The organism is Bacillus cereus group sp. BfR-BA-01316, from assembly GCF_022664195.1.
GTDB lineage: Bacteria > Bacillota > Bacilli > Bacillales > Bacillaceae_G > Bacillus_A.
In genome coordinates, this window is sequence record NZ_JAKUGX010000006.1 from 115,344 (window position 1) to 217,245 (window position 101,902).

The window sequence follows — 101,902 nt, forward strand, 5'->3', positions numbered from 1 at the left end:
AAATTTCATCTCAAGCTGGAACTACTAAAGGTAAAATTGGTTTAGAAGATAGATTAAAAATGTTTGAAGGATGGCAAAATGCGCATCATGTTGAAAACACATCAATCAAACAGTTGAACGATGAAGAACTTTCATTAGAAGCAGATATTCTTTATCAAAATATACGCCCAGATGATAGTAGATACAGCTACAGAATTCATTATTCGACAATCCTGAAACTTAGGGGGAATGACTTACCTCTTTTTACAAAGGTCCATATAGAGCCAATCGGTAATGTAGAAAATCCACAATTTACATCTGCCTATGTAGACAATAGAGCCAAATCATTTATGCATTATTGGTTATATTTAATGGAAACAGCATGTGTGAACGGTGACAAATTCAAAGAATTACTAGCAGAACAATTTGAGTTGAATTTAAGTACAGGTTCTAAAATCGATACATTAGAAGGATTTAACGAATGGTTGGTAACTGCTTCGAATCAAGTGAAACAAAGTGGACATTATCCGAAAAATCTCTCAGTTACAGAAAATGCGGATAATACAATAAATGTTTCCGTAGATTTTGAATGGGAAGGTATTTCTGTTGATGATAAGCCGATGGTTGCAGAAACACATCATGAATGGGTACTTGAAAATAATTTAGATGAGCGATTTGCTCGTATGAAAATGATGAAAGTATCTCAAACAAAGCCATTTCAAATAGTAGAATAATTTAAAACATAGCCTTTTTCTTTTATGATAGATAAAAGAAAAAGGCTATAGGCTTGATACGAATAAAAAAAGAAAATTGTACGTTAAGAAATCGGTGATTCTTGATATTTTTTTCTCGTAATGTTCATAAAAGAAACGGAGCAATTAACTAAGCAAATTAGAAAATAAAACAGGATGTGAGTCGATTATTATGGAGCAATCAAATAAAGCGTTTAGCGCGGCATTAGTAAAATCGTTAAGGGGAGAACGAGGACATCTTCCCAATCAAGAATGCTTTGTCGGATATAGACGTGGTTCTTGCGGGAAAACACAGAGTGGAGCTGCCTTATTCTATTTATCAATTAGTGAAACACATGACCTATTGGCAAGATTTTCTCTTATTAGCCGCTCAGGACAAAAAAACTACACTGCCTGTCCATGTGAGAGAGAGCTGGCCTGAAGAAGAATGTCCTAGCAGTGAGGAAGAGTGGAAACAGACTATTCAGTATTTCCTTCAGGGGATTGAACAGGCATGCACGATTGCCCAAACTGTTCAAGTGGACAAACCATTGGAGAGCTGGCCTGGTGAAACCCCAGGCGGTGTGCTACGCAATATTGCATCTCACAACTCCTACCATTTAGGAGAAATTGTACTGATTCGCAGATTATTTAGTGCTTGGCCACCGCCAACAGGCGGATATCCGGTCTAAACAAGGTTATGGATTGAACCCTTTCCTTTGAATTGATTCACTAGGTGACACATGTAACTCTTTATGATATAACAAAATATGTTGACCAAGCGGTGGAAAGGTTAACATATTTTTCCGCTAAAAATTTGTAATCGGTTGAACCCAATAGCTTTTTATATTAAGAGTGGGAACGTGAGGGTCAGTTCCCACTCAACATTACCCCAAAAGGGAAGGAATTCATAAAGAAAAAAATGATTAATTTATTCATATTTTTAGGTGTAGTATGTATTACAGTTTCATTGTTTTTAAACTTATATCCCTTATTTGGCGGAAACCCAAGTAAAGAGCAAAAAGAAATATATAAAAAAACAAATAATTATGTTAATGGGAAATTTGTCAATCAAGTACCAACAAAGAGGAACATGAGTGCAGCTGATATTTTCTCCATGATTAAAGATTCTATTTCAGGTGGTAAAGACCGCAGTCCAGTTAGAAACATTCCTCTTTCTCAGATTGAATGGAACAAAATCAAAAATGAGGAAGATAGTTTAACTTGGTTTGGGCATTCTGCTTTTTTACTTAGTATCGATAATAACAAGATACTCGTAGATCCCATGCTAGGTTCAATTGCTTCGCCTGTTTCTTTTGCAGGAAGCAAACGCTATAGTGCAGATGTGTTGGACATTATTAATGAAATGCCGCCTATTGATGCTGTCCTTATTACACATGATCATTACGATTACTTAGATTATCTATCCATACTAAAGCTAAAGAGTAAGGTCGGTCATTTCTTCGTTCCTTACGGTGTAAGTGCCCACTTGATTCGATGGGGAGTTACAAAAGAAAAAATTACAGAACTAAATTGGTGGAATGAAACGGAGTTCCAAGGTTCTACCATTGTATTGACTCCATCCAAACATTTCGCTGGAAGAGGGATTTTTAATCGAAATACGACCTTATGGGGTGGTTGGGTCATTCTTGGAAAACATACACGTTTCTATACCAGCGGAGATGGTGGTCATGGTGCACATTTTAAGGAAATTGGAAAAAAATACGGACCTTTTGATATCACTTTAATTGAAGGCGGTCAATATGATAGACGCTGGTCTTGGGTCCATATGACACCAGAAGAAGCTGTACAGGCTCATTTAGATGTAAATGGGAAGAATATGATGTTAATTCATTGGGGAGCCTTTACCCTTGCTTATCATGGTTGGAAAGAACCTGTAGAACGATCATTAATAGAGGCAAAGAAAACAGGTGTGAACTTAATCACTCCTAAAATTGGTGAAACTGTTCCATTAAGTGGAGAGTTAGCAATTCCTATTTCTTCATGGTGGAAAATGTAAGTTAGAAAAACCAAAACACTGTTTATGCACTATGGTACATATACAGATGTCGGATTGGTAGTGAGTGTTTGTGCTTGCTTGAAAACCCTCATTATGCTTGTGCTAGGTGCCTTGGGTAGAAAGATATCGAACCATCCCTGATAATTATCGGATGCTTTATCGCGACTATCTACTACATCACCTACCTTCGTTTCCTATATAGGGTACCGCCCATATTTTAACGAAAAATATAGGCTAAGCAAATTTCGATATAAAGTGAGCCGAATTTCCTACTCTAAGGAACATTCGGCTCATATTCTTTATTTAGTTTGTAATTTATTCTCTTCATATTCTTTCATTATCTTATAAAAAGTATTTTTCTTAAGTTCTAGCAGTTCCATAAATTTAGCGCCCGTTATTTCTCTTTTTTTCCACTTTAGATAAGTTTCTTCTATAATTGTATAAGATGAAAAAAGTTAAAACTCCATCAAATATCCCCCTTGATTGAATTTTCTTACATTGTATCATTCTCTTTTTTGTTTCTCTAATAAAACGCTTATACGAAAAATTTCGTCTATTCGTGTTACAATAAATAATATGTAATGAATTGGAGGATGACATATGTACCAGGCTTATTATGATAGTGAATTAGGTTTGTTAGAAATTACAGCGAACGAAGAAGGAATTACGTCTGTTATATTTGTTGATGAAAGACAAGAAGAAAATACAAATGGAATGATAGATCAATGCATAAATGAGCTGGATGAATATTTTAAAGGAAAAAGAAAAGAGTTTACTGTACCACTGTCTGCTGAAGGAACACCATTCCAAAAGAATGTATGGGATGCACTTTACACTGTACCATATGGCGTAAGTGCTTCATATTTAGATATTGCGGAGAAGGTTGGGAATACGAAAGCTGTACGGGCGATAGGAGGGGCAAATAGCCGGAATCCAATTTCAATTATCGTTCCATGTCATCGTGTAATAGGAAAGAGTGGAAAACTTGTTGGGTATGCGGGTGGTTTATGGAGGAAAGAGTGGTTATTGAAGCATGAAGGCATTTTAAAATGAAGTATGGATGGAAAGAGGGATTGTTTTGAAATGTATAAATTGTGGGCGACCTTGTATTAATGATCAGCTGAATTGTGCAAATTGTCAACGAAACTTGCATAACGAACAAGGTGAAGAAAGCTCGCTAATAGACAAAGAATTAGAAGTATATGTAGGGAGACAATATCCATATTACAAAAGAAAATGGGAGCTTGAGAATAAGCGAATTGCTAGGTGGAGCTGGAATGGCTTGGCTGCTATTTTCAATGTAGGTTGGCTTGGATATCGTAAGTATTATTTACCTGCTGCTTTATTTATACTGTTATTAGTAGCATGTGATGCATTTTCTTATTATATGGGGTTCAACGTAGCATTGCCAATCATTAATATGGTGCCTCTCACGTTTTTATTACTTGTTTTCATTCTATTTGGGATGGGGATTTTTGCAAATGGATTATTTTATCAATTTGCAGAAAGGCGTATATATCGAATAAAAGCACGGGGAATTAAAGATGAATCGGTTGAAAATTATCTCATCCGTGATAGTGGTGGAACGAGTAAAATGGGAGCAACAATCGTTACTATTTTAGCAGTTGCTAGTATTTTTTTCAGTCATTTCTTTTTTCCGACTGATCGAGATATTATACAAAAAGTACGTACAAGTTCGCTTTATGAATATCCGTTCTTTTCGATTGGTGAATCGTTTGAAAGCTATTTTCAAAATTCAGGGTGGATATATTATCGTGGTTCGGAAGGTATGGAATTAGTAGAATTTCAAGGATACAGCCCAGGGATGCCAAGACAAAAAGTTACAATTCAATTTATTGTTGATTATAAATTGAGTGAAATTGAGCCATACTCCCTTACGATTAATGGTGAATCTAAAAATGAAGAAGAGTTTTTGAAGATGATGGAAGAAATATTCAAGGTTCAAAATCCGTTTGAAATAGAGGATGGATTGCAAGTAAAAGTGATAGAAAAAGAAGCGGATGGAAAGAACTCTCTATCTGCTTCTTTTTTGTGTGTAAAAAATAATATTTGAAATAATCTGAATCTTTTGTATAATGATATATATTATACTGGATTTCATTTATACATATAGATTGGGGGAAGGAAGAATGAAGAGAAAGGTAACAACGATTGCTGCATTTGCATTATCGACTAGTGTGTTAGTTGCAGGTTGCGGAAATGGGGAGAAGGCATCTACAACGAAAAAAGAAGCAGGTAAGGGAGTAGCAGATAAGCAAGTATTAAACTTACTAGAAACAGCAGAAATTCCTTCAATGGATACATCAAAATCAACGGACTCTGTATCATTCCGGGCCTTTGTAAATGCAATGGAAGGGTTATATCGTTTAGATAAGGATAATAAGCCAACGCCAGGTATGGCAAAAGATGTGAAGATTAGTGAAAATAAAACAACATATACATTTGAATTACGAGATGCAAAGTGGTCTAACGGAGATCCAGTTCGAGCACAAGACTTTGTATATGCTTGGCAACGCGCATTAGATAAAGCAACCGCTGCTGAGTATGCATTTATTTTATTCGATGTGAAAAATGCACAGAAAGTAAATAAGGGAGAATTACCGTTAGATCAATTAGGAGTTAAAGCAAAAGATGATAAAACGTTAGTGGTAGAATTAGAACAACCAGCGCCGTATTTCCTAGAGCTTACTTCGTTCCCAACATTTTTCCCTTTAAATGAAAAATATGTGAGAGAACAAGGAGATAAATACGCATTAGAAGCAGATAAACTATTGTACAATGGACCATTTACAATGAGTGAATGGAAACATGAACAAAGTTATCAGTTAAATAAAAATCCTAATTATTGGGATAAAGATACTGTTAAGCTAGAAGAAATTAATGTAAGTGTTGTGAAAGAAACGAGCACAGGAGTTAATTTATACGACAGTGGTCAAGCGGATCGAGTTATTTTAAGCTCTGAATTTGTTGATAAATATAAAAAGAGTAAGCCAAATGAATTTAAAACGAAGCTAGATCCACGTATGTATTTCTTACGATTTAATCAACAAAATGCAACATTTAAAAATCAAAAAGTTCGTGAAGCAATTGATTTAGCATATGATAAAAAGGGAATTGCAAATGTTATTCTAAATGATGGCTCATTACCAGCATATTTCTTAGTACCTGAAAAGTTTACGACAGGACCAGATGGAAAAGACTTCCGTTCTGTAAATAAAAATTTCCGTGATAGTAAAGATAATGTAACGAAAGCAAAAAAATTATGGGAAGAAGCGAAGAAAGAACTTGGTCAAGATACAATAACAGTGGAATTCCTAAATGATGATAACGGTAGCCGTAAAAAAGTAGGCGACTTTATTAAAGAAGAGTTAGAGAAAAATTTACCGGGTATAAAGGTGAATTTAAAACAACAACCATACAAACAAAAACTAGATTTAGAGAAAAAGTTACAATATGAATTCTCGTTATCTGCATGGAGCCCAGACTATCCAGATCCAATGACATACATCGATATGTTCGTTACAGAAAGCTCATTTAATGAAATGGCCTATTCTAACCCGAAATATGATGATTTAGTAGCAAAATCAAAAGGAGAACTATTAAAAGATGACGCTGCACGCTGGAAAGCACTTGCAGAAGCTGAAAAAATCTTGATCGGTCAAGATGCTGCAATCTCACCTGCGTATCAGCAAAGTACAGCTTATTTAGAGCAGCCGAATGTAAAAGGCATCGCCAACCATACGTTTGGTGGGGACTTCAGTTATAAATGGGCATATATTACAAAATAATAGTATAATAAAAGATGAGTGAATTTTCGCTCATCTTTTTTGTATAAGGGGGAACTATAGTTGTTAAGGGGAATCAATCATCTTTGTTTTTCAGTTTCAGATTTAGAAAAATCTATTATGTTCTACGAAAAAGTACTAGAAGGGGAATTATTAGTTAAAGGGAGAAAACTTGCATATTTTAATATATGTGGAGTATGGGTAGCACTTAATGAAGAGGTAGATATTCAAAGAAATGAAATTCATCAATATTATACGCACATTGCATTTTCTGTGGAAAAAGAAGACTTTGAACGTTTGTTAAAGCGGTTAGAAGAAAATGATGTTCATATTTTAACGGGTAGAGAACGTGATGTGAGAGATTGTGAATCTATATATTTTCTAGATCCAGATGGTCATAAATTTGAATTTCATTCAGGGACGTTACAAGATCGTCTAAATTATTATAGGGAAGAGAAACCTTATATGACATTTTACTAGGGGGGAAGGGTTTGCATGCACTTGTAATTGGTGGAACAGGGATGCTAAAGAAAGTATCTATGTGGCTGTGTGAGCAAGGATTTCATGTTTCAATTGTCGGGCGAGATAGTGCGAAATTAGAAAATGTTAAGCAAGCATGTAGTGTACGAGAAAAAATTACGAGTATTTCTTTAGATTATCATAATGAAGAAGATGTAAAGAAATCTATTAAAGAGTCAATTGAACACAATGGTCCGATCACGCTAGTTATTGCATGGATACATTCGACTGCTGAACGTGCACTTCCGATAATTTGTGAAGAGATTGAATTATCATCTAAGAAATATAGTGTATTTCATATATTAGGTAGTGGTGCATCACGTATGAAGGCACAAAAAATAAGTGGGGAATTATGTAGCTACTATAGAATAATATTAGGGTTTATTTTAGAAGGTACATATGCAAGGTGGCTTACTCATGAAGAGATAGCTGATGGGGTTATAAAGGGGATTGAAAGTAAATGTATGGAATGGATTGTAGGGAGAGTAGAACCGTGGGAATCACGGCTAAAATGGTGAGGAGGAATTGAAATGAAGACAACGGTATATGTAACAAGGCATGGTGAGACGGAATGGAATGTAGCAAAGCGGATGCAAGGACGAAAAAACTCTGCTCTAACTGAAAATGGTATGCAACAAGCAAAACAATTAGGTGACCATATGAAGAATTTACCACTTCATGCTATCTATAGTAGTCCAAGTGAAAGAACGCTTCATACTGCTGAATTGATTAAAGGAGAACGAGATATACCAATTATAGCAGATGAACGTTTCTATGAAATAAATATGGGGACATGGGAAGGGCAAACAATTGCTGATTTGGAAATGCAATATCCAGAAGAAGTGCATTTATTTTGGAATGAACCACATCTTTTTCAATCAACATCAGGGGAAAACTTTGCGGCCGTTCATAAAAGAGTAATTGAAGGGATACACTTTCTTTTAGAAAAGCATAAAGGTGAAAATATTTTAATTGTCTCTCATGCTGCAGCAGCGAAATTACTTGTAGGGCATTTTGCAGGTGTTGAAATTGAACATGTATGGGGAGAGCCATTTATGCATAGCGCGAGTCTTAGTGTGATTGAATTTGATGAAGATCTTGGTAAAGTAAAACAATTTGCAGATATAAGTCATTTTCAGTAAACGTAAAAAAGGCCGCAATGCGGCCTTTTTTGGTAGGCATAAAAAACTAGCAATTACGCTTTTTATACCAGAAGTGATCGAATTTTTTATTTTTGCAAGATGAGGACTTGTGACCGCTACCTTTGCAATCGTCCCATTTGTGTCCATCATCATGACAGTCTTTACCATGATCCCACGAATCATCACAAGACCCATGATGGCTATGAGGGAAAAATACACATTTTTTACAGAAACATCGTTTTGTCCAGAAACATTTCTTTTCAAAGCGAACGCATTTTGTAACGAAAGTACATTTTTTCACTCGAGTACGTTTTGTAACTATAACGCATTCTTTTCTACGAGTAACCTTTGTAACGAATGTCCATTTTTGAACGCGTACACGCGTACATTTTGTAACGAATGTCCATTTTTTTACATGAGTACATTTTGTAACGAAAGTACAATGTTTCACGCGAGTACATCTTGTTCTTGGACATTTACGCCCTGTTGTACATTTACGCCCTGTTGTACATTTACGCCCTGTTGTACATTTACGCCCTGTTGTACATTTACACCCTGTTGTACAGTTATGATGAGAGAATTTATCATCATCACACTCAAAAGTACTTGGATCTTGGTGTAAGAAATCCTTCATACCAGCACTTTTGATTTCTTCAACAGCTTTTCTAATATCACGTTTCATAGAAATCCTCCTTATCGAGTTTTAAATTGAAAAGGTATTCTTTTTCCTTAACATGATATGAGATTCGGTTTCTTTCTGAACAGGACAAGAGTGTAATTTTATATAAATAGATGAAGCGGATGTATGGACAAGACAAGGCGCATACATTGAATGAAGAGAACAGAGAAGGGATGAGAATATATGCTACCTTCATATGAATTTTTTATTCATCCAATGTACTTAGTGGAATTGAAAAAAGATATTTGGTCAGATAGTCCAGTGCCAGCAAAGTTAACATATGGAAAAAAGAAGTATGATATTGATATCGTTTATCGGGGTGCTCATATTCGTGAGTTTGAGAAAAAGTCTTATCATGTTCAGTTTTATAAACCGAAAAAATTTCAAGGGGTGAAGGAATTTCATTTAAACTCTGAATTTATGGATCCATCTCTTATTCGTAACAAATTATCACTAGACTTTTTTAATGAAATCGGGGTACTTTCACCGAAGTCACAGCATGTATTTATAAAAATAAATGGTCAAATCCAAGGCGTATATTTACAGTTAGAATCGGTTGATGAAAACTTTTTAAAAAGTAGAGGGTTGCCGAGTGGTTCTATTTATTATGCGATAGATGATGACGCGAATTTTTCTTTAATGAGCGAGAGAGATAAAGATGTTAAAACTGAGCTTTTTGCAGGGTATGAATTTAAATGCTCGAATAAAAATAGTGAAGAGCAACTGAGTGAATTTGTATTTCAAACGAATACTTTGTCGAGGGAAGATTATGAAAAAGAAATTGGGAAGTTTCTAAATGTAGATAAATATTTACGATGGTTAGCTGGAGTTATTTTTACGCAAAACTTTGATGGTTTCGTTCATAACTATGCACTATATCATAACGATGAAACAAATTTATTTGAAGTCATACCGTGGGATTATGATGCGACTTGGGGGCGAGATGTACAAGGGAGACCGCTTAATCATGAATATATTCGCATTCAAGGGTATAACACGTTAAGTGCAAGGCTGTTAGATATACCTGTATTTAGAAAGCAATATCGAAGTATTTTAGAAGAAATATTAGAAGAACAATTTACAGTTTCATTTATGAGGCCGAAAGTAGAAGGAATGTGTGAATCGATTCGTCTGTATTTACTACAAGATCCATATATGAAAGAAAAATTAGAAACATTTGATCAAGAGGCTGATATGATTTATGAATATATAAATAAAAGAAGAAAGTATATACAAGACCACTTACATGAATTGGATTAATTTTGAAAGAGATTGGAACATTATCAATCTCTTTTTTTGTATAATAAAGATGTACCAAAAAAAGTAAAATAATATTTATTTGATAGAGAATGGGGTTGTGTAGAGATGACGGTTAAATGGATTGATTGGGTAAAACAAATACAATCTATAGCCCAAGCGGGTTTAACGTATTCTAAGGATGTGTATGATATAGAACGTTTCCAACAATTACGAGACATTTCGATTTCGATGATGTCACATTACACAAAAACAGATTGGGAAGTAGTAGAGAAATTATTTGCAAGTGAGACAGGCTATCAAACTCCTAAAGTTGATATTCGAGCGGTAGTATTTCAAAATGAGAAATTATTATTTGTGAAAGAAAAAAGTGATGGTAAATGGGCATTACCAGGTGGATGGGCTGATGTTGGTTATACTCCAACAGAAGTTACTACTAAAGAAGTTTTAGAAGAGACAGGATATGAGGTAGATCATTTTAGGTTACTAGCTATATTCGATAAAGAAAAACATCAACCATCTCCATCAGCTACGCATGTATATAAAATTTTTATAGGCTGTGAGATTGTTGGCGGAGAAAAGAAATTAAGTATTGAAACAGAGGATGTGGAGTTTTTTGGTGAGAATGAATTGCCTAATTTATCGATTGCTAGAAATACAGAATGGCAAATTAAAGAAATGTTTGCGTATATGAAAGATAGAAATAAAGAAAGACTACTGGACTAATAATTAATCGGTCTCGTCTGTTACATTTACGTTGATTATTAGTCGACATGCCCGTAAATAGCGGGATATTAATGTTAATTTTGTATCTTGCTAAGGGTATATTGAAAAAAGGTTGTACATATTCATTTAATAAAAAATAAGAAGGAGTATTCCTCTTCAAAGTCTATGATTCAGATGAAGAGGTTCACATGATCATATTGGCAGATGGCAATCTTTATGTGATAATGGGAGGGTATGTGAAGAAAAAAGGAGATAGAAAAGAATATGTTAGCGAATATAATAGATCAGTTATTGCAATTCTTTGCAAGTCTAGGATACTTCGGAGTAGCACTAGGTTTAATGATTGAAATTATCCCAAGTGAGATTGTACTTTCGTATGCTGGATTTTTAGTGGCAGAAGGGAAAATTAGTTTTGTCGGTGCTGTTATTGCCGGAACAATTGGTGGTACTTTAGCGCAAATCTTTTTATACTGGCTTGGATACTACGGAGGGCGTCCGGTTGTCGAGAAATACGGGAAGTATCTGCTTATTAATAAACATCATTTAGACATAGCAGAAAATTGGTTTAAGCGTTACGGAGCGGGAGTAATATTTTCGGCACGTTTTATCCCAGTAGTACGTCATGCAATCTCAATTCCAGCAGGACTAGCTAAGATGCCATTAAAACTTTTCACACTGTATACAGTTGTAGCGATCATTCCATGGTCAATTCTATTTATATACTTAGGTGAAAAGCTTGGTGGAAATTGGCGACATATTAAAGAATATGCATCTGATTACACACATTACATAATTATAGGAGCAGTCCTATTTATAGCTCTTTACTTCGGTTTAAAGTATTTGAAAAAGAAAAAAACAACTCGTTAAAGTCAATGATGATTCATTGACTTTTTTTATTTGTTCTAGTTCTAAAAAAAAGAAGTTGTCCATAATGTGTAATAATAAAGCGTAGCGGGGGAATGTGATGAAAGGATCACCGTTTTTACGTGGAACGATATTTTTAACGATGGCAACGATGATATCTAAAATGTTAGGGTTTATATATGTTATACCGTTTACTGCAATGGTGGGTACGAGTGGGTATGTATTATATACATATGCATACCGCCCTTATACAATTATGCTCAGTATTGCAACGATGGGATTACCACTTGCCGTTTCGAAGATGGTTTCAAAGTACGATCAACTCAATGATTATCACACTGTTAAGAGAGTGCTAAAGAGTGGTATCGTTTTTATGGTCATTATGGGCGTTATTTCTTGTTTAGCGTTATATATGTTAGCACCACATTTAGCTAAACTTGTGATTGATGGAAATGATCAGTCGGGGAATAGTGTGGTAGCTGTCACGCACAATATTCAAATTGTAAGTTTTGCGTTAATACTTGTACCAGTAATGAGTTTATTGAGGGGATTCTTTCAAGGATTCCAATCGATGGGACCGTCGGCATTGAGTGTTGTTGTCGAACAGTTTTTTCGTGTTTTAACGATTTTGATAGGGAGTTTTGTTGTTTTATATGTTTTAAAAGAATCAGTGTCGTTAGCGGTGGGTATTTCGACTTTTGGAGCATTTATGGGTGCAGTAGGTGGATTAATTATTTTGAGTGCTTATTATATGAAAAGGCGAAAATACTTGAAACAAAAGGAGATAGCAAGTATTTCCCAGACGACGAAATCTTTTTTTTCATTATATAAAGAGTTATTTACATATTCCATCCCATTTGTTGTAGTCGGTTTGGCAATTCCGTTGTATCAGACGATTGATACATTTACAATTAATAAGCTACTTATACAAGTAGGATATATGCAAGGAGAAGCCGAAAAGATTAATGCGATAATTGGCCTTGTTCAGATGGTTGTGTTAATCCCTGTTTCTGTTGCTACTGCTTTTAGTATGTCTCTCGTACCAGAGATGACGAAAGCTTATACAGCGGGAAATGAGAAGCTACTGTATAAACATTTTACGAGGACGAATTTATTAGTGGTGGGGATCACGGTACCAGCGGCAATCGGAATGATGGTATTAGCAAAGCCAGCATATACTCTATTATTTGGTGCTGGAAATGATCCGGAGATGGGGAGTGTCATTTTACAATATTATGCTCCTGCTTGTATACTATTTTCACTATTTACGGTAACTGCTGCGATGTTACAAGGAATTAATCAACAGCAGAAAACAGTGCTAGGATTAGTAATCGGAATTATTGTAAAGATAGTATTAAATATTGTATTGCTACCTTATTTTGATTTTGTAAGTTTTATCATTTCAACATATGCTGGTTATACGATTTCAGTCGGTTTTAACTTGTGGATGCTTTCTAAATATGTTATAAAGGCAACATAAGCTTTTTAAAGGCAGAGAACACTCTGTCTTTTTCTATGTTTACAAGATTTTTCTTAAAAAAACGTTTTCAAAATAATTTTTCTATTGAAATTTAATCGTTTGTTTCATATGCTGAAAATAGCGGTTCAAAAACTGTTGTTTAAGTGAGGTAGATTCCTACATGTAAAAAGAATCGGGGTGATAGTATGTTAAATATTTATTTAACAGACCGAAACGGAAAACTACAAGAGATTGAGGAAATGCAAAAGGGTTGCTGGATTAATGTACTTCATCCAACTGAAGAAGAAATTCAGTATCTAGTCCAAACTTTAAATGTAGACTTAGATTTCATTAAAGACCCTTTGGATGATGAAGAACGCTCTCGTATTGAAAAGGAAGACAATAATACTTTAATTATCGTGGATATTCCGACAGTGAGACATGATGAAGAAGGAAATTCGATTTATGACACGATTCCAATAGGTATGATTGTAATGCCAGATTGTTTTGTTACAATTTGTCTAGAAGAGAATCCAATTTTTGAACGCTTTATTAATCAACGTATTAAAGAATTTTATACGTTTAAAAAGACGCGATTCGCACTTCAGCTCTTATATACAATTTCTACTTATTATTTAAGATACTTAAAGCAAATTAATCGAAAAACAATCGATTTAGAGCATCAATTAAATAAATCGATGAAAAATAAAGAGATTTTCACATTGCTAGGCCTTGAAAAAAGTTTAGTTTACTTTACAACTTCATTAAAGGCTAATAAAATTGTTATTCAAAAATTAATGCGTAACAGTACATTTTTAAAAATGTATGAAGACGATCAAGATTTATTAGAAGATGTATTAATTGAAAATAAACAGGCTATTGAAATGGCGGAAATATATAGTCACATTTTAAGCGGAATGATGAATACATTTAGTTCGGTTATTTCTAATAATTTAAATAGTGTTATGAAACTGTTAACGTCTATTACAATTATTTTATCTTTACCAACAATGGTTTCTAGCTTCTTTGGAATGAATGTAAAGGTTCCGTTTGAAGGTGAAGCACATGGGTTTGTAATTGTACTCATAATATGTGTAACATTATCTTTCACTTTAGCATTTGTTTTTTGGAAGAAACGTTACTTTTAACGATAAGAAAGCTGCTCTAGCATAGTTGTAAAACTGCGCTAGAGCAGCTTTTTTGCTATGAAATCTCGATTTTGGAATAGAATATAACTTGTAAAATGTAATGTGTATGAAGGTTATGAATTCCGTATAACTCTTGTTCAAATAATAAAATGGGGTTAAAATTACATATTGTTAATGAAAAGTTGGAGGAAATACATCATGGAATTGTTTCAATTACCGAAAGCATTCCTGCAAATGAATACAATCTTTATTTCGATATTAATCGAAGCACTTCCGTTTGTGCTAATTGGTGTATTTATTTCAGGATTTATTCAAATGTTTGTGACAGAAGATATGGTGGCAAAGTGGATGCCTAAGAATCGATTTCTGTCTGTTCTATTAGCCACTTTTTTAGGAATGATGTTTCCTGGATGTGAATGTGGAATTGTTCCGATTGTAAGACGATTAATCGGAAAAGGGGTTCCACCCTATGCAGGAATTGCATTTATGTTAACTGGACCGATTATTAATCCAGTTGTATTATTTGCAACATATGTTGCTTTTGGAAGTAGTATGCACATAGTATGGTATCGTTCTATTGTAGCGATTATCGTAGCAATTATCGTTGGAATTATATTATCATTTATGTTTAAAGAACATCAATTAAGAGATGATCACTTTCCAGAAGTGAATCATAAGCGTCCGTTACGTAAAAAAATGTGGGATGTATGTACACATGCTGTTGAGGAATTCTTCTCAATGGGAAAATATTTAGTGTTAGGTGCGTTAATTGCAGCTGCGGTTCAAACATTTGTACAAACTTCAACATTGCTTGCAATTGGACAAGGTCCGTTTTCTTCATCAGCTGTTATGATGGGACTTGCTTTTATTTTATCACTTTGTTCAGAGGCGGATGCATTTATTGCTTCTTCGTTCCAAAGTACATTTTCAACAGCGTCACTTGTCGCGTTCCTCGTATATGGACCGATGGTGGATATTAAAAATATGTTTATGATGCTTGCGACATTTAAAACAAAATTTGTAATTGTTGTGACGGTTACAGTTACACTTGTTGTCTATGCAAGCTCACTACTCATTTATGCGATGGGGTGGTAGGTTATGTTTCGAGCATATATATTATTAGGTTTTACAATTTTAATTGGACAGCTTCATATTTCCGGTAACATTACGAAGTATATAAATATGAAGTACGCCTATTTATCAAAAACTGCAGCTATTATTTTAGGTTTCTTAACGATTGTACAAATTATTATCGTTTTCCAAAAAGAGCACCAAAAGGAAAAAGAGAAACATGATTGTAGTTGTGATCATAGTCATTGCGGGCATGATCATTCGAAAGATGAAAATACATGGTGGAAACGAACGTTTTCTTATACTCTGTTCTGTTTTCCGATTATTTCAGGATTATTTTTCCCGATTGCAACATTAGATTCGGACATTGTTAAGACGAAGGGGTTTCACTTTCCTGTTGCACAAGCGGAAAGTAAAGATCCATTTATGACAAGACAATTCTTAAGACCGGATACGAGTATTTATTACGGGAAAGAAGGATATCGTGGTGTAATGGAAAAAGGGAAGAAAGAGTTTGTTACGAAAGACAATATCACTTTAAAAGATGAAGATTTCTTAAAGGGTATGGAGACAATTTATAATTATCCTGGTGAATTTACTGGTAAAACCCTGTCTTATAAAGGATTTGTTTTTCGAGATGATTCTTCTAAAAAGGAACAATATTTCTTATTCCGTTTCGGCATTATACATTGTGTTGCGGATTCAGGTGTATATGGTATGTTAGTTAAAAAACCAGAAGGTGTAGAGTGGAAAAATGATGATTGGATTCAGGTAGAGGGAGAAATTTCAACTGAATTTTATCAGCCGTTTCATGCGAATATTCCAGTGTTAGAAGTAACGAAATGGAATAAAGTTGAACAGCCGAAAGAACAATATGTATTTAGAGGAGCCGATTGATAAAATCGGTTCTTTTTTGTGGACTAAAAGTTCTAAAAATTGTTAATATTAAACGTGTAGTTCATGAGGTGTAGTGTATATTGGGATATTAGGGATAAATAATTAAAGGGGTGATAACAATGACTGAAGTAAAGGGTAAAACAGCTAATGAATCAAGAGTGTTTAAAACGAGTCGAGTATTTCCAACGGATTTAAATGATCATAACACGCTATTTGGTGGAAAGATATTGGCGGAGATGGATATGGTTGCTTCAATTTCAGCAACGAGACACTCGAGAATGGAATGTGTTACAGCGTCTATGGATTGGGTAGATTTCTTACATCCAGTACGTTCTTCAGATTGTGTTAGTTATGAATCTTTCGTAATTTGGACGGGAAGAACTTCTATGGAGATATTTGTGAAAGTAGTAGCAGAAGATTTAATTTCAGGTGAAAAACGTGTAGCGGCAACTTCATTCGTTACTTTTGTTGCGCTTAGTAAGGAGAATAATCCAGTTCCTGTACCGCGTGTTATCCCTGAGACAGAAGAGGAGAAAGAATTGCATCGAATTGCAGTGTTACGTGCAGAACAGCGTCATATTCGTAAGGCGGAGAGTAAGAAGGTAGCTACACTGCTAACTTTTTGATGAGAAATACTTTCCTAGTGGTACTATTTTTGTAATAGGCTAGGGGATTTTTTGAAATGAAAAGCGGACACCTAAAAATAGGTGTCCGCTTTTATAGTTTTTTCATCCCCATATCGTATTACAATAACTGCTTAGCAGAAGCAAGCAGCACCGACGATAATTAAGAGGATAAATAATACGACTAGTAGCGCAAATCCATTACCATGTGCGAAGCCCATTGTTATTTCCTCCTTTTATTTTAAGATACAACATACAATATGCAGATGAGCTCCTGTTTGATATGGACGTATATCATGCAATGACATATTTTTTGTATGATAATGTTTAAAAAAAGGAAAGATATAGGAATAACAGTAGTTAGAGAAAGGAACGTATCCATGAAGCACTTTTTAATTGTAATAATTTGTTTTATAGGTGTATTCGTATGGATGAACGTTGATGTGGAAATGGGGAAGAAAATGGCTAGTGGATATGAATTAGAAAAAATTCGATCAGGGGATTTTCAATTATATACGAACGGTGATGAGTTATATAGAAGTTTATTTGAGGATATAAATCGTGCAGAAAAGAATGTATATATTCATTTTTATATTGTAGGTAAAGATGAGGTAAGCAAAGAATTCTTACAATTATTAGAAAAAAAAGCATCTAGCGGAGTAGATGTGAAATTGTCAGTAGACCGCATTGGCGGATATAAGCTTAAGAAAAAGATAATTAATCAATTAAAAGAAAAAGGCGTGAAGTTTACATTTAGTAAAAAACCTAAATTAAAAAACTTATTTTATTCTTTGCATCAACGTAATCATAGACGCATTGTTACTATAGATGGGAAAGTTTCGTACATTGGTGGCTTCAATATCGGAAAGGAATATCTTGGACAGGATCCTAAATTTGGTCCGTGGCGTGATTATCATGTACGCATCGAAGGGAATGGAGCTACTGATATGGAACGGAAGTTTGCGGAAGATTGGCAAGAAGATACGGGAGAGAAATTCCTTATACATCAAGAGTTACCGGTACAAGGAAATGTAAAATATCAATATATATTTTCGAATGGAAAAGGCTTATGGCAGAAGTACGGGGCACTATTAAAGAAGGCAAAACACTCCTTAATTATTGCTACACCATATTTTGTACCGAGTAAAGAGATGGTAAAAGGACTGAAAGATGCATTAAATCGTGGTGTCCGTGTGAAAATTCTCGTCCCATTTAAAAGTGATGCCGTATTGCTAAAACAAGCTGCCTATCCTCATTTGAAAGATATGTTAGATGCTGGCGCGGAGATTTATCAATATCGAAACGGATTTTTTCATGGGAAAGTGACAATCATTGATGAGGAAATCGTCGATATTGGTACAGCGAATTTTGATAATAGAAGCTTTTATTTAAATAACGAATCAAACTGTGTCATATATGATAATACAGTCGTTGCTGACGTCTGGAATCGACTAAAAGAAGACTTTCATAAGTCAAAACGATTTTCAGAAGAAGATTTTGAGAAAATTAGTCGCTGGGATTGGTTTCTAGCAAGAATAGCGAATGTTATCGCATCATATTTATAGTATATAGATGAAAAATAGGAAGGGAGGCGCTTTAATGGATTGTATGAAAGAATTGATGACATATAGTTACACACTTATATATAAAGTTGGAGAGTACACGGGCAAGGTTCGAGATGAAGAATTAAAGGATATTTTACAGCATCATTTGCCGTATATGTTACAAGCATATAATGAACAAGTGAATTTTCAAGAAGGAGAAAATGTACAGCATATAACTTGTAAACAAATGTGGCCGGAATTTACTGAAATGGATAGGGAAACAGATAATGAATATACAGGGGATATTGGGATTGCTATTTGTTATATTACACATTTGAAACGATTAGCATTAAAGTTTGCTCAAGTGGCAGTAGAAGTTGCGAACCCGGAGTTTCGTTCTTTTTTGGAGAATTGTTTTGTGAAAATGAATCGTTACGCATATAATGTTTGGCAATATGTTGTGAAGAAGGAATATAAGATTAAACATGTATATGAAAATGAAAAATTTGCGTGAAAAGCTAAGGTGGAATGAAAGGCGCCTTAGTTTTTTTTATGTCTAATTAGGGTGGGAGGATTTAAGATTGGATATGTTATCCGAAAATTTACAAAAGTTTACTGTATCTTTACTATTTTTAAATCTTTCCTTTAAAAATAAAGAGTAATATGGGATTGTACATATTCTATCAAAGGGAGGAAACGCAAATGAACAAATGGGTTAAGTCATTAACTGCTATGGCACTTGCAAGTTCTTTATTAATGGTAGGTTGTAGTAAAGATGAGGATAAAAAGAAAGAGGATGACACAACTTCGCAGCAAGATGAAAAGAAAGATAAAGAAACAAGCGGAACAGATAAGTCTTCTGATTCGAAAGAAAAGAAATAAATGGATAATAGAGCTTCCTCACATAAACGAGGAAGCTTTTTTGTTGTATATTTGTATGTATTACGGAAAAATAGAGAGAAAGAACTGAAGAGGGGATAATATATGAAAGTATGCATATTAGGAGCGACAGGTAGAGTAGGATCACACATTATGAAATTGGCATTACAAGATTCATATGAAGTAACGGTATTAGTTCGTGATTTGAGTAGAGTGGAAATAGAGTATGAAAGGTTGCATGTTATTAAGGGAAATGTATTAAACGGAGACGATATAAAGGAAGCGATTAAAGGATGTGATATTGTAATTAGTACTCTTGGAACTGATCGGAATGGGACGTTAGGGAAGAGTTTACCGCTTATTATAAAGCAAATGGAAGAAGAGGGCATAAAGAAAATTGTTACAATAGGAACGGCTGGTATTTTACAGTCGCGAACAAACCCAAGTATATATCGTTTTCAATCAAAAGAATCGAAAAGAAAAACAACAACAGCTGCGGAAGACCACTTAGCTGCTTATAAAGCACTACATAACAGTAATTTATGTTGGACTGTTGTTTGTCCGACGCATTTAATAGACGGTGATGTAACTGGGGTATATCGAACTGAAAAAGATATGTTGCCAGCAGATGGATCCAAAATTACAGTTGGTGATACAGCTCATTTTACATGGAGATTACGTAATAAAAGCTTATACGAGAAAAGCCGAGTAGGTATTTCATATTAAAAAACCATCCCTAAATAGGGATGGCTAAAAAATGATATAGCATACAAAGATGATAATCATAATGATTTGGAGAATGGCTTTGGCTACTGTGCTACTTAAAAAACCGACTACAGTTGCAATTCCGACTAAAAAGGCGTCTTTTGGCGCCTTTTTATGCATTAGTTCTGTTATAAATACCGATAAAAACGGTATGATAATAAGACCAAATGGCGGGAAGAAGAACGATCCGACAATGATAGAAATCATGCCGACACGTTCACCCCACTTAGAACTTCCGTATTTTTTCAAGAAATATCCATTTGCTATAAAATCAGCACCGAAAATGAAAAGTGTAAAAATGACTTGAATAATCCAAAAAGAAATTGTTAGTTCTCCACCATTTATACCAAAATGATAAATGAAATAGCCAGCCCATACTGCAAGAATGCCAGGAATAATGGGGTAAATAAAGGCAAGAAATGAAACAATGAAACAAGCGATGATACTAATTGTTAATAATACAGTCACTTTATACCTCCTTAATAGAATCTAACTTATGTACAGCAATCTTTTTAATTTGATGTCCGTCTAGTTCTAATGCCTTAAATTGAAAACCATCATATTCAACTGAATATCCAGCTTCAATATTTAAGTCAATAGCTTGGGAGAGAAGCCAGCCCCCAATTGTATCTAAATCACTATCATAAATATGTAACCCAAACATATCATTTACTTCAGAAATAAGTACTTTTCCATCTAATACAGTAAGTTTAGGTGTGCGTTTTTCAATCATTGGTGATTCATCTGCATCAAATTCGTCTTGAATCTCACCAATAATTTCTTCAAGAATATCCTCCATCGTTAAAAGTCCAGCGGTGCCCCCATATTCGTCCATTACAATCGCCATTTGTACACGGTTCTTTTGAAGATGTATTAACGTTTTACGAATGGGAACTGTTTCAAAGACCGTTAAAACTGGATGTATGTAAGATTCAAGTGGTTTATAAATATTCTTTGTTTGATCGTGAAATACTTCTTTCGTATTTATCATCCCGATAATGTCATCTTTGTCTTTTTCAATAATAGGGTAGCGTGTATACTTTTCAGTTGCGACGATATCCATATTTTCTTCTAACGTATTTTCAGTAGATAGGCAAATCATTTCGGTACGAGGAACCATGATTTCTTTCGCAACTCGATCATCAAATTCAAAAATATTATTTACATATTTATATTCGGTTTGATTAATTTCTCCGCTTTTATAACTTTCACCTAAAATGAGCCGTAGTTCTTCTTCAGAATGGGCAAGTTCGTTTTCTTTTGCAGGTTCTAAACCGAATAATTTTGTAAAAAATACAGCTGAACTATTAAGCACCCAGATGAATGGATACATAATTTTATCAAATAAAATAAGTGGTTTTGCAAATTTTAATGTGATTGCCTCTGCTTTTTGGATTGCGAAAGATTTAGGAACTAACTCTCCTAATACAACATGGAAAAAAGTAATCACACTAAAAGCAATAATAAAGGATAGCGTGTTAGCCATTGTTCCAGTAATATTGATTCTTTCAAATAGTGGTCGTAATAAATGCTCTACAGTTGGTTCACCAAGCCAACCAAGCCCTAAAGAAGTGATAGTAATACCGAGCTGACAAGCAGATAAATAAACATCTAAGTTAGATACAACGCTTCTTGCAGCTAATGCTTGTTTGTTACCTTCATTAGCAAGCTGGTCAATTCGACTTTTTCGTACTTTTACGACAGCGAATTCTGAAGCAACGAAAAAACCAGAAATAAGGATAAGTATAAAGATGAGAAAAATATTTAATATGTCCAAGTGTGTTCTTTATTCCTAATTTGGAATAAAGATGTCACCTCCTGCAATTATGTTATACTTTTATAATAAATCCAAATGAAAAGATTAGTCAAAGAAAATGGGTAAATAATGGTAGGTTTTAATAGTAGTTTTTTAATTTGCTGTTATTTTGTCCTCTATATAATAGGAATAACCGTCTACTTTTAATTTAAGTAGACGGTTATTCTATGTTATGGTTTCGAAATACTTCTAGTTAAAGTATACGTGTTCTGTTTAGGGTAGTTTGTTGTCCATAAAGCTTGGAGAAACGATAAGATGCTATATGGAATATAAAGTAGTAATAAACCAATCGTGACAACTATAGGTGCATTTCCGCCAAATTGGACAATAAATTGTAATAGTCCGTTTGTATGAAAAATACATTCCATAAAAACGAATGAAAGAATAATGGAACTCAAAATGGATTTATGATTAGAAGTAAGCGCAATAAATAACGTATCAACAAGGAAAGATGAATTTTTTATTTCGTATTCATTAGTAGTATTTAAGAACGGTAGCCATTTTTTAATTGCTTGCATAACGATTATCATAGAAGTGCTACATACGATGATAAAAGAGGAGAAGAAAGGAAACTTTATGAATTTCGCGATGTAGAGAAGTGATAATAGGACTAAACATTGTAATATCACAGTGCCAAAAGAATACGGTATCCAGCGAAATAAAGAACTACACTTTTTTAATGAGTTTGGTGCTTTTAAAAATAGATGGCCAATTCCTAGACTTATAAAGAAACCGATTACAAGAGTGAATGTGAAACGAACAATCGATAAAAAATATATTTCCCATATGTAGGGGAACAGTGGTGACGAATGGTTAGAGGTATGTATTATATTTTGTGTATGTATAAGCTGATTTGCTGAGAAAAGGATAGGTTCATGCATCCAATCAATTGTTGGAATTGAAATGGAAGAAGGCTGTGCTAAATTATGAAAAATGCTTACAAATCCAGTTAAGTAGGAGTAATTATGTGTAATGAATAATGCTGGAAGAGGACTTATGACAAAAACAATCAAAACACCGGCTATAAATTTACATATATGTGAGCGCAATAAGGACATACAATCACCTACTCTTTGAATATTCAGAAAATTCTTATTCTTATTTTAGCTTTTTTCTGAGGAAGTTACAATATATTTTTCTAAAAGTAACTGTGAGAGAATGTTCCATATTGAAGATTTGCCGGATTGGTAGGGGCTAATTAACCAGTGGGCATGGACAAAATCCCTACTGATAAAAATTTCACTTAATAAAAGTGTATGATTAATGAATAAATTATGACAGAAAAATGAATAATTTTCAGAAAAATAAAATAATATATTTATTTTTTTCTGAAAATATAATATAGTTATGGCACAGAAAGTATTTTAGCATAAGGAGGCTTTTTTATGAGGATTAAAGGGAATTATGTGCCAAAGAGGGAAGTTTTGTTTTGCCCAAGTTCAATTACGATAGGGGAAGCGCTGGAGCATTTAAATAAAACGGGGTATCGTTGTGTACCAGTTTTAGATGAAAAAAAAGAGAAGTTTTTAGGGAATGTATACAAAGTAGATATTTTAGAATATAAAGGTTCATTTGAAGATAATGTATTACAATTATTGAACGATAAGAATGGGTACGTGAGAGAAGACTCTTCCTTCTTTAAAGTATTTTTTACAATTAAAAAACTACCGTATTTATCAGTAGTTGATGAAAAAGGGGTCTTCCTTGGTATTTTAACTCATAAAAAAGTTTTTGAACTATTAGAAGATGCATGGGGAGTCCATTCTAGTAAATATTCTGTCATGATTGGAACACAAGATTATAATGGGGCCATTCAAAAATTATCGACAGTGCTAAAGAAATACACTGGTATTCAAAGCTTAATGACTTTTGATAATGATGCTTTATTAGTACGTAGAATTATGTTTACATTGGGAGAAGAGTTTGAAGATAGTGAATTAGAAACATTGTTAAAGGATTTAGAAGATCATGGATTTAGAGTTGTGTATGTTGAAGAGATGAATAATCCACGTGAAGTTGAAACGATAGAGTAACAAGTAAAAGCCATCTTATTTTTTGATGGCTTTCACTTTCTTTTGCATAAAAATATTCAAATATAATAAAATATAAAAATCGTAAATTTCTAAAAAAAATTGTGTAATAGAATAAATAAAGGAGGTATGTGTGGATAATTTCGATTTTCAAAAAATTCTATTTAAAAATATGTTTTTATTTTTCAACCAAATATGTTACTATATGTGTGATAAAAACAAAGAGGTCTGACAACTAAACTCCACGTTATAACACTCTAATGACTTAAATATTCAAAAAAATCAAAATTTATTATTTAGAGTAATTAAAAGGGGAATGGAGAAATTATGGAGAAAGACATTGCTTTGTAAGGGGTATATTTTATCATCATGAGCAGAGAGGAGGATGCATAGCATATTGTGAAAATATAGATAAACAATGAAAAAGTGCTATGCAAATTAAAGAAATGAAGGGACGATTAAGGCCAGGTGATACTGTAGCAATTGGTTTAATGCTATTTGCATTATTTTTAGGAGCAGGAAATTTAATTTTCCCACCAGTTTTAGGGCAACAAGCAGGAGAGAATGTTTGGGTTGCTACTATTGGATTCCTTGTAACGGGAGTCGGATTACCCCTATTAGCTGTAACAGCTGTCGCGTTTGTAGAGGGGGACTTGAAAGCGCTATCTTCTAGAGTTCACCCTATATTCGCGTTTATTTTTCCACTGATTAGTTATTTAGCAATTGGACCATTCTTTGCGATCCCGCGTACTGGAGCTGTTTCATTTGAAATGGGAATGAAGCCGTTTTTATCAGAAGCAATGGTTTCGGAATGGTACATGCTATTTCTTTATACTATAGTCTTCTTCGGAATAACGTGGTATTTATCATTAAATCCATCTAAATTAGTCGATTGGTTTGGAAAGTTTCTAACACCATTGTTAGTATTAATTGTTGCTGTTATTGTCGGAAAGGCAATTATTGATCCGATTGGAGCACCGTCTGCACCGTTAGCCGCATATAAAGAGAATGCTTTCTTTGGTGGGTTTATTCAAGGGTATTTAACGATGGATGCAATTAGTGCTCTTGTATTTGGAATTGTTGTTGTACAAGTTATTCGTTCAAAAGGGATAAAAGAAAGCGGACAAATCGCAAAAATAACAATTGTATCAGGAATTATTGCTGTATTAGGCTTAACGTTAATTTATTTATCACTTGCTTATCTAGGTTCAACAAGTACTTCACTTGGTGTTTCAGAGAACGGTGGTCTTATTTTAACGAATGTTGTAAATGAGTTATATGGAACGAGTGGGAAAATTTTATTAGGACTTGTTATTACACTTGCTTGTTTAACAACTTCAGTTGGATTAACATCTGCATGTGCAGGGTTCTTTACAAACTTATTCCCGAAATTTTCGCATAAAACGATTGTAACAATAGTGTGTGTATTTAGTTTAATTGTATCTAACTTAGGATTGACACAACTAATCGCAGTAACTTTACCAGTGTTAATGATCATTTATCCAGTTGCAATTGTATTAATCGTACTTTCATATTTCCATAAATGGATTGGAAAGCGTAATACAATTTATATTGGTGCAATATTAGGTGCATTGTCAATTAGTTTATTTAATGGCTTAGAAAGTGCGAACATAAAGATTGACGTAATTTCAAATGTACTTCAAATGCTACCTTTATATAAAGAAGGAATAGGATGGTTAATCCCAGCATGTATTGGCGGGGTTCTCGGTTTCTTCTTCTATAAATCAAATGAATCAAGTGAATTACAAAAGAAAGGTGCTTAGGCGCCTTTCTTTTTTTGAAGGGGATTTTTATGTTTTGTCTAAGTAATAATTGAGAGGAATGATAAAATGGCTAGTTTTGAAGATTTTTTAACTTTGGGTTTACGTATTGGGACGGTAAGAAAAGCGGAGGAATTCAAAGAAGCAAGAGTTCCGGCAATTAAGCTAGAAATTGATTTTGGAGAGTTAGGGATTAAGCAGTCAAGTGCTCAAATTACGAAGAGATACGATCCAGAAGATTTAATTGGTCAACAAGTCGTTGCTGTTGTGAACTTTCCACCAAAGCGTGTGGCAGGATTTAAATCGGAAGTGCTTGTACTGGGTGGTGTTCCTGAAGCTGACGATGTTGTTTTACTTCAGCCGAATATGGAACTGCCGAATGGAACGAAAATTAGTTAGTGTGAAGGTAGGGGTTAATTTGGATATCGGACGAGAATATTTACAATGTGCAATTTCGAATTTCAAAGCAACACAAAAACAAGGAGAACGAGTGCTTTCTCAATTATCTTATGAACAAATAATGTGGTCTTCTCATGAAGAGACAAATAGTATTGCGATTATCATTAAGCATTTACATGGTAATATGCGTTCAAGATGGACGGATTTTTTAACGTCTGATGGTGAAAAAGCAGATCGTAATCGAGATGTTGAATTTGAGGGAGGCTACAATTCAAAACAAGAAGCTCTTACTGCGTGGAAAGAAGGGTGGGAGTATGTTTTTAAAGCGATGGATACTTTAACACCAGAGCAGATTTTGCAGAAAGTATATATTCGCAGAGAAGCACACACTGTAATGCAAGCGATAGAAAGACAAATTTCTCATTATGCTTTGCATATTGGACAAATCATTTACATTGGTAAAATGTTAAAAGAAAATGAGTGGGAGAGTTTAAGTATTCCTAGAGGTCAGTCTAATCTTTATTTAGAAAAAAACGTTCAACATAATAATATGAAAGAAAACGATAAACAATAGGCGCTGAAAAAATAAGCCAAATGATTGATGGTTCTGTGATCATAAGAATGCTGCCAGCAATAAGCCCGTATATAATAAGAAAGAAACAAAAGAGTGTATTAATAGGGACAAAACGTGAGGCAAACAGTTGCTGCTGGTAAAAACAAATGTTGTGAAATAAATAAAAACGGAAGTACCAAGTAGCGATAGTAAGATCTTTCTTTCCTACTATTTTTTTTTTGCATTTATGACAGATGAACGGTGGCTTCATTTCACTACGCTCCATTTTTTATTTTCATTAGTTTCATAAAAATTTGAGACAGTACTAGGTACAAAGTGTATATTCCTATATATGCTCCTGCAATAAGGAAAAATGGATTTAGTAAAACTCCATGAATGCTTGTCATGAAAACAAGACCTTGTATTAAAACATCATATATATTAATAGAAATAATTGTCCCGAGCACATATAATGCTATGTACGCAGAAATATGTAGTGCAATGCGAATTTTAGGGTGTATAGCAAGTAAATAAAAAATAATTGATAGAACGATTGGTAATATTCCCATTAGTAGCTTCAATTCATTTCACCTCATTAACAATATAGCCGAAATTTAAGCGGTCTATTCTCTAGAGCTTGTACATAACTTGAAATAGAGAGGGTGATAGTATGAATCGAGGCTTTTTTTACGTGAAATTAACAAGTGTACGCAAGTTAATTTTATTTGTTATTACTACGGTATTAGCGACTTTTTTTCTTATTAGTATGATGGTTACTTCTATGAAAGAGACGAAGTCAACGTATTTATATAATTGGTTAAATGAGTTATCAATGAATGGTTACATGTACGTTATTGGGAAAGAGAATCATTATTTTACACAGGAGTACCGGAATTTGAATCAAGACTTTTCTATTTCTTCATTCCTATTTTCGATGGCTACGAATATTCGTTTTGATGATGTACGTAGTTTTGTCGGGAAAGAACTTCCGGGATTTGGGAAATATGATACAGAAATCGTTATAGCAGGTGAAGGGACAAATTACTCCAATTTACCGATAGAGTCGAGCGTCCCTCTTGAAGAAGTAGTGAAGGAACGGACTGGAGAAACTGGACAAGTTCCTAAGTCTGATCCGAATAAAGAGAAGAAACAACCATCTCAAACAACGGGGAAAAGGCAAGTTGCATTTATTTATCATTCACATAGTTGGGAATCTTATTTGCCGTTACTGAACTTAACGAATGACCCAGATCCGAATAAAGCAACGAGTTCTGTAACGAATATTTCAATAGTTGGAGATCGTTTTCGTGAACAACTGGAAAGCGAAGGGATAGGTGCTACTAACGATACGACTGATGTCGGCCAAAAATTAATAAGTAAAGGATTAAACAGTAATAGTTCTTATAAAATGTCCCGAGAAATTGTACAACAAGCTATGACTGGAAATAAAGAACTCCAATACTTTTTTGATTTGCACCGTGATAGTGCACGCAAAAACGTCACGACAAAAACAATTGGGGATAAATCATATGCGAAGCTTGCTTTTGTAATTGGGAAAGGTAACAAAAACTATGAAAAAAACTTACAATTAGCAACGGCTTTACATGAGACAATTAGTAAAAAATATCCGGGAGTAAGCCGAGGTGTTATTCAAAAAGGCTTCCAAACAGGGAATGGTGTTTATAATCAAGACTTATCAGGACAGGCGATTTTAATTGAAGTTGGTGGCGTAGATAATACAGATGAAGAATTGAATCGATCAATTGATGCTCTTGCTAAAGCATTTGGAGAATATTTTTGGCAAGCTGAAAAAGTGAATGGATAAACGTAAGTGAGAAGCTTACGTTTATTTTTTTTTGAGCATAAGTTATGGTCAATAAGACATGTCACATTATAGACATAATTTCCTATCATTATAGCAATATCGAAATTTGTCTATTTATAGTAAGGAATTTAGAAAGGAATTTTCGGAATAGTGGAGAAAATCTTTTTACAAGGAAAATTTTTAACTAACAAAATGGGTAGGGTGATCAAGGTGATTCGGGAGATTAGAGCAGAAGATGCAGCACCATTTTTACAATTAAGTAAGCAATTAGACGAAGAAACGAAATTTATGTTATACGAACCAGGAGAACGAAAAACTACAATAGAGCAACAAGAAAAAATGGTTCATCGATTTATAGAAAACGAAAATGCAAACATATTTGTATCTGTTGAAGAAGATAGAATAGTAGGGTTTATTTTAGTTAACGGAAATAATATTCAAAGAAAGAGACATGTTGCGACAATTGTCATTGGTATTTTGCAAGAATATAGTGGCCGAGGTATTGGAACGAGTTTGTTTAAAGAAGTAGAGAAGTGGGCAAGATTACATGATGTATGGCGTTTAGAATTAACGGTAATGGCCCACAATACAAGAGCTCAGGCACTATATAGTAAAATTGGATTTGAACAAGAAGGTGTTAAAAAATCTGCTCTTATCATCGATGGAAAAGGTATCGATGAATATGAAATGGCCAAATTATTAAAATAAGAGGTCGTTATATGAAAAAAAGATGGGCACTACTTGGTACCGTAGCAATGATACTGATTGTTGGAGTAGCAGGAATGAATTATAAGATGTACAAGGAGCAAGAGGCGCGGGAAGTAAATGTAAACAATATATTTCCGAAAGCTAAAGAAACGATTGCTAATATGGATGGGGATATCGCAGTCATTAGTAATCCAAATTCGATGCTTGTACTTGTGAATAAAAATAGGCGTTTACCAGATGGGTATAGACCGCCAGATTTAGTTGTTCCGAAAGTACGTTACTCTAGTGAAGGTGATCAAGAGAAGAAAAAGATGAGGAAAGAGGCAGCGGTGGCACTTGAGGAAATGATTCAGCAAGCCGATAATGAGCGGATTTTCCTTTTTGCAGTCTCTGGATTTAGATCTTTTGATCGACAAAAAGCATTAAATACGATGTATAAAAAACAAGATGGTGAAGCAAAAACAGCAATGTCCAGTGCAGTTCCTGGTACGAGTGAACATCAAACAGGGTTAGCTATGGATATTACATCTCAATCTGCTAAATTTCAATTAGAAACAGTCTTTGGAGAGACGAAAGAAGGAAAGTGGCTTTCTGAAAATGCACATAAGTTTGGTTTCGTTATTCGGTATACGAAAGAGAAAGAAGGGATTACCGGTTATCGATATGAACCGTGGCACGTACGATATGTGGGGAATCCGCAGGCTACATATTTATATGAAAACCAACTGACGCTTGAAGAAGTAACGCAGTAATGAATTGAGAGGAGAGGGCTAAGATGACGATGTTATATAAGAAAAAGGTACACGCATATGTTACGAGAGAAAAAGAAGGGGTTATGCAACTACTCGTTTTTAAACATCGTGATATACGAGAGGCTGGTATCCAAGTGCCAGGTGGGACTGTCGATGAAGGAGAAACGTTAGAAACAGCAATTTTACGTGAAGTACAAGAAGAGTCAGGACTACGCCATTTCTGTATCGAGCGCTTCCTTTCTGATTACATTATTTATGTAAAAGAAAAAAAGGAATATCAAAAACGTCATTTTTTCCACATTTCATTATTAACAGATGTGAAAGATACGTGGGAACATATAGTAAGTACTGGTGAGGAAGACAAAGGTTTAGTATTTTGTTATGAATGGGTTGATATTAACAAATGCCCTGAATTAGCAGGTAAACAAGGAGAGTTTTTACACTTGTTAGAAGATGTATATGTGAAATGATAAAAAAGGGTCTGAGGCGACAATGTATTCGCTTCAGACTCTTTTTATTTCTCTGGAAATTAAAGGTTTTTAAATAGGTGAGTTGAATTCCTGTATAGGGATAGTAGTTGTTAATGCGAGGAGCGGAGAAAATGAAAAAGTAATAGATATACGTCATAAATAAAAGGGCTTATAAAAGGAGAATGAAAATGGAAATTCAGTTCAATACATTATTGCAAAAAGAATTAACAATTCATGATATACAAATAGCGATGAAGGATGGGAAGTTAACTTCAAAAGAATTAGTCATGTATTATCTTCATAGAATCGCAAAATATGACCAAGATGGTCCGAAACTCAATTCTATTTTAGAAATCAACCCAGATGCTATCTTTATTGCAGAAGCGCTAGATCATGAAAGAAAGACAAAAGGTGTAAGAGGTCTATTACATGGTATACCTGTTTTACTTAAAGACAATATTGAAACGAATGACTCAATGCATACAAGTGCAGGTACGATTGCCCTGGAACAAAATATAAGTAGTGAAGATGCATTTCTTGTTAAAAAGCTCCGAGAAGCAGGTGCGATTATAATAGGGAAAGCGAATATGACAGAGTTGGCAAACGGAATGTCTTTTGAAATGTGGGCTGGATATAGCGCTAGGGGCGGTCAAACAATAAATCCATATGGAACGGGCAAGGATGATATGTTCGTTGGTGGCTCAAGTACAGGGTCTGCCATAGCGGTTGCAGCGAACTTAACAGTATTATCTGTTGGAACAGAAACAGATGCTTCTATTTTAAGCCCAGCCGTTCAAAACTCTGTAGTTGGCGTTAAACCAACAGTTGGTTTAATTAGCCGTAGAGGAATTATTCCTTTCACGTATTCACAAGATACAGCCGGTCCGTTTGCTAGAACGGTAACAGATGCTGCTATTTTATTAGGGAGCTTAACGGGAGTGGATGAGGTGGATGCAGCTACTCTCAAAAGTGAAGGAAGGACAGAGCAAGATTATACAACTTATCTTGATGTAAATGGATTAACGGGAGCGAAGATTGGCGTATTTAACAATGCACCAGAAGATTATTTCGAATCTGGTGAGTATGATGAAAAATTGTTTGAAGAATCGATTCAAGTGTTACGTAATGAAGGAGCGACAGTAATAGAAGATATCGATATTCCATTTTTTCATAGAGAATGGAGCTGGGGAGTACCGCTTTACGAACTGAAGCATAGCTTGGATAACTATCTTTCTAAATTACCTTCTAATATTCCAGTGCATTCGATTTCAGAACTAATCGATTTTAATAGTCAGATAGAAGAAAGGGCATTAAAATACGGACAAAATAAATTAGAAAGAAGAAAAGATTTTCCTAATACGTTAAGAACTCCTGAATATTTGAATGCAAGATTAGAAGATATATACTTTTCACAAGAACAAGGAATTGATTTTGCATTAAATAAATACAATCTGGATGCAATTCTGTTTCCTTCCTATATAGGTTCTACTATATGCGCGAAAGCAGGTTATCCATCTATAGCGATACCAGCTGGATATATGAAGAGCGGGAGACCTTTTGGAATTACACTTGCAAGTACTGCTTTTAGTGAAGGGACATTAATTAAACTAGCATACGCTTTTGAACAAGCGACAAAACATAGAAAGATACCAAACTTATCATGAATAGAGAATACAAAAGGACAGGTGAACCCTGTCCTTTTTGCTTTATAGATTAAAATGAAATATCTTTCTTCTCTGTCTTCTGATATTTTAATAAGCTAAAAGATAAACAAGAAGAACATAAAATAAGAAAAGAAGCGATAATATAAATAGTACGAACACCGAAAATGTCAGTAATAATTCCAACACTTAGCATAGAGAGACCAGAAGCTGTTGAGAGAAGGGTGCCGTGAGCTGTATACATTTTCGATAATAAAGAAGTAGCGACGCTGGATTGTAAAACAGTTGTTTGAGAAATATCTCTAATTTGATAGCATGGTCCCATTAGAACGCAAAGAAATAGGGCAATAAATCCGCTACTCGTAATACCATATAGAAATGTAAGGATGCTAAATATAAGAGAGCCTAGTGCCATGGAGCGTATTAAATTGTTTTGAATGTATGAACTCATTCTCCATGCTAAGAGCCCGCCAATTAATGTTCCGAAATAATAACTTGTATTAATATATCCCCACCATTCTTCGCCTTTATGTAAAGCAGTCGTTACATATGCCATCGTAATAGCACCGATCCATATCGTTCCTGCGAAAGTTTCAATTAAGTCCATAAGTGTAACAATGCGTAGAGATGGGTGTTGAAATAACAGTTTCCATCCTTCTAATAATGCAGTAGTTTTCGAAGAAGTGGGTTCTGCTACTCGTTCAGCTTGTATAGATTGTAATGAAAGGTGTAATGTAATACATCCGAAAATCATTAATAGGTTATTAATCATGAGTGTCGAAGTAACTCCAATGAGAAGAACAATTATACTTGTAAATGAGTAAGTGGCGGCTTGTATAATTTGTGTTGAAAAGGAAAAGACACTATTTACTTTTACTAATTTTTCTTGTGTTGTTAAGCGTGGGATAACGGCGTATAGTAAAGGCGCACTCCAGCCACTACATAATGAAATGAAAATAACAAAAGTTAAAAGAGCAGAAATGCTTGTTGATAGAATAGGAAATAATATCATTAACAATATTAAAAGAGCTGTTTTAATCCATTGTAGAGTATATAGCAATGCATAAGATGGAAAACGATTCATTATAAGTGGTGCAGATGTGTTCGCGATAAGATTTGTGATAACTTGTAATAATGGAAAAAGAGCAGTAATTGTAGCTGATTTAGTTGTGATATAGATGTGAGTGGTAATAATCATTATGTATACAATGTCAGCGAGGGTAATACACATTTTGGAGCCTAAATAGTAAGTTAGTAAACGTTTCGGCAATAAGAATACCACCTTCCAAATCAATAATACCTTTTAATTATAATTATTATAATCTGAAAATTATGTTTTTGAAAGAATTAAATTTTTTGTCATTTTTTGAAAGGAATTTTCATGTATAATGAAGAATATATTAATATAGTATTTTATTAATACTTGTTGTAACAGCGAATATGTATAATAACGTGTAGCAAAACGCCCCCCCGTGTTAGATAGGGCGGATAAACCATTCTTTTCTTCATATACATATAGAAAATGAGAAAGAAAGTGAGGGTTGCATATGGCTGGATGGGTGATTTGGTTTATAATAGCTGGTATTTTATTTATCGCAGAAATGTTGTCGATTACGTTTTACATGCTGTGGCTTGGAATTGGGGCTGTTGTCGGAGGTCTTATTGCTTTGTTTGCTCCTGATGCACTGTTTTTACAATTGGTTGTCGGGGCAATTGTAAGTTTAACATTGACCTTCTTTACGAAAAGAATTTCAAAAAACTTTCGAGAAGCACGAGGTTTTACTGATACAGTAGATAAACTTGTTGGTAAAAAAGGGATTGTCATGCAAGCGATTATAAGTGAAGTGAACGGTATTGTGAAAGTGGATGGAGATACTTGGACAGCTATTTCAGATGTTCCTATTGATGCCGGAGAAAAAGTCGTTGTTATAAAGAGGCATAGTACTGTGTTACAAGTGAAAAAGGAGAGTGAATAAATATGGTAGCATTAACATTAACGATTATTTTTGCTTTAATTGTCGTTGTATTTATTGCGTTAACAATTAAAATTATTCCACAGCAAAAGGTTGGGGTTGTTGAGAGATTTGGTAAATTCCAACGTATTATGCACCCAGGATTAAATATTTTAATTCCAATTGTAGACCGCGTACGTGTATATCACGATCTACGTATTCAACAAACGAATGTACCACCGCAAAAGGTAATTACGAAAGATAATGTGCAAGTAGAAATTGATACAATTATTTTCTATCAAATTGTTGAGCCAGAACTTGCGACATATGGTATTTCAAACTATGAATATGGTGTTCGTAATATTACATCTGCAACGATGCGTCAAATTATTGGTAACATGGAACTTGATGAAACATTATCAGGCCGTGAAAAAATTTCAATGGAAATCCGTTTAGCGCTTGACGAAGCGACGGAGAAATGGGGCGTTCGTATTGAACGTGTTGAAATAGTTGATATTAACCCGCCGAAAGATGTGCAAGTATCGATGGAAAAACAAATGAAAGCAGAGCGTAATAAACGTGCGATCATTTTGGAAGCAGAAGCAGCTAAACAAGATAAAGTCCTTCGTGCTGAAGGGGAAAAACAAAGTAAGATTTTAATGGCTGAAGGGGATAAAGAAGCTCGTATCCGCGAGGCTGAAGGTATAAAAGAAGCAAAAGAATTAGAAGCGCAAGGGGAAGCAAGAGCGATTGAGGAAATCGCAAAAGCAGAACAAAACCGAATTGAATTACTTCGCGCAGCAGATTTAGACGAACGCGTACTTGCTTATAAATCATTTGAATCATTAATTGAGGTTGCAAAAGGCCCAGCAAATAAAGTCTTTATTCCGTCTAATGCAATTGAAACACTGGGTACTCTTGGTGCAATTGGAGAAATCTTTAAAGAAAAACAAGCGAAGAAATTACCTTCGTCAGATACAGAAAAATAACTATAAGAGTGGGGAAGAGAAATGGGATGCCATTTCTCTTTTTTGTGCGTATATTGCATAAGGCTTGTACATATCCATGTATAAAGAAACTAATCTCGTTACTCTTTCTATATGCACTAGTAGTAATTATTATTGCGTCGATTGTGACGTCACTTTTACATACAATGAAATCTTATTATGCAAATCAATGGTTTGGAAAAGTATTGATGCGAGGTTTTGTTCAAATGATAGAAAGTGAGAATCATTATTATGGATCTGTTTATTTTAAGCAAAATAAACGAGAGTCAATTGGAAATTTATTATTCTCTATCGCGACGGATTTGAAAATTAAAGACTTAAGAACATTTGTCGGTAAAGAAGTACCAGGTATGTCAAAGTATTATTCTAACATTATCGTAGCTGGTGAAGGGACAAACTATATAATACTATCGATGTGTTAACGGAAGCGTTTAGTAAGTATTATAGGAATGATGCAGAGAAAGTGAATGGGTGAGGAACGGGGAACCGGTCCTTTTTTGTGTTGCTTAAAAAATTATTAAGATTTCATAATGTGAAATAAGAGAGAAATTGTATCTATTAAAATTGATATAATGATTGAAAATTCAGTCATCTAATAGGGTTTCTAAACTTATTAGTATATTATTATGAGAAATTGGAGGGGAAAGAATGGCAATTAGAACAGGGGAACAGTATATTGAAGGATTAAGAAAAAGAAATCCTGAAATTTGGATTGGCGGAAGAAGAGTAACGGATGTAGTAAATGAAGATGTTTTTCGCGAACCTATTTTACAAATTGCTAACTTATATGATATGCAGCACAATCCAGAATATCAGGATAAGATTACTCATATATGCGAAGAGACAGGGGAAAGGGTCTCAAATGCCTTTTTAGTGCCAAAAAATTATGAGGACTTAAAAGCACGTCGTGAATTATTTGAAGTATGGGCAAAAACTACCTTTGGTTTAATGGGAAGAACACCAGATTTTTTAAATGTAACAGTTACTTCAATGGCAAGTAATTCGTGGTTTTTTGAGAAGTTCAATTCAGAATGGGGAGCGAATATAAAAAATTATTATAAGCATATACGAGATAATGATTTGTTTTTAACACATGCGATTATTAATCCGCAAAATGATCGGAGTAAGGCTTCTCATCAACAAGAAGATGAAACGATGCATTTAGGTGTGGTAAGTGAAACAGCGGAAGGGATGTATGTTAGTGGTGCTAAAATGTTAGCGACATTTGCTCCGATTACAGACGAAGTAATTATATATTCTTATCCGAGTTTTAAACCAGGTGATGAACGTCATGCAATCTCTTTTGCAGTTCCAATTGATGCACCAGGACTAAGAATTCTTTGTCGTGAGCCAATGCAAGATGGAAAACGTTCTCTATTTGATCATCCACTTGCATCAAGGTTTGAGGAAATGGATGCATTACTAGTATTTCATAATGTGTTTATCCCATGGGATAAAGTATTTATTTATCAAAATATAGAAGCTGGGAATCAACTGTATCCTAAAACGGGAATTGGTCATCAACCAGCGCATCAATCTGGGGTAAGAGGATTAGTTAAGCTTTCTTTCGCTGCTGAAGTAGCTATGAAATTAGCAGATTCGATAGGAGTAGATGGATTTTTGAATGTACAAAACCAGTTAGCAGAGCTTATGCAAGATGTAGAAACGATACGTGCGCTCTTACAAGTAGCTGAGTATGAATATGAAACGAATCCATATGGAGAAGTTGTTCCTGCAAGGTTGCCACTTGATACAATACGCAGTTTATTACCTAAAATGTATCCGCGTGCAATTGAGATTATTCAAACTATTGGTGCTGGTGGATTATTAATGTCACCGACAGGTGCAGATTTTATGAATCCCGAAATTCAAGACGATATGGAAAAATACTATATTGGGCGTGAAGGAGTATCTTCTGAAGAACGAGTTCGTTTATTTAAATTAGCATGGGATTTATGTGGAGAAGCTTTTGGACAACGGTTATTACAATATGAGCGTTATTATTCGGGAGATCCGGTGCGTAAAATGGGAATGTTTTATAATGCGTACAAAAAACAACAAACGTTTTCCCTAGTAAACAATGCTTTGCAATCAAGTTCATCTGAAGGTGCTTTAAGCTAAGTGAAAATGTTTGCGTTTACAATTTTATTTAAAAAAGGAAGGAGCAACAGATGATAACAAGAATTTTACTGTTAGGATGTAAATCTTCTTATATTTTTAACACCATCTAAAACTAGAGAACTGTAAATGGAATAGGGGAGGTAAATGATTTGATCGCTTCTATCAGTAAAATTTGCAAGATTCTAAATTGCTTTACTAGTGATGAACCGGTACTAGGAAATTCTGAAATAGCGGAAAAACTAAATATGAATGCAAGTACGGTTCATCACCTTGTCCGTACGTTGTGTGCTGAAGGAATGCTCATACAAGATGAGCAAAGAAAATATAGACTGGGCTGGAAATTGTTAGAGTGGGGAAACCAAGTAATGTTTCAGCAAGAAATATATAGTGGGGCAATACCGCTTGTAGAAGAGCTTGTAAGGAATTTTAATGGAACTGTGCATATTGGTATGTTTGATCGTGGTGATGTTGTATTTATTTTGAAAGTTTCATCAAAGGAAACCGTTCAAATTTCAACACATGTTGGATCAAGAGAGCCTGCATATTGTACAAGTACAGGGAAAGTCCTTCTTTCATTTAATCCTTCGCCCCTAGAATATACTTCAGGAGAAGGGTTTTTACCACGAGCACCCAATACAATTACTTGCGTGAAACAATTCCAGACAGAGTTACAGACGATTCGTAAGCAAGGTTATTCAATTAGTGATAATGAAAATGAACATGGACTATATGGAATTGCTGCTCCTATTCGATCCTATACTGGCAGAACTATTGCGGCACTTAATATTGTTGGACCTATATCGTATATGCAGGGAAGTAATCGTGAAATCATAATTCAAAGTGTGATGAATACAGCAAATTTGATTTCGAAGGAATTTGGCTATTTGGAAATTTAACTCTAGAAGAAGAGAGATGAGAGTCATTTATATACATGAGCAGTGTATACCTGAATTAACGAAATCCATTGTCTCAATTGGTGCTTTTGATGGTGTACATAAAGGCCATCAAGCTGTTATTAAAAATGCGGTTGAAAAGGCAAAGGAATTAAAGATAACAAATGTTGTGTATACATTTGATCCACCACCACGTTCTTATTTTCAAGGGGCTCAAGTATTAACGTCTATTGATGAGAAAGTGAAACGTCTTCAAAATCTCGGTGTTGAACATGTAATTGTAATTCGGTTTGATGAGTCATATATAACAAAAAGTGCGAGTTGTTTTGTTCAAGATTTAAAAAGGCTAAGCCCTGTAGAAATTTATATTGGCCAAGATTTTAGGTTCGGAAAAAATCGAGAGGGCAATATAGAGTTGCTAAAAGAACACTTCAATATCTCTATAGTGAAAGATGTTTGCTGTGAAGAAGGTGAGCGAATATCTTCAACGAGAATTAGAAATTATGTATGTCATGGAGAGGTGCAAAAGTCTAGCTCTTTACTCGGTTGGTCTTTTAAAACGATATAAATAAAAGGAATAATGAGGAGGAAAAAATATGTCTAAAACACTACACTCTTTTAATTTATTAAAATGGATCGATGAAAATAAAGATTTGCTAAAGCCCCCAGTAAATAACAAGGTGATTTGGCAAGATTCAGAGTTTATTGCCATGATTTTAGGTGGTCCAAATAGAAGACGTGATTTCCATGTGGATCCTTCAGACGAGTTTTTCTACCAAATTAAAGGTGAATGTTATGTGGAATGTATTACAGAGGAAGGTAAGCGAGAAGTCGTCACAGTAAAAGAAGGGGATGTATTTATGCTACCAGCTATGGTACCTCATTCACCACATCGCGTTGCTAACACATATGGGCTAGTAATTGAAAGAAAACGTAACCAAGGAGAACTTGAGGATTTCGTTTGGTTCTGTGACGAGTGTAATCATGAAATGCATCGTGTACGTGTTCAATTAAATGATATTGAAAAACAAGTAAAAGAAGCAATTCATAGTTTTAATTCAAATAAGGAAATTCGAGCATGTAAAAACTGCGGTCACATTATGCCAGAAGAAGTGGAGGAATGGAAGTGCGAATAGATTTTCATACACATATTATTCCTGAAACTTTTCCGGATTTTGAAGAGAAGTTTGGTGGCGGTCGTTGGCCAATATTAAATCGGACTTGTACATGTGGTGCAAGTATTATGGTTGGAGGTAAAAACTTTCGTGACGTGACAGACCAAGTATGGTGCCCTAAGAAAAGAATTGAAGATATGGACCGTGAGGGTGTTGATATTCAAGTTTTATCACCAATCCCTGTTACATTTTCGTATTGGGCAAAACCAGAGGATGCCGAAAGTATGGCACGTATTCAAAATGATTTTATTGCAGAAACAGTTTTAGCATATCCAAATCGTTTTGTAGGGTTAGGAACGGTTCCGATGCAAGATGGAGAAACTGCGATTCGTGAAATGGAGCGTTGTATAACGGAATTAAATTTACATGGTATTGAAATTGGCACAAACGTAAATGGTAAAAATTTAGATGACCCATCGTTTATTGAATTCTTTCGAATGGCTGAAAAGTGGCAAGTTCCAATTTTTATTCATCCATGGGAAACATTAGGGCGCGATAGAATGCCTCACCATAATTTTATGTATACAGTCGGGATGCCGAGTGAAACGGCTCTAGCGGCAGCTACACTTATATGTAGTGGGATAATGGAGAAATTTCCAAGGTTAAAGGTTTGTTTTGCGCATGGGGGAGGGTCTTTCCCATATATTTTGCCAAGATTAGATCAAGGATGGAAAGTATGGCCACATTTACGGTTGACTACACACCCTCCTAGTTATTATGCAAAGAAATTTTATTTTGATTCTTTAAATTATGATCCTATTAATTTGAAATATATGATTGAAAGATTTGGACATGAAAAGATTTTTATGGGATCGGATTATCCATTTTTATTGCGAGAAGTTGATCCGGGCAAAGTGATTGATGAAACAGTCGGTTTATCGGAGGAACAAAAAGCAGCAATGCTTGGGGGAAATGCTGCGGAATTTTTAAATATTGATATAAAAAAACGAGGTGTAGCATATGCAGAGAGTACAAACACCTGAGGACAAACTAAGTGAGTTAGGAATCACACTACCAGCTATTCGCCCAGCAGTTGGAAATTATGTTAGTTGTGTAAAAGTAGGTAACTTATTGTTTACTGCTGGACAAGGTGTAGATGAGTATCACGGGAAATTAGGAAAGGATATTTCAATTGATGAAGGATATAAAGCAGCAAGACAATCAATGTTGAATTTATTAAGTGTTGTGAGAAACGAATTAGGTGATTTAAATAAGGTGAAACGAGTTGTAAAGCTGCTTGGTTTTGTAAATAGTACGGAAGATTTTATCAATCAGCCAAAAGTAATGAACGGGGCATCGGATGTATTAGTAGATATTTTTGGGGAAAAGGGAAAACACGCTCGCTCTGCAGTCGGTATGGCTCAATTACCTAATAACACAACAATTGAAATTGAGATGGTTTTAGAAATTGAGGAGTAGGAGGTAAGGAAGGTGAACAAAGAATTATTAGCTGACAAAATGAAAGTAAAAGATGCGAAATTGTTTATTGATGGACAATATGTGGATTCCATATCTGGCGAAACGTTTGATACGTTCAATCCAGCGACGAATAGAAAGCTGGCTTCTATTGCAAAGGCAAATGAAGAGGACACAAAAAGAGCAATTGATGTGGCAGAACGTACATTTAAAAGCGGCATTTGGAGTAAAATGCCTGTGGAAGAGCGATCGAATATTTTATGCAAAATGTCGGATTTGATTATGGAAAGAGTGGATGAACTAGCGTATATAGAAACTCTTGATGTTGGAAAACCAATTAAAGAAAGTAAAGGATTCGATATACCACGTTCGGCTCATAATTTTCGCTTCTTTGCTGAAATGGCTAAATATATGGTGCATGAGCATTATGACAAACATAACTTTATGTCATATGCAAAGTATGCTCCCGCGGGAGTGACTAGTTTAATCATTCCTTGGAATTTGCCATTTATGCAAATGACGTGGAAAGCATCAGCTGCACTTGCTTCTGGTAATACTGTTGTTGTCAAACCAGCCTCCTATACTCCTTTAAGTGCAGTTATGCTCGGTGAAATTGCAAATGATGCAGGACTACCTCCAGGTGTACTTAATATTATTACAGGTCCAGGAAATACTGTTGGGACAACAATGACAACACATCAAGCTGTAAGAAGAATTTCATTTGTTGGAGAAAGTAATACAGGAAAAACAATTATGCGTAATGCATCAGAAAACTTAATACCTGTTTCATTAGAATTAGGGGGTAAATCAGCAAATGTCGTATTTGAAGATGCAGATTTAGATGAAGCGGTACAAGGATCGATTGAAGCTATTTATCGGAACCAAGGAGAAATTTGTTTAGCTGGTTCAAGATTACTTGTGCAAGAAAGTGTATATGAACAGTTTTTAGAGAAATTTGTAGCGGCTGTAAAAAGAATAAAAGTTGGAGATCCTCTTTCTGAAGATACAGATATGGGAGCGCTTGTATCAAAATCTCATTTAGAAACAGTTGATCGTTACGTAGAAATAGGAATTTCGGAAGGCGCAAAATTAGCCTATGGAGGAAAAAGAATTGAAAGTTTAATAGAAGGGAATTTTTATGAACCTACTATTCTATATGATGTCGATAATAGTATGCGCGTAGCGCAAGAAGAGATATTTGGCCCAGTTCTAGTTGTTATTCCATTTAAAACGGAAGAGGATGCAATTCGCATCGCGAATGATTCCATTTATGGACTAGCTGGAGTTGTTTGGACAAATGACCTTAGACGAGCGCAACGAGTGGTTTCACAAATTGATTCAGGCTTACTATGGATTAATTGTTGGTATGTTCGAGATTTACGTACTCCATTTGGCGGTTCGAAGGCGAGTGGGATTGGTAGAGAAGGTGGACGGCATAGTTTCGAATTTTATACGGAAGCTAAGACGGTTACGATGAAATTATAAAGGTGATGTTTTAACTTAAAGTACAAAGCTCCCATCTGACATTTATGGAAATAAAATAGTTAGGTGGGGGCTAGTTATAATGCCATTGATTGGGGATATATAAATTTTAAAAATGAGGTGAAAGCAATTGTTAATTAAAGAATTAGCTGATGAACTATTACAAGCTGAAAATTCACGAGTAGGGATACCTCCATTTACTGAGAGATATGCTAATTTATCTGTTGAGGATGCTTATAATATTCAGCTTGAAGTAGTAGAAAGAAAGTTGGCGAATGGGCGTTGTGTAATTGGAAAGAAAGTTGGACTTACGAGTATTGCGATGCAGCAGATGCTTGGGGTAAATGAGCCAGATTATGGACATTTACTAGATGATATGAAGATAGAAAATGGTAGTGAAATTTCAATAAGTTCCTTTGTATCTCCAAAAATAGAGGCAGAAATAGGGTTTGTTTTAGCAGAAGACTTAAATGGGCCTAATATTACATATGTTGACGTACTAATGGCGACGAAATATGTAGTGCCTACACTTGAAATTATTGATAGTCGAATTGCTGATTGGAAGATTAGGCTTGCTGATACAGTGGCGGATAATGGATCGTCGGCAAAAGTTGTAATTGGTGATACATTCTCTAGCGTTGATAAAGTAGATTTACGTACAACAGGAATGACACTTTATAAGAATAATTGTTTAATTGCTACGGGAGCTGGTGCGGCTGCAATAGGGCATCCTGCTCAAGCTGTTGCTTGGTTAGCTAATAAACTTCATGAATTTAATATTGGATTAAAAGCAGGGGAGTTAATTTTACCAGGTGCGTTATCTGGTGCAGTCTCAGTAAATAGTAAAGATAGTATTCAAGCTGATTTTGGTTCACTAGGATCGGTTTCTGTTACCTTCATATAGATTAAAGGATTGAAAAAGGGGGGATAGATGTGGAGAAAGTAAAGGTAGCTATTATTGGATCAGGTAATATTGGCACGGATTTAATGTATAAATTAAGAAAAAGTGAAGTCATAGAGCTGAACGCCATGATTGGAATAGATTCGGAATCGGATGGTTTAAAGCGAGCAAAAGAAGTGGGATACGAGGTTTTTGATAATGGAATACAAGCAATTATTGATAATCCAAGTTTAGCTGATATTGTATTTGATGCAACTTCAGCTAAAGCACATAGTTATCATGCAAAAGTATTAGGAGAGCTTGGGAAAATAGTAATCGACTTAACACCTGCTGCATGTGGGCCGTTCGTTTGCCCTGCTATACAAAATAATAATTTTGTAGATAAGCAAAACGTTAATATGATTACGTGCGGGGGACAAGCAACGATTCCGATTGTTCATGCTATTAATGAAGTGGCAAATGTTACATATGCAGAGATAGTTGCTACAATTTCAAGTTTAAGTGCAGGTCCAGGTACAAGGGCAAATATTGATGAATTTACAATTACGACGAGGCGTGGAATTGAAGAAATTGGAGGGGCAGATCACGGGAAAGCACTTATTATATTAAACCCTGCAGAGCCTCCTATATTAATGAGAGATACAGTATATTGTGAAGTTAAGTATATGGATGAGGCTTCTATCCAAGAAGCGATTCAAAAGATGGTTGAAGTAGTTAGGACGTATGTTCCAGGTTATTCTTTAAAACAAGAGCCGATGTTTGATGGGAATCGTGTAACTGTATTTTTAGAGGTTGAAGGAGCTGGAGATTATTTTCCTCCTTATGCCGGTAATTTAGATATTATGACAGCGGCGGCATTAAAAGTAGGTGAAGAATTTGCAGCGCAAATCATTTCGGAGAAGAAAAGAGGTGTAATGAATGAGGCGAAATAGTGAAATGCCAATTAAAATAACGGAAGTTTGTTTACGTGATGGAAGCCATGTAATGAAACATCAATTTACAGAAGAACAAGTTCGTTATGTAACAAGGGCATTAGATGAAGCTGGTATGCATTATATCGAAGTGAGTCATGGAGATGGTTTAGGTGGTTCTACATTACAATATGGAAAGTCATTAGTTAACGAAATGAAGCTGATTGAAGCAGCCGTAGATGAGTGTAAGCAAGCTAAAGTAGCTGTTTTGTTAATTCCTGGTATTGGAACTATCCATGAATTAAAGCAAGCTGCAAATATTGGTGCGAAACTTGTTCGTGTAGCAACTCATGTAACAGAAGCGGATGTTTCAGCACAACACATTTATTTCGCACGAGAACTAGGTATGGAAGTATGCGGTTTTTTAATGATGGCACATTCTGCACCGGTTGAAAAATTAGTAGAACAAGCAAAGCTTATGGAGGATTATGGTGCAGAAGCAATTTATGTAACTGATTCAGCTGGTGCTTTACTACCTCACGAAGTATGTGAGCGTATTCGTGCATTACGTCAATCTTTAAATATAGAAATTGGCTTCCATGGCCATAATAACCTTTCTGTTGCAGTAGCGAATACAGTGGTGGCAATTGAAGAAGGTGCGACACGTATTGACGGAAGCGTGCGGTGTCTTGGAGCAGGAGCTGGAAATGCCCAAACAGAAGTATTACTCGCTGTTTTGGATCGTATGGGATATAAGCTAGATATAGATTTATATAAGATGATGGACTTAGCTGAGGATATTGTTGCACCTTTATTGCCAGCACCGCAAGAAATTCAAAAAGGAAGTCTTGTAATGGGGTATGCTGGTGTATATTCTAGCTTTTTATTACATGCTGAAAGAGCGGCAAAGCGCTTTAATGTAGATGCCCGTGATATTTTAATAGAACTCGGGAAAAGAAAAGTAGTTGGAGGACAAGAGGATATGATTTTAGATGTAGCAGCAGAATTAGCAAAAATAAAAACGGGGGTGTGAAAAGTGAAGTTAGTAAAAGGGGCCGATATAGAAATTGTTGAATATTTACTTCAAGCTGAAAAGAATAGGAAGGAAGTAGTAAAAGTAACGGATAAGCATCCTGATTTAATGGTGGATGATGCTTATAGAGTGCAAAAATGTTTAATTGAACAAAAAATGAAGGAAGGTTCTAAAAGAGTTGGTGTAAAACTTGGATTAACGAGTAAGGCAAAACAACAAATGATGGGTATTGATGAAGCAATTTACGGATATTTGTTGGATGATATGTTAGCGTTCGAATGGGAGCCCTTGCAATACGAAACATTGATTCATCCAAAAGTAGAGCCAGAGATCGCTTTTTTAATAGGAGAGGATTTACAAGGTACGAATGTTACAGCCGATGATGTATTAAAGGCAACAAAATATGTCGCTCCAGCTTTAGAGATTATTGATAGCAGGTATTTAAATTTTAAATTTACATTACCTGATGTAATAGCAGATAATTGTTCCTCTTCAAAGTTTTTATTAGGAAGTAAATGGATTGATGTTAAAGATATAGAACTAGCTAATGTAGGGATGGTTATGTCGAAGAATGGTAAGATTGCTACAACTGGGACAGGGGCAGCTGTACTGGGACATCCAGCAACAGCAATTGCTTGGGCAGTAAATAAACTAGGTTTACAAAATGAAGGATTGAAAAAAGGTGATATCGTATTAAGTGGAGCATTATCAGAAGCCATTGCATTTAAAGCAGGAGATTCTATTATTGCACAATTTGATGGTTTAGGAAGTGTAGCGATGTTTTGTGAATAAATAGTAAAGTGAGAGATAAAAATGCCCATTATACAAATTCAAATAATAGAAGGTAGAAAGCAGGAGCAAATTCAAAATCTAATATTTGATGTTACAGAGGCGGTTGCAAAAAATTTAGATGTAGATGCTGGGCGTGTACGTGTTTTAGTAAATGAAATTCCTAGTTCGCATTGGGGAGTAGGAGGAAAAACGAAAGCTAGTTTAGAAGAAAGTTAGTTGGTAATAAAAGCAATTCTCATTCTTTTAGGAATGGGGATTGCTTTTATTATTTTGAAAAATTTTAATAATATGTTAAAATTTAACCTTGTTTAAAAGGAGATAAGGGGGAATAGACATGCAAATACTACTAATACGTCACGGAGAATCAGAAGCAGACATTTTAAATGTACATGAAGGACGAGCTGATTTTGAGTTAACTGACAAAGGGAGACGACAAGTACAAAGACTTGTACAGAAAGTGAAAAAGGATTTTGCGCCAGATTTCATTTGGGCAAGTACATTAAAACGTGCTCGCGAAACTGGTGAAACATTAGCAGAAGGAATCGGGTGTCCAATTCAATTAGAAGAGGAATTAATGGAGTTTAATAATGGGGTACAAGCAGGCTTATCATTTGAAGAAGCGAAAAAATATCCAGAGCCAAAGTTTCTTCATGACCGGTTTGAAAACGGGGAATCATTTATTGAATTTAGAATGAGAATAGAAGGAATCTTTTCTAAAATCGTGACAGAAAATACATATGACCGGATTGCAATCGTTGCACATGGTGGTGTAATAAATAGTATATTACGTGCATTTTTCCAAATGCCAATTTCAATGGACTATTATTTTAAAATGGGAGATACAGGAATTAGTTTGATTGAACTTACGGATAAACAGAAAACTGTACATTTTATAAATGAAACAAATCATTTGGATGGAATGTAAGTAGCTATGTACAAAGTTGTATTTTTCGATGTGGACGGTACGTTGTTAAGTGAGATTGATAGAAGTATGCATGAAAGCACAAAAGAAGCGATACAAAGATTAATAGATAAAGGCATTCATGTAGTTGTTACAACAGGGAGACCATATAGTTTGTGTGCACAATTTAAAGAACTAGGCATAAATACGTTTATTTCTGCAAATGGTGCACATATAAAGTGTAATGAAGAAGTTATACATAAATCGGTACTTTCTAGTGAAATTGTTCATGATATTTCAAATTTCGCTGAATTACATGGTCACAGTGTTTCTTATTTTACAGAAGAATTTGTAATGAATGGTATTGCCTCAAAAGACGAACGTGTAATACGAGCATTAAATGAAACGTTAAATTTAGAGCGGTATCCTGACAAAGTTAGAAACTTGTCAGAAGAGGTTTATTGTGTATGTCTGTATGCTGATGAAACAGAAGCTCAAAAATTCTTTGAAAGATATCCAACACTTACGTTTGAACGTTTTCATGGTTACGTTATGAATGTGTTGGAAGATAATAAAGTATCGAAGCTAACTGCAATTCAAAAGGTATTGGAACATCTGAAAATTTGTAAATCAGAAGCAATTGCTTTTGGTGACGGTGGGAATGATATCGAAATGTTACAGTATGTAGGGTTAGGGATTGCGATGGGGAACGGTGGAGAAGAGTTAAAAGCAAGAGCTGATTTTGTTACAAAGAAGGCGAGCGAAGGTGGTATTGCTTTTGCTTTAAAGGAATTTAAAATTATTTAAAAAGATATCTTTATTCGAATAAAGATATCTTAGGATCATGAATATGCTCACATAATAAAATATGAATTTGCCCACGGTGATGATAGAGATGTGCAACGATTTCAAGCAACCATTCGAATCGAGAATAAGAAATACCCCAATAGGCAGTCATAACTTCTGATAATTCTTCATTGGAATAGGATAGAAATGTTTTAGAGAGAAGATTGTATCCTTCAGTCAGCGTTTTCTGCATTTGAGCAATTGTTTTTGGTGTATGTTCTATATAAAAGGTATGTAATTCTTTTTCTGTAATGCCATTTAAAATAAGTAGATCAGCATGACAAATAAGAGAAAGATGTGTACACATTACAAATAGGGAACGTTTATCTTGAATCGGTCTTATTTTCAAATCGTTTTCATTACATTGGTTAATCATATGAATAGAACTATCGATAGCAACTTTAAGTTGATGTAACGCAGATTGTACAAACATTGTAATTCTCCTCGTCTCCGTATATAATAATTTATTAAGGGTATTATATCATACTCAAAATTCCGAAAATTCTAGTAGTTTGACTAGCATAGTGAAAAGTATTATATTGTAAAAGGTCATATGAAACGTGAAATAGAATGGAATGTAATTATTGAGTTAGGAGTTAGACCAATGAGCTTGAAATATGGAAGAGATACAATTGTTGAAGTTGACTTAAATGCTGTAAAACATAATGTAAAAGAATTTAAAAAACGTGTGAATGATGAAAATATTGCAATGATGGCTGCTGTAAAAGCGAATGGGTATGGTCATGGGGCAGTTGAAGTTGCGAAATCGGCTATTGAAGCAGGAATAAACCAACTTGCAGTTGCATTTGTAGACGAAGCAATTGAATTAAGAGAAGCTGGAATCACTGTACCTATTTTAATTTTAGGATATACACCAGTAGCAGCTGTAGAAGATGTAATTCAATATGACGTTATGATGACTGTTTATAGAGTAGAAGATTTACATGGTATAGATGAAGTTGCAAACCATCTTCAAAAGAAAGTGCGAATTCATGTGAAAATTGATACAGGAATGAGCCGTATCGGTTTACAGGAAGAAGAAGTTAAACCGTTTTTTGAAGAGTTAGAACGTATGCGATATGTAGAAGTAGTAGGGATGTTTACACATTACTCTACCGCTGATGAAATAGATAAAACTTATACAAATATGCAAACAAGTTTGTTTGAGAAAGCTGTAAATACAGCGGAAGAATTAGGAATTCATTTTCCATATATTCATAGTTCAAACAGTGCAGGGTCAATGGAACTTAGTAACACATTTCAAAATATGGTTCGTGTCGGTATTGGAATCTATGGAATGTATCCTTCGAAAGAAGTTGATCATACTGTTGTAGTGTTAAAACCAGCGTTGTCTTTAAAATCAAAAGTAGCTCATGTTAAACATGCGAAGAAAAATTGTGGTGTTAGTTATGGAAATACGTATGTAACAACGGGCGAAGAATGGATTGCAACTGTACCAATTGGTTATGCTGATGGTTATAATCGTCAGTTATCTAATAAAGGGCATGCATTAATTAATGGAGTTAGAGTACCTGTAATTGGCCGTGTTTGTATGGATCAGCTTATGCTAGATGTTACGAAAGCAATGCCAGTGCAAGTAGGAGACGAAGTTGTATTCTACGGCAAACAAGGTGAAGAAGAAATTGCGGTGGAAGAAATAGCAGATATGTTAGGTACAATTAACTATGAAGTTACATGTATGTTAGACAGAAGAATTCCACGTGTTTATAAAGAAAATGATGAAACGACTGCGGTTGTAAATATATTAAGAAAAAAATAATACAAAAAAACTGAATCGGTATGATTCAGTTTTTTTTATTTTTGACAAATGAAAAATGTTCTACTTGTACCGTGTAATTGTATATTGTTAAAACCTACAGATTTTAAAGAAGAAATTATTTCTTCTTTAGAGTAACAAGCTTCCTCGAAAGAAAAGTCACTTCTTTTCCAAATATCATTTACGTCATGTTTAAATAGAATGAAAGTCATCTCTGCTCTATGACTTTCATTATCATAAGTGGAATCGATGGTACAAACATATTCGCGTTCTGAAATATGAAAGGAAGCACTCCAATTTTCAAGAAAGCCTTTTTCCATATTCATATCAAATGCGAATGAGCCGCCATCATATAACGCAGAGTAAACGTTATGAAAAGTATTTTTTAGTTCATCTAATTTCATAATGTGGTTTAAGCTATCGCCGGCTGAGATGACATAGTGGAACTGCTCATCTACTTTGAAATAGCGCGCATCATCAACAATGAAGGTTGCATCTGGTGCGTTTTTGCGTGCATGTGCAATCATTTGAGCTGAACCGTCTATACCAGTTACAATGAAATTATTATCGATTAATATTTTAGAAAGATGACCGGTTTCGCAGCAAAGATCTAATATGCGGGAGTGGGAACTGGCGTATTGTAAAATAAATTTATGATAGGCTGGATAGGAGTGTTCGGCAAAATGTCCCCAATGCTTATTATAAATAGATGCGAAGATATCATAGTCCGAATAAATGATTTTATTAGACATAATAAGTCTCCTCATTTTCCAACAATCCATAATAATCATACTTCGTCATAATTTCAAATCCACATTGTGTATAAAGTTTTAAAGCATTTTTATTTTTTGTTTCAACTTGTAATTCAATTGTTGTAGCACCATTTGTGAAGAGTGTATGTGTCATATAGCTTAAAATAGCTTTACCGTATCCTTTACCTTGATAGGAAGGATGCACAGCGAATCCTGATAATGTAGTAAAGTGCTCTTGGTAAGTTACTGTAATTGTTCCTAGCACATTGTTATCGATTAGAGCGCTGTATACTTGATGAGAAGATGAATTCATCATCTTTTGTAACCATGTAGCTGTATTTTCTACAGAATCCCCGAAAGCTTTACTAGAGATATCGATAAGATCAGAAAGTGATTTTGTAGGTGCAAGAGTAAGCTGTATATTATTCTCCGTTGTTTTGTGTGTTTTTTTTGATTTGAACTCCATACTATACTCGCTATATAAATAAGGTAGCTTCATATGTTTTGCAAATTCTTTTCCAGAAGCAGAATCCCCATTCATAATAAGGAGAGCTTCATCCGCCCCTCTTTTTTGAATTTCTTTCATTGCAGTTTGTAAAAGGTTAGTTCCGAATCGTTGTTTTCTAAAATGAGGATGTACAAAGCCTATTAATTCAAGTTTTGTTGGTCTTTCGAAATCATACATATTTAAAGTGCCAATTAATTGAGTCCCGTTATAAAGAAGAAGATCGTTTATTTGATCTTTATTTCGGTTCGTTAAAAAGTTTACATGTAAATCTGACGAGTAATCAATTTGATCGTGTTGTCCGCAAATATGAGCTAACTCTTTCATTTGCTGTATTTCATTTTCTGTTAAAGAACTCTTTTTCTGAATATCCATTTCATAATCCCTCTCATTCGTATTCAAAAATAGGATGGATGACTTAACCATTTTTCTAATTCCACACTACCTTGAACAGATAATAGTCGGTACAAATAACGGTAAGGCTGTCTACATTCATCAAGGTGAGGAATAGGCATAATTGTGTCGTAACCACTTTTAAAGGCACGAGCTTCTTTTTCGGTAAGTACATATTCTAGTCCAATAAAATCAAACTCTCGTGGAGCAACTGCGTAAGCTTCAGTATCTACTAAACCAGTAATATAGGTACCATCAGATAGAAATTGAGTTGGATCCATATCAATTAAGACGAGTGTAGATTCCTTTGGCATGGATAGGGAAGAGAGCTGTGATTCAAAAGTAGGAAATGCATTTTGTATGCTTTCATTATCGGAATAAAATCTATTCACAAGCTCTTTACTCACGTTTAAAATGTGTGATTGCAATTCATCTAGTTGAACTTGGAACGTGCCTGACGGATTTCCTATGAAATCGGCTTGAAACTTATGTATTTCTGCAAGTCCTTTTCCTAGACTGAATAAAATAGAATCTGGTTGCCCGATAAAAGATTGAACTGTGTTACCTACTAACTTTTCGGCCACAACAAATTCTCGGCCATCTAAAATATGTTTGTCTAAAATTGTTGGGATAGGAAGATTTGTATGTTTTTGCAACAATGTATGTACCGTATCCAAATGATGTACGTTTCTGGGGTCAATTCCAAATAGATTTTTGCATCCCCACCAAAAATCATTATTTGGCTCTTCATTCATTTTAGAAGAACGAACGATCACTTCTGAATCTTCTGTTTGAACAAGAAAAACGTCACTTGCATGATCTTCATAGCCTGGGTGCAATGCTTGAACAGATAGAATAGGTGAGGTGAATAGTTGTTGTAACATAAAAGAGCCCCTTTTTCTGTAAATTCTATAAATTTATTATATAACAGAATATGTACCACGTGGATAATGATAGGGGACAATATAGAACATAAATAAATTTATAGTGAGAAATCAGCATGAAAATTATATTTTTCTATTTTTGTATGAATTATCAAAATAATATTTTTGAATGATAAACGTGTAAAAATGTTCGAATGTAAAGTTCGTATCATACAAGATATGAAGAGTAAAGGAGAATTAAACATTGATTTATAAGATTGTGTACTCGTAATAGTGCGGGCTATAGAAAATATTTCTCAATAATAAAATGAAGAGAAAGATATGAAGAAGTAGAATAGATTCCTTTATAATATAATTAATAATTAACATGATTAATTATATTGCGTTAGATAGAAAGGAGAGAATGTTATGGCGAACGTACTCGTAATAAATTTTCCTGGAGAAGGCCATATTAATCCGACGCTAGCAGTTGTTAGTGAGCTAATTCGACGTGGGGAAACAGTTGTGTCATATTGTATTGAAGATTACAGGAAAAAGGTTGAAGCAACAGGTGCTGAATTTCGAGCATTTGAAAATTTTCTCTCTCAAATTAATATTATGGAACGAGTAAATGAAGGTGGTAGTCCTTTAACGATGTTATCTCATATGATAAAAGCATCAGAACGTATTGTTACTCAAATTGTAGAAGAAACAAAAGAAGAAAAGTACGATTATTTGATATATGATAATCATTTTCCAGTAGGACGTATTATAGCGAATATCTTACAATTACCAAGCGTTTCTTCTTGTACGACTTTTGCTTTTAATCAGTACATTACTTTTAATGATGAGCAAGAATCGAGACAAATAGATGAAACTGATCCACTATACCAATCTTGTGTAGTGGGAATGGAAAAATGGAAAGAGCAGTATGGAATGAAATGTAATAGTCTGTATGATATTATGAATCATCCTGGCGATATTACGATTGTATACACTTCCCAAGAATATCAGCCACATGCGGATGTATTTGATGAAGCGTATAAATTTGTTGGTCCATCAATTGCTACTAGAAAAGAAATGGGCAGTTTTCCTATTGAAGATTTAAAAGATGAAAAAGTGATTTTCATTTCTATGGGAACAGTTTTTAATGAACAACCTGCCCTGTATGAAAAATGTTTTGAGGCGTTTAAAGATGTAGAAGCGACAGTCGTATTAGTTGTTGGTAAGAAGACAAATATAAGTCAATTTGAAAACATTCCGAATAACTTTAAGTTGGATAATTATGTGCCGCAATTAGAAGTATTACAGCATGCTGACGTATTCGTGACACATGGTGGTATGAATAGTTCGAGTGAAGCGTTATATTACGGTGTCCCGTTAGTTGTAATTCCCGTAACGGGAGATCAGCCTTTAGTTGCGAAACGAGTGACTGAAGTAGGGGCTGGAATAAGGCTTAATCGTAAAGAATTAACTTCTGAATTGTTACGTGAGACTGTAAAGAAAGTAATGGATGATGTAACGTTTAAGGAAAATAGTCGTAAAGTTGGAGAGTCGCTTCGAAATGCTGGTGGGTATGAGAGGGCAGTTGATGAAATATTTAAAATGAAAATGAATTCATACTTAAAGCTTAAATAAAGTGAAACTTTAATCAGTGTGGGTTTTGTTCATCCACCACTGATTATTAGCTCGCACGAATCGGGCGTTTATGGGCAGCCTGATTCCCACTTAACTTCTTTGTTCCAGCCGAATTTTGAGGTGGGAATCTTATTGCCTGCAAATAGCGGGATAAACGTTTGAAACACACTTACTGTAATATGTAAGTGTGTTTCTTCTGTTAGGATTTAAATAAATTACATAAAAATCACCGTAAAGGTGAAACTTTTGTGTATATAAGCCGATTTTTTTGTATTTACAGAAAAATTACGTTAAAATAATACTAAGAAAATATATATGTTTTGGGGGTAATGAATGAAAAAAGTATTCGAATACGTATTATTAACAATTGGATCTATTATTGTAGCTGGTTCACTAGAGCTTATTTTAGCACCTAATGGACTAGTGGACGGAGGGGTAACTGCGATTGCTATTATGGCAAATAAAGTTGCAGGATTACCGCTTTACGGAGTGTTTTTAGGACTTAATATTCCTATTTTATTATTTACTGCAAAAGTAATGGGAAAGAAGTTCTTCATCCGTACTTCTTATGCAAATGTTGTTACAACACTCGGATTGATTTATTTAAAACCATTTCCAGCAATTACGACTTCGGAATTATTAATTGTACTTTACGGAGGAGTACTATTTGGTGTTGGTGTTGGGATCGTTGTAAAAATGGGCGGGGCAATTGATGGATCAGAAATGTTAGCTGTTTGGATGAACAAGCATTTTAAAGTACCAATTAGTACATTTTTACTTGCTGTAAATGCAGTTATCTTTGTATTTGTTGCTATTTTATTTTCAATTGAGCAAGCGATGTTCTCATTAGCAATTTTCTATATTGTTACGAAGATGATTGATTTCATATTAGACGGTATTAATCAAGGAAAGAGCGTCATGATTATTTCGAATAAAAATAAAGAAATTGGCGAACTGCTTATGAAAGAATTACAACTGTCTGTTACGTATCTACATGGAGAAGGTGGTTTTTTAGGAGAGCACCAGAGAATTATTTATTGTATTACAAACCGTTTCATTTATCCGAAAATGAAAGATCTCGTTCTCTCTGTAGATCCAAGTGCTATAATTGAAGCTTCTTATTCAACAGAAACAACTGGTGTAAAGCGTCCAGGAAGGACAGCGAGATCAGGGCAAGTATCAGAAAAATAGTGAATGAAAATAACTCCACGTAAGTATAACTTGCGTGGAGTTATTTTTAGTTAGGGAACCAGACTCTTTTCAGTAATTTGACAACAGTTTCGATAGAATCTTCTGGAATACTGCCGAAACCGAGTAATACAAACGACGCCTCTCTTAAATTATGAACAGAATCGTATGTTGAGAGAGGGTACAACTTAATGCGTTGTTTCGCAGCTGCATGAATAAGTTCTTGTTCGTTCATCCCATTATGAACGTGAAGTACGATATGAAGTCCTGATTGTTCACCGAGTATATGCACATTAGCTCTCATTTCGTCCGTGATAGATTTAACTAATGAAATGTGCTTTCTTTTATATAATGTACGAATTCGATTTATATGACGTTCCCAATCACCTTTTTGAATAAAGGAGGCAAAAGCGAGTTGCTGCATTGTAGAAACAGTTTGTTTAAACATGCCTCCAAGCTCTTTATAGGTTTTTAAAAGGTGAGGTGGTAAGACGATATATCCCATTCGTAAAGAAGGTAAAAAGGATTTCGAGAAAGTTCCCATATAAATAACGCGTTCATTTGAATCTAGTCCTTGTAAAGAGGGGATAGGTTTTCCTACATAGCGGAATTCCCCGTCGTAATCATCTTCAATAATATATCCTTCGCAATCATTCGCCCATTTTAATAATTCGAGCCTTCTAGATAATGGCATAATCATTCCAAGAGGAAATTGGTGTGATGGAGTGACATATGCTACATTGGAACGTGATTCACGTAAAGCTGAAATACGAATCCCTTTATCGTCTAATGAAATAGGGTGAACAGGAAGGCCAGAACTTTGAATCATAGCAGTTATACGATGAAATCCAGGGTTCTCGATTCCGTATTCTTTTTTTGAACCAAGCAGTTGAAGTAGTAGCCAAAGAAGAGGCTGCGTACCGGCTCCGATAATAATTTGATCAGGTGAAGAATGTACCCCGCGGGCATGATATAAATATTTTGAAATATGCTCTCGTAGAACGAACTCACCTTGAGGATCTTCTCTAGCAAATAATTCATTTTCATACTGGAATAAAGTTTCGTGTAATGCTCTTTTCCAGTTTGTAATTGGAAAAGCTTTTTGATCAATCAGCCCTTGGCTACAATCATAGTCATATTGTTCTTTTTTTATATTGTTAGCGCTGTTTGACACAACTTGTTGTTTATTTTGAATGACATCAATATCAACTTCTGCAACAAAAATCCCACGTTTCGGTTTACTTTCTACATAACCCTCAGCTAGTAATTGTTGATAAGCAGATTCAACAGTAATACGGCTAACATTAAGTTGTACCGCTAAATTTCTGTGAGAAGGAAGGCGTGTACCGGCAGGCAGTGATCCCTGAGAGATTTCTCGTTTCATATATTCGTAAATTTGTAAATAAATTGGTGTTTTACTTTCTAATTGCAATGGGATAGTAAGATCCATTTTATGAATTCTCCTTTACATACTGGCCTTATAAAAAATAATCAAACTGTCACTTAAGAAAGGGGCAGTTACTTCTTATAATAATGATATAACATTTAGAAAATTTTATAAAGTGAAGGCTTTTACGGGCAGTTGATCTCCCACCTAACTCCCTCGCATTCGCCGAATTTTGAGGTGGGAGTCTTACTGCTCGTTAATGCGGGATAAATAGTAAGGAGAGAATCATAATGAATATTAGAGAAGTAGTAACAGAAGCTGATTTACATGATGTATTCCTCGTATTACAGCAATTACGAACGAAACTTTCAAGAGAAGAAGCAAGTTCTTTATTTCAAAAAATGAAAGAAGAAAATTATAAACTACTCTCGTTACAGAATGAAGATGACGAAGTTGTTAGTCTAGCTGGTGTAGCGATTTGTACGAATTTTTATAATGAGAAACATGTTTTCGTATATGATCTTGTAACTGCGAAAGCTCACAGATCAAAAGGATATGGTAAGGTTCTGCTGTCATATGTAGAAAAATGGGGGGAAGAAAAAGGGTGCAGTTCTATCGTTCTTACATCAGCGTTTCCAAGAGTTGATGCCCATCGTTTTTATGAAAGAGAAGGCTACGATAAGGTAAGTTATTCTTTTTATAAAGAGTTATAATGCTAAGTAGGTTCTATGTGAGATAACATATAGAACCTACTTTTATTTAGAAGTACAAGATGAGGAGGGCTAATTGCTTATTTTGTCGAATAGCTTCTTTATAATTGAGAAGATAATATTGAATTTAAAGAAGGTTAGGGGAGTTTATACTTGGAAAAAATTCAGAAACTATTAATCCCAAAAGGTGTAAGAGTTATCGTAATATCTGATATTCATGGCGAATTAAATCTTTTAAAGGAATTATTACATAAAGTTAATTTTAAAGATGATGATTATTTAATTATAAATGGCGACCTTTGTGAGAAGGGGAACGATAGCATTGGCGTCGTAAACTATGTGATGGATCTAGTAGTTAGCAAGCCAAATGTTTATGTAGTTGAAGGGAATTGTGAAGTTGTAGTTGAAGCACTTGTAAATGAAAATCCTGCGCTAATGAATTATTTATGTACGCGAAAAAATACAATTTTTAATGAATGGCTAGGGCAATTGAACGTTACCATTAATGAAGAAAGTGATATTTGTGAAGTGAAAAACATATTGATGAACCATTTTTCAGAAGAAATAAAGTGGCTAACAGAATTGCCAACTGCTATTGAAACTGAGGATTATATCTTTGTACATGCTGGTCTTGAAGATAGAGAGGATTGGAAACAAACAGACAGGAAAAATGCAATTGCAATGCCAGAGTTTTTTAATAAGTCACACCGTGCGGATAAGTACGTAATTGTTGGACATTGGCCTGTTGTGAACTATTCCGAGGAGGCGCCATCTAATAATCCGGTTATCGATAAGAATAAAAAAATTATCGCGATTGATGGTGGTAATGCGATTAAAGAAGCAGGTCAATTAAACGCATTTATCATTCAGAGGACACCTACAGGTGATACGTTTTCTTATACACATGTAGACTATTTTCCAGAGTATGAAGTAATGGCAGATTTTAATGCGGATTCAGAAATGCAGGGCGGGGTTACATATCCGTATTATTACATAGAGCCTGTGGAGAGAATGAAAGATTTTACTATATGTAAACAAATAGAAACAAATGAACTACTTCATGTGAAAAACGAGTATATAAAGCAACTTGAATCAGGTGAGTATACAGTGAAAACGGATATTTCTTGTGCGCAAATAGGCGTTAGAAAAGGGGATATTGTTTCTCTCATTGATGGTAGCTGCATGGGATATGATTTAATAAAAAAAGATGGTGTAGAAGGCTGGATAGAGAAAGGAATTCTACTTGAGATAGAAAAGAAGGGAAATAAAATATTTAGCTAAAATAGGAGGGATATAACCTCCTATTGTTTATAAACCTTTTTACGATCTCGTATTTAAATTAACTTTTTAAATTAGTGGACTGCTTACTGTCTTTAATAAGTAAATAAATCGTACTCGGTATAATGACAAGCGTCATTCCTAAAATGATTGCTAGTATTCCGTAACCTCTGTACGGGGCAGGAATTAAAAACGGAACAATCACTAAAAAAATACCTGCTACTATCATTGAAACACTGCAAATTTTTGAAGCTCTTTTTTCAAGATGCTTATGATTCCATTCAATTGATACTGTAGATTTAGTCGTATCAATTTTGGAACTGAAATAGCCCATTAATATAAATAATAAACCTAATGCTAAAAATATTAGATGATCAAGAGGAAGTGAGAAACCAAGAGAAATGAGGGCAATTACAATATCTACAAAAAATAAAAATAGTAGTATTGTATTGCCAGTCCATAGGAAAAATTTTTGGTTACTCATTGCTTTAGATGATGCTGAAAATAGAAAGAATAGAAAAGAGCATATAATTATATTTACGATAACAAAAGTGCTTTTATCCATTGTTGATGTTGGAGTTCCATTGAAGTCCCATTTCGTTACAATGCTTGATGGTAAGAAGAAATAGAGAATAATATTAGTCGAAATAATAGTGAGAAATAGAGTGATAATAAATCGATTATTCACCGAATCACCAGCTTTCTATATCAATAATTGCTAACTAATAACAAAATTATACAATATAATAAATGATATTAGTTTTGATTTTTCTGAAAAAATATTATAATTATATATGAAATAAAGAGGGATGTAGGAGGAAATTATGCAAAACGTTATATTAAAGGGGAACAAAGTTACAATTCGTACAATAGAAGAATCAGATATAAAAACATTATGGAGTATTGTATATAAAGAAGAAAACCCAGAATGGAAGAAATGGGATGCACCATATTTTCCAATATCAATGCAAGAATACACGCCATATAAAGAAAATTCACAAAAACGTTTAAAAGAAGAACCGCTATCGAATTTAATTGTCGAAAATGACGGTCAAATCATTGGGACAGTCGGATTTTATTGGGAGCATAAACCGACGCGTTGGTTGGAGATGGGAATTGTTATTTATAATCCAACATACTGGAATGGTGGCTACGGTACAGAAGCGTTAACATTATATAGGGACTTACTATTTGAAAATATGGAGATTGGTAGAGTGGGGCTCACGACTTGGTCTGGAAATGAGCGAATGATGAAAGTAGCAGAGAAAATAGGAATGAGCTTAGAAGGTAGAATGAGAAAATGTCGTTATTATAACGGTACATACTATGATTCTATTCGGATGGGAATGATTCGTGAAGAGTGGGAAGTGTTATGTGTAACGAAGGGGTGAGGAAGCATGTACGCAATTATTGCTACATTGGATAGTGTGTTTACTAATAAAATTAAAGAATTGCAAAATGAATTAACAAATAGAATAGGATTAAATCAATTAGCTGGAGTAGAACCCCATATTACAATTGCTGATTATAATGAGTTAGATGTTAATTTATATACTGAAAAATTAAAGGATTTTGTAGTTACTCAAGAGAACGTTGCTGCTGTGACTTTTCCTTCAGTTGGAACTTTTCCTACTAACGGAACGATCTTTCTAGCACCGACCATTACCAATGAATTATTAAGATTTCATCATTCTTATCATGATTATTTCAAAACTTTTCATGATAATCCAAACTCATATTACGTACCAGAAAAATGGGTTCCGCATTGCACGATTGCTAATCAGCTAAATTCAAATCAGTTTTTAAGTGTAATGGAGTATATATATGAAAAATTTGATGTTACAACAGCTTCGATTGAGAAGTTAAAATTAATTAAGGTGAATTATGAAAATGGTTCTGCCATTTCTTCTAGTATTTTAGCAGAGTGTAATTTAAAGAGAATGGAGACATCGAGATGACATATACGATTAGAGAAATGAAACAAGAAGATATTCGTGCTGTACAAAACGTAGCGAAAATAGCTTGGCATGATACATATGAAGAGATTATTCCGAGACCGATTCAAGACAACTTTTTAAATGAAGCGTATTCCGATGAAAAAATGAAATATCGCCTTGAAAATACACATTTATTCGTTGCAGAAGAAGAGGGCGAAGTAATTGGCTTTGCGAATTTTTCACCTATTAGATTGCAAAACGAAGCTGAATTAGGAGCAATTTATTTGTTACCAGAGCAGCAAGGAAAAGGGATAGGAAGTGCTTTATTACAAAGAGGGCTTACGGAATTAAAAGGGATTCGGAAACTGTACATACATGTAGAAGCAGCAAATGAAAAAGGAAAACGTTTTTATGAAGCGAAAGGTTTTGCAGCTTTAGAGCAATTTGAAGAAGATTTCGAAGGGCATATGCTGCAAACAGTGAGGATGGTTTTATACATATAAGGAGGATCAGAAATGAAAATATTTGATTTCAGTGAAAAAGTAGGGAAGCATATATCAGCATTTCAATCTAACTTTATAATGTCAAAAATATTAAATCATCAAGGGAATATACATATCGGTGCCATGCATTTACAAGAGAATGGAATCATCGGATATCATGAAGCAGTTGTATCTCAACTGCTTCTTATTGTGGATGGTGAAGGATATGTATGCGGGGCAGATAAAGAAAAAGTGACAGTAGAAGCTGGACAAGCTGTGTTTTGGGAGAAGGGTGAGTTTCATGAAACAAGTACAGAAAAGGGATTAATGGCAATTGTGATGGAGGCGGAGAATCTTGAACAAGCGATATTAATGCCTATTAGTGATGGGGAGTTGTGAAAAATGATAGAAAAGGCAAATCAAGAAGATACAAAAGAAATATTACATTATGCAGCTCAATCGCTTTTGGAAGGAACGAGAGGGAATTGTCAGTTAAGTACAGAGAAAGCGATTGAAATAACAAAGCCAATAGTGGAAAAGGGAGCATATTATTTAGTCATTAAAGAAGAAAATAAAGTAATGGGATGGATATTAATAGGTGAAAATACTGATTATTTTTCTCATGAAAAACTTGGATTTATATATGAACTGTACGTTTTCCCGGAATATCGCGGGAGAGGATTATCGCGAGAACTTATGGAGGCTGGTATTAAAGAATTGAAGGAGAAGTATTCAGAAATTCGTTTGAATGTATTTGCTGGAAATTTTGCAAAAGAGATGTACGAAGAATTTGGGTTCATTGAAAGACAAGTAATTATGACTTTGAAGTGAGAAAATAGTTCAAGCTGGAATAGCAAAATATAAAATAAAAGAAGTCGATGAATAAATCGGCTTTTTAACGATACATCGTCCACATTCCAATATCTTTAAACCCTAAACGTTTATAAATTCGCCCAGCAGCTGGATTGTTATAAAATAAGCAAAGCGTTCGGCCTTCATTTGTGAAGTCTTGAATCATTTTCTGTAATATGAGCGAAGCATATCCATTCCCGCGATAATTCGGATGTGTACAGACGCCAACAACCATAGCGGATAATGAATTTTCAGCGGATGTAGAGGCGGATGCGATGAGTGCACCGTCTTTTTCAATAAAGTATGTACGTCCTGTATTTGTTTCGATAGCTTGCCTTAACATTTTCTCTGATTCAGTAGCAGCTGGGAATTCAGCGATGTTACTTCGTAATTGCATAATTCGCTCTACATCATCTAGTGAGGCAAGTTTAATAGTTTCTTGAACAGGCATGCTAGGTAAGTTGTTGTCATTTAGACATTCGCAAAAATGCATTTCATTTTTGGCACCTAGTTGTATATTTTGAACAGTTTCAAATCTTTCTACTATTGTTGACTTGCCAGAGAGTTTAAGCGGCTTATATGCGGAAAGAAGTGCCTCATAGTCAGAGACAACAAAATCTTCTTTACTGTACGGTATAAATGCATCATGGAAGCGGAGTAAAATTGATTTTAATGTCCCGTTCTCTTCGAATGTTCCCCATAATTCTTGAAAATCTGTATGATAACCGAAAGCATCAATATCTCCAATGATAAATAAGTTAAGGGCTGCTTCTTCTTTTAGAAAAGAAAATACTTGTTCATGATCTTTCTTTGTTAATTTTCGTATCATAACGAATCGACCTCTTTTTTTATTTTTCTAAATATTATAACTTTTTTATTTTTGAAATCAATATAAAATTTTATGTTTAGTTCACAAACTTTCGGAAAAACTAGGAAAGATATGACAAAGGAGGTTATGAACGGTGGATCATCCAATTCAAGGATTAATGAAAGCAGCAATGGAAAATTTGAAGGAAATGGTCGATGTAAATACGATTGTTGGAGAGCCTGTTCAAACGGCTGACGGTGGTGTAGTGTTAACAGTTTCTAAAGTAGCGTTCGGTTTTGGAGCAGGAGGTTCTGATTTCCAGACGAATGATGGACAAAGAGCAAACGGTACCCCTGCATTTGGTGGTGGTAGTGCGGGTGGTGTGTCAATTACACCAGTAGCATTTCTAGTCGTGAATAAAGACGGGGTAAATATTCTTCATTTACAAAATGCGACACATTTAGCAGAAAAAATAATTGAATTAGCTCCACAAACAATCGATAAAATCCAATCGATGTTCCAAAAAGATGAAAAAAAAGAGGGGAATCATCACCCTCAAAATCCAGATGATATCCTTTAAAAACGCCTGCTTATGAGCAGGCGTTTTTTCTTGTAATCAGTATGTAATAAAACACATGAAATTGTAAATAGTTTTTGAAGTTTTTTCTATGTTTCTAAAATTTTTCATGTTAAAATATGCTATAGAATTGAAACATACAAAACGAAGGTGGCTAGGTGCTTTGTCTGGAGGATCTGACCAAGTAAACAATATGATATATATTAATGGTAATCGTCGGGGTCATTGTTTTATTACATCTGGAATTACGTTTAAAGAGTTTGCAAGTAACATCCCTTCACCGCTTCATCAAGTATTGCTTTTAAAGCATAATTTTGAGTGGACAGATTTTCATTATCATACTTTATTTGAATATGTTGAGGAAGAAAACATACATAAACTCATTCAAGCAGAGATTGATGAATTTGATGAATTTTGTTGGGTAGATTTCGATGATGCAAGCGATTTAGATGAGTTAGAGCCAAAAGAAATTGCAGAATTATTATATTTGGCTCACAAAAAAGAACCACTTGGAAGAACGTTCTTCCCGTTGTTGAAGAATAGATTCGTTTATTTTTCACATGATGACGGTTGGTACAACAAAGTGTATTACCGTAGAATCGGTGATTTTGTAGGAATGCTAAGTAAAGTCATTCCTTATAAACTCGGTGCTTTCGGTAAGAAACGTTTTACTTTCTTCCAAAAATCAAAAATTTTCCCAGCAATTTCAAAGGAAGTTATCCTTGGGCTTATGCCGTTAATGGAAGATGGGTTATACATTGATTTAGCGGGGAAAATTGAGTCGAGAAGAGGTCTTGAAATTCCGGTATATGTAGTAGGATCATTCGAAAGTACGGATGAGGTACTAGATAATATTGATGAATTGAAAGCGGAAGCAACAGAAACGGGTTGGCTCATTTTTGATAAGAAAGAACAAGAGTGGCAATGGGTTGTAGACTAAGAAAACTTGGCGCATGAAGTCAAGTTTTCTTGTCTTTTGAAAGGAGAACAAATGAAGAAATATTATACAATTGTGGGTATTGTAAGTATTATTCTCGTGGCGATATTACTTATAACTTGTCCGAAAGAATCAGATTTTAAATTGTATTTAGAGGATAAGTATGCATTGAAATGTGACGAGAGTAGCTTTGAATGCACGCAAAATGTAGATGGAAAAAAAGAGAAATTACAGTTTGAAAGTATTGATGCACGAAATGGTGTTTTCTTTATGACTGTAAAGCAAACGTATAAAACAGAAGCTGGTGTTACGAAAGAATATAGCGGAGTAGGTATATTCGGTACATTTCTTTTTGTTTCAGAGAAGACTTTCTAGTAATAGAAGGTCTTTTTTTTATGCTTATGTTCATATAGATGAAGTAAGACAAGCATAGGAGGGGTATTGATGAAAAAGGGATGTATCGTTTGTGGTGGTGAGGAGTTTTTTTCTTCAACATTATATGCGCGTACGAAACAAGATTGGGCATATGCGCCAAACATGTACCGATTTGAAAAGGTGTTTATTGAGCATAGAGATGAAGAAAATTATCCGGTTTTTCAAGAAATTACAGCGAAGCATTGTTGTGGATGCGGTCATATCATGTTGTATCATGAATGAACACACCAAGTATAACTTGGTGTGTTTTTTTTTAAAACGCTGATAAAGCAAGCGGATATAGTAAAGTGAATAAAACAGAAAAACTGCCAAAACCAATTGCGGTATATCCAAGTGTTCTCGCTCCAAAATTGACAGCTAATAAGCCAACTAAAATAGCAAGGGAGCCGAGTGTAACAGGATAAAAAGCAATGGAGAATAACGAAAGAAATAATGCGACATAGCCTATCATTGCACCGGTATTTGTACCTTCTATTTCATTTGCAATTTCTTTGCGCTCATGTCTAATCGGAATACCAGCTGGAGATATTTCAGCTGCATACTCTTCGTTTTTTTCACCACTTTTAAAATGATGATTTCTCTTTCTTCGCATGTACATCCCTCTCTTTCAATTGGGTGTATCTATAGTATCTTTCATAAGGAACAGAACATGAGTATGAGTTAAACCCAAGTAAAGCAAAAATTGGAGAAAATAGATTCCGTTGTTATCTTGTTCATCCCGCTATTTGCGGGTAGTAAGACTCCCACCTCAAAATTAGGCTGGAGCAAAGAAGTTAGGTGGGAGTCAGGCTGCCCGTAAAAGCCCGATTGGTGCGGGCTAATAATCAATGGGGGACGAACAAAAACCCCCACTGATTAAAGGTTTCACTTTATCTCCTTATGAAGATAAACAGGAATTTTGGAACATGATGTAGAATGAAATGAATGATAATACGTGAAGGTAGGGGAATGTATGACGAAGTTTAATTGGCATGAATCGGCAGAGAAAAAATGGGATAACAATGCAGAGTTTTGGAATCAAAATAGTCAAGAAATGTGGGATAGTGGGAGCAGGAGTACAATCATTCCATTTTTTGAGCAGTACGTGGAAAAAGAAGTACAAGTGTTAGATGTTGGCTGTGGTGATGGGTATGGTACATATAAATTAAGTCTTACTGGGTACAAAGCGGTTGGGGTGGACTTATCGGAAGTTATGATTCAAAAGGGTAAGGAACGCGGAGAAGGTCCAAACTTATCTTTTATAAAAGGTGATCTTTCTTCATTACCATTTGAAAATGAGAAATTTGAAGCAATTATGGCAATTAATTCTTTAGAATGGACCGAGGAGCCATTGCAAGCATTAAATGAAATAAAGCGTGTTTTAAAGAAAGATGGATACGCATGTATTGCAATTTTAGGACCGACAGCAAAACCGAGAGAGAACAGTTATCCTCGCCTATACGGAAAAGACGTTGTTTGCAATACGATGATGCCTTGGGAATTTGAACAGTTAGCAAAAGAACAAGGATTTGAAATTGTAGATGGTACCGGCGTATATAAGCGTGGAGTAAATGAGAAGATGTTAGGTCAACTACCTACAGAGTTACAACAATCGTTAACGTTCTTATGGGTATTTATGTTAAAAAACGTATAATGAAATCAAAGAATTTTTAGGAGGTAAATAAGTGCAGAAAATACAAAAAACTGATACAATATCATCAGAATCAATTAAAGGGGGACTAGGGTATATGACAACTACTACAACAGTTAAATCTGATATTGAAATCGCACAAGAAGCAAGTATGAAGAAGATTCAAGAAATTGCAGCTAATTTAAATATTTTAGAAGAAGAACTAGAGCCATACGGACATTATAAAGGCAAGTTATCTCTTGAAATTTTTAAGCGTTTACAAGATGAGAAAGACGGTAAAGTTGTTTTAGTAACAGCGATTAACCCAACTCCAGCAGGAGAAGGTAAATCAACAGTAACAGTTGGTTTAGGTCAAGCTTTTAATAAAATTGGTAAGAAAACAGTAATTGCACTTCGCGAACCATCTCTTGGACCAACAATGGGATTAAAAGGCGGAGCAGCAGGTGGCGGTTATTCACAAGTAGTACCGATGGAAGATATTAACCTTCACTTTACTGGAGATATTCATGCTATTACAACTGCCAACAACGCATTAGCAGCGTTTATTGATAATCACATCCAACAAGGAAATGTACTTGGAATTGATACGCGTAAAATTGTTTGGAAACGCTGTGTAGACTTAAATGACCGTGCCCTTCGTAATGTAGTAATTGGTCTTGGTGGACCGGTTCAAGGTGTACCACGTGAAGACGGTTTTGATATTACAGTAGCATCTGAAATCATGGCCGTATTCTGCCTTGCGACAGATATTCAAGATTTAAAAGCACGCCTATCTCGCATTGTGGTGGCTTATAATTTTGCAAACCAGCCTGTAACAGTTAAAGATTTAGGAGTAGAAGGTGCGTTAACACTGCTATTAAAAGATGCATTAAAACCGAACTTAGTACAAACATTAGAAAATACACCAGCTATCATTCATGGCGGGCCATTTGCAAATATCGCTCACGGTTGTAACAGTGTTATCGCTACGACAATGGCAGCGAAATTAGGCGATTATGTTATTACAGAAGCTGGATTTGGTGCTGATTTAGGTGCTGAGAAGTTTTTAGACATTAAAGCACGTGCAGCTGGTATTAAACCAGAAGCGGTAGTTATTGTTGCAACTATTCGTGCGCTTAAAATGCACGGTGGTGTGGCGAAAGATCAATTAAAAGTAGAAAATGTAGATGCGTTAGCAAAAGGAATGGAAAATTTACAGAAACATGTTGAAACAATTCAAAGCTTCGGTGTTCCATTCGTAATTGCAATTAACAAGTTTATTACAGATACAGATGTAGAAGTTGCTTACCTACAAGAATGGTGCAATGAGCGTGGCTATGCAGTATCCTTAACAGAAGTTTGGGAGAAAGGTGGCCAAGGCGGAGTTGACCTTGCTGAGAAAGTGTTAAAAGAAATTGACAAAGGTGAAAATAACTACGCGCCACTTTATGAATTAGAATTACCATTAGAAGAAAAAATTCGTACAATTGCTCAAAAAGTGTACGGCGCAAAAGATATTGAATTTGCTCCGAAAGCACGTAAGCAATTAGCTCAATTTGAAGGAGAAGGCTGGAGTAACCTACCAATATGTATGGCGAAAACACAATATTCTCTTTCTGATGATGCAACAAAACTAGGTCGTCCATCTGACTTTATTGTTACAATTCGCGAATTGAAACCATCAATTGGTGCAGGATTTATCGTTGCGTTAACAGGAACAATGTTAACAATGCCAGGTCTTCCAAAACAACCAGCTGCACTGCAAATGGACGTAAATGAAGATGGAAAAGCAGTAGGTTTATTCTAAAAGGTTGTAATTTATCCCGTTTATCTGTAAACTATATATACATCAAGTGGCGCCTTTCCATCGAAAGGCGCCTGTTTTTTGGAGGAAATTATGTTTGATCCAACTGCTTTTGAAAATTTAAAGGTAATCGTGGAAGGAGCTGTCTATGATTTCGATCTACATGGTGATATTCTTGTAACAGATCGAAAGGATGTGATGGACCTTGCTTCATTAAGTCGTATGTATAGTATTTCATTTCAACTAACAGAAACATTTAAAACGTTGGTAGAAGCAACATTTTCGCTATCTGTTGATGCAAAGAATTTATCAGGTGAAATATTAGAGGTACCTCAGTTTATACCAGGTTGTGAAATGAAGTTGGAATTTTCGTTCCCGATGGAACAACCAGAGGTAGGGTGCCGCGAAATTGAAGCTGTATTGCAATCTATATGGGGAAAAGAGCGAATGATTTCGCAGAAAATTTCATACGAATATAATAAGCAAGCGATTTCATATCATAATAAGGTAGAGGTTCTATTTCAAAAAGCGATTACAGAAGACCATGTTGATGATTTAATAGCTGTTATTTCACACATGATAGAAACGGTGCGAACAATACAACATTTTCTTCAAAAATAGAGATAAAGGAGAAAAACAAATGATAAAAGATATGCAACCATTTTTACAACAAGCTTGGGAAAAGGCTGGTTTTAAAGAGTTTACTGAAATTCAAAAACAGGCGATTCCAACTATTTTAGAAGGACAAGACGTTATAGCTGAATCTCCAACTGGAACAGGAAAAACACTAGCGTACTTATTACCCCTTTTACATAAAATTAATCCTGAAGTAAAACAAGCTCAAGTTGTAATTGTAGCGCCAACTCGTGAACTTGTTATGCAAATTCATGAAGAAGTTCAAAAATTTACAGCGGGAACTGATATTTCAGGTGCATCTTTAATTGGTGGTGCAGACGTTAAGCGCCAAGTAGAAAAATTAAAGAAACATCCGAGAGTAATTGTTGGTTCACCAGGACGTATTTTAGAATTGATTCGTATGAAAAAATTAAAGATGCATGAAGTGAAAACGATTGTATTTGATGAGTTCGATCAAATTGTAAAACAAAAGATGATGGGTGCTGTACTTGATGTAATTAAATCAACGATGCGCGATCGTCAATTAGTATTCTTCTCGGCGACAATAACAAAAGCTGCAGAAGAGGCGGCACGTGATTTGGCAACTGAGCCACAATTAGTTCGTGTAACACGTGCAGAGGCACAGAGCCTAGTTGAACATACGTATATCGTTTGTGAACGTCGTGAAAAAAATGATTATATTAGAAGAGTTATGCATATGGGAAATGTAAGAGCAGTTGCCTTTTTAAATGATCCTTTCCGCTTAGATGAAATTACTCAGAAATTGAAATTCCGTAAAATGAAAGCAGCAGCTCTTCACGCAGAAGCGAACAAACAAGAACGTGAAGCAACGATGCGTGCATTCCGCAGCGGGAAATTAGAAATTTTACTTGCTACTGATATTGCAGCACGTGGATTAGATATCGATGATTTAACACACGTAATCCACTTAGAGTTACCAGACACAGTAGACCAATATATTCACCGCTCAGGACGTACGGGACGTATGGGCAAAGAAGGAACAGTCGTTTCTCTTGTAACAGAACAAGAAGAGCGTAAATTACTACAATTCGCGAAAAAATTAGGTATCGTGTTTACGAAACAAGAAATGTTCAAAGGAACATTTGTAGAATCGAAACCACCAGCACCAAAGAAAAAGAAACCAGCTTTTACTGGTAAGAAAAAACCTAGATAAATGAATGGAAAGACGTAACTATGCGTAGTTACGTCTTTTATGTTTATTGGTAAAGTAGTGAACGAGTAAGTTGATAAATTTCGTGAAGAAATACATATAAAATAAAAAGGATTAATAATAGCACCTGTAGAAAGCTACTTAGAATATAAAAAGCATTAGGAGGAAAACAAATGATTCATAAAGTTGGACAAATTATGTTATATGTAAATAATCAAGATGAGGCAGTAAATTTTTGGACTGAAAAAGTAGGGTTTCATGTAATCGCAGAGGAAGATAACAAGCAAGGAATGAGATGGATTGAAATTGCTCCAACTAATGGTGCTGAGACGAGTATCATATTACATAATAAAGAGGTTATCTCCAAAATGAGCCCGGAATTGAATCTTGGTACACCATCGTTAATGTTTTTCTCAGAAAATCTTGAAGAACTATACAAAGATTTAACAAATAAAAATGTTACAGTTGGCGAAATGGTAACTATGCCTACTGGTAAAGTGTTTAACTTTGCTGATAGTGAAGGGAATTACTTTGCAGTAATGGAAAAAAATAAATAATTATATAGTTATGTAAAAATCCCCCTTGTATATAATGAGGGGGATTAAATATTTAAAGTGAATTTTTTATTAGAGAGTTGTTCTATATTAAATGCACCTTTCTCAATAGCAGTTTCTACATAACCAACGATTTGATCAAACGTAAACACTTGTAAGTTTTCGTGCAAGTGTTGCTCAGGGTATAGCATATCTTCAAAAATATATTGCCGAAAAGCTAAAACATTCTCTCTAGAAACCTTCTCGATATTCACAATATTAGCCTCTTGATTAAGTAGGGCGAAGAGCTGTTGTTCTTTATCGTAATGATGCAACAATTGTGCGTTCAATAATTTAAAATCGTTATAGTACATAGGTGCGATAGTTTCGTCGTTCTCAATTCGGTTTTTTAGCCAAGGTAGAAAAAATCCACTTAGCCAATTATCATCGGCAATGAGGTGGCTATAATAACCTAAAATATAAGAGGAATCCATATGATCTTCATATTTATGAATAAATGAATCATAATCTATTCTTCTCGTATAGTTCTTCGTTGTACCAGCGTAAAAATGTGAAGTTCCTTTTTCTTCTTTTGAATGAACAGCATCAGGAGCTACACCTCCAAGTAAGAAAGAAGTTTTATCTTGAATAGATAGTTTCTCTGCAATACCGTTAGCGATAATGATATGCATAATTCGTGATCCCATGAATAACACCTCTATTTCAAGTATTCACTTTAGGGAGCTGTCTGAACGTTTAGTATTACTTTCCCTGTACTTTGTCTACTTTCGACCCATTCATGTGCTTTCCCTGCGTCTTGAAGAGGAAAAGATTTCGTAGCTTTAATTTGCAACCTTCCATCACGTAAATAACGGAAAACTTGATTCGCAGTTTCTTGGAGTGATTCAGGACGTTTTTTCCGTGTAGTACCAAAGCTAAAGCCGAGGATAGAACGGCAACTTGCGTGTAAATCTTTCGTTTGAAAACTACCAACTTCTCCGCTAGCATTGCCGAAATGGACGAGACGACCGTAATAAGCAAGGCATTCTAAACTTCTTTCGGACACAGTACCAGAAATAGAATCTAAAACAATATTAACGCCTTCTCTGTTTGTAATCTGAGTTACCCTCTCTACAAAATCTTCATCTTGATGACAAATAACATAATCAGCGCCAGCATCTAAAGCAATTTTTCTTTTTGCTTCATTTCCAACAGTGCCAATTACTTTTTCAGCCCCTAAAATTTTTGCGAGTTGAATCGCTGTAGTACCAATTCCACCAGCTGCTGCATGAATTAGAATAGATTCACCTTGTTGAAGTCTTGCAACATTTGCAAGTAAATTATAGCTTGTAAAAGATACGATAGGACAAGCGGCGGCGGTTTGAAAGTCGACTTCATCAGGTAAAACGAAAGTAAGATTTTCGTTCGCGACAACATATTCAGCGTAAGAGCCATTTTGAGGAAAAGCAATGACACGCTGACCAGGATAAATGTTTTTTACATGAGAACCTACGTGTTCTACAACACCAGCTACATCTATCCCTGGGATAAAAGGTAAGGCTTTGTTTCCTTTTTTGCCATAACGTGATTTAATATCAGCAAAATTAACACTAGTAGCAACAACGCGAATTAAAACTTGGTGATCTGAAATTGTAGGAATATCCATGTCCGTATATTCCAACGCTTCAGGGCCACCGAATGAAGTTACAACGATAGCTTTCATATACATCCTCCTAAATTTGACTATATATATCATTTTAAATCTTCATTAGGAATTGGAAAATTATATAATTGTTATGCACAGTTATAAGTGAAGCTTATGAAGTTGCTAAATCATCATATCAATTTATACAGAAAACTTTTGAAAAAAATCGAACGAAATATCGTTTGATTGCCAATATATAGTGTAAGACAAAGGAGGGATGGTATATGAAGGATGAAACAGTGTATACAGATCTAATTAAATTAACTCTATCAGGCAATAAAGAAGCGTATAGCGAATTGTATGATAGAACGATACAAGAAGTATATAAGGCAGCACATTTTTTAATAGAAGATAAAACAGATGTAGATGATGTCGTTCAGGAAATATACATACAGCTATATGAATCGCTTCGTAAATATGATAGTGAGAAGCCATTTCGCCCTTGGCTAATTGGACTTGCGATTAAACAAATTCATTCTTATAGAAGAAAGAGGTGGATGCGACTGCGAATTGTCAAAAAAGCAGAAGAGCAAAGAAAACCAGTACAAATTGATTTTTCTAGCGATGTTGTAAGTAAAATATCAAACCAAAAATTAATTGAACTCATTCATAAATTACCATATAAATTGAAGCAAGTTATTATCTTAAGATACTTACACGATTACTCACAAGAAGAAGTAGCACATATATTACATATTCCAATCGGTACCGTGAAATCTAGAATTCATGCGGCCTTAAAGAAACTACGTCAAAAAGAGCAAGTAGAAGAAATCTTTTTAGGAGAGGTAGGGAATGTGAAATGAATTTAGATTATAGGGTTAGAGAATCTATACAAGAAGAAGCGAAGGGGATTGTTGCCCCGCCTGAGTTAAAAGAAAAAGTAATCGTTCAAATTAAAATGAAGAGCGGTGGAAGTAAAAGGAAGAAGCGTCTTATCGCAGGAGTGCTTGCAGCAGCATTTTTAATCCCAACGACTGGCTTTACGTATCAATCTATTATGGCAGATGGTATATACGGCTCTTTTGAAAATTTAGAGAAGCATGCCGGAAGTTTAACATTAGAAGGATACATGCACTTTAGTGCGAAATTGTCACAAGCGAAAGATGAAATAGGCGCAAAGGAATATGAGGAGTTTACAAAAGAACTAAAGAAATTAACAAATGTAAAGCTTGAGTATGGGGATTCGAACGGTAATATTGATTATGGTCAATTATCACCAGCAAAAAGGGAAGAAATGAAAAAGGTAAGTATGGGACTTCAACCCTACTTTGATAAATTAAATGGCCATAAATCTAGTAAAGAAGTATTAACTCCTGAAGAGTATGAACAATATATGGAGGCATTAATGGCATATCAAACTGTATTAGTAAAAACGAAATCAAGTGGTGGGATAACGGTAGACGAAGTACCTGAAGCGTACAAAGAAAAATTTATTAAAGCGGAGCAGTTTATGGAATATGTAGATGAAAGGGTGAGATAAATAAAAAGCTCATAGCTTTAGCTTTGAGCTTTTCTTATTGAAATGTAAATATATTAACCACTTATTCCTTTTGCTATCAATAGGAAATATACAACAAAATAGAGTGTTTAATTATATTTTTTCATGTTCGCATTGTCTTTTTGTATAAAACAATCTAAAAGTGAGTAACCAGCTATTAAACTAATAATGGTAACGAAAGTTGTATTCACAAGAATAATATTAGTTAAATAAGGTAGGTATTCACCAACTGGTGAAAAGAGTAGAGCTGGAGAAAAGGAAATGAATAGTGTAGGCAACGTAATAGCGATAAATTTATCCGGCTGAAAGTTCCAGTTTTGTTTACTCGTTTCGCGATTAATGGATTGAAGGAATCGTAATAAAATGCCGACCAAAAGAGGGAAGAGTGTAAAGTAGAATAATCTTGGATAAACGTTAAAGTTCATTTGCGAGTCTGTATCTAAATAAAATTGAATTTTAACACCTACAACTAATAATAAGATGATAAATAATGTAAAGCAGAGGTATAGTATCACTTTTTGCATTCCATTCCACCATCCTTTATTAAAAAATATATTCAAGGAGCGAAGATATATACGATAATGACGTTGTATATATCTTCGTTTTCTATTAGTTAATTGTGGATTTTGTTTGCTTCGTGAAATAATCAATAATGCCCATTGCGCTAATTTCTATATCTAGATGTAAAATGTTATAAACGGAATGATTTGATGGGACGTTTAATTTTGTAAGGTGAGTGGAGACTTTCTCCATTAGTAAAGATTGTAATGCCTTAGTAGCCTCATCAAAATCAGTATGTTTTTGAAAAACTTCATTTCCAGTATTAACGAAAATAGGTAACCAATGTTCAAGTTGGCTATATACTTCTGTAACATTGGCAGATGCGCCGTAATGACCGAAATAAATAGTATCTACATTCATACTTTGAATATGATTTTTCGAAGCGATCATCGCCTCTGGCTGGAATTGTGAAGGTGAAGTTGACGGTAGATATAACTCTACACCAAGGTCTGCGAGCTCTCTATAATAAATTCCAATTGTATCGCCAGTGAAAATACCGTTAGTTAATGAATCATGAATGCTAATATGGTGCTTTGCATGTCCCGGTGTATCATAAAATGTAAGGATGCGGTCTTCTGCAATTTTTAATGTATCACCATTTTGTACAATATGAACACGTTCTTCCTCTATAGGAAGAATTGGATCAAAAAGTTTATCGAAATCTTCTTTGTACACAGCTTTTGCACCTAGAATGAGTTTTGTAGGATCAATCATATGACGAGCCCCGCGAGGATGCACATATAAAGTAGCATTTGGGCACTTTTCCATCATTAAACCTGCTGCGCCTGCGTGATCTAAATGGACATGCGTAACGATAATGTTTTTTACATCGTTTAAATCAATATGTAATTGTTGTAAGCCGTCTAAAATATAGGAAAGAGAAGGGGCCGCACAAGTTTCAATTAAAGTAATATCATCACCTAATAAAACGTACGTACCTGTTCGTTCATTATGTTGTAAGTCGAAATCATCAATAAGATATAGGTGAGAAGATAATTGCTCTACTTTTTTCATCTTTACCACTCCTTATATACGGTATGTATCTATTATACGCTAAAAATACAAAAAGGCAGAAAACGAAACCTCGTCTTCTGCCTTTTTGTAATGTTGTTATTTCGTTTGTTCTTTATTGATAGACATAACGAACAGTCCAACAATGCCACCAACTAATGGAAGCATAATCTCTCCTGCTAAATTAAAGTAGGAGCTTAAGAATAAACCATTTACATCGATTACCCAACCAATAACATACAATAACATCATATATAGTACGAAATAAAACTCGCGATTTGAAATCGTTTCATGTTGTGCAGTTTTCATAATGAACACCATCCTTTTCTTTTATAATGGAATATAAACTGTCACATTTTGTTCACAATTTAATTGTAAAACTTTCCATCACAAAAGTCTAGTAGTTTGTGTCGAATTTTTGAACGAAAATAAAACGCTTTCATTTTTAGGGAGAAATATGTAATTAGAGCTGTATATTCACTAATGTAGTATAGTATAAACATAGAATGATAGTGAAGAGAGGGGTAGGAACAATGACAGTTTATGATTTTTCAGCGAAAACAATAACAGGAGAAGATAAATCGTTAAAAGATTACGAAGGAAAAGTACTTCTCATTGTAAATGTAGCTAGTAAATGTGGATTTACACCTCAATATAAAGGGTTACAAGAAGTATATGATAAATATAAAGACCAAGGACTAGAAATACTAGGTTTCCCTTGTAATCAATTCGGGGGACAAGAACCTGGTACAGAAACGGATATTACAAATTTTTGTGAATTGAACTACGGTGTAAACTTTCCGATGTTTGCAAAGATTGATGTGAAAGGTGATAAAGCGCATCCTCTATATACATACATGACAGAACAAGCGCCAGGTTTACTAGGTATGAAGGCAGTGAAGTGGAACTTTACTAAGTTTCTAATTGGAAAAGATGGTAAGGTAGTAGGACGTTTTGCACCGCAGACGAAACCGGTGGATTTAGAGATAGAGATTGAGAAAGTACTTGGGGAATAATTAGGAGTCAATGTTTTGGTCACTTTTGTTAAATAGTTTGTTCAACTTTTCTGCTACCGATTTTTGCATGTTTGGTAGTAGGTGACTGTAAGTATTTAGTGTTGTACCGATACCCGTATGTGGCAGTTTAGGAGATGGCGGAGGCGATTAGGAGTTAGCTATCTTTTATTATGTTTATTAAAAAACACCTCAAAGAACACCTCAAAGAACAAAGTAGCTCTTAGTCTTTGAGGTGTTTTCTTTAAACTCACATTATCAAGATTAAATTACTGCATCGAAGTCATTTGATTTAGGCAGAGAAGCTGCTTTTTTCATAAGCACTTCCCATAAGTGTACGGATTTCTTCCATTCGGCTGCGGCCTGTCCCTTTTGATACATAGCGTTCTCATAACTGAAAGTAAGTTGTTGCATATCAGTCGAGTTGTAAAGTGTATCGATGTGGAGAGCGTATTCTCGGAATGTTTGACTTTCACCCCGCTGTATGCCGATTCTCGCAAATTGATTTAAAAGTGCACCGTAAGCTTTTTGATAAACAGCATCATCTTTTCGGTATTTATAGAAAAGAATAATAAAAAATGTAATCCATTTCATTCTAGTGGTGAAGAGAATGTATCCCATGATACTAATCGGTATCGTAGAGAGGAATACGTACCACCAAGAAAACCTATTTTTAGAATTTGTGATCTTTTTAGTAGAGGCTTCTTCTGTAGTTTCTATTAAACTTTTGAGCTTTGCTTCATTGTTCCGTTGATATATTTGCTCGTTTTTAGAATTATTTTCTTCGCTAATTTGTGAAGTAGAAGCAGGAGTATTATTTATAAAATTATAGGGATTGGTAAATCCTTTTGTTGGTTCGAATGGAATCCATCCGTATCCTGGAAAATATACTTCGACCCAAGAGTGTGCGTTATTGTTCGCGATTTTATAAACATTCTCACCTTCTGTGCCAGCAAATGTATTCTCAAGAGTTCCTTCTGTATAGCCTTTTACCCAGCGAGCGGGAATCCCGACAGAACGAAGTAACACGATCATAGACGTCGAAAAATTATTACAGTAGCCGCTTTTTGTATCGAAAAGGAATTTATCTACATAATCTTGGTTTTTGGCAGGGAACAAGACATTCATTGTTTCGTATACAAAAGAATTGTCTGTGAAGTGATTTTCAATAGCTAATACTTTATCATATCGGTTGTCTTTATCACTTGTAAGATTGACAGCCAAGTTTTTTACTCGCTGCGGTAATGATTCGGGAAGTTGTGTGTACTTTGTCATGAAATAAGAACTTGTTTCATGACCTTCATTCGATTTTACAGCTTTCAAGTTTTCTATGGGAAACTCCGGGATCTCATATGTTACTTTATACGAATTTAAAGTAGTAGAAGAGTCTCCGTGCATCGTATAGATTTTTTCTGAAAATGGGTCAACACTGTATGATACATCAGAAGAAGCCTCTACTGATACTAATCCTGCTGGATAGGTAAGGTGAGGATAAATTTTTTGCATGGTGATTGTTGCTTCGGTTGTCTCCGTTTTTGTATTTTGTTCGTACCAACTCACGACGTCGTTTTTATTTTTAAAAGAAACCTTTTTCGGCTTTTCAGAAACCTCCCAGCCTTTTCCTGTATAAAAATCTTTTGTTTCTACTCTCCAATATTGTTTGTTTTGCGTTTGTGCTGTAAAAACAATTGTATTATCCGCCTTAAAAGGACCGCCTAATTGCGAGTCATCTAAACCATACCCAATTTTAGAAATCTCTTGTTTTTTACTTGCTTCGGATGTGTTGAATTTTAAAAAATTCATTGGGTTTGGCCATTGAGGGCCAAATTTTGGAGCAAAGTATGCGATCGTTGCTGACAATACAATAAATATTGTAAGAGGTCTAAGTAATTTTGAGATTTCTCTAGCATAATTTTGTAAGTGTTCAATCTCTTTTATTCGTTCTATTTGAAGAAGACTAAGCATAAAAAAGCCGATGACAACAGTACGAATAATAGCGTAGTTTGCATTGTATAAATGTAAGTTATGAAAAGTTGTGATATAAATAATAGTCAATACAAGAAATAACAACCCACGTTTTTTATGAATCACCCAAAAAGAGCTGAAAGAACTCAAAAACCAAAATGATAGAAAAAATAATAATGTTGGAAAAACTGGAGAAATATCTAGCAAATTCCCCTGGAAAAACAGGGAGGAATTTCGAGAAATATCAGAAAAAAAATTTGTTAGCCAAAATGGATTTATAAAAGCATTTTTATAATACAGGGAATGGATGATGAATAAGATCGTGACGATCTTTATTGGAATCTGCCACCTTGTTTGAAAAAAAGAGAGAGTGAAGCAAATTCCGATAAATATTACAAAAATATCTAATCTACCTACGTTTGTAATACCTATAAGGGGGCTTAGCCATTCTAGTAAAAGAAGAAGTACACATACATGCATGAAGAATCTGCTCATATCCCATTGGTATTTTGTTTGTAATGTTATCATTTGCTCACCTCAAAAAACACGTTTGTATACCGGTTTTCATAAACTGCGTTTACAAATATTTTTCGTTTTTGTAGAGTTTCTAGTATACTTAGTTCTCGATGTGAGAGTTGATTCGCTTTTTCTTTCACGACAAACACCATTAATTTTCTATTTTTTATAGCAGCACAATCAGCCGCCTTTTGAATATCGGGAGAAAGATCGCTTGTCACGAGTATAATCGTTACGGGCTCATAAATTTTTCTTAATTCCAGTTCTACACTTCGAGAGAGCGGGAATACACTGTCTGCTTGTACTTTCGCTAAATGACAAAAGATTTGTTGCAACTGAGTATCTCCATTGTCTAAAGGGAAAATAGTTCGTTCTTTTCCGACAGACACGAATGACGCTGGTGAATTTTGCTTCAAGACAGCCCTCACAATAGAGGCAGTAAACGTTACGACTGATTCGAATAGAGCGGATGGGGTTCTGTCCATGAATATCATGATATTATGGCTGCGCTGTTGTTCAAACTCTTTCGTCATAATATTGTTTGTTCGTGCAGTTGCTTTCCAATCAATCCATGAAAAGCGGTCACCAGGTTTATAGTCTCTGACACCGACAGAGACTGTAGAGTCTTTTGCTAAATTTATATTTGCTGAAAGCGCTCCTTGTTCGAAATGATTTTCCAATTGTCGATACGTTATATCTACATACTGGGGATAGACTAAAAATGTATCTGGAACTGAAAAAGTTACTTCTTTCTCCATCATACCGAATAAATCGCCAGTTTTGACACGTACGCTTGAAAAAGTGTGCTCTCCTCTAGGGGTTGTGTCAATGACATATTGAAACGAAATATTTCGTTTTAATCCTGGAAAGAGTATTACCTTATTCATCTTTGTTTGTCTACAACTTGTAAATTGTGGTGGCAGTTCATCTTCTATAACTAAATAAAGTAAGGGAAAAGGAAATTTTCTTTTTATTGTAATAGTGCTTAAAAATTGTTCTCCTGCTACATATTCATTTTGGTTTGTTATTCGTTTTACTTCAGCGTCCCGTAAAGCGTAGAAGGGGAGTAGTAGTGAATAAAGGCCAATAGGAATCGTACTGTAAAACAAAAACCAACTTACAAATCCTCCTTGAAGCATAGCGTACACAAATGTTAAGACTAGGCATAAAGGGATTAGCAATAACTTGGTAACGTGATATAGTGCTCGTAGTAGTCGTTTCATCAAAGGTTCATCGTCCTTTGAGTCGGCACGGTAGTTCGTGCAACGATTTTGGTGATAACTTGTTCTCCTGTTATTCCTTCAAATTTTGCTTCCATTTTTAGAATGAGTCTGTGAGCTAAAACGTAAGGAGCTAAAAATTTAACATCGTCTGGAATAACATAATTTCTGCCATGGATGAATGCATAAGCCTGTGAAGCTTTCATTAAAGCAATTGAGCCGCGTGGACTTGCACCTAGCTGTATAGAACTATAAGAACGGGTCTGATTAACAAGCTTTACAATGTAATGCTTGATTGCTTTGTCTATGCTTACTTCCCGTACGCTTTGTTGTAAATAAAGTAATTCTTCTATTGTAGTAATAGCTTGTAAATGGGAGAGGGGATTTGTTTTTTCCATCCGGTTTAAAATTTCAAATTCTTCTTCTGGTGTAGGATATCCCATTTTTAGCTTCAACAAGAAACGATCGAGCTGAGCTTCTGGTAAAGGGTATGTTCCTTCATATTCGACCGGATTTTGTGTAGCCATTACAAAGAACGGTTTTGGTAACGGTCTTGTAATGCCATCTATTGTGATATTGCCTTCTTCCATACTTTCAAGTAAGGCAGATTGTGTCTTTGGAGATGTACGATTAATTTCATCAGCAAGTACAAAATTCCCCACAATTGGTCCAGGCTTGAACTCAAATTGGAGCTCTTTTGGATTGTAAATAGAAAAACCTGTTACATCTGACGGCAGTAAATCAGGTGTGAATTGAATTCGCTTGTAATCGGCATCAATTGATTTAGAAAGAGCACGTACTAGCATTGTTTTCCCGACACCGGGAACATCTTCTAATAGTACATGACCTTCAGCTAAGAGAGCTGTCAAGGCTAAAATCGTTTCTTTTCGTTTTCCGACCATTAATTTTTCAATATTGTTAATTATTTTTTCTACAATGGGATGTAATGAATCAAGCTGGGGCATTGTAATCCTCCTAATTTTATTATTGTTTTCTAATTCATTTAGTGGAAAATAGAATTTATCCAGCTATTTGCCGGCAGTAAGACTCCCACCTCAAAATTCGGCTGGAGCAAAGAAGTTAGGTGGGAGTCGGGCTACTCGTAAACGCCCGATTGGTGAAGGCTAATAATCAGTGGGCGATGAACAAAACCCCCACTGATTAAAGTTTCACTTTATGTTAAAGAAAAGGAGTTCCTTCATTTTATTGCAGTATGATAGTAATCAAAGAGGTAATTCGTAATGGTATTATATAAGTTCATATTGAGAACTTATATGTTAAAAAATCAGGGTGATATACTTTATAATTTCTATGTCCTCAAAGGAAATCCTACTCTTAATTTCAGGAATATTCAGATTATTCATTCGGATTACATCTAGTATAATTGTTGCCGTAACCAAGGGCAATACAGTAAATAATGATTTCTAATTTTATGTAAAATATGTCTTGTATAAAATAGTATCGTTGAAAAAATAAATTCCTTACATACAATTTATAATCTTTTTCTTATAGCATTATTGAAATAATATCAAAACTCTTTTTAATATATTTATAAAGAAAAACGTAGGAACTTTTCCTACGTTTTTTCTTTTGCAAAAAAAGGTGATTCCGCAAATTCCTATTCTAATAATAATCACGGTTGACCATAAAACCTCATAACGAAAGAAAGTAACCATTGTTTACAAATACTTTCTCTCAAATTTATTTTCCACTGAATTTTTGACAATCTCTTGAACTGTGCGAAATGTCACATCTGTATTTTACAACCTCTCTTATAGTAAGGGTATGTAAGAGAGACGTATTAAAGGAGTGAACAGTATGAAGAAGAAACCTTCAGCACTAATGAGACGTTTAAAATATTTTTCACCAATAGATCGTTATAACGATAATCATACACAAGAAACATATGAAGATCGTGAATGGGAGAATGTGTACAGAAAGCGTTGGCAGCATGATAAAGTAATCCGTTCTACACATGGTGTGAACTGTACTGGTTCTTGTAGTTGGAATATTTATGTGAAAGATGGAATTGTAACTTGGGAAGGGCAAGAGCTTAATTATCCAACAACAGGTCCTGATATGCCTGATTTTGAACCACGAGGATGTCCGCGTGGAGCGAGTTTTTCTTGGTACATTTATAGTCCACTTCGTGTTAAATATCCATATGTACGTGGTGTTCTTTGGAATATGTGGCAAGAAGAACTACAAAATAACGAGTCACCACTAGACGCTTGGAAAAGTATTGTGGAAAACCCTGAAAAAGCGCGTACGTATAAGCAGGCGCGTGGTAAAGGCGGATTTATTCGTGCGAATTGGGATGAAGTATTACAACTTATTTCTGCTTCATTACTTTACACAGTAATTAAATACGGTCCAGACCGAAATGTTGGTTTTTCACCAATTCCAGCTATGTCGATGTTAAGTCATGCTGCTGGTAGTCGCTTTATGCAACTTATGGGTGGGCCAATGCTTAGCTTCTATGATTGGTACGCTGATTTACCACCAGCTTCTCCGCAAATTTGGGGTGATCAAACAGATGTACCAGAAAGTAGTGACTGGTACAATTCTGGCTACATTATGACATGGGGTTCAAATGTACCGATGACGAGAACACCAGATGCTCACTTTTTAGCAGAGGTTCGATATAAAGGAACGAAAGTTGTTTCTGTAAGTCCTGACTTTGCTGAATCTACTAAGTTTGCTGATGATTGGATTAGTGTGAAGCAAGGTACAGACGGTGCACATGCGATGGCAATGGGGCACGTGATCTTACAAGAATTTTACGTAAATAATCAAGTGGAATACTTCACAAAGTATGCGAAGCAATATACAGACTTTCCTTTCTTTGTCACATTGAAACAAAAAGGAGATCAATTCGTTGCTGATCGTTTCTTAAATGCTTCTGATATTGGACGCGAAACAAAGTTAGGCGAATGGAAACCTGTACTTTGGAATGAGAACACGAAAGATTTTGCAACACCTCATGGCACAATGGGGTCACGATGGGATAACGAAAAGAAATGGAATTTGCGTTTAGAAGATGAACAAACAGGTGAAAAGATAGATCCACGTCTTTCTTTACTTGGAATGGAAGATGCTGTTGGAACGGTGCAAATTCCGTACTTCTCAGATGATGGAAATACAATATTAGAACGTACAATTCCAGTGAAAAAAATTACGACAGAAGAAGGCGAAATATTCGTTACAACTGTATACGACTTAACGTTAGCAAATTACGGTGTAAACCGAGGACTTGGTGGGCAGGAACCGAAAGATTTCAATGATGATGTACCATTTACACCTGCATGGCAAGAGAAAATGACAGGAGTGAAACGAGAGCTTATTATTCAAATCGCTCGTGAGTTTGCACAAAATGCTGTTGATACAAATGGTCGCTCGATGATTATTGTCGGAGCTGGAATTAACCATTGGTTTAATTCTGATACGATTTATCGCGCAGTTTTAAACCTTGTTCTTCTCGTTGGGGCACAAGGTGTCAACGGCGGTGGTTGGGCACATTATGTTGGTCAAGAAAAATTACGACCAGCAGAAGGATGGCAAACAATCGCGATGGCAAAAGATTGGCAAGGGCCACCGAAATTACAAAACGGTACATCTTTCTTCTATTTTGTAACGGATCAATGGCGCTATGAAGATACACCTGTTGGGCATTTAGCATCACCAGTTGAGGGCAACTCTCGTTATCAACATCACGGTGATTACAATGTATTAGCAGCACGACTTGGCTGGTTACCTTCATATCCGACATTCGAGAAAAATGGAATTGAATTATATAAAGAAGCTGTTGCTTCTGGTGCAACAACGCAAGAAGAAATCGGAAAATACGTTGCACAAAAACTAAAAGAAAAAGAACTGAAATTTGCAATTGAAGATCCAGATAACAAAAATAACTTCCCGCGTAACTTGTTCGTATGGCGTGCAAACTTAATTTCAAGTTCCGGTAAAGGACACGAATACTTCTTAAAACATTTATTAGGTACAACAAATGGATTAATGAATGACGATAGCGATTCATTACGACCAGAAGAAATTAAATGGCATGAAGACGCACCTGAAGGGAAGTTAGATTTACTCATTAATTTAGATTTCCGTATGGCTGGAACAGCACTTTATTCTGATATCGTCTTACCTGCTTCAACTTGGTATGAAAAACACGATTTAAGTAGTACAGATATGCATCCATTTGTACATCCATTTAATCCAGCAATCGGTTCACCGTGGGAAGCACGCTCTGACTGGGATATTTTCTGCGCTCTCTCTAAAGCTGTTTCGGATTTAGCGAAGAAAATTGATCTTGAGCCAATGAAAGAAGTTGTTGCAACACCACTTCTTCACGATACACCGCAAGAATTAGCACAACCACTTGGCAAGATTAAAGACTGGAGCAGAGGTGAGTGTGAACCGATCCCAGGCAAAACAATGCCGCAAATTCATATTGTCGAACGAGATTATAAAACGATTTATGACAAAATGACAGCGCTTGGACCAAATACCGGAAAACAACCGATTGGTACGAAAGGGATTTCTTGGTCGGCAGAAAAAGAATATGAGCAATTAAAGAGTCGATTAGGAGTTATTCGAACGGATTCTATTGCGAAAGGGTGCCCAGACATAAAAGAAGCAATCAATGCTGCTGAGGCGGTATTAACACTTTCTTCTACAACAAACGGTCATATGGCTGTAAAAGCATGGGAAGCACTTGAAAAACAAACCGATTTAAAACTACGTGATTTAGCAGAAGAACGTGAAGAAGAATGCTTCACATTTGAACAAATTACAGCGCAACCTAAAACAGTAATTACTTCTCCAGCCTTTACGGGTTCTGAAAAAGGTGGACGCCGTTACTCACCATTTACAACAAATGTTGAGCGTCTCATCCCTTGGAGAACGATAACTGGTCGACAATCTTTCTACTTAGATCACGACATGATGAAAGAGTTTGGTGAAACGATGGCAACATTTAAACCAATTCTGCAACATAAACCGTTTCGTAAATCACGCCCTGAAGTAGAAGGGAAAGAAATTACACTAAACTATTTAACACCGCATAATAAGTGGTCGATTCATAGTATGTACTTCGATTCATTGCCGATGTTAACGCTGTTTAGAGGTGGTCCAACTGTTTGGATGAATAAAGATGATGCTAATGAAGCTGGAGTTGCTGATAATGATTGGATTGAGTGCTTTAACCGTAACGGCGTTGTCGTAGCACGTGCCGTTGTAACGCACCGTATACCGAGGGGAATGGCATTTATGCACCATGCGCAAGATCGTCACATTAACGTGCCTGGTACGAAATTAACAAGCACCCGCGGGGGAACGCATAATAGTCCAACCCGTATTCATGTTAAGCCAACACATATGATTGGTGGATATGGTCAATTAAGCTATGGATTTAACTACTATGGTCCGACTGGGAATCAGCGTGACTTAAATGTCGTAATCCGTAAACTGAAGGAGGTAGATTGGCTTGAAGATTAAAGCGCAAGTCGGAATGGTAATGAACCTAGATAAATGCATCGGCTGCCACACTTGTAGCGTAACATGCAAAAACACCTGGACAAATCGTCCAGGTGCTGAATATATGTACTTCAATAACGTAGAAACGAAACCTGGAATTGGTTATCCGAAACAATGGGAAAATCAGGAGAAATACAAAGGCGGCTGGGAATTGAAAAATGGTGAAATTCAGCTGAAATCCGGTTCGAAAATGAAGCGTCTTATGAACATTTTCCACAATCCAGATCAACCAACAATTGATGATTACTTTGAACCTTGGAATTATGATTATGAAACGTTAACAAATAGCCCGCAGCGTAAGCATCAGCCAGTTGCTCGACCAAAATCAGCAATTACGGGCGAATTTATCGACAAAATTGAATGGGGTCCAAACTGGGAAGATGATTTAGCAGGCGGACATATAACAGGATTACAAGATCCAAACGTCAAGAAAATGGAAGAAGGAATTAAAACAGATTTTGAAAATGTCTTTATGATGTATTTACCACGTATTTGCGAACATTGTATGAATCCATCTTGCGTTTCTTCTTGTCCATCTGGCGCGATGTATAAACGTGAAGAAGATGGGATTGTTCTTGTGGATCAAAATGCATGTCGTGCTTGGAGATTTTGTGTATCGTCTTGTCCGTATAAAAAAGTGTATTTTAACTGGCAAACAAATAAAGCAGAAAAATGCACAATGTGTTTCCCGCGTATTGAAGCTGGTATGCCAACAATTTGCTCTGAAACATGTGTAGGACGTATTCGCTATATAGGGGTAATGCTATATGACGCTGACAAAGTAAAAGAAGCGGCTTCTGTTGAAAATGAAAAAGATTTATATGAATCTCAGCTTACTGTTTTCCTAGATCCAAATGATCCAGAAGTAGCAGCTGAAGCAAAAAAACAAGGCATTCCTGATGAATGGATGAAAGCGGCACAAGAGTCACCAATCTATAAAATGATTATCGATTGGAAAATTGCTCTGCCTCTTCATCCAGAGTACCGTACAATGCCAATGGTTTGGTATATTCCACCGCTTAGCCCAATTATGAATATGGTGGAGGGGAAAGGAAGTAACTGGCAAGCAGAAGAGATTTTCCCTGCTATCGATAATATGCGTATTCCAATTCAATATTTAGCGAATTTACTCACTGCAGGAGATGAATCACACATTCGTCTTACATTGAAAAAAATGGCTGTCATGCGAACACATATGAGAGCATTGCAAATTAATAAAGAACCAAATGAAGCAGTATTAAAAGAAATTGGTTTAACGAAAGAGGATGTAGAAGATATGTATCGTCTTCTTGCTATCGCAAAATATAAAGATCGCTTCGTCATCCCGACATCTCACCGCGAACAAGTTGCAGATTTATATAGCGAACAAGGAAGTTGTGGTCTTTCCTTCACAGGTGGCCCAGGCTCTTGTATGACAATTTCTTAAATAAAGGGGGCAGAAAATTATGAAACAAAGTTTACAAACTGCTTTTTCTTGTTCTTCTTTTCTTCTCTCCTACCCGGAACTAGGGTGGAGAGAAGCTTTAACTGAATTACAAGAAGAGATTGAAGCAATTGAACAGGAAGACGTTAAAGCATCACTTACAACATTTATAAAACGAGCGCTAGATAAAACAGACAATCAACTCATTGATTCTTACGTATATACATTCGACTTTGGAAAGAAGACAAATATGTATCTTACCTACATGAAAACAGGTGAACAAAGAGAGCGTGGAATTGAATTATTAGAGTTAAAACAGCATTATAAAAAATCTGGTTTTAACGTAACAGATAAAGAACTACCTGATTATTTACCGCTTCTACTTGAGTTTCTTGCAAACGCGAATGAAAAAGATAGCAAACCAATTATGAGTAAATACACAGAAAATATACAAGCATTGCACGGGCAATTAAAAGAAGCAAACTGTATGTACGAACCAATTCTTGCAGCTGTTCTCCTCGCTATCGATGCTTGGGGAGTACAGACGAATTAGAAAGGAGCGTTGTCAAAATGATGGATCAATTTCTATGGGTATTGTTTCCCTATATCATTTTTGCAATATTTATCGGCGGCCACATTTTCAGATACAACTATGATCAATTTGGCTGGACATCAAAATCTAGCGAACTATTAGAGAAGAAAATGCTCCGAATGGGAAGTCTATTATTCCACTTTGGGATAATGTTCGTAATTGGCGGTCATGTTATGGGGATTTTAATTCCAGAGTCCTTATACCGTTCAATAGGTATTTCTGAGCATATGTATCATATAGTAGCGATTAGTTTCGGACTTCCGGCAGGTGTTGCTTCTATCATCGGTTTAATTATATTAATGTATCGTCGTGTAACGGTAAAACGTATCATCGCGACGAGTACAACGGGAGATTATATAGCGCTTATTTTATTACTTATTGTAATGCTGGCAGGACTTTCTTCAACATTTTTAAATATCGATTCAAAAGGGTTTGATTATCGTATAACGATTGGTCCTTGGTTCCGAAGTCTCTTTATTTTCCAACCAAAGGTCGAATATATGACGGAAGTACCTGTATGGTTCAAAATTCATATTATTGCAGCGATGGGGCTGTTCGCAGTATGGCCATTTACAAGACTTGTACATGTATTTAGTGCCCCAATTAAATATTTAAGCCGCAGTTATGTAATTTACAGAAGACGTATTCCTAATGAATTAAAAAAATAATGCCGCTGTAAACGGATAGGAGCTAGCAGCTAAAACGAAACGAGGTCTAATATGGAAGGCCTCGTTTTTGTTAATATAAGGGCACAGCCGTGTACGTGAAAATTAATAAGTAGCTTAATATGAAAAAAAGAGTAGCATCTAAATAAGATGCTACTCTATGCTACAAACAGAGGCAGAACAATCTTCACAAGCAATTTCATATTTTAAAAATTGTAAATCATGGATTGTAATCTTTCCTTTATTAATAGAAATCGTACCTTTTTTTTTCAAATCATTTAACATTCGATTTACGCTTTCACGCGAAGTTGCACAGAAGTTTGCAAGTTCTTGATTTGTTAATGGTAAATCGATGAGAATCCCATTTTCTTTTAACACACCATAACTATTTGTCATTCGAATGAGAGTAGAATATAGGGCACCTTTTTTGCCGTGTAATACTAAATCTCGGAACTTCGTTTGCATTCTTCTTAAATGTTCACTAATCCATTTCATAAATTCAAATACAAGAGCAGGTTTTTGGAGTAATGCTTTTTCTAAGGCTTCACGCTTTATAACGCCTACTTCAACATCTTCAAGGCATTTTGAATTTAATAAATACTTCGCATTGTCCGTGAACAATGTTAGTTCTCCAATAATGTCATATTGCGAACAAATACGGAGTGTTAATTCTTGCCCGTCAGCACTTAGTTTACTAATTTGTACTTTTCCTGAGTGGATGATATAGAGATCTGTTGCTTCCATACCTTCTTGAAAAATAAAACTTCCTTTTTTAATCTGCATTTTATATTCAACAGATGCAAGTAATTCTTTTAAATCTTGAGATAATGTCATACTGTTTGCCACAGCGATCACCTTTCTTCTTATAAGCAATATATTTCCTATTTTGAGTGTAAGTATGATGAAAATGCAAGAGCTATTTTGAAAATAAAGAAAAATTTCAATGACCGTAGGGGAAAACAACATTAAATTTCTAAAAAGCTACTTGAAGTAAAGGATTATATGACTATAAATTTTTTATTTTAAGAAAAGAGAAAAGGAAACACAATAAGGAATTTCAATATGTAAAGAGAATGGGACTAGAGATGTGAACAAAATTCGAACGGATTTGTGAAGAATTTTTGAATGGGGAAAGTAATGTGAGAAAAGTCACATTGAATATGTAGCTTCTTTTTTATAATGAAGGCAAATAAAAAATTTGAAAGCTTACTAGTGATTTGAGTAGAAAAGAAGGGATATAGATGCACGAGAAGATGAGAGATTCTTTAGAGCGGCCACTTCAAGATTTACGTATTTCAGTTATTGACCGTTGTAATTTTAGGTGCACGTACTGTATGCCGGCGGAAGTGTTCGGACCTGATTACGCTTTTTTACAGGAAGAGTTTTTATTAACGTTCGATGAGATAGAAAGATTAGCGAGATTATTTATAAGTATGGGAGTTGAAAAAATTAGGCTTACTGGCGGTGAACCTTTATTGCGTAAAGACTTATCGAAGTTAATCGCAAGGCTTGCAAAGCTAGAAGGTTTAACGGATATTGGACTCACAACAAACGGTATTCATTTAGCAAAACAAGCAAAGGCATTAAAAGAAGCGGGATTAAAACGTGTAAATATTAGTTTAGATGCGATAGAGGATCATGTCTTCAAAAAAATTAATGGACGAAATGTAAGTACAAAACCTGTATTGAAAGGAATTGAAGCAGCAAAGGCAGCTGGATTAGAAGTAAAGGTAAATATGGTTGTAAAAAAAGGGATGAATGATAGTCAAATTCTTCTTATGGCTCGTTATTTTAAAGAACAAGAAATTCAGCTCCGTTTTATCGAGTTTATGGATGTTGGCAGTACGAACGGATGGAACTTTGAACAAGTCATTACGAAGGAACAATTAATAGAGAAAATTAATCGTGTATATCCTATTGAGCCTGTTAAGCCTCGTTACTTTGGAGAAGTAGCTAAAGTGTATCGATATGTAGGGAGCAATGCAGAAGTTGGATTTATTACTTCTGTCTCTGAGTCGTTTTGTTCTTCTTGTACGAGAGCTCGTATTTCGGCAGACGGTAAGTTTTTTACATGCTTATTCGGAGCAACTGGAACGGATTTGCGAACGCTTCTTCGAGAAAATATTTCTGATGCATCACTATTAAAAATTCTCCAACATACATGGGAGTTTAGAAAAGATCGGTATTCAGATGAAAGAACAGCTGAAAGTACAAATAAACGTCCAAAAGTAGAAATGTCTTACATTGGTGGATAACGAAAGGAGAGTTCCTTATGCAAGATCGTTATTCAAGGCAAGTATTGTTTTCTGGAATTGGTGAAATGGGACAAAGAAAAATCAGAGAAAAGCATGTGCTCCTAATCGGTGCGGGTGCACTAGGAGCTGCAAATGCGGAAGCGCTCGTTAGGATGGGAATTGGGAAATTGACAATTGCTGACCGTGACTACGTCGAATGGAGTAATTTACAGCGGCAACAGCTATATACAGAAGAAGATGCACAGCAGTGTAAACCAAAAGCAATTGCAGCGGCAGAACATTTAAGAAAGATTAATTCTGAAGTGGAAATTGTACCAGTTGTAACGGATGTTACAATGCAAGAAATGGAAGAGTTAGTAAAAGAAGTGGATCTCATTTTAGATGCGACTGATAATTTCGATACGCGCCTACTTATAAATGACATGTCACAAAAAGAAAATATACCTTGGATATATGGTGGATGTATTGGGAGTTACGGTGTAACGTATACAATTCTTCCGGGGGAAACGCCATGTTTTCGCTGCCTAATGGATCATCCTATGGGCGGTGCAACATGCGATACAGCAGGAATTATTCAGCCAGCTGTACAAATGGTAGTTGCTCACCAAGTAACTGAAGCAATAAAGATATTGGTGGATGATTTTCAGTCGTTACGAGGGACAATGTTATCATTTGATATTTGGAACAATCAATGTATCTCATTAAAAGTAAACAGGCAGAAAAAAAGTACATGTCCATCTTGTGGGAAATCACGAACGTATCCAAGTTTAACATTTGAAGCACAGACAAAAACAGAAGTGTTATGTGGGCGGAATACAGTTCAAATCCGTCCAGGGATAAAGCGAGTTCTTAATTTAGAAGAAATTCAAAAGCGCTTACAAAAAAGCGTGAGTGTCAAAGAAACTCCATATTTACTATCGTTTCTAGTAGATGAATATCGTTTTGTTTTATTTACAGACGGCAGAGCGTTTATTCATGGGACTAATGATATGAAAATGGCAAAACGGTTATACGCAAAGTATATAGGATGAACAGAAAGAAAGTTTCTCCTTATCAAAACGAGGTGAAAAAGAATGTTAGAAAAACGTATACCAATTCCAGTGGCAGAAGCAGTTGCACGTGTAATGGAATATGCCTATCTAGGTGAAACGGAAAAAGTTTCTCTTATAGAAAGCTATGGAAGAACTCTAGGAGAAGATGTTGTTGCAGATTATGATGTTCCGCATTTTGATCGATCTCCATACGACGGGTTTGCAATTAGAGCGGAAGATACAAAAGAAGCAAGTAGCAGTAACCCAATTCAGTTCGAAGTGATTGGTGAAATCGGAGCAGGTTTTGTTTTTACAGAAGAAGTGAAACCATTTCAAGCTGTACGTATTATGACAGGGGCCGCGATTCCAGCGGGGTGTAATGCTGTTGTTATGTTAGAACTAACGGAAGGGTTTGAGGAAAACGAAAAGACTTATATGAAATTAAAACGCTCTTTCGCTTCTGGTGATAACATTTCTTTTAAAGGGGAAGATGTAAAACAAAATGCCATCCTTGTGAAAAAAGGAACTTTTATTAACCCTGGAGTAGCAGCGCTTCTTGCTACGTTTGGTTATAGTTCAGTAAATGTTGTTAAGCAGCCGATTATTGGGGTTGTAACAACAGGAAGTGAACTTTTAGAAGTACATGAACCACTAAAACAAGGGAAGATTCGAAACAGTAACTCTTATATGATTGCTGCTCAAATTGAAAGAGTAGGTGGAGTTGTACGGTATTATGGGCAATTCGTTGATGATTTAGAGACGTGTTATAAGACTGTAAAAAAGGCGATGAAAGAAGTCGATATTTTAATTACAACTGGTGGCGTTTCGGTAGGAGATTATGATTATTTACCTGCTATTTATGAGAGATTACAAGCTAATGTACTTTTCAATAAAATAGCGATGCGACCAGGAAGCGTGACTACTGTAGCTGAGCTAGAAGGAAAACTATTATTCGGTCTATCTGGTAATCCTTCTGCTTGTTATGTCGGATGTGAATTATATGTTAGACCAGTTATTCGAACATATTTGCATAGAAAAGATCCGCACGTATATCGTGCAGAGGCGATTTTACAGAAAGACTTTTCGAAAGCAAACCCATTTACCCGTTTTGTACGAGGAAGCGTAAAGATTGTAAATGGTCAATTGCAAGTTACACCAGTTGGCTTAGATAAATCAAGTGCAATTTCTTCACTTGCAGAAGCGAATGCATTTATCGTTTTACCAGGCGGAACAAGAGGATTTGAAGCAGGGATAACTGTTTCGGTACTGTTATTAGAATCAAACGTAGGAAGCGAGTGGCCATGGGAAGAACCGCTTCGATCGTACAAGTAATAGAAAAATAGATTGATGGCTTCTCCGCGGATTATGATTTATACAAAGATAAGAGGTGCAAGATGACACATACGTATTATGAAGTAATTGATACACCTATTTCAATTGAAGATGTTACAAGTAAAGTAATTCGGCGTGAGTGTGGTGCTGTTACTACTTTTATTGGTACTGTTAGAGAATTTACGAAAGGACGCCGTACGCTATATTTAGAGTAGGTAGCTTATAAGACAATGGCGGAAAAACAGCTTGAGAAAATTGGTACCGAAGTAGAAGAGAAATGGCCAGGTACATATGTGGCAATTACACATCGCATTGGTACATTGCAAATTTCTGATCTTGCTGTTGTTGTCGCTGTTGCTACACCACATCGGAAAGCGGCCTATGAGGCGAATGAATATATTATGGAGCGTATAAAACAAATTGTTCCGATTTGGAAGAAAGAGTTTTGGGAAGATGGTGAGTCATGGATAGGTGATCAGTTAGAGAAAACAGCATATGTAAATGGTGAACCTGAAAAGGAGATGAGAACATGATTGAAGTACTATTATTTGCACATTTGCAAGAAGAAGCAAGTAAGCCGGCCTTGCAAATAGATTGTGAAAAGATGACGGTTGCTGAGCTAAAGGATGTTCTTATAAAGAAATACAACGTAGCAATTTCAAACGAGATTATGGTCGCTATAAATGAAGAATACGCAAATGAGGACGACATCATTCAAACTGGCGATGTAGTAGCAATGATTCCGCCAGTAAGTGGTGGTTGATTCTTTTCAGTCTAATCATGTGAGTACGTGATTAGACTGGAGGGAATTAATATAACTATGCATACATAGGAGGGAACAGGATGAAAAGTCCTAATTTTCAATTAAGTTTACAAACTTCTAATCTAGTTATCGGTTTTATGGTATGGGTCATTTTATCATCATTAATGCCATATATTAAAGCGGATATTCCATTAACTGCGGGAGAAATTTCTATGGTCACAGCAGTACCGGTTATTTTAGGTTCTATTCTTCGCATTCCAATTGGTTATTGGACAAATCGTTACGGAGCAAGAAAATTATTCTTTATTAGTTTTATTCTATTATTATTCCCTGTCTTTTATATTAGTGTTGCCAATTCTATGAGGGATTTAATTATTGGTGGCTTATTTGTAGGGATTGGTGGGGCTGTATTCTCTGTAGGGGTAACTTCTTTACCGAAATACTTCCCGAAAGAGAGTCACGGTTTTGTAAATGGTATTTACGGTGTTGGTAACGCCGGAACAGCAATTACTTCATTTTTAGCACCTGTCATTGCAACTTCATTTGGCTGGAGAACGACAGTACAGTGTTATTTAGTTTTACTTGCAGCATTTGCACTTATGAACTTTTTATTAGGCGATCGTAAGGAAAAAAAGGTGAATACACCATTAATGGAACAAATAAAAGGTGTATATAAAAATGAAAAACTTTGGTTTCTATGTATCTTTTACTTTTTAACATTTGGATCATTTGTTGCATTTACAGTATATTTACCAAACTTTTTAGTATCTCACTTCGGATTAGAGAAAGTAGATGCAGGTATGCGTACAGCTGGATTCATCGTATTAGCAACAATAATGCGCCCAATTGGTGGTTGGCTTGGTGATAAATTTAATCCATTTAAAATATTAATCTTTGTATTTATCGGTTTAACACTTTCAGGTATTATTTTATCATTTATGCCTAGTATGAATGTGTATACATTTGGTTGCCTACTAGTTGCATTCTGTGCAGGCATTGGAAATGGAACAATCTTTAAGCTTGTTCCAATGTACTTCTCTGAGCAAGCAGGGATTGTAAATGGAGTTGTATCAGCTTTAGGTGGACTAGGAGGGTTTTTCCCGCCATTAATTTTAACATTACTATTCCAACTGACAGGTCATTATGCGATTGGATTTATGGCGTTATCAGAAGTAGCACTTGCTTGTTTAATCATTACAGTGTGGATGTATAGCCAAGAGAAGCTGTTAGTGATGTTAAAGGATCATTAATAAGAAAAAAGGATGTCTAGTAGAGACATCCTTTTTTCTACTTGAACAAAAGAGAATGAATTGTTTTATTAATAACAAGACTCTTTTCGTAAATAATGTTGCTTTATTGCATAAGAATTTTATCCTTATTGATTTTATGTGATTTTTACGCATAATTGTAACTAAGGGAGATGATGCCAGGTTGAGTAAACAGAATATCAGCACAACAGTTTCAGGAGATATAATTGTTACCCATTTAATTGGCAAGATTAAAACAGATGATGTTTATGAATGGTTTAATGGCTTCGAGCAGGTTTGTCATCAATTCATTTCCGAGGGTCGGAAATACAAATTGTTGGTGGATAGAAAAGGATACACGCCAAATCATTTTTCTGTTCAAAAAGCATGGAAAGATAAGTTCTTCAATGAAACCATTTTGAATCACAGTAAGGCAATGGCGTTTCTCCTTGAAGAAGGGGAGATAATGAATTATTTACAACAATCCAATACAAAAGAATCTGTGAAATTTTTTGATGATTATGAACAAGCGCTAATTTGGTTGAATGAATATCCAATATAAAACCTTTATTGAACCAGTTGCTCTCAAGCAACTGTTTTTTTATGCTCGTAATGTTGAAGTTGTCATAAAATTCACTTGCTTACAAGTTTTCAACACCATTATTTTTCTTCGCAGATTCTTGTCCAATTGCCTGTGCGATTCTAAAAAACGAAACCAAAACAAAAAGAACAAACGCCTCTAAAAAACGTTTGTCCAAAGTTAATTCATATTTTAGCTAAGAGATAGATTACAATTTCTGAGTACGAGAAAGTTTTTTTATAAGTTTAGGAAGGACAGATGATAATTCTTGTTTCATACGTTTTGTAAACGATGGATCTTTACCTGAAGTTGAAATAGTGAAAACATGCTCATCATTTCGGATGACACCAGGTGTGTGAAATGATGATTCTGTACCGTCACTTACAACGTTAACCCATTGAAAATCATGAGCGGCCTGTTTGACCATCATATTTACAGTATGTTGATTTGTTGCCGCATAAATAAGATGGGCATCTTTAATATCATCATTAGTAAAAGTTTTTTGCTTCCATGTAATATAAGGAAGCTCCTTCATTTCCTCACAAATCTCTGGGCTAACAACGGTGACAAAAGCGCCTGTATCCTTTAATCCAGCTGCTTTTCGATATGCAATTTTACCTCCACCAACTATAACGACCACTTTTTTATTTAAATTAAACATAAGAGGGTACATGTTATACATACACACATTCCTCCATTCGTTCTAATAATGCTAACTTCATGTATGTATCAAATTGAAGACAATTACAAGTCGTAACGTGATTATATTTTTTTGTATGTAATTTAATTTTTTGAAGCAATAATCCGGTAAAGAGAAGGTACGGCATGACATATACACGGGAAGCATTCAATGTTATATTTTTAAGTTCAGCAGTAAAAGAGGGGGTTCCTTTTGTTAAAAAGGAACAAGATACCGGCATATCGAGTTCTCGTTCGACAGCTGCTCCAATTTGCTGTAATTCATAAATAGGCTGAGGGTCACTACTACCTCGTCCTACGAGTAGAATTTTACTACCTTGCATTGGCATAGTTTCACGTATTCTTTTCACTACAAGTTCAACCATATGTGGATGCGTACTAAAAGGTGGTGCAACTGAAAATGTTAAATGTGAATATTTCTTTTGCATTTGCTCTATTTCAAAAGGAATATCACGTTTATAATGAGCAGCCGCAAATAATAAAACAGGTACAATCATTATGTCAGTCGCTCCCTCTATTACTGCTTCTGTAACTGCATCATGAATGGTAGGTGTTGTTAGTTCAAGAAAAGCTATTTTTTGAATCCTTTCGTTACGTTCTTTCATAACAGATTGAATAAAGTGAATGAATTGTTCGTTACCTTCTTGCAGTCGGCTACCGTGTCCAACATATATAATTCCTTTCATTGTCTCACCCTGTCTTTCTTCATAACAATTTCTTGTAATTGATGATCTACGTTTTGAAACCCGACTTTATTTGCATACTGTAAAGTTGGAACATCGGTATATGAGAAGGGAAGAGTAAGAGTATGCATAAAGCCAAGGCGTTTTACTTCTGATAAAAACGTATCAATTGAAGCACGTCCTTCAAATACAATGCTATCCCATGAGAATTCAGAAAGCATACGTGAATGAATTTCATCGAATCGATGATCAATTTTATACTCATGAGTCATCATATAGGAGCCTGCACCAATTTTTTCTTGAATGAAAGCAATTCGATTAATGTTCCGGCCTAAATAAACAGTTGTATCGGAAGAGAATATTGCTTGTTTACTTAATAGTCCATAGTGCATCATTTTTTCTTGAGTGGCACCGTTCATATACTGCAGTTCCGCCTGTAAGGAACGAATATCTTTATGATGTTTACTGCATGATTGCATCAAGATTTCTACACTTTCAGCTGAACAAAATACAAGGCGATTTACTTTGAAAATTTCATGGATTTGTTCAGAAGTTAATGCGTATTCTTCTTTTTTGAAGGTTGGAATTTGATATATTTCTGCACCGGATTCTTGTAATAGTTGTTTTATTGAACTTTCTTTATTTGTTGCAGATGCAAATAATACTTTTTTACCATGCAATGGTTTACGTTCTTTCCAAGCAATTTGGTTACGCAAGGAAACGACATCACCAACAATCGTCATTGAAGGGTTAGAAATATTTTCGTTTTTGACGTTATGAACAATTGTTGATAGTGTCCCTGTGACAACGCGCTGTTTTCCAGTTGTACCCCATTCAATGACTGCTACAGGCGTATCTGTTTTCTTTCCTGATTGTAGTAAGCTTTCACAAATTGTAGGTAAGTTTTTTATACCCATGTAGTAGGCGATCGTGTCGCTATTGTGGGATGAATTGTATTTTCCATGATCGGTTAAAGGACCTTTTGAATGTCCAGTTAGTAAAGTAACGCTATTACTGTAGTCACGGTGGGTGAGGGGGATACCTGCATAGCTACTAGCGGCGATGCTAGATGTAATACCTGGTACAATTTCATATGGAATGTTCGCTGCCGCTAAAGTTTCTGCTTCTTCACCAACTCTGCCGAAAATAGATGGATCTCCGCCTTTTAAGCGGACAACGATTTTCCCTTCTTTCGCAAATTGAAGTAGGTGGGCATTAATCATTTCTTGTCGCATAGTATGATTCTTTGGCATTTTTCCGCAATAAATAAGTTCGCATGTTCCTTTCGTATAACTAAGAAAGGTAGGGTTCAATAAGCGGTCATATAAGACAATATCTGCACGCTTTAAGCAATCTATCGCTTTTTTTGTAATTAGCCCCTCATCACCTGGTCCTGCACCAACTAAATATATATATCCGTTCATATTCGCACCTCATTTAGTTTTTATTTAAAAGGAAGCCAGGGTAGGCTTCCTTTTGTAAATTACATGTATATATAAATATCCTCGTCAATTACTTCTACTTCGTACGTTTGAATACAACCGTCATCCGGCTTTTGAACTTCACCTGTTATTAATGAAATTTTCCAATCATGTAGTGGACAAAAGACGAATTCCCCAGATACAATTCCTTCTGCTAACGGTCCATTTTTATGAGGGCAACGATTTTCTACAGCTCGAATATCGCCATTTGAGAGACGAAATAGGGCGATAGACATACCTTTCATTTGCACCTCTTTACCAATTTGAATAGGAAGGTCTTCCGCACGCATAATTTTTATTTTTTCTTTCGTTTGTAACATATAGTGCACGCTCCTTATTTTACAGTTTCTACTTCATACATCGCTTTTTGTGATTTCGTTTCTAGTGCTTGTCCCCATGCTTCCGTATATGTGCTACGAGCTTTTTGGAAACGCTCATTTAACATAGTGACCATGTTTGCCTCTTGTAGTATTTCTTTTATGTGATCGAAGCCTAATCGTTCTGTCCAGTAGGCAGTGCGCTCTCCGTAAATACCAGTTTCACGATAATATTGTACGTAAGCTGTAGCGATGTGAAGTACATCATCTTCAGTAGGGACAATCATTACAAAGTCAGCTTCACGTACTTCCGTACCACCATTTCCGCCGATATAAAGTTGGAATCCATTTTCGACACAAACAACACCAAAATCTTTCGTAAGTACTTCCGCACAGTTACGTGGACAACCCGTTACACCCATCTTCATTTTATGAGGTGTATCTACCATTTCTAATGATTGTTCAAGTAGCATACCAAGTCCTAATGAATCTTTCGTACCGAAACGGCAGAAGCGGGAACCAACACATGATTTTACATTACGAAGAGATTTTGAATACGCATATCCAGAAGTCATATTTAAATCGGCCCATACGTTAGGTAAGTCTTGTTTCTTAACACCATATAAGCCGATTCGACTTGCACCTGTAATTTTCACGAGAGGGACGTCATATTTTTTCGCAACTTCAGCAATTTTCATTAAATCATCTGCGGTTGTAACGCCTCCGTACATACGTGGAATAACAGAAAATGTACCATCATGCTGGATGTTACCATTCATTCTTTCATTAACGTAACGGGATGATTTATCATCTGTATATTCTTCTGGAATCGCCATACGTAAATAGTAATTTAAAGCAGGACGACATTTCGAACAGCCGTCTTCATGTGCAAAACCGAGTACATTTCGTACTTCTTTTGGCGATTTTAAACCTTTCTCATGAATTGCCGCTACAACTTCATCACGTGATAAAGTTGTACATCCACACATACCGGCAGATTGTGCTGAGGCATCAAAAGCATCTCCAAGTGTATGAGATAAAATTTGTTCAACAAGTGGGCGACATTTACCACAAGATCCTGCGGCTTTCGTGCAGCCTTTTACTTCTTCAAAAGTAGTTAATTCTTGTTCTAAAATGGCATGAACGATTGTGCCTTTCGTAACACCATTACATCCGCACACAGTGTCATCCGCACTCATAGTAGCAACGTTAAGTTCACTTTCTTCACCAGCTTTGTGAAGAAGGGAAGCTGGTGTATATTCTTGTATATCTTCTTCTTTTTTTAACATGCTAAAGAGGCGTGTACCATCAGCAGTATCACCATATAAAACGATACCAACGACTTTATTGTCACGAATTAATACTTTTTTATAGGAACGTTTACATTCATCAAATATTGAAATTGCTTTCGTTTGATCATCTTCATAAATTTGACCAGCAGAGAATAAATCACAACCTGCAACTTTTAATTGTGTACCGACGATACTACCCACATATCCATCAGTTTGTAAATTTGTTATATGTTTTGCTAATATTGCACCTTGTTCATAAAGAGGAGCAACAAGTCCATATGCGATACCGTCATGTTCTGCACATTCACCAACTGCATAAATGGATTCATCATTTGTTTGCATATAGTCGTTGACTGCAATACCGCGATTTACAATTAAGTCAGCATCTTTTGCTATTTGAGTATTCGGACGTATTCCGACAGCCATTACGATTAAATCACAATTTAAAATTTCACCATCTTCAAATTGAATACCCTCAACATAATCTGTACCAAGAATCTTTACAGTTTTCTTTTCCATGAGAAATTTCATGCCTTGCGCTTCTAAATCTTCACGCAATAGAGAAGCGGCTTTAGCATCTAGTTGTTGCTCCATTAAGTTCGGCATTAAATGAACAACATGTACGTCCATTCCTAAGTCAATGAGGCCTCTTGCGGCTTCTAAACCAAGTAATCCACCACCAATGACAACGGCCTTTTTCTTTTCTTTAGCAGTATTAATCATAAATTGTGTATCTTCAATTGTTCGAAATCCAGTCACACCAGGAAGGATGGAACCTTCAACAGGTAATATAAAAGCACTAGATCCCGTTGCGATAATGAGTTTGTCATATGTAAGAGTACGATTTTTTTCTGTGACAATGACTTTTTCTTCTCGGTCAATACTTTGAACTCTTTCGTTTGTATATAAAGTTATTTCGTTTTCTTCGTACCAACTATATTCATTCATAATGATATTTTGCATATTTGTTTTTCCTTGCAGAACATGAGAGAGCATAATGCGATTATAGTTTGGATGTGGTTCATCTCCAAAAATAGTAATCTCATATGAATCACTATCATGTTTTAATATTTCTTCTATACAGCGTATTCCAGCCATACCATTTCCGATCATAACTAAACGTGTTTTCATATTCATTTCCCCTTTTATGTGAAAAGTTGAACAAAGTATATTATGTTTCCATTATAGAAAATTAAAAAAGAGGGAGATGTGATATTTATCACATTTTTATAATGATTCACAAATTGTTAAAATTCGGACGTATGTGAAGGGAGAAGCGAAAGGATAGACGGATGCTTAATAGTCTGTAGGGGAATGAATAAACTCCCATTGATTAGAAGTTTTATTTAATGAGAGAATATGTTTTTTAGTGGAATGAAAGAAGGGAGTAAGGAGGAATAATCAGTTTGAAATGAAGAACCCTCCATAGCAGGCTGTAGTTCTTCTTCTGAAAGGTCTTTAAAGAGGAAGATCTCTCGTAAATGTTTTTTATCATCTTTTCTTTCATAAATACAACTCCTTAATGCTACCTGATATGTACCTTCGATAAATTAAATTATATCAAGCTGTCCAGTGAAACGGTGGGGGAAAGTGTGAATGTTTTTACAAAATGAAAAGCAGGACATGAGTAAAAATGCTCATGTCCTGCGCTGTATTTAAGCTTTTGCGATAGCACGTGGAAATAAAATGTTATTTTCTAAATGAATATGTTCAAATAAGTCAGATTCAAGAGCTTCAAGGCGCTGGTAAACAAGGCGATAAGTGCCACAAGCTCCTTCTGGTGGAGTAAAGTCATTTGTCACCTTACGAAGTTCTTTAATAATATTGCCAGCGTGGTCATGCTCACTTTCTAATTCTTCTACTACTATACGTAATTTTGCATAATTTTCATCAGTCGGATTTTGTTCGAATTCTAAAATTAATGGGAACTCTTCCGTTTCTTCTTTAATTAAATGCTGTTCTAATTCAATCTTAAGTTCATGAAATAGCTTATGAATTTGAGCTAAATGAGGCTGACTTGCCCCATGAACGCGTAATACTTTCGTCACATATGGACTTAACTGTGGCAATTCTTCATTTAAATAGCGATGATGCTTATTTACAACATAATCAATCAATTCTTGATAAGAAGCATTTTTCCAATCAATTTCAGATTTGTTTAATAGTTTTGTTTTATGATAAAGCGTGTTTAATTCTGTGATTACCTCTGATGCTGATAAATTTCTTTCATTAATTGCATCAATAAGTGGTCTATTACCACCACAACAAAAGTCTATTCTATATGATTTAAAAAGATCACTAGCTTTCGGAAATTGTGTTACAATCTCACCGATAATTGAAGTTTCAGTAAATGTATGTTTCATATGAATGCCTCCATAAAGTTTAAATGTAATATCTAAATCAAGAATAGCGATAAATTCAAATCAATGTGGTGATTTAAATCACTTATTATGTGTCATTTTTGAGAATAATAAAAGGAGTTTTATTTAAGCAAGAGGAAGCGTAATTAGTCGCAATAATTTACGATAATAAAAAAAGAAGCTTAGTATAAAATGTACCCGATAGAATAGACACTTAAAAAAAGTCTATTCTATCGGGTATTTCTTGTATAATAAGAGGAAAATTGGGATCGGAGAATGTTCAAAATGACAAAAAAGCTATTTACAGAAAGAGAAATTCAAATTTTATCGAGTAACCCATACGTAA

At 35.2% G+C, this 101,902-nt stretch carries 108 protein-coding genes and 5 pseudogenes (1 of these 113 running past the window's edge); 80 read left to right on the forward strand and 33 right to left on the reverse strand.

Translation table 11 applies throughout. The annotated features are described in order from the left end of the window. The 3 genes and pseudogenes from MR071_RS07465 to MR071_RS07475 all read left to right on the forward strand — a co-directional run. Positions 1-713 carry the 3' portion of a hypothetical protein gene (locus MR071_RS07465; protein ID WP_105586706.1) on the forward strand. 133 nt of this gene lie to the left of the window's left edge, so only the last 713 of its 846 coding nucleotides appear in the window; its start codon lies off the left edge, out of view; the stop codon is at positions 711-713. A 190-nt stretch (positions 714-903) separates the two neighbouring features. Next, positions 904-1,402, forward strand: a pseudogene (locus MR071_RS07470) (DinB family protein). A gap of 230 nt (positions 1,403-1,632) precedes the next feature. Continuing rightward, positions 1,633-2,730 carry an MBL fold metallo-hydrolase gene (locus MR071_RS07475; protein ID WP_242235576.1) on the forward strand — a complete coding sequence of 366 codons (1,098 nt, stop codon included), beginning with the start codon at positions 1,633-1,635 and terminating at the stop codon, positions 2,728-2,730. A 299-nt stretch (positions 2,731-3,029) separates the two neighbouring features. On the opposite strand, the pseudogene MR071_RS25765 reads toward MR071_RS07475, so the two are convergent. Then, positions 3,030-3,167 (reverse strand): annotated as a pseudogene (locus MR071_RS25765) (recombinase); the annotation flags it as partial. A 163-nt stretch (positions 3,168-3,330) separates the two neighbouring features. Between MR071_RS25765 and MR071_RS07480 the strand changes: the two are divergent. The 6 genes from MR071_RS07480 (at position 3,331) to MR071_RS07505 (ending at position 8,197) form a co-directional block, all read left to right on the forward strand. Further along, positions 3,331-3,783: a methylated-DNA--[protein]-cysteine S-methyltransferase gene (locus MR071_RS07480; protein ID WP_105586703.1), complete on the forward strand. Its 453-nt coding sequence runs from the start codon at positions 3,331-3,333 to the stop codon at positions 3,781-3,783. A 25-nt stretch (positions 3,784-3,808) separates the two neighbouring features. Continuing rightward, complete coding sequence (locus tag MR071_RS07485; protein ID WP_242235578.1) at positions 3,809-4,804, forward strand: DUF2628 domain-containing protein; 996 nt, start codon at positions 3,809-3,811, stop codon at positions 4,802-4,804. Between the two features lie 76 nt (positions 4,805-4,880). Beyond that, entirely contained in the window at positions 4,881-6,539 is a 1,659-nt protein-coding gene (locus MR071_RS07490; protein WP_242235579.1) for a peptide ABC transporter substrate-binding protein, read from the forward strand. Positions 6,540-6,599: 60 nt separating this feature from the next. Beyond that, on the forward strand, positions 6,600-7,016 hold the full coding sequence (fosB, locus tag MR071_RS07495) for a FosBx1 family fosfomycin resistance bacillithiol transferase (RefSeq protein WP_242235581.1): 417 nt from the start codon (positions 6,600-6,602) through the stop codon (positions 7,014-7,016). An 11-nt stretch (positions 7,017-7,027) separates the two neighbouring features. Then, a complete protein-coding gene (locus MR071_RS07500) occupies positions 7,028-7,573 on the forward strand; it encodes a short-chain dehydrogenase (RefSeq protein WP_105586699.1) in 546 nt (181 codons plus the stop codon). A gap of 12 nt (positions 7,574-7,585) precedes the next feature. Beyond that, positions 7,586-8,197 carry a phosphoserine phosphatase 1 gene (locus MR071_RS07505; protein WP_105586698.1) on the forward strand — a complete coding sequence of 204 codons (612 nt, stop codon included), beginning with the start codon at positions 7,586-7,588 and terminating at the stop codon, positions 8,195-8,197. A gap of 46 nt (positions 8,198-8,243) precedes the next feature. Here the strand turns inward: MR071_RS07505 and exsB are convergent, their stop codons facing one another. Continuing rightward, positions 8,244-8,879: an exosporium protein ExsB gene (gene exsB, locus MR071_RS07510; RefSeq protein ID WP_242235584.1), complete on the reverse strand. Its 636-nt coding sequence runs from the start codon at positions 8,877-8,879 to the stop codon at positions 8,244-8,246. Positions 8,880-9,059: 180 nt separating this feature from the next. On the opposite strand from exsB, the gene cotH reads away from it, so the two are divergent. The 8 genes from cotH (at position 9,060) to MR071_RS07550 (ending at position 16,924) form a co-directional block, all read left to right on the forward strand. Beyond that, on the forward strand, positions 9,060-10,136 hold the full coding sequence (gene cotH / locus MR071_RS07515) for a spore coat protein CotH (protein ID WP_242235586.1): 1,077 nt from the start codon (positions 9,060-9,062) through the stop codon (positions 10,134-10,136). Between the two features lie 105 nt (positions 10,137-10,241). After that, a complete protein-coding gene (locus tag MR071_RS07520; protein WP_105586695.1) occupies positions 10,242-10,859 on the forward strand; it encodes an NUDIX hydrolase N-terminal domain-containing protein in 618 nt (205 codons plus the stop codon). 264 nt (positions 10,860-11,123) lie between these two features. Continuing rightward, positions 11,124-11,726 (forward strand): undecaprenyl phosphate transporter UptA, encoded by a 603-nt coding sequence (gene uptA / locus MR071_RS07525; RefSeq protein ID WP_105586694.1) that lies wholly within the window; start codon positions 11,124-11,126, stop codon positions 11,724-11,726. Positions 11,727-11,823: 97 nt separating this feature from the next. Beyond that, positions 11,824-13,203 (forward strand): putative polysaccharide biosynthesis protein, encoded by a 1,380-nt coding sequence (locus tag MR071_RS07530; RefSeq protein WP_105586693.1) that lies wholly within the window; start codon positions 11,824-11,826, stop codon positions 13,201-13,203. Between the two features lie 185 nt (positions 13,204-13,388). Continuing rightward, on the forward strand, positions 13,389-14,330 hold the full coding sequence (locus MR071_RS07535) for a magnesium transporter CorA family protein (RefSeq protein WP_000932386.1): 942 nt from the start codon (positions 13,389-13,391) through the stop codon (positions 14,328-14,330). Positions 14,331-14,528: 198 nt separating this feature from the next. Further along, on the forward strand, positions 14,529-15,425 hold the full coding sequence (locus tag MR071_RS07540; RefSeq protein ID WP_105586692.1) for a permease: 897 nt from the start codon (positions 14,529-14,531) through the stop codon (positions 15,423-15,425). Between the two features lie 3 nt (positions 15,426-15,428). Further along, positions 15,429-16,298 (forward strand): TIGR03943 family putative permease subunit, encoded by an 870-nt coding sequence (locus tag MR071_RS07545; RefSeq protein ID WP_105586691.1) that lies wholly within the window; start codon positions 15,429-15,431, stop codon positions 16,296-16,298. Positions 16,299-16,417: 119 nt separating this feature from the next. Then, positions 16,418-16,924, forward strand: coding sequence for an acyl-CoA thioesterase (locus MR071_RS07550; protein ID WP_000141174.1), 507 nt, complete (start codon positions 16,418-16,420; stop codon positions 16,922-16,924). Positions 16,925-17,055: 131 nt separating this feature from the next. Here MR071_RS07550 and MR071_RS07555 read toward each other — a convergent pair whose 3' ends face one another. After that, complete coding sequence (locus MR071_RS07555; RefSeq protein ID WP_000505094.1) at positions 17,056-17,142, reverse strand: YjcZ family sporulation protein; 87 nt, start codon at positions 17,140-17,142, stop codon at positions 17,056-17,058. Between the two features lie 159 nt (positions 17,143-17,301). On the opposite strand from MR071_RS07555, the gene cls reads away from it, so the two are divergent. From cls to MR071_RS07575, 4 genes are all read left to right on the forward strand, one after another. Next, positions 17,302-18,486 carry a cardiolipin synthase gene (cls, locus tag MR071_RS07560; RefSeq protein WP_242235588.1) on the forward strand — a complete coding sequence of 395 codons (1,185 nt, stop codon included), beginning with the start codon at positions 17,302-17,304 and terminating at the stop codon, positions 18,484-18,486. Positions 18,487-18,520: 34 nt separating this feature from the next. Beyond that, positions 18,521-18,979 (forward strand): spore coat protein, encoded by a 459-nt coding sequence (locus MR071_RS07565; protein ID WP_002118593.1) that lies wholly within the window; start codon positions 18,521-18,523, stop codon positions 18,977-18,979. Positions 18,980-19,167: 188 nt separating this feature from the next. Next, positions 19,168-19,347 carry a hypothetical protein gene (locus tag MR071_RS07570; RefSeq protein ID WP_002118595.1) on the forward strand — a complete coding sequence of 60 codons (180 nt, stop codon included), beginning with the start codon at positions 19,168-19,170 and terminating at the stop codon, positions 19,345-19,347. A 102-nt stretch (positions 19,348-19,449) separates the two neighbouring features. Beyond that, entirely contained in the window at positions 19,450-20,070 is a 621-nt protein-coding gene (locus MR071_RS07575) for an NAD(P)-dependent oxidoreductase (RefSeq protein ID WP_105586689.1), read from the forward strand. A 24-nt stretch (positions 20,071-20,094) separates the two neighbouring features. On the opposite strand, the gene MR071_RS07580 is transcribed toward MR071_RS07575, so the two are convergent. The 3 genes from MR071_RS07580 to MR071_RS07590 all read right to left on the reverse strand — a co-directional run bounded on the left by MR071_RS07580 (position 20,095) and on the right by MR071_RS07590 (position 22,983). Then, positions 20,095-20,577: a DUF456 domain-containing protein gene (locus MR071_RS07580; RefSeq protein WP_242235590.1), complete on the reverse strand. Its 483-nt coding sequence runs from the start codon at positions 20,575-20,577 to the stop codon at positions 20,095-20,097. 1 nt (position 20,578) lies between these two features. Further along, complete coding sequence (locus MR071_RS07585) at positions 20,579-21,886, reverse strand: hemolysin family protein (RefSeq protein ID WP_242235592.1); 1,308 nt, start codon at positions 21,884-21,886, stop codon at positions 20,579-20,581. 209 nt (positions 21,887-22,095) lie between these two features. After that, positions 22,096-22,983, reverse strand: coding sequence for a hypothetical protein (locus MR071_RS07590; RefSeq protein ID WP_242235594.1), 888 nt, complete (start codon positions 22,981-22,983; stop codon positions 22,096-22,098). Between the two features lie 327 nt (positions 22,984-23,310). On the opposite strand from MR071_RS07590, the gene cbpA reads away from it, so the two are divergent. The 4 genes from cbpA to MR071_RS07610 all read left to right on the forward strand — a co-directional run bounded on the left by cbpA (position 23,311) and on the right by MR071_RS07610 (position 26,709). Further along, positions 23,311-23,958 carry a cyclic di-AMP binding protein CbpA gene (gene cbpA / locus MR071_RS07595; RefSeq protein ID WP_242235595.1) on the forward strand — a complete coding sequence of 216 codons (648 nt, stop codon included), beginning with the start codon at positions 23,311-23,313 and terminating at the stop codon, positions 23,956-23,958. Positions 23,959-24,401: 443 nt separating this feature from the next. After that, positions 24,402-25,739, forward strand: coding sequence for a branched-chain amino acid transport system II carrier protein BrnQ4 (brnQ4, locus tag MR071_RS07600; protein WP_105586714.1), 1,338 nt, complete (start codon positions 24,402-24,404; stop codon positions 25,737-25,739). A 66-nt stretch (positions 25,740-25,805) separates the two neighbouring features. Beyond that, positions 25,806-26,135 carry a chaperone CsaA gene (gene csaA, locus MR071_RS07605; RefSeq protein WP_242235597.1) on the forward strand — a complete coding sequence of 110 codons (330 nt, stop codon included), beginning with the start codon at positions 25,806-25,808 and terminating at the stop codon, positions 26,133-26,135. Continuing rightward, positions 26,116-26,709, forward strand: a complete 594-nt coding sequence (locus MR071_RS07610; RefSeq protein WP_105586683.1) for a DUF1572 domain-containing protein — start codon at positions 26,116-26,118, stop codon at positions 26,707-26,709. Before csaA ends, MR071_RS07610 begins: the two co-directional genes overlap by 20 nt. On the opposite strand, the gene MR071_RS07615 is transcribed toward MR071_RS07610, so the two are convergent. Beyond that, positions 26,648-26,959: a permease gene (locus MR071_RS07615; RefSeq protein WP_105586682.1), complete on the reverse strand. Its 312-nt coding sequence runs from the start codon at positions 26,957-26,959 to the stop codon at positions 26,648-26,650. The two genes, MR071_RS07610 and MR071_RS07615, sit on opposite strands and share 62 nt — an antisense overlap. Before the next feature lie 4 nt (positions 26,960-26,963). Next, entirely contained in the window at positions 26,964-27,269 is a 306-nt protein-coding gene (locus tag MR071_RS07620) for a hypothetical protein (RefSeq protein ID WP_105586681.1), read from the reverse strand. Positions 27,270-27,358: 89 nt separating this feature from the next. Between MR071_RS07620 and spoIIP the strand changes: the two genes are divergently transcribed. The 5 genes from spoIIP to MR071_RS07645 all read left to right on the forward strand — a co-directional run bounded on the left by spoIIP (position 27,359) and on the right by MR071_RS07645 (position 32,107). Further along, positions 27,359-28,513 (forward strand): stage II sporulation protein SpoIIP, encoded by a 1,155-nt coding sequence (gene spoIIP / locus MR071_RS07625; protein WP_105586680.1) that lies wholly within the window; start codon positions 27,359-27,361, stop codon positions 28,511-28,513. A 210-nt stretch (positions 28,514-28,723) separates the two neighbouring features. Then, positions 28,724-29,221, forward strand: a complete 498-nt coding sequence (locus tag MR071_RS07630) for a GNAT family N-acetyltransferase (RefSeq protein WP_105586713.1) — start codon at positions 28,724-28,726, stop codon at positions 29,219-29,221. 11 nt (positions 29,222-29,232) lie between these two features. Continuing rightward, positions 29,233-29,973, forward strand: a complete 741-nt coding sequence (locus MR071_RS07635; RefSeq protein WP_105586679.1) for a M15 family metallopeptidase — start codon at positions 29,233-29,235, stop codon at positions 29,971-29,973. A gap of 23 nt (positions 29,974-29,996) precedes the next feature. Then, a complete protein-coding gene (locus MR071_RS07640; protein ID WP_242235599.1) occupies positions 29,997-30,443 on the forward strand; it encodes an NUDIX hydrolase in 447 nt (148 codons plus the stop codon). Positions 30,444-30,631: 188 nt separating this feature from the next. Next, positions 30,632-32,107: an amidase family protein gene (locus tag MR071_RS07645; protein ID WP_242235601.1), complete on the forward strand. Its 1,476-nt coding sequence runs from the start codon at positions 30,632-30,634 to the stop codon at positions 32,105-32,107. 49 nt (positions 32,108-32,156) lie between these two features. Here MR071_RS07645 and MR071_RS07650 read toward each other — a convergent pair whose 3' ends face one another. Continuing rightward, positions 32,157-33,374 carry an MFS transporter gene (locus MR071_RS07650; RefSeq protein WP_242235603.1) on the reverse strand — a complete coding sequence of 406 codons (1,218 nt, stop codon included), beginning with the start codon at positions 33,372-33,374 and terminating at the stop codon, positions 32,157-32,159. A gap of 277 nt (positions 33,375-33,651) precedes the next feature. On the opposite strand from MR071_RS07650, the gene MR071_RS07655 reads away from it, so the two are divergent. The 17 genes and pseudogenes from MR071_RS07655 (at position 33,652) to MR071_RS07735 (ending at position 47,495) form a co-directional block, all read left to right on the forward strand. Then, entirely contained in the window at positions 33,652-34,080 is a 429-nt protein-coding gene (locus MR071_RS07655; protein ID WP_242235606.1) for an NfeD family protein, read from the forward strand. A gap of 2 nt (positions 34,081-34,082) precedes the next feature. Further along, positions 34,083-35,045: an SPFH domain-containing protein gene (locus MR071_RS07660; RefSeq protein WP_105586675.1), complete on the forward strand. Its 963-nt coding sequence runs from the start codon at positions 34,083-34,085 to the stop codon at positions 35,043-35,045. Between the two features lie 26 nt (positions 35,046-35,071). Further along, positions 35,072-35,464: pseudogene (locus MR071_RS07665) on the forward strand (stage II sporulation protein P); the annotation flags it as partial. A 247-nt stretch (positions 35,465-35,711) separates the two neighbouring features. Then, the gene (locus MR071_RS07670; RefSeq protein WP_242235608.1) at positions 35,712-37,184 is read left to right on the forward strand and encodes a 4-hydroxyphenylacetate 3-hydroxylase family protein; all 1,473 of its coding nucleotides are present in this window, start codon (positions 35,712-35,714) and stop codon (positions 37,182-37,184) included. A gap of 149 nt (positions 37,185-37,333) precedes the next feature. After that, a complete protein-coding gene (locus MR071_RS07675) occupies positions 37,334-38,080 on the forward strand; it encodes an IclR family transcriptional regulator (RefSeq protein ID WP_105586673.1) in 747 nt (248 codons plus the stop codon). Positions 38,081-38,096: 16 nt separating this feature from the next. Then, positions 38,097-38,645 carry an FAD synthetase family protein gene (locus MR071_RS07680; protein ID WP_105586672.1) on the forward strand — a complete coding sequence of 183 codons (549 nt, stop codon included), beginning with the start codon at positions 38,097-38,099 and terminating at the stop codon, positions 38,643-38,645. A 28-nt stretch (positions 38,646-38,673) separates the two neighbouring features. Next, a complete protein-coding gene (nbaC, locus tag MR071_RS07685) occupies positions 38,674-39,213 on the forward strand; it encodes a 3-hydroxyanthranilate 3,4-dioxygenase (RefSeq protein WP_105586671.1) in 540 nt (179 codons plus the stop codon). Continuing rightward, positions 39,198-40,235 carry an amidohydrolase family protein gene (locus MR071_RS07690; protein WP_105586670.1) on the forward strand — a complete coding sequence of 346 codons (1,038 nt, stop codon included), beginning with the start codon at positions 39,198-39,200 and terminating at the stop codon, positions 40,233-40,235. The genes nbaC and MR071_RS07690 overlap by 16 nt, the downstream gene beginning before the upstream one ends. Next, positions 40,213-40,671 carry a RidA family protein gene (locus tag MR071_RS07695; RefSeq protein ID WP_105586669.1) on the forward strand — a complete coding sequence of 153 codons (459 nt, stop codon included), beginning with the start codon at positions 40,213-40,215 and terminating at the stop codon, positions 40,669-40,671. The genes MR071_RS07690 and MR071_RS07695 overlap by 23 nt, the downstream gene beginning before the upstream one ends. Positions 40,672-40,683: 12 nt before the next feature. Further along, positions 40,684-42,153, forward strand: a complete 1,470-nt coding sequence (locus tag MR071_RS07700; protein ID WP_105586668.1) for an aldehyde dehydrogenase — start codon at positions 40,684-40,686, stop codon at positions 42,151-42,153. A gap of 127 nt (positions 42,154-42,280) precedes the next feature. Continuing rightward, entirely contained in the window at positions 42,281-43,054 is a 774-nt protein-coding gene (locus tag MR071_RS07705) for a 2-keto-4-pentenoate hydratase (RefSeq protein ID WP_105586667.1), read from the forward strand. A 29-nt stretch (positions 43,055-43,083) separates the two neighbouring features. Then, positions 43,084-43,983, forward strand: coding sequence for an acetaldehyde dehydrogenase (acetylating) (locus tag MR071_RS07710; protein WP_105586666.1), 900 nt, complete (start codon positions 43,084-43,086; stop codon positions 43,981-43,983). Next, complete coding sequence (dmpG, locus tag MR071_RS07715) at positions 43,970-44,995, forward strand: 4-hydroxy-2-oxovalerate aldolase (RefSeq protein WP_242235610.1); 1,026 nt, start codon at positions 43,970-43,972, stop codon at positions 44,993-44,995. The genes MR071_RS07710 and dmpG overlap by 14 nt, the downstream gene beginning before the upstream one ends. Before the next feature lie 3 nt (positions 44,996-44,998). Further along, positions 44,999-45,787 carry a 2-keto-4-pentenoate hydratase gene (locus MR071_RS07720; RefSeq protein WP_105586664.1) on the forward strand — a complete coding sequence of 263 codons (789 nt, stop codon included), beginning with the start codon at positions 44,999-45,001 and terminating at the stop codon, positions 45,785-45,787. 21 nt (positions 45,788-45,808) lie between these two features. After that, positions 45,809-46,003, forward strand: coding sequence for a 4-oxalocrotonate tautomerase (locus MR071_RS07725; protein WP_105586663.1), 195 nt, complete (start codon positions 45,809-45,811; stop codon positions 46,001-46,003). A 118-nt stretch (positions 46,004-46,121) separates the two neighbouring features. Next, positions 46,122-46,712 (forward strand): histidine phosphatase family protein, encoded by a 591-nt coding sequence (locus MR071_RS07730; protein WP_105586662.1) that lies wholly within the window; start codon positions 46,122-46,124, stop codon positions 46,710-46,712. Positions 46,713-46,718: 6 nt separating this feature from the next. Next, positions 46,719-47,495: a Cof-type HAD-IIB family hydrolase gene (locus MR071_RS07735; RefSeq protein ID WP_105586661.1), complete on the forward strand. Its 777-nt coding sequence runs from the start codon at positions 46,719-46,721 to the stop codon at positions 47,493-47,495. 10 nt (positions 47,496-47,505) lie between these two features. On the opposite strand, the gene MR071_RS07740 is transcribed toward MR071_RS07735, so the two are convergent. After that, on the reverse strand, positions 47,506-47,967 hold the full coding sequence (locus MR071_RS07740) for a DinB family protein (RefSeq protein WP_105586660.1): 462 nt from the start codon (positions 47,965-47,967) through the stop codon (positions 47,506-47,508). 171 nt (positions 47,968-48,138) lie between these two features. Here MR071_RS07740 and alr point away from each other — a divergent pair, with 171 nt between their 5' ends. Then, a complete protein-coding gene (gene alr, locus MR071_RS07745) occupies positions 48,139-49,314 on the forward strand; it encodes an alanine racemase (RefSeq protein WP_105586712.1) in 1,176 nt (391 codons plus the stop codon). A 35-nt stretch (positions 49,315-49,349) separates the two neighbouring features. On the opposite strand, the gene MR071_RS07750 is transcribed toward alr, so the two are convergent. Genes MR071_RS07750 through MR071_RS07760 form a run of 3 tightly spaced genes read right to left on the reverse strand, consistent with a single transcriptional unit; the run spans position 49,350 to position 51,845 of the window. Next, on the reverse strand, positions 49,350-50,063 hold the full coding sequence (locus tag MR071_RS07750; protein WP_242235612.1) for a class I SAM-dependent methyltransferase: 714 nt from the start codon (positions 50,061-50,063) through the stop codon (positions 49,350-49,352). After that, positions 50,056-50,943 (reverse strand): GNAT family N-acetyltransferase, encoded by an 888-nt coding sequence (locus MR071_RS07755; protein ID WP_242235613.1) that lies wholly within the window; start codon positions 50,941-50,943, stop codon positions 50,056-50,058. The genes MR071_RS07750 and MR071_RS07755 overlap by 8 nt, the downstream gene beginning before the upstream one ends. A gap of 23 nt (positions 50,944-50,966) precedes the next feature. After that, positions 50,967-51,845: an aminoglycoside phosphotransferase family protein gene (locus MR071_RS07760; protein ID WP_242235616.1), complete on the reverse strand. Its 879-nt coding sequence runs from the start codon at positions 51,843-51,845 to the stop codon at positions 50,967-50,969. Positions 51,846-52,253: 408 nt separating this feature from the next. On the opposite strand from MR071_RS07760, the gene MR071_RS07765 reads away from it, so the two are divergent. Beyond that, the gene (locus MR071_RS07765) at positions 52,254-53,462 is read left to right on the forward strand and encodes a macrolide family glycosyltransferase (protein WP_242235618.1); all 1,209 of its coding nucleotides are present in this window, start codon (positions 52,254-52,256) and stop codon (positions 53,460-53,462) included. Between the two features lie 333 nt (positions 53,463-53,795). After that, positions 53,796-54,653, forward strand: coding sequence for a YitT family protein (locus MR071_RS07770; protein WP_002148483.1), 858 nt, complete (start codon positions 53,796-53,798; stop codon positions 54,651-54,653). A gap of 46 nt (positions 54,654-54,699) precedes the next feature. Here the strand turns inward: MR071_RS07770 and pdxR are convergent, their stop codons facing one another. Continuing rightward, complete coding sequence (gene pdxR / locus MR071_RS07775) at positions 54,700-56,100, reverse strand: MocR-like pyridoxine biosynthesis transcription factor PdxR (protein ID WP_105586656.1); 1,401 nt, start codon at positions 56,098-56,100, stop codon at positions 54,700-54,702. A gap of 227 nt (positions 56,101-56,327) precedes the next feature. Between pdxR and MR071_RS07780 the strand changes: the two genes are divergently transcribed. Both MR071_RS07780 and MR071_RS07785 read left to right on the forward strand, forming a co-directional pair. After that, positions 56,328-56,750, forward strand: coding sequence for a GNAT family N-acetyltransferase (locus tag MR071_RS07780; RefSeq protein WP_105586655.1), 423 nt, complete (start codon positions 56,328-56,330; stop codon positions 56,748-56,750). A gap of 150 nt (positions 56,751-56,900) precedes the next feature. Beyond that, the gene (locus MR071_RS07785; protein WP_105586654.1) at positions 56,901-58,028 is read left to right on the forward strand and encodes a metallophosphoesterase; all 1,128 of its coding nucleotides are present in this window, start codon (positions 56,901-56,903) and stop codon (positions 58,026-58,028) included. A gap of 58 nt (positions 58,029-58,086) precedes the next feature. Here the strand turns inward: MR071_RS07785 and MR071_RS07790 are convergent, their stop codons facing one another. After that, positions 58,087-58,713, reverse strand: a complete 627-nt coding sequence (locus tag MR071_RS07790; protein ID WP_105586653.1) for a DUF1648 domain-containing protein — start codon at positions 58,711-58,713, stop codon at positions 58,087-58,089. A gap of 136 nt (positions 58,714-58,849) precedes the next feature. Between MR071_RS07790 and MR071_RS07795 the strand changes: the two genes are divergently transcribed. From MR071_RS07795 to MR071_RS07815, 5 genes are read left to right on the forward strand one after another with little or no spacing between them, the layout of a single operon-like run. After that, the gene (locus tag MR071_RS07795) at positions 58,850-59,416 is read left to right on the forward strand and encodes a GNAT family N-acetyltransferase (protein WP_242235620.1); all 567 of its coding nucleotides are present in this window, start codon (positions 58,850-58,852) and stop codon (positions 59,414-59,416) included. A 6-nt stretch (positions 59,417-59,422) separates the two neighbouring features. Next, the gene (locus tag MR071_RS07800; RefSeq protein ID WP_105586651.1) at positions 59,423-59,983 is read left to right on the forward strand and encodes a 2'-5' RNA ligase family protein; all 561 of its coding nucleotides are present in this window, start codon (positions 59,423-59,425) and stop codon (positions 59,981-59,983) included. Next, positions 59,980-60,465: a GNAT family N-acetyltransferase gene (locus MR071_RS07805; protein ID WP_105586650.1), complete on the forward strand. Its 486-nt coding sequence runs from the start codon at positions 59,980-59,982 to the stop codon at positions 60,463-60,465. The genes MR071_RS07800 and MR071_RS07805 overlap by 4 nt, the downstream gene beginning before the upstream one ends. 12 nt (positions 60,466-60,477) lie before the next feature. After that, complete coding sequence (locus MR071_RS07810; protein ID WP_105586649.1) at positions 60,478-60,843, forward strand: cupin domain-containing protein; 366 nt, start codon at positions 60,478-60,480, stop codon at positions 60,841-60,843. A 3-nt stretch (positions 60,844-60,846) separates the two neighbouring features. Next, positions 60,847-61,275 carry a GNAT family N-acetyltransferase gene (locus tag MR071_RS07815; RefSeq protein ID WP_105586648.1) on the forward strand — a complete coding sequence of 143 codons (429 nt, stop codon included), beginning with the start codon at positions 60,847-60,849 and terminating at the stop codon, positions 61,273-61,275. 64 nt (positions 61,276-61,339) lie between these two features. Here the strand turns inward: MR071_RS07815 and MR071_RS07820 are convergent, their stop codons facing one another. Next, entirely contained in the window at positions 61,340-62,125 is a 786-nt protein-coding gene (locus MR071_RS07820) for a GNAT family N-acetyltransferase (RefSeq protein ID WP_242235623.1), read from the reverse strand. A 133-nt stretch (positions 62,126-62,258) separates the two neighbouring features. Between MR071_RS07820 and ytfJ the strand changes: the two genes are divergently transcribed. The 4 genes from ytfJ (at position 62,259) to MR071_RS07840 (ending at position 64,275) form a co-directional block, all read left to right on the forward strand. Continuing rightward, positions 62,259-62,684: a GerW family sporulation protein gene (gene ytfJ / locus MR071_RS07825; RefSeq protein WP_070142179.1), complete on the forward strand. Its 426-nt coding sequence runs from the start codon at positions 62,259-62,261 to the stop codon at positions 62,682-62,684. 160 nt (positions 62,685-62,844) lie between these two features. Further along, complete coding sequence (locus MR071_RS07830; protein ID WP_105586634.1) at positions 62,845-63,621, forward strand: oxalate:formate antiporter; 777 nt, start codon at positions 62,845-62,847, stop codon at positions 63,619-63,621. 51 nt (positions 63,622-63,672) lie between these two features. Beyond that, the gene (locus tag MR071_RS07835) at positions 63,673-63,993 is read left to right on the forward strand and encodes a hypothetical protein (RefSeq protein WP_105586633.1); all 321 of its coding nucleotides are present in this window, start codon (positions 63,673-63,675) and stop codon (positions 63,991-63,993) included. A gap of 69 nt (positions 63,994-64,062) precedes the next feature. Beyond that, positions 64,063-64,275 (forward strand): hypothetical protein, encoded by a 213-nt coding sequence (locus MR071_RS07840; protein ID WP_002012518.1) that lies wholly within the window; start codon positions 64,063-64,065, stop codon positions 64,273-64,275. A 31-nt stretch (positions 64,276-64,306) separates the two neighbouring features. Here MR071_RS07840 and MR071_RS07845 read toward each other — a convergent pair whose 3' ends face one another. Further along, positions 64,307-64,645 carry a hypothetical protein gene (locus MR071_RS07845; protein WP_001253195.1) on the reverse strand — a complete coding sequence of 113 codons (339 nt, stop codon included), beginning with the start codon at positions 64,643-64,645 and terminating at the stop codon, positions 64,307-64,309. 360 nt (positions 64,646-65,005) lie between these two features. On the opposite strand from MR071_RS07845, the gene MR071_RS07850 reads away from it, so the two are divergent. From MR071_RS07850 to MR071_RS07870, 5 genes are all read left to right on the forward strand, one after another. Then, positions 65,006-65,686 carry a class I SAM-dependent methyltransferase gene (locus tag MR071_RS07850; protein WP_105586632.1) on the forward strand — a complete coding sequence of 227 codons (681 nt, stop codon included), beginning with the start codon at positions 65,006-65,008 and terminating at the stop codon, positions 65,684-65,686. Between the two features lie 94 nt (positions 65,687-65,780). Beyond that, positions 65,781-67,469, forward strand: coding sequence for a formate--tetrahydrofolate ligase (locus tag MR071_RS07855; protein ID WP_105586711.1), 1,689 nt, complete (start codon positions 65,781-65,783; stop codon positions 67,467-67,469). A 90-nt stretch (positions 67,470-67,559) separates the two neighbouring features. Then, positions 67,560-68,087 carry a hypothetical protein gene (locus MR071_RS07860; RefSeq protein WP_142395873.1) on the forward strand — a complete coding sequence of 176 codons (528 nt, stop codon included), beginning with the start codon at positions 67,560-67,562 and terminating at the stop codon, positions 68,085-68,087. 19 nt (positions 68,088-68,106) lie between these two features. After that, positions 68,107-69,276: a DEAD/DEAH box helicase gene (locus tag MR071_RS07865; protein ID WP_105586630.1), complete on the forward strand. Its 1,170-nt coding sequence runs from the start codon at positions 68,107-68,109 to the stop codon at positions 69,274-69,276. Between the two features lie 170 nt (positions 69,277-69,446). Further along, positions 69,447-69,830 carry a VOC family protein gene (locus MR071_RS07870; RefSeq protein ID WP_105586629.1) on the forward strand — a complete coding sequence of 128 codons (384 nt, stop codon included), beginning with the start codon at positions 69,447-69,449 and terminating at the stop codon, positions 69,828-69,830. Between the two features lie 44 nt (positions 69,831-69,874). Here MR071_RS07870 and MR071_RS07875 read toward each other — a convergent pair whose 3' ends face one another. Both MR071_RS07875 and MR071_RS07880 read right to left on the reverse strand, forming a co-directional pair. After that, the gene (locus MR071_RS07875) at positions 69,875-70,513 is read right to left on the reverse strand and encodes a zinc dependent phospholipase C family protein (RefSeq protein WP_242235627.1); all 639 of its coding nucleotides are present in this window, start codon (positions 70,511-70,513) and stop codon (positions 69,875-69,877) included. A gap of 29 nt (positions 70,514-70,542) precedes the next feature. Further along, complete coding sequence (locus MR071_RS07880; RefSeq protein WP_105586627.1) at positions 70,543-71,529, reverse strand: quinone oxidoreductase family protein; 987 nt, start codon at positions 71,527-71,529, stop codon at positions 70,543-70,545. A 206-nt stretch (positions 71,530-71,735) separates the two neighbouring features. Here MR071_RS07880 and MR071_RS07885 point away from each other — a divergent pair, with 206 nt between their 5' ends. Both MR071_RS07885 and MR071_RS07890 read left to right on the forward strand, forming a co-directional pair. Then, positions 71,736-72,314, forward strand: coding sequence for a sigma-70 family RNA polymerase sigma factor (locus MR071_RS07885; RefSeq protein ID WP_105586626.1), 579 nt, complete (start codon positions 71,736-71,738; stop codon positions 72,312-72,314). Further along, the gene (locus MR071_RS07890) at positions 72,311-72,991 is read left to right on the forward strand and encodes a DUF3600 domain-containing protein (protein ID WP_242235629.1); all 681 of its coding nucleotides are present in this window, start codon (positions 72,311-72,313) and stop codon (positions 72,989-72,991) included. The genes MR071_RS07885 and MR071_RS07890 overlap by 4 nt, the downstream gene beginning before the upstream one ends. A gap of 107 nt (positions 72,992-73,098) precedes the next feature. Here the strand turns inward: MR071_RS07890 and MR071_RS07895 are convergent, their stop codons facing one another. The 3 genes from MR071_RS07895 to MR071_RS07905 form a co-directional block, all read right to left on the reverse strand. Then, positions 73,099-73,533 carry a hypothetical protein gene (locus MR071_RS07895; RefSeq protein ID WP_105586624.1) on the reverse strand — a complete coding sequence of 145 codons (435 nt, stop codon included), beginning with the start codon at positions 73,531-73,533 and terminating at the stop codon, positions 73,099-73,101. An 85-nt stretch (positions 73,534-73,618) separates the two neighbouring features. Beyond that, on the reverse strand, positions 73,619-74,584 hold the full coding sequence (locus MR071_RS07900; RefSeq protein ID WP_142395872.1) for an MBL fold metallo-hydrolase: 966 nt from the start codon (positions 74,582-74,584) through the stop codon (positions 73,619-73,621). Between the two features lie 96 nt (positions 74,585-74,680). Further along, entirely contained in the window at positions 74,681-74,890 is a 210-nt protein-coding gene (locus MR071_RS07905) for a DUF3925 family protein (protein WP_002085972.1), read from the reverse strand. 224 nt (positions 74,891-75,114) lie between these two features. Between MR071_RS07905 and bsaA the strand changes: the two genes are divergently transcribed. Further along, positions 75,115-75,597, forward strand: a complete 483-nt coding sequence (bsaA, locus tag MR071_RS07910; protein WP_242235632.1) for a glutathione peroxidase — start codon at positions 75,115-75,117, stop codon at positions 75,595-75,597. On the opposite strand, the pseudogene MR071_RS25950 reads toward bsaA, so the two are convergent. The 4 genes and pseudogenes from MR071_RS25950 to MR071_RS07930 all read right to left on the reverse strand — a co-directional run. Further along, positions 75,598-75,732: pseudogene (locus MR071_RS25950) on the reverse strand (site-specific integrase); the annotation flags it as partial. It lies immediately after the preceding gene. A gap of 126 nt (positions 75,733-75,858) precedes the next feature. Then, positions 75,859-78,087, reverse strand: a complete 2,229-nt coding sequence (locus MR071_RS07920) for a transglutaminase TgpA family protein (RefSeq protein ID WP_242235634.1) — start codon at positions 78,085-78,087, stop codon at positions 75,859-75,861. Then, positions 78,084-79,298 carry a DUF58 domain-containing protein gene (locus MR071_RS07925; RefSeq protein WP_105586620.1) on the reverse strand — a complete coding sequence of 405 codons (1,215 nt, stop codon included), beginning with the start codon at positions 79,296-79,298 and terminating at the stop codon, positions 78,084-78,086. Before MR071_RS07925 ends, MR071_RS07920 begins: the two co-directional genes overlap by 4 nt. Then, positions 79,298-80,260: an AAA family ATPase gene (locus MR071_RS07930; protein WP_242235636.1), complete on the reverse strand. Its 963-nt coding sequence runs from the start codon at positions 80,258-80,260 to the stop codon at positions 79,298-79,300. Before MR071_RS07930 ends, MR071_RS07925 begins: the two co-directional genes overlap by 1 nt. Positions 80,261-81,113: 853 nt before the next feature. On the opposite strand from MR071_RS07930, the gene MR071_RS07935 reads away from it, so the two are divergent. From MR071_RS07935 to narI, 4 genes are read left to right on the forward strand one after another with little or no spacing between them, the layout of a single operon-like run. Next, positions 81,114-84,797, forward strand: coding sequence for a nitrate reductase subunit alpha (locus tag MR071_RS07935; protein WP_242235639.1), 3,684 nt, complete (start codon positions 81,114-81,116; stop codon positions 84,795-84,797). Then, positions 84,787-86,262, forward strand: coding sequence for a nitrate reductase subunit beta (narH, locus tag MR071_RS07940; RefSeq protein ID WP_242235642.1), 1,476 nt, complete (start codon positions 84,787-84,789; stop codon positions 86,260-86,262). Before MR071_RS07935 ends, narH begins: the two co-directional genes overlap by 11 nt. A gap of 19 nt (positions 86,263-86,281) precedes the next feature. Further along, positions 86,282-86,812, forward strand: coding sequence for a nitrate reductase molybdenum cofactor assembly chaperone (gene narJ / locus MR071_RS07945; protein ID WP_105586616.1), 531 nt, complete (start codon positions 86,282-86,284; stop codon positions 86,810-86,812). Between the two features lie 17 nt (positions 86,813-86,829). Beyond that, positions 86,830-87,519, forward strand: coding sequence for a respiratory nitrate reductase subunit gamma (gene narI / locus MR071_RS07950; RefSeq protein ID WP_105586615.1), 690 nt, complete (start codon positions 86,830-86,832; stop codon positions 87,517-87,519). A 150-nt stretch (positions 87,520-87,669) separates the two neighbouring features. Here the strand turns inward: narI and MR071_RS07955 are convergent, their stop codons facing one another. Further along, complete coding sequence (locus MR071_RS07955; RefSeq protein ID WP_105586614.1) at positions 87,670-88,362, reverse strand: Crp/Fnr family transcriptional regulator; 693 nt, start codon at positions 88,360-88,362, stop codon at positions 87,670-87,672. A gap of 395 nt (positions 88,363-88,757) precedes the next feature. Here MR071_RS07955 and moaA point away from each other — a divergent pair, with 395 nt between their 5' ends. The 7 genes and pseudogenes from moaA (at position 88,758) to MR071_RS07990 (ending at position 94,706) form a co-directional block, all read left to right on the forward strand. Continuing rightward, positions 88,758-89,771, forward strand: coding sequence for a GTP 3',8-cyclase MoaA (moaA, locus tag MR071_RS07960; protein WP_105586613.1), 1,014 nt, complete (start codon positions 88,758-88,760; stop codon positions 89,769-89,771). A gap of 17 nt (positions 89,772-89,788) precedes the next feature. Next, positions 89,789-90,802, forward strand: a complete 1,014-nt coding sequence (locus MR071_RS07965; RefSeq protein ID WP_242235644.1) for a molybdopterin-synthase adenylyltransferase MoeB — start codon at positions 89,789-89,791, stop codon at positions 90,800-90,802. A gap of 42 nt (positions 90,803-90,844) precedes the next feature. Continuing rightward, positions 90,845-92,134: a molybdopterin molybdotransferase MoeA gene (locus tag MR071_RS07970; RefSeq protein ID WP_242235645.1), complete on the forward strand. Its 1,290-nt coding sequence runs from the start codon at positions 90,845-90,847 to the stop codon at positions 92,132-92,134. A 62-nt stretch (positions 92,135-92,196) separates the two neighbouring features. Further along, positions 92,197-92,667: pseudogene (locus MR071_RS07975) on the forward strand (molybdenum cofactor biosynthesis protein MoaE). Beyond that, a complete protein-coding gene (gene moaD / locus MR071_RS07980; protein WP_105586609.1) occupies positions 92,664-92,897 on the forward strand; it encodes a molybdopterin converting factor subunit 1 in 234 nt (77 codons plus the stop codon). Before MR071_RS07975 ends, moaD begins: the two are co-directional and overlap by 4 nt. Positions 92,898-92,977: 80 nt before the next feature. Further along, positions 92,978-94,147 carry a nitrate transporter NarK gene (gene narK, locus MR071_RS07985; protein ID WP_105586608.1) on the forward strand — a complete coding sequence of 390 codons (1,170 nt, stop codon included), beginning with the start codon at positions 92,978-92,980 and terminating at the stop codon, positions 94,145-94,147. A 151-nt stretch (positions 94,148-94,298) separates the two neighbouring features. After that, positions 94,299-94,706, forward strand: a complete 408-nt coding sequence (locus MR071_RS07990) for an STAS/SEC14 domain-containing protein (RefSeq protein ID WP_242235658.1) — start codon at positions 94,299-94,301, stop codon at positions 94,704-94,706. A gap of 226 nt (positions 94,707-94,932) precedes the next feature. Here MR071_RS07990 and MR071_RS07995 read toward each other — a convergent pair whose 3' ends face one another. The 6 genes from MR071_RS07995 to ric all read right to left on the reverse strand — a co-directional run bounded on the left by MR071_RS07995 (position 94,933) and on the right by ric (position 101,559). Further along, a complete protein-coding gene (locus tag MR071_RS07995) occupies positions 94,933-95,406 on the reverse strand; it encodes a precorrin-2 dehydrogenase (RefSeq protein ID WP_105586607.1) in 474 nt (157 codons plus the stop codon). Then, positions 95,399-96,109, reverse strand: coding sequence for a sirohydrochlorin chelatase (locus MR071_RS08000; RefSeq protein ID WP_242235648.1), 711 nt, complete (start codon positions 96,107-96,109; stop codon positions 95,399-95,401). Before MR071_RS08000 ends, MR071_RS07995 begins: the two co-directional genes overlap by 8 nt. Beyond that, complete coding sequence (locus tag MR071_RS08005) at positions 96,106-97,530, reverse strand: uroporphyrin-III C-methyltransferase (protein ID WP_242235650.1); 1,425 nt, start codon at positions 97,528-97,530, stop codon at positions 96,106-96,108. Before MR071_RS08005 ends, MR071_RS08000 begins: the two co-directional genes overlap by 4 nt. A gap of 59 nt (positions 97,531-97,589) precedes the next feature. Further along, positions 97,590-97,907 (reverse strand): nitrite reductase small subunit NirD, encoded by a 318-nt coding sequence (gene nirD / locus MR071_RS08010; protein ID WP_105586604.1) that lies wholly within the window; start codon positions 97,905-97,907, stop codon positions 97,590-97,592. A 14-nt stretch (positions 97,908-97,921) separates the two neighbouring features. Continuing rightward, the gene (gene nirB, locus MR071_RS08015) at positions 97,922-100,327 is read right to left on the reverse strand and encodes an NADPH-nitrite reductase large subunit (protein WP_242235652.1); all 2,406 of its coding nucleotides are present in this window, start codon (positions 100,325-100,327) and stop codon (positions 97,922-97,924) included. A 524-nt stretch (positions 100,328-100,851) separates the two neighbouring features. Then, positions 100,852-101,559 (reverse strand): iron-sulfur cluster repair di-iron protein, encoded by a 708-nt coding sequence (gene ric, locus MR071_RS08020; RefSeq protein WP_105586602.1) that lies wholly within the window; start codon positions 101,557-101,559, stop codon positions 100,852-100,854. Positions 101,560-101,902 lie beyond the last annotated feature (343 nt).

Coding starts and splice junctions, on each gene's coding strand:
- MR071_RS07920 (WP_242235634.1), bottom strand. CDS start 78,087: ATGATAACATTACAAACAAAATACCAATGGGATATGAGCAGATTCTTC.
- MR071_RS07935 (WP_242235639.1), top strand. CDS start 81,114: ATGAAGAAGAAACCTTCAGCACTAATGAGACGTTTAAAATATTTTTCA.
- MR071_RS07780 (WP_105586655.1), top strand. CDS start 56,328: ATGAATATTAGAGAAGTAGTAACAGAAGCTGATTTACATGATGTATTC.
- MR071_RS07900 (WP_142395872.1), bottom strand. CDS start 74,584: ATGAAAAAAGTAGAGCAATTATCTTCTCACCTATATCTTATTGATGAT.
- spoIIP (WP_105586680.1), top strand. CDS start 27,359: ATGAATCGAGGCTTTTTTTACGTGAAATTAACAAGTGTACGCAAGTTA.
- MR071_RS07890 (WP_242235629.1), top strand. CDS start 72,311: ATGAATTTAGATTATAGGGTTAGAGAATCTATACAAGAAGAAGCGAAG.
- alr (WP_105586712.1), top strand. CDS start 48,139: ATGAGCTTGAAATATGGAAGAGATACAATTGTTGAAGTTGACTTAAAT.
- MR071_RS07925 (WP_105586620.1), bottom strand. CDS start 79,298: ATGAAACGACTACTACGAGCACTATATCACGTTACCAAGTTATTGCTA.
- pdxR (WP_105586656.1), bottom strand. CDS start 56,100: ATGGATCTTACTATCCCATTGCAATTAGAAAGTAAAACACCAATTTAT.
- MR071_RS07660 (WP_105586675.1), top strand. CDS start 34,083: ATGGTAGCATTAACATTAACGATTATTTTTGCTTTAATTGTCGTTGTA.
- MR071_RS07480 (WP_105586703.1), top strand. CDS start 3,331: ATGTACCAGGCTTATTATGATAGTGAATTAGGTTTGTTAGAAATTACA.
- MR071_RS07870 (WP_105586629.1), top strand. CDS start 69,447: ATGATTCATAAAGTTGGACAAATTATGTTATATGTAAATAATCAAGAT.
- csaA (WP_242235597.1), top strand. CDS start 25,806: ATGGCTAGTTTTGAAGATTTTTTAACTTTGGGTTTACGTATTGGGACG.
- cbpA (WP_242235595.1), top strand. CDS start 23,311: ATGAGGATTAAAGGGAATTATGTGCCAAAGAGGGAAGTTTTGTTTTGC.
- MR071_RS07845 (WP_001253195.1), bottom strand. CDS start 64,645: ATGCGAAGAAAGAGAAATCATCATTTTAAAAGTGGTGAAAAAAACGAA.
- MR071_RS07970 (WP_242235645.1), top strand. CDS start 90,845: ATGTTAGAAAAACGTATACCAATTCCAGTGGCAGAAGCAGTTGCACGT.
- MR071_RS07680 (WP_105586672.1), top strand. CDS start 38,097: ATGAGAGTCATTTATATACATGAGCAGTGTATACCTGAATTAACGAAA.
- MR071_RS07670 (WP_242235608.1), top strand. CDS start 35,712: ATGGCAATTAGAACAGGGGAACAGTATATTGAAGGATTAAGAAAAAGA.
- MR071_RS07760 (WP_242235616.1), bottom strand. CDS start 51,845: ATGTTACAACAACTATTCACCTCACCTATTCTATCTGTTCAAGCATTG.
- MR071_RS07930 (WP_242235636.1), bottom strand. CDS start 80,260: ATGCCCCAGCTTGATTCATTACATCCCATTGTAGAAAAAATAATTAAC.
- MR071_RS07590 (WP_242235594.1), bottom strand. CDS start 22,983: ATGTCCTTATTGCGCTCACATATATGTAAATTTATAGCCGGTGTTTTG.
- MR071_RS07540 (WP_105586692.1), top strand. CDS start 14,529: ATGGAATTGTTTCAATTACCGAAAGCATTCCTGCAAATGAATACAATC.
- moaD (WP_105586609.1), top strand. CDS start 92,664: ATGATTGAAGTACTATTATTTGCACATTTGCAAGAAGAAGCAAGTAAG.
- MR071_RS07555 (WP_000505094.1), bottom strand. CDS start 17,142: ATGGGCTTCGCACATGGTAATGGATTTGCGCTACTAGTCGTATTATTT.
- MR071_RS07610 (WP_105586683.1), top strand. CDS start 26,116: ATGGAACGAAAATTAGTTAGTGTGAAGGTAGGGGTTAATTTGGATATC.
- nbaC (WP_105586671.1), top strand. CDS start 38,674: ATGTCTAAAACACTACACTCTTTTAATTTATTAAAATGGATCGATGAA.
- MR071_RS07995 (WP_105586607.1), bottom strand. CDS start 95,406: ATGTATAACATGTACCCTCTTATGTTTAATTTAAATAAAAAAGTGGTC.
- MR071_RS07730 (WP_105586662.1), top strand. CDS start 46,122: ATGCAAATACTACTAATACGTCACGGAGAATCAGAAGCAGACATTTTA.
- MR071_RS07690 (WP_105586670.1), top strand. CDS start 39,198: ATGGAAGTGCGAATAGATTTTCATACACATATTATTCCTGAAACTTTT.
- brnQ4 (WP_105586714.1), top strand. CDS start 24,402: ATGAAGGGACGATTAAGGCCAGGTGATACTGTAGCAATTGGTTTAATG.
- MR071_RS07815 (WP_105586648.1), top strand. CDS start 60,847: ATGATAGAAAAGGCAAATCAAGAAGATACAAAAGAAATATTACATTAT.
- MR071_RS07905 (WP_002085972.1), bottom strand. CDS start 74,890: ATGAAAACTGCACAACATGAAACGATTTCAAATCGCGAGTTTTATTTC.
- MR071_RS07640 (WP_242235599.1), top strand. CDS start 29,997: ATGACGATGTTATATAAGAAAAAGGTACACGCATATGTTACGAGAGAA.
- MR071_RS07855 (WP_105586711.1), top strand. CDS start 65,781: ATGACAACTACTACAACAGTTAAATCTGATATTGAAATCGCACAAGAA.
- MR071_RS07770 (WP_002148483.1), top strand. CDS start 53,796: ATGAAAAAAGTATTCGAATACGTATTATTAACAATTGGATCTATTATT.
- MR071_RS07565 (WP_002118593.1), top strand. CDS start 18,521: ATGGATTGTATGAAAGAATTGATGACATATAGTTACACACTTATATAT.
- MR071_RS07520 (WP_105586695.1), top strand. CDS start 10,242: ATGACGGTTAAATGGATTGATTGGGTAAAACAAATACAATCTATAGCC.
- nirB (WP_242235652.1), bottom strand. CDS start 100,327: ATGAAAACACGTTTAGTTATGATCGGAAATGGTATGGCTGGAATACGC.
- MR071_RS07880 (WP_105586627.1), bottom strand. CDS start 71,529: ATGAAAGCTATCGTTGTAACTTCATTCGGTGGCCCTGAAGCGTTGGAA.
- MR071_RS07840 (WP_002012518.1), top strand. CDS start 64,063: ATGAAAAAGGGATGTATCGTTTGTGGTGGTGAGGAGTTTTTTTCTTCA.
- cotH (WP_242235586.1), top strand. CDS start 9,060: ATGCTACCTTCATATGAATTTTTTATTCATCCAATGTACTTAGTGGAA.
- MR071_RS07965 (WP_242235644.1), top strand. CDS start 89,789: ATGCAAGATCGTTATTCAAGGCAAGTATTGTTTTCTGGAATTGGTGAA.
- MR071_RS07860 (WP_142395873.1), top strand. CDS start 67,560: ATGTTTGATCCAACTGCTTTTGAAAATTTAAAGGTAATCGTGGAAGGA.
- MR071_RS07795 (WP_242235620.1), top strand. CDS start 58,850: ATGCAAAACGTTATATTAAAGGGGAACAAAGTTACAATTCGTACAATA.
- MR071_RS07895 (WP_105586624.1), bottom strand. CDS start 73,533: ATGCAAAAAGTGATACTATACCTCTGCTTTACATTATTTATCATCTTA.
- MR071_RS07765 (WP_242235618.1), top strand. CDS start 52,254: ATGGCGAACGTACTCGTAATAAATTTTCCTGGAGAAGGCCATATTAAT.
- MR071_RS07545 (WP_105586691.1), top strand. CDS start 15,429: ATGTTTCGAGCATATATATTATTAGGTTTTACAATTTTAATTGGACAG.
- cls (WP_242235588.1), top strand. CDS start 17,302: ATGAAGCACTTTTTAATTGTAATAATTTGTTTTATAGGTGTATTCGTA.
- MR071_RS07875 (WP_242235627.1), bottom strand. CDS start 70,513: ATGGGATCACGAATTATGCATATCATTATCGCTAACGGTATTGCAGAG.
- narI (WP_105586615.1), top strand. CDS start 86,830: ATGATGGATCAATTTCTATGGGTATTGTTTCCCTATATCATTTTTGCA.
- MR071_RS07655 (WP_242235606.1), top strand. CDS start 33,652: ATGGCTGGATGGGTGATTTGGTTTATAATAGCTGGTATTTTATTTATC.
- MR071_RS07740 (WP_105586660.1), bottom strand. CDS start 47,967: ATGTTTGTACAATCTGCGTTACATCAACTTAAAGTTGCTATCGATAGT.
- MR071_RS07810 (WP_105586649.1), top strand. CDS start 60,478: ATGAAAATATTTGATTTCAGTGAAAAAGTAGGGAAGCATATATCAGCA.
- MR071_RS07800 (WP_105586651.1), top strand. CDS start 59,423: ATGTACGCAATTATTGCTACATTGGATAGTGTGTTTACTAATAAAATT.
- ric (WP_105586602.1), bottom strand. CDS start 101,559: ATGAAACATACATTTACTGAAACTTCAATTATCGGTGAGATTGTAACA.
- nirD (WP_105586604.1), bottom strand. CDS start 97,907: ATGTTACAAACGAAAGAAAAAATAAAAATTATGCGTGCGGAAGACCTT.
- bsaA (WP_242235632.1), top strand. CDS start 75,115: ATGACAGTTTATGATTTTTCAGCGAAAACAATAACAGGAGAAGATAAA.
- dmpG (WP_242235610.1), top strand. CDS start 43,970: ATGAGGCGAAATAGTGAAATGCCAATTAAAATAACGGAAGTTTGTTTA.
- uptA (WP_105586694.1), top strand. CDS start 11,124: ATGTTAGCGAATATAATAGATCAGTTATTGCAATTCTTTGCAAGTCTA.
- exsB (WP_242235584.1), bottom strand. CDS start 8,879: ATGAAACGTGATATTAGAAAAGCTGTTGAAGAAATCAAAAGTGCTGGT.
- MR071_RS07530 (WP_105586693.1), top strand. CDS start 11,824: ATGAAAGGATCACCGTTTTTACGTGGAACGATATTTTTAACGATGGCA.
- MR071_RS07885 (WP_105586626.1), top strand. CDS start 71,736: ATGAAGGATGAAACAGTGTATACAGATCTAATTAAATTAACTCTATCA.
- MR071_RS07725 (WP_105586663.1), top strand. CDS start 45,809: ATGCCCATTATACAAATTCAAATAATAGAAGGTAGAAAGCAGGAGCAA.
- MR071_RS07750 (WP_242235612.1), bottom strand. CDS start 50,063: ATGTCTAATAAAATCATTTATTCGGACTATGATATCTTCGCATCTATT.
- MR071_RS07850 (WP_105586632.1), top strand. CDS start 65,006: ATGACGAAGTTTAATTGGCATGAATCGGCAGAGAAAAAATGGGATAAC.
- MR071_RS07820 (WP_242235623.1), bottom strand. CDS start 62,125: ATGATACGAAAATTAACAAAGAAAGATCATGAACAAGTATTTTCTTTT.
- MR071_RS08000 (WP_242235648.1), bottom strand. CDS start 96,109: ATGAAAGGAATTATATATGTTGGACACGGTAGCCGACTGCAAGAAGGT.
- MR071_RS07505 (WP_105586698.1), top strand. CDS start 7,586: ATGAAGACAACGGTATATGTAACAAGGCATGGTGAGACGGAATGGAAT.
- MR071_RS07575 (WP_105586689.1), top strand. CDS start 19,450: ATGAAAGTATGCATATTAGGAGCGACAGGTAGAGTAGGATCACACATT.
- MR071_RS07550 (WP_000141174.1), top strand. CDS start 16,418: ATGACTGAAGTAAAGGGTAAAACAGCTAATGAATCAAGAGTGTTTAAA.
- MR071_RS07865 (WP_105586630.1), top strand. CDS start 68,107: ATGATAAAAGATATGCAACCATTTTTACAACAAGCTTGGGAAAAGGCT.
- MR071_RS07475 (WP_242235576.1), top strand. CDS start 1,633: ATGATTAATTTATTCATATTTTTAGGTGTAGTATGTATTACAGTTTCA.
- MR071_RS07615 (WP_105586682.1), bottom strand. CDS start 26,959: ATGAAGCCACCGTTCATCTGTCATAAATGCAAAAAAAAAATAGTAGGA.
- MR071_RS07645 (WP_242235601.1), top strand. CDS start 30,632: ATGGAAATTCAGTTCAATACATTATTGCAAAAAGAATTAACAATTCAT.
- MR071_RS07570 (WP_002118595.1), top strand. CDS start 19,168: ATGAACAAATGGGTTAAGTCATTAACTGCTATGGCACTTGCAAGTTCT.
- narJ (WP_105586616.1), top strand. CDS start 86,282: ATGAAACAAAGTTTACAAACTGCTTTTTCTTGTTCTTCTTTTCTTCTC.
- MR071_RS07490 (WP_242235579.1), top strand. CDS start 4,881: ATGAAGAGAAAGGTAACAACGATTGCTGCATTTGCATTATCGACTAGT.
- MR071_RS08005 (WP_242235650.1), bottom strand. CDS start 97,530: ATGAACGGATATATATATTTAGTTGGTGCAGGACCAGGTGATGAGGGG.
- narK (WP_105586608.1), top strand. CDS start 92,978: ATGAAAAGTCCTAATTTTCAATTAAGTTTACAAACTTCTAATCTAGTT.
- moaA (WP_105586613.1), top strand. CDS start 88,758: ATGCACGAGAAGATGAGAGATTCTTTAGAGCGGCCACTTCAAGATTTA.
- MR071_RS07735 (WP_105586661.1), top strand. CDS start 46,719: ATGTACAAAGTTGTATTTTTCGATGTGGACGGTACGTTGTTAAGTGAG.
- MR071_RS07805 (WP_105586650.1), top strand. CDS start 59,980: ATGACATATACGATTAGAGAAATGAAACAAGAAGATATTCGTGCTGTA.
- MR071_RS07635 (WP_105586679.1), top strand. CDS start 29,233: ATGAAAAAAAGATGGGCACTACTTGGTACCGTAGCAATGATACTGATT.
- MR071_RS07755 (WP_242235613.1), bottom strand. CDS start 50,943: ATGGATATTCAGAAAAAGAGTTCTTTAACAGAAAATGAAATACAGCAA.
- MR071_RS07835 (WP_105586633.1), top strand. CDS start 63,673: ATGAAGAAATATTATACAATTGTGGGTATTGTAAGTATTATTCTCGTG.
- MR071_RS07535 (WP_000932386.1), top strand. CDS start 13,389: ATGTTAAATATTTATTTAACAGACCGAAACGGAAAACTACAAGAGATT.
- MR071_RS07695 (WP_105586669.1), top strand. CDS start 40,213: ATGCAGAGAGTACAAACACCTGAGGACAAACTAAGTGAGTTAGGAATC.